The sequence below is a fragment of the Paraburkholderia solisilvae genome, from assembly GCF_902859875.1.
Taxonomy (GTDB): Bacteria; Pseudomonadota; Gammaproteobacteria; order Burkholderiales; family Burkholderiaceae; genus Paraburkholderia; species Paraburkholderia solisilvae.
Genome location: NZ_CADIKF010000004.1, coordinates 57,672 through 173,014 on the forward strand (window position 1 = coordinate 57,672; position 115,343 = coordinate 173,014).

Genomic DNA, 115,343 nt, shown 5'->3' on the forward strand with positions numbered 1-115,343 from the left:
ACGCCTGGGCGACGATTCTCGACTCGAACGTGACGACGCTGATCGCCGGCCTCGCACTGCTCGCGTTCGGTTCGGGCCCGGTGCGCGGCTTTGCGGTGGTCCACTGTATCGGCATTCTGACGTCGATGTTCTCCGCGGTGTTCTTCTCGCGCGGCCTCGTGAACCTGTGGTACGGCGGCAAGAAAAAGCTGAAGTCGCTCGCGGTCGGCCAGGTGTGGCGCCCGGCGACGGCCGCTGGCGCCGCCGCGTACCTCGACGACGAATCGGCAGGCGGCACGGCAGGCAGCACGGCCCGCGCGGTTGCGCCGGCCGCCGCCAAACCGAAGACGCCCGCCGGCGCGCAAGCCAGCACCGGCAAGCCGACAGTACGCCGCCGCAATGCGCCAGGCACACCGACATCCGGCGGCACGTCCAAAAAACCGGGTTCATCCCGCTGAAGCCCGGAGAACGAGACCATGGAATTCTTCCGCATCCGCAAAGACATCCCGTTCATGCAGCGCGCGTTGATCTTCAACGCGATCTCGCTGCTGACGTTTATCGCCGCCGTGTTCTTCCTCGTGCACCGCGGCCTGCACCTGTCGATCGAATTCACCGGCGGCACGGTGATCGAAGTGCAGTATCCGCAGGCCGCGCAGCTCGAACCGGTGCGCGACACGCTGACGAAGGTCGGCTATGCCGACGCGCAGGTGCAGAACTTCGGCACGTCGCGCGACGTGCTGATCCGCCTGCCGTTGAAGCAGGGCCTGACCTCCGCGCAGCAGAGCGACCAGGTGATGAGCGCGCTGAAGGCCGACAACGCGCAGGTGCAGTTGCAGCGCGTCGAGTTCGTCGGGCCGCAGGTCGGCAAGGAACTCGCCACCGACGGCCTGCTCGCGCTCGCATGCGTGGTGGCCGGCATCGTCATCTATCTGTCGTTCCGCTTCGAATGGAAGTACGCCATTGCGGGCGTAATCGCGAACCTGCACGACGTCGTGATCATTCTCGGTTTCTTCGCGTTCTTCCGATGGGAGTTTTCGCTGTCGGTGCTCGCGGCGGTGCTCGCGGTGCTTGGCTACTCGGTCAACGAATCCGTGGTTATTTTCGACCGGATTCGCGAAACCTTCCGCCGCGAACGCAAGATGAGCGTGATCGAAGTGATCAACCACGCGATCACCAGCACGATGTCGCGAACCATCATCACGCACGGCTGTACGCAGATGATGGTGCTGTCGATGTTCCTGTTCGGCGGGCCGACGCTGCATTACTTCGCGCTGGCGCTGACGGTCGGTATCCTGTTCGGTATCTACTCGTCGGTGTTCGTGGCGGCGGCGCTCGCCATGTGGCTGGGCGTGAAGCGTGACGACCTGCTGAAGGAAAAGAAGGAGCGCCACGACCCGAACGATCCGAACGCGGGCGCGCAAGTCTGATCGCGACAAGCCAGTTGCCAGCAGGAAAGCAAAGGCCAGTTCAAATCGAACTGGCCTTTTTCATGGGCGATTGGGTTGGCGACCGGTTGGCAATCACCCGGCAATTGCCGGCAATCGGCCAGCAACGCGCCGCGGCAATCGGGAAGCGCCACGCCCACCGCGCTGCGACATCACCGCAACGAAAACGGGTCGTAGCGCACCATCAAACGCCGCCCAGCCTACCTACTGCTTGATGCCCTCAGCCTGGATATGCAGCACAGTCGCCATGCTGAACCCCTGCTTCCGCCCAAGCCCGATGCCATAGTCGGCACGGTCGAACTTCGCGGTCGCCTCGACGCCGCAGACCTCGCGCTTGAGCATCGGATGCTGCATGCATTTGAACGACACGACCTGCAGATTCAGCGGCTTCGTCACGCCGTGCAGCGTGAAGTCGCCGATCACCTCGACCGGCTTGTCGCCATCGAAGCGGATTTGCGTGCCCTTGTAGACCGCCGTCGGGTATTTCGCGACGTCGAGCAGTTCGTCCGAGCGCAGATGCTCGTCGAGCTTCCCGTTGCCGGTCTGAATCGACGACGTATCGACCGTCACGTCGACGGTGCCCGACTTCGCCGCGCGATCGAGCGTCACGGTGCCCGACGACTTCGTGAATTTCCCGCGCCATACCGATACGCCGCCCATATGATCGGACTCGAAGCTCGGAAACGTATGTCCCGGATCGAGCTGATAGGTATCGGCGGCAGCCGTTGCGTCAAGCGAAACCAGCGCCGCGAACGCGGCGGCGGCGACCAAACGTGTCTCCATCACGTTATTCTCCTTGTGTGCAGGCACGATGCGCCGTGGCGCACCGATGCCGGTTGTCCTGCCTACTTTCCCGCTCCTACGAGGTGAAACCTGATGACGACATCGTCGGCCACGACCGACGTGTCCTTCCACTCGCCGAGTCCAACATCGTACTGCGAACGTTTGATCGTCAGCGATCCGTCGAAGACATGCGCGGCGCCTTGCGTGGTCACCGTTACCGGCACGACCACCGACTGCGCTTTGCCCTTGATCGTCAGCTTGCCGGTCACATTGAATTTGTCGGCGCCAGCAGGCGCGATCGCGCTCGAGACGAATGTCGCGGTCGGATACGTCTTCGCGTCGAACCAGTCCTTGCCGCGCACTTCATCGTTATAGGTTTCGTCGCCGAGGTCGTAGCTCGTCATATCGACGCTGACCTGCGCGCTGCCCGATGCCGGCTTCGCCGGATCGAACACCAGCTGCGCGGAGAATTTACTGAACTTGCCTTCGACCGGCACATTCATCTGCTTCGACGTCGCGGTAATCGTGCTGTGCGCGGCGTCGATCTGCGCAAGCGCGTCGGCGGCCGGCAGCGCGAGCAACGCGGCAACCGCGCTCAGCCACGTGACCGATACCGCCCGCCTGATCCAATGCAACGAAGCTTTCATGGTTGTCCTTATCTGATGAAAGGGATCATCCTCGACAGCAGCCCGTCGCGATCGAGCCATTGATGTTTCAGCGCTGCCGCGACGTGCAGCACGACCAGCACGAACAGCGTGTAGTTGAGCGCGATATGCACGTTCTTCAGCACGACCTTGAGCACCGGGTCCGGCGCGATCAGCCGAGGCAGCGGCACGAGCCCGAGATAGACGACCGGCACATTGGCCGCGAGGCTGTATAGATAACCCGACACGGGAATCAGCACCATCAGTACGTACAGCACCAGATGCGCGCTCTGCGCGGCGGCGCGCTGCCAGGCGGGCATGCTCGCGGGCAGCGGCGGCGCGGCGTGCGTGGCGCGCCACAGGATGCGCAGCACGACGAGCGCGAACACCGTGACGCCGATCCACTTGTGCCACGAGAAGTAACGCAGCTTGGTCGGCGTAAAGCCGGGGATATCGGTCATCACCCAGCCGAGCGAAAAACCGCAGACGATCAGCAGTGCGATCAGCCAGTGAAGCGCGATGGCGGTTCGCGTGTAGTGCGAACCGGCCGCGCGCGCGGCAAACGACGACAGATGGGCCATGACAGGCCTCCCGTGCAGGGAGTCGCGAGTTCGAAGTTAAACGATGCCGCCGCCCCCGATATTCCCGACGATGCATGTCGCATCGCTTGCGGCCTTTGCTTGGTATGGCGTGAAGGATGCCATGCTACTCCACCCCGGCAAGCTTCACGCAACCCTGCGTTGCATGCTGCGCAACGCGGTCCGGAATTTGCTATCTGCGCACGGGGCCGAATGCGGCTATCAACAAAAGGAGAATGCACATTGCCGGTGACACACGCAAACCCGCCAGACCCGCACTATCCCAGCCGCGCCGCGCTGCGCGATGGCGGCAAGGCGCCTTTGATACTATGTCGCCAGACTTTTGCCCCGCCTGCCAGAACGGCCACACGCCAGCGGCGTGGTTGCCGCGCGGCCCAACCCTAACGTTTGCTTCCTGCCTGCATGGAACAAGACCGCCTGATTGCATGCCACGACTGCGATGCGCTGTTTCAGAAGCCACGGCTCGGCCGCCGGCGCCTCGCGCGTTGCCCGCGCTGCAAGGCGGTGCTGTACGGCAGCTCGACAGGCCGGCTCGACCCGATCTGCGCAATGACGTTCGCCGCGCTGATCACCTTCCTGATCGCGCAGGGTTTTCCGATCCTCGAGCTCGAAGCCAACGGCATCACGTCGCAGACCAGTCTTATCGGCGCGATCGTGGCGCTGTGGTCCGAAAACATGCAGATCGTCGCGGTGATGGTGTTCTGCTCGACCACGCTCTTTCCTCTGACCGAACTCGTCGCGCTGCTGTACGTGCTGCTGTCGGTACGCGCGGGTTTCGTGCCGCCCGCGTTCCATCAGGTAATGCGCGCGATCCAGTTCGTGCGGCCGTGGGGCATGATCGAAGTGTTCATGCTCGGCGTGCTGGTCACGATCGTCAAAATGACGAGCCTCGCGCGCGTGATACCGGAAGCGGCGCTCTTTGCTTTCGGCGCGCTGACGCTGATGTTCGCGGTGGTCGTCACCTTCGAGCCGCGCACGCTGTGGGACATCGCCGACACGCTGACGCGGCACAGGACGCGTCAAACGCAGCGCCGCAAGCCGCGCGTCGCGCCGCGGCCCGCCACGCGCCGTGCGCCGCGTGAGGGATGAGCAGCCGATGAAATACCTGACGGCCAAACGCGCCGGGCTGATCGCATGCCATGCATGCGGACGCGTGCAGCGCCGCACCGGCGCGCTGCCGGACGGCTCGCCGCAACGCTGCGAGCGCTGCGGCGCCGCGCTGCACCGGCGCAACCCGGACAGCCTGATACGCACATGGGCGCTGCTGATCGCCGCGGCGGTGCTCTACATTCCGGCAAACCTGCTGCCGGTGCTGCACACCACGTCGCTGGTCGGCACCGAGGACGACACGATCATGAGCGGCGTCGTCTACTTCTGGACATCGGGGGACTGGCCGCTCGCGATCATCGTGTTCGTCGCGAGCATTCTCGTGCCGATGATGAAGCTCACGGTGCTCTCCATTCTGACGATCACCACGCAGCGCCGCTCGCGCTGGCGGCCGCACGAACGCACGACGCTGTACCGCGTGGTCGAGCGGATCGGCCGCTGGTCGATGCTCGATATCTTCGTCATCACGATGACCATCGCGCTCGTGCGCTTCAAGTCGCTGGCCGAGATCACCGCGGGCCCGGGTGCGATCGCGTTCGGCTCGGTCGTGATCCTGACGATGCTCGCATCGATGCAGTTCGATCCGCGGCTGATCTGGGACAACCTCGAGACCGGCCCGGCCAGGCGCCGCGGCGAACCCGCACACCGCACAGACAGCACCCCCACCTCTGCTCAGGACCCGCACCATGAATAGTCCACAAGACCCGACGCCCGACGCGCCGCGCCACGATCCGCCCGGACCGGACATTCCCGAGCCCGAAATCGACGCGCGCCGCCGCTGGCTGCCGTCGCTCGTGTGGGTGATTCCGCTGATCGCGGCGCTGATCGGCGTCGCGCTCGTGATCCAGTCGATCTACGAACGCGGCCCGACCATCACCATCAGCTTCAGCACCGCGGAAGGCCTCGAGCCGGGCAAGACGAAGGTGAAGTACAAGGACGTCGATATCGGCTACGTGAAAACCATCAAGCTATCGAACAATCATTCGCGCGTGCTGGTGTATGTGCAACTGACCAAGGAAGCCGAGGACTTCGCGGTGAAGGACAGCCGTTTCTGGGTCGTGCGGCCGCGCATCGGCGCAAGCGGCGTGACGGGCTTGAGCACGCTCCTGTCGGGCTCGTATATCGGCGTCGACGGCGGACGCTCGACCGAGACGCAGACCGAGTTCGTCGGCCTCGAAACGCCGCCGGCGGTCACAGTGGACCAGAAAGGGCGGCAGTTCACGCTGCGCGGCGAATCGCTCGGCTCGATCGATATCGGTTCGCCGGTGTTTTACCGGCGTGTGCAGGTCGGCCAGGTCACCGGCTTTTCGCTCGACAAGGACGGCACCGGCGTGACGGTGCAGGTGTTCGTCAGCGCGCCGTTCGACCAGTACGTCGGCACCAATTCGCGCTGGTGGCATGCGAGCGGCGTCGATTTGCGGCTCGATTCGAGCGGCTTCAAGCTCAATACGCAGTCGCTCGCGACGGTGATCGTCGGCGGCCTCGCGTTCCAGTCGCCGCCGGGCCAGGCGGTCGGCGTGCAGGCGCCGAACAATATGACGTTCCGCCTCGGCGACGACCAGAGCGACGCGATGCGCGAGCCGGACGGCGTGCCGGTGCAGGTCGTGATGAACTTCAACCAGTCGCTGCGCGGGTTGTCGGTCGGCGCGCAGGTGGACTTCCGCGGCATCGTGCTCGGCCAGGTGACGAGCATCGGCGTCCAGTACGATCCGAAGGCGCGCAACTTCACGATGCCGGTGACGATGAACCTGTATCCGGATCGCCTCGGCAAGCGCACGCGCGACTCGCTGCCGGCGCCCGGCACCGAATCGAGCCATCTGCTGCTGCAGGCGCTCGTCCAGCACGGGCTGCGCGGCCAGTTGCGGACCGGCAACCTGATTACCGGCCAGCTGTATATCGCGCTCGACATGTTCCCGAACGCGCCGAAGGCGACCGTCGATGCGTCGCACGAGCCGCTCGAGCTGCCGACGATGCCGAACACGCTCGACGAACTGCAGTTGCAGATCGCGGACATCGCGAAGAAGCTCGACAAGGTGCCGTTCGATCAGATCGGCAACAACCTGAATACGGCGCTGACCCACGCCGACAAGCTGTTCACGAAGCTCGACACCGAAGTGCTGCCGCAGGCGCGCGACACGCTCGCCGCCGCGAAGCAGACGTTCGGCTCGGCCGAAGCGACGCTGCAGCAGGATTCGCCGATGCAGTCCGACGTCCATCAGGCATTGCAGGAGCTGACCCGCACGCTGCAGTCGCTGAACGCGCTGTCGGATTATCTGGAGCGCCACCCCGAATCGCTGGTCCGCGGAAAACAAGGAGATAAACCATGATGTTTGCGTGGCTCACCCGTTCGTTGCGTGCGCCGCGCGGCGCGGCCGCGACATCCGGCAAGACGGCGGCCGCTGCGGCCGGCGCGCTGTGCGCGTGCGCGCTCGCGCTCAGCGCGTGTTCGTCGCCGTCGAGCCGGTTCTACACGTTGAGCACCGGCGAGACGTCGGCGGCAAACGTCGCGCCCGCCTCCAACCCGGCGTTCCTGATCGAAGTCTCGCCGGTCGATGTGCCGCCGCAAGTCGCGAAAAACCAGTTCGTCGTGCAGACCGGCGACACCCAGGTGCGGGTGCTCGAACAGGAGCGCTGGGCGTCGCTGCCGGGCGATGAAGTGCGCCGCGCGGTGTCGAACTCGCTCACGCGGCAGCTGGGCACGATCGACGTGTTCGGCACGCCTTACCCGGACCGCGTGCCGGTATACCGCATCAAGCTCACCGTTCAGCGCTTCGAGTCGTGGCCCGGCTCGCACGCGCTGATCGACGCGGTATGGAGCGTACGCGCGGTGCGCACGCAAGCGCTGCTGACCTGCCGCAGCGTCGCGAGCGTGCCGGTCGCCGACGGCTACGATGCGCTCGCCGCCGGCCATCAGCGCGCGGTCCAGCAGATTTCGACCGAGATTGCCGCGGCGGTGCGCACGCTCGCGGCGAACCCGGCGCGCGGCGCCACGCTGGCCTGTCCGACGGCTTCCGCGCAGGCGCTGCCTGCGGGGCCGGCTGCCTCGACGGCGGGCGCCGGGAGTTGATGTGGGTGAGGCGGCGGCAGGGGATGCGGATGTTGCGGCGGCGGATGAGGATACGGATGTGGCTGATGCCGTTGCCGTTGCCGTTGCCGTTGCCGTTGCCGTTGCCGTTGCCGTTGCCGCTGCCGACACTAATGCCGATGCCAAGCCATTGCGGCTCCTAACGCGGTCGCATCTCCTCATTCCACTGCGACCGCTAACACCGACGCGCTGACGCGCAATCGCCGCGCGGCAACGGCAGACTGCAGCGTCTCGCCCAGACCGCCGGCGCGACCCGCGTACAATGGCGGCTTGTTCAAAGCCCGACGCGCCTGTCAACGCGCGTCCCACGCCCGGCGCCCCGCTCAATGTCTTTCGATTTTTTCGTCCCCTGTCCTCGCGGTCTCGAAGCCGCGCTTGCCGCCGAACTCGCCGAGATTGCCGCCAGGCATCTGAACGGCGCGCCGTTCACCACCGGCGAACAGGTGCCGGGCGGCGTGCATTTTCGCGGCGGCTGGACGGCCGGCATGGCGGCGAATCTGCATTCGCGCATCGCGAGTCGCGTGCTGCTGAAAATCGCGCAGCGTCCGTACCGCAACGAGCAGGACGTCTATGCGCTCGCGCTCGAGCAGCGCTGGGAGCAATGGTTTTCGGCCAATGAAACGCTGCGCGTCGACGTCACGGCGATCAAGTCGCCGCTGCGCAGCCTCGAGTTCGCGACGCTGCGCGTGAAAGACGCGGTCTGCGACCGCCTGCGCGAAGTCAGCGGCGCGCGGCCGAGCATCGACACCGGCGCACCCGATGTGCGCGTGTTCGCGTTTCTCACCGCGACCGACTGCACGCTGTACCTCGACACGTCCGGCGAACCGCTCTTCAAGCGCGGCTGGCGCCTCGACAAAGGCGCGGCGCCGCTGCGCGAAAATCTCGCCGCCGGCATTCTGCGGCTCACCGGCTGGACGCCCGGCACCGCGCTCTACGACCCGATGTGCGGCAGCGGCACGTTTCTCGCCGAGGCGGCACAAGTCGCGCTGAACGTCGCGCCGGGCGTCGAGCGGCGCTTCGGCTTCGAGAAACTGAAGCAATACGACGTCAGCGCGTGGCAGGCGCTGAAGGTCGCCGCGCAGGACGCGAAACGCGCGGCACGCTCGTCGCGCGCGGCAGATCTGCTGATCTTCGGCAGCGATATTTCGGGCGATATGCTGGACAAGGCGCGCGCGAACTTCGAACGCGCCGGGTTTTCCGGGCTGCCGCTCAAGCAGGTCGACGCACGCGGCATGACGCCGCCGGCCGACACGCCCGGCATTCTGGTCGCCAATCCGCCGTACGGCGAACGGATCGAAGTGCGCGGCCGCGGGCCGCGCGGTGAAGTTCGCGCGACCGGCCGCGCCGCACATGACGAGCGCGACGAAGGCTTTCGCCGCTCGCACGCCGAGACGCCGGACAGCGAGTTCTTTCAGGCGCTCGGCGACGCGTTGAAGCAGCGCTTCACCGGCTGGCATGCGTTCATCCTCACGTCCGATCGCAAGCTGCCGGGGCAGTTGCGTCTGCGTGAGTCCGCGAAGACGCCGCTCTACAACGGCGCGCTCGAATGCCGGTTGTTTCGCTTCGATCTCGTGGCCGGCAGCGTCAAGCAGAAGCCCGCTTCCTGACGGGACATACTCGACGGGACTAAACGCGCCGGACGCGACACGGCGCGGGGATGCGACGGAACGTAACGCAGCGAAGCGCACGCGGCCGCGTTTCATGCCGGGCGGCGCGCGAGTCGCAAGCGACGTTACGCGACGTGCGCACGCGCGCCGGACGATCCATCACGCGCCGCATGCGGCGAAACGTGCGCCCCGCGCGGCAACGCGCATCGCTTACTCGACCGACTTCACCATATCCTCGATCACCTTCTTCGCATCGCCGAACACCATCATCGTCTTGTCCATGTAGAAGAGATCGTTGTCGAGCCCCGCGTAGCCGGCCGCCATCGAGCGCTTGTTGACGATTACCGTGCGCGCCTTGTACGCCTCGATGATCGGCATGCCGGCGATCGGCGATTTCGGATCGTTCTTTGCAGCGGGATTCACGACGTCGTTCGCACCGAGCACCAGCACGACGTCGGTCTGGCCGAACTCGTTATTGATGTCGTCCATCTCGAAGACGAGGTCGTACGGCACTTCCGCTTCGGCGAGCAGCACGTTCATATGCCCGGGCATGCGGCCCGCCACCGGGTGAATCGCATAGCGCACGTCGATGCCCTTTTCGACGAGCTTGTCGGTCAACTCCTTCAACGCATGCTGCGCGCGTGCAACCGCAAGGCCGTAGCCCGGCACGATCACCACTGACTCCGCATTGCCGAGCATGAACGATGCGTCCTCGGCCGAGCCCGACTTCACCGGCCGCTGTTCCTGCGCACCGCCCGTGGCCGCCGCGCCGGGCTCCGCGCCGAAGCCGCCCAGCAGCACGTTGAAGAACGAGCGGTTCATCGCGCGGCACATGATGTACGACAGAATCGCACCGGACGAGCCCACCAGCGAGCCGGCAATGATCAGCATCGCGTTGTTCAGCGAAAAGCCGATGCCCGCGGCGGCCCACCCCGAATACGAGTTCAGCATCGACACGACGACCGGCATGTCCGCGCCGCCGATCGGGATGATGATCAGCACGCCGAGCACAAATGCGATCAGCGTCATGATGATGAACGGCAGCCACGACTGGGTCAGGAAAAAGAGGATGCCGAAGCCGACCATGCCGAGCGCGAGCAGCAGGTTGATCGTGTGCTGGCCCGCGTAGACCACCGGCGCGCCCTGGAAGAGCCGGAATCTGTATTTTCCCGACAGCTTGCCGAATGCGATCACCGAACCGGAGAACGTAATCGCGCCGACGAAGGTGCCGATAAAGAGCTCGATCCGGTTGCCGTACGGCAGGAAGTTCGGATAGGGCGCATCCTCGGCGGCAAGGCCGAACGCCGCCGGCTCCGACACCACCGCATACGCGATGCATACCGCCGCGAGACCGATCAGCGAGTGCATCGCGGCGACCAGCTCCGGCATCTTCGTCATCTCGACGCGCGCCGCGATAAACGCACCGATCGCGCCGCCCACCACCAGCGCCGCGAACACCAGGCCGAGCCCGAGCGCGAGATTCGAGCCGAGCAGCGCGGCCTCGCGGACGATCAGCGCGATGGTCGTGAGGATCGCGATCGCCATCCCGACCATGCCGAACACGTTGCCCGCGCGTGCGCTCTTCGGATTCGACAGGCCCTTCAACGCCTGAATGAAGCACACCGACGCGACCAGATACAGCAGCGTGACGACGTTCATACTCACGAAGTTCATGCCCCCGACGTTGGTGCCCATTTACACGCCCTCCTTGCGAGGAGCGGCGAGCTTCTTCGGCTCTTTCTTTCTGAACATCTCGAGCATGCGCCGGGTGACCAGAAAGCCGCCGAACACGTTGACCGCCGCCAGCGCGACCGCGACCGTGCCGAAGAACTTGCCCGCGCCGACCGTCAGCCCCGCGGCGAGCATCGCGCCGACAATCACAATGGCCGAGATCGCGTTGGTCACCGCCATCAGCGGCGTGTGCAGCGCGGGCGTGACATTCCACACCACGTGATAGCCGACGTAGATCGCCAGCACGAAAATGATCAGGTTGATCACCGTGTGGTTGATGACTTCCATCGCCGTGTCTCCTTATAGGGTGCGTACCGGATAAGCGTGATCACGCCGCGCGCACGAGCGCGCCGTCGCGTACGAGCAGCGTCGCCGCGACGATGTCATCCGCGAGATCGATATTGAGTGCGCCTTCCTTCGTGACGATCAGCTTCAGGAAGTCGAGCAGGTTGCGCGCGTAGAGCGACGATGCGTCGGCCGGCACCATCGCCGCGAGATTCGTGTAGCCGACGAGCGTCACGCCGTGCTTCGTGACCACCTTGTCCGCTTCGGTGAGCGGGCAATTGCCGCCGCGCCGGCCGTCGACCTCGGCGCCGCGGCCGGCCGCGAGGTCAATCAGCACCGAGCCGGGTTTCATGGCCAGCACGGTCTCCGTCGAAATCAGCGTCGGCGCGGCGCGCCCCGGAATCAGCGCGGTCGTGATCACCACGTCGGCCTGTCTGGCGCGCTCGTGCACGAGCGCCGCCTGGCGCGCGAGCCACGACGGCGGCATCGGCCGCGCATAGCCGCCGACGCCTTCGGCCGCTGCGCGTTCGTCGTCGGTTTCGTAAGGCACGTCGAGAAATTTCGCGCCGAGCGACTCGATCTGCTCCTTCACCGCCGGACGCACGTCGGACGCTTCGATCACCGCGCCGAGGCGCTTCGCGGTCGCAATGGCCTGCAGGCCCGCGACGCCGGCGCCCAATATCAGCACGCGGGCGGCCTTCACGGTGCCGGCGGCGGTCATCAGCATCGGCATGAAGCGCGGGTACAGGTCCGCCGCGAGCAGCACCGCCTTGTAGCCCGCGATATTCGCCTGCGACGACAGCACGTCGAGGCTTTGCGCGCGTGTGGTGCGCGGCGCCGCTTCGAGCGCGAACGCGGTCAGACCGGCCGCGGCGAGCCGCGCGGCGTTGTCCGCATTGAAAGGATCGAGCATGCCTACCACGGTCGCGCCGCGCTTGATGAGCGGCAGTTCGGCCTCGGTGGGCGACTGGACTTTGAGGATGAGATCGGCGGCGAACGCGCCCGCGGCATCGGTGATTTCCGCGCCGACGGCGGTGAATGCGTCGTCCGGGAAGCTCGCGGGCGTTCCGGCGCCGCTTTGTACCGTCACCCGATGACCCTGCGACACATACTTCTTGACCGTCTCGGGCGTCGCGGCAACACGGGTTTCGTAGGCACGCGTCTCGGCTGGCACTCCGATGTGCATCGTGATCTCCTCCTCGACCTTCTTGTTTGACGGACTTGCCGACGAGGGCTCGCCGGCTTGCTCAATGCAACGGCTACCGTGTCACTTTAACCGAAACCCCGGCGTGCAAACCAGATTTGTCGGGTGAGGCGGGACGCAATCGCAACGGACTTATCGCTGTGCCGCTGTGCCGCTGATGCCGCTGTGCCGCTGTGCCGCTGTGCCGCTGTTCCCGCTGATGCCGCTGTTGCTTCCGTTACGGCAGATGTCGCTGTGCCGCAGATTCCGCATCGCAACCGGCCCCGGTGGCGACCGACCTCCAGCGGAACCATCCCGACGGCCCATGCCAGCGCTGACGCCGACGCAACACGGGTCCCGCACGACAGATACCGGTGAGCTACGCACTTACCGCCCCCGCCGGGCGGCCAAGGCCCATAAACGGTAAAATGTCGCCCCATGAAACCGGAAACCTGGGCTCCGCATGTGACGGTCGCCGCGGTCATCGAACGCGACGGGCGCTTTCTCGTCGTCGAGGAACAGACGTCCGCCGGGCTGCGGCTCAACCAGCCCGCCGGACATCTCGAAGCGGGCGAAACGCTCGCCGAGGCGGTGGTGCGCGAGACGCTCGAAGAAACCGCGCATCCGTTTGCGCCCGACGCGCTGGTCGGCGTCTATATGACGCATTTCGCGCAGCCGGATAGCAATGGCACGACGTACCTGCGCTTCACGTTCTGCGGTGCGGTTGGCGCACCCGAACAGCGCGCGCTCGACCCGGATATCGTCCGCACGTTGTGGATGAGCGCCGCCGAATTGCGCGCGTGTCCTGAACGGCATCGCACGCCGCTCGTGATGCGCTGCATCGACGATTACCTCGCGGGCCGACGTTTCCCGCTCGACTTCGTGCACACGCATTCGGTCGGGCCTCCCCGATAAAGAACGCAGCAGGCACAACCAGATGAGCAAGCAGAAAGTCGTAGTAGGCATGTCGGGCGGCGTCGATTCGTCGGTCACCGCATGGCTGCTGAAGGAACAGGGCTACGATGTGGTCGGTCTGTTCATGAAGAACTGGGAAGACGACGACGACAGCGAATACTGTTCGACCCGCGAAGACTGGATCGACGTCGTGTCGGTGGCCGATCTGATCGGCATCGACGTCGAAGCGGTCAACTTCGCCGCCGAATACAAGGACCGCGTGTTCGCCGAATTCCTGCGCGAATACTCGGCCGGCCGCACGCCGAATCCGGATGTGCTGTGCAACGCCGAAATCAAGTTCAAGGCGTTCCTCGATCACGCGATGTCGCTCGGCGCGGAAACTATCGCGACCGGTCACTACGCGCGCGTACGCGAGGTCGACGGCCGCCTCGAATTGCTGAAGGCCAAAGACCACACGAAAGATCAGTCGTACTTCCTGCATCGGCTGAATCAGGCGCAACTGTCGAAAACGATGTTCCCGCTCGGCGAAATACCGAAAACCAAAGTGCGCGAAATCGCTGAAAAAATCGGTCTGCCGAATGCGAAGAAGAAGGATTCGACCGGCATCTGCTTTATCGGCGAGCGGCCGTTCCGCGACTTCCTGAATCGCTATCTGCCGACGAAGCCCGGTCCGATGAAGACCGCCGACGGCAAGCTCGTCGGCGAACATATCGGCCTCGCGTTCTACACGTTCGGCCAGCGCAAGGGCATCGGGCTTGGCGGCAGCAAGGACGGCAGCGGCGAGCCGTGGTTCGTCGCCGGCAAGGACATTCCCACCAACACGCTGTACGTCGCGCAGGGCCACGATCACCCGTGGCTGCTCAGCACCACGCTGAGCGCCGGCAACACCAGCTGGGTCGCGGGCGAGCCGCCCGCCGACGGCTTCGCGTGCGGCGCGAAGACGCGCTACCGGCAGGCCGATGCGGCCTGCACTTTCGCGTGCGCCGGTACGCCGCAAGGCCACTTCTCGCTGCATTTCGACGACGCGCAATGGGCTGTCACACCCGGGCAATCCGCGGTGCTCTACGATGGCGACATTTGTCTGGGCGGCGGAATCATCGAGCATGCGGTCACGGCGCAACCCGTGACGCAAGCGCCTCGCGATACCGCGCTCACCGCGCGCTAACGCGGCTTTCCACGCCCTGACCAACCCCGCGGCGGATGCCGTTCGCCTCTGACGCGAACGATCCCGCCGCGACGCATTGACTGCAACGGAGTCCCCATGTTTTCTCGACGTTATCTGGCGATGTGGTGCGCTGTGCTCGTCATGCTCGCCTGCGCGGCGCTTGCGGCCACGGCGCGCATCTCATGGTTCTGGCTGAGCGTGCCCGTGCTGCTCGTCGTACTCGGCGCGTGGGACCTCACGCAAAAGCGGCACGCGATTCTGCGCAACTATCCGCTGTGGGGCCACTTCCGTTTCATGTTCGAATTCATCCGGCCGGAGATTCGCCAGTACTTCGTCGAGGGCGACACCGAGGAAAAGCCGTTCTCGCGCGCACAGCGCAGCATCGTGTATCAGCGCGCGAAAAACGAAACCGATAGCCGCCCGTACGGCACCGAGGTCGACGTGAAAGCGGTCGGCCACGAATGGATCAGCCATTCGCTCGCGCCGACGCAGCTCGACCATCACGATTTCCGGATCGTGGTCGGTGAAGACCGCGAGCACCCGTACTCGATGTCGATCTTCAACGTATCGGCGATGAGCTTCGGCTCGCTGTCGGCGAACGCGATTCGCGCGCTCAATCTCGGCGCGAAAAAAGGCGGGTTCGCACACGACACCGGCGAAGGCTCGATGTCGAAACATCACCGCGAGCACGGTGGCGACATCATCTGGGAAATCGCCTCCGGCTACTTCGGCTGCCGCAACGACGACGGCAGTTTCAGCGCCGACAAGTTCGCGAAGCAGGCGCGCGAGCCGCAGGTGAAGATGATCGAGATCAAGCTGTCGCAAGGCGCGAAGCCCGGCCACGGCGGCGTGCTGCCGGCCGCGAAGATCACGCCGGAAATTGCCGAGACGCGCGGCGTGCCGATGGGCCGCGATTGCATATCGCCTGCGTCGCACAGCGAGTTTTCGACACCGCGCGGCCTGCTCGAATTCGTCGAGCGGCTGCGCAATCTGTCGGGCGGCAAACCGACCGGCTTCAAGCTGTGCATCGGACATCCGTGGGAATTTTTCGGCATCGCGAAAGCAATGCTCGAGACCGGCATCCTGCCGGACTTTATCGTCGTCGACGGCGCGGAAGGCGGCACCGGCGCGGCGCCGCTCGAGTTCACCGATCATATCGGCGTGCCGCTGCAGGAAGGCTTGCTGCTCGTGCGCAATACGCTCGTCGGGATCGGACTGCGCGACCGCATTCGCATTGGCGCAAGCGGCAAGATGATCACCGCGTTCGATATCGCGAAGACGCTTGCGATCGGCGCGGACTGGGTGAACGCGGCGCGCGGCTTCATGTTCGCGGTCGGCTGCATCCAGGCGCAGACCTGCCATAGCGGCCGCTGCCCGACCGGCGTCGCGACGCAAGACCCGGTGCGCCAGCGTGCGCTGATCGTCTCCGACAAGTCCGATCGCGTATTCAACTATCACCACAACACGCTGCATGCGCTGCAGGAGATCGTGCAGGCCGCGGGGCTGCGGCATCCGTCGGATCTACGGCCGCATCACATCGTGCGGCGCGTGTCGTCGTATGAAGTGCGGTTGATGTGCGATCTGCTGAAGTACCTCGAACCGAACGATCTGCTCGACGGCAGGTACCGCTATTCGCTGTATGAAAAATGGTGGCCGGTCGCGCGCAGCGACTCGTTCACGCCGGAAGTGAGAAGCGTCGCCGCCTGAAGGGCGAGCGGCATGCATGTCATGCATGCCGCGTTGCTTGGGTTTGATTTGCTTTGGGTTTGATTTGCTTTTGTTTCGTGCCGCCCGGCGATGCGGGCCGCCGCAAACGTGCGGCCGCGTGCTCGTGGCAAGTGTTGCGTTGCGAGGCAAGCCGACGGTTATTCGATCAGCGCCGTGTCGATAAACGACTGCCGCTGCGACAGCTTCTGGTAATGCTTGTCGAGATTCGGATGCAGCTCGCGCCAGTTCAGGTCGGGCATTCTTAAGTCGAGGTAACTGAGCGCGCAGCCGACCGCGATATCGGCCAGCGTGTAGTGATTGCCGGCGCACCACGTATTGCTGCCGAGCCCCTGCGACATCGCGACAAGGCCTTCGTCGACCTTGCGACGCTGCCGCGCGAGCCACTTGTCACAGCGCTTTTCGGGATCGCGTTGCGTGCCTTCGAGACGCACCAGTACAGCGGCGTCCATCATGCCGTCCGCCAGCGCCTCCCAGCAGCGCACCTCGATGCGCTCGCGCCCCGGCTGCGGGATCAGCTTGCCGACCGGCGACAGCGTGTCGACGTATTCGCAGATCACGCGCGAATCGAATACGGCTTCGCCATCCTCCATCACGAGACACGGCACCTTGCCGATCGGGTTGAACGTATGGATGGTCGTCTCGCTGGACCAGACGTTTTCGAGCACCAGCCTGTAGTCGATCTTTTTTTCCGCGAGCACGATCCGCGCCTTGCGGACGAATGGGCTCGTCAGCGAACCGATGAGTTTCATCACTTCTGCCTTTTCTTGAACTGGGCGAAAGTATAAGTGGAATAGCGGGGTTTCAAGCGCTGCCGCATCATCCGGCCAGCCGCACCGGTATGACGTGTGGACGGATTGCAACAATGCGGATGGCATGTGCGCGCGTTCGCGTCCTGATTTGGATCACTGTTTTGGCATCCGGGTCGGCGCTTCAGGCGTTGGTGTGTTCGCTTGCGGCGGCGCATACGGCACGCGTCCGCCCGGAATGCATCGTCGCCATGGGCGCCACGGGCGCCATGGTCGAGCGCGCGAGCGCAGGAGAAGCGTTTCACATTGGGCGCTACAATCGCACGATGAACCTGCCGACCGAATCTTCCCTCGATCCGACCGCGGCCGCCGCGGTCTACCGCCAGCGGCGTGAGCGCGTGCTGGCGGCACTGCGCGCCGCGGGCGGCGGCGTCGCCATCGTGCCGACCGCGCCCGAAGTGCTGCGCAACCGTGACGCCGACTACCCGTACCGGCACGACAGCTACTTTTACTACCTGACGGGCTTTGCCGAACCGGAAGCGCTGCTCGTGCTCGACGCGAGCGCGCCCCCCGATGCGCCCGCCTCGATCCTGTTCTGCCGCGCGAAGAACACCGAGCGGGAGACATGGGAAGGCTTCCGCTACGGACCGGAAGGCGCACGCGATGCGTTCGGCTTCGACGCCGCCTTTCCGTTCGATGAGCTCGATACGCACCTGCCGGGCATCATCGCGGACAAGCCGGCGTTGCACTATGCGCTGGGCGTGTCGCCGGAGCTCGACGCGCAGGTGCGCCACTGGCTCGACGCGGTGCGCGCGCGGGCACGCAGCGGCGTGGTCGCGCCGAGCGCAGTGCACGACCTGCTGCCGGTGCTCGATGACATGCGCCTTTTCAAGGACAACCACGAACTTGCCGTGATGCGCCGCGCCGCGCAGATTTCCGCGCTCGCGCATCGGCGCGCGATGGCGGCATGCCGGCCCGGCATGCGCGAATACGAACTCGAAGCGGAGCTGCTGTACACGTTTCGCAAGTACGGCGCGCAAGCGCCGGCGTACGGCTCGATCGTCGCGGCCGGCGCGAATGCGTGCGTGCTGCACTACCCGGCCGGCAACGCGATCGCGCGCGACGGCGACCTGATCCTGATCGATGCCGCATGCGAACTGGACGGCTACGCGTCGGACATCACGCGCACCTTTCCGGCGAACGGGCGGTTCAGCGCCGCGCAGCGCGAGTTGTACGACATCGTGCTCGCCGCGCAGCAGGCGGCCATCGATGCGACGCGCGCGGGCGTCAATTTCGAAGCGCCGCACGACGCCGCGGTGCGCGTGCTCGCGCAAGGCCTGCTCGACACCGGCATCATCGGCCGCGAACGCTTTACGAGCGTCGACGATGTAATCGGGCAGCGCGCGTATGCGCGCTTCTACATGCATCGCACCGGCCATTGGCTCGGGATGGATGTGCATGATTGCGGCGATTATCGGGAAAGAGCCGGGGAAAGAGGCGGGGAACGAGGCACGTCTGCGGATGCGCAAGGCATGCCGCCGTGGCGCACGCTCGCGCCGTCGATGACGCTGACGATCGAGCCCGGCCTCTACATCCGCGCCGCCGATGACGTGCCGGAAAAGTACTGGAATATCGGTATCCGTATCGAAGACGATGCGGTCGTCACCGCGGCCGGCTGCGAACTGATCACCCGCGACGTGCCGGTCGACGCCGATGAAATCGAGGCTCTGATGCGCGACGCACGTGCGCGCGACACGGCGGCCGCCGCGCCCGCGGCATCAGGTTCCGCATGAGCGGGGCGAACGTGGATCAGGCGCAGCCCATGAACGGAGCCGATGCACACGCCGGTGCGCCGGACCAGCAATCGACGGATACCTCGCCGCTTGCGTCGCAAGGCGGTACGCGGCCCGACGCAAGCAAGCAGCCCGGTCAGCCGCCTGGCGATGCATTCGATTTCGACGTGACCATCGTCGGCGCGGGCCCGGTCGGCCTCGCACTGGCCGGCTGGCTCGCACGGCGCAGCGCAACGCGCGCGCTGTCGGTTGCGTTGATCGATGCGCGCGAGCCGGAGAGCGCGGCATCGGATCCGCGCGCGATCGCGGTGTCGCAAGGCAGCCGGATGATTCTCGAGCCGCTGCGCTGGCCCGCCGACGCGACCGCGATTCATCGCATTCACGTGTCGCAGCGGGGTCACTTCGGCCGCACACTGATCGATCACGCCGAGCACGGCCTGCCCGCGCTCGGCTACGTGCTGCGCTACGGCTCGATCGTGCAGGCGCTCGCACAGCGGGTGCAGGCGACGCCCGTGCACTGGTTCAAATCGACGACCGCACAGGCGCCCGTGCAGGAAAACGACGGCGTCACGCTGCGTGTCGAGCATGTCAGCGGGACGCGCACGCTGCGCACCCGGCTGCTCGTGAGCGCCGAAGGCGGGCTGTTTCACGAGCAGCAGGCGCGCGGCGGCGGCACGCGCGACTACGGACAGACGGCGCTCGTCGGTACCGTGAGCGTCTCGGCGCCACGCCCGCATGTCGCGTGGGAGCGCTTCACGTCGCAAGGCCCGATCGCGCTGCTGCCGACCGGCGGCGCGCGCGGGGCGGACTTTGCGCTCGTCTGGTGCTGTACGCCCGAAGAAGCGGCACGCCGCGCGCAACTGCCCGACGACGCGTTTTTGCACGAACTCGGCGTCGCATTCGGCGACCGGATGGGCCGCTTTACGAAGATCAGCGCGCGCGCGGCATTTCCGCTCGGCCTGAACTCCGTCGACGCGCTCGTCAACGGCCGTGTGGTTGCGATCGGCAACGCGGCGCAAACCCTGCACCCGGTCGCGGGCCAAGGTTTGAATCTGGGTCTGCGCGACGCACATGCGCTTGCCGACGCGCTGGCGCAACACGGCGCGTCGCCGCTTGCGCTCGCCGCGTTCGCACGCAGCCGCGCGCTCGACCGGCGGCTCACGATCGGCGCGACCGACACGCTCGCGCGTCTGTTCACGATCGACTTCCCCGCGCTCGGCTCGCTACGCGGCCTCGCGTTGACCGCCCTCGAATTCGTGCCGCCGGTGAAAACCGCGCTGGCGCGGCAAATGATCTTCGGGCAACGACGTTAGGCGCTGCGCCGGTACGACCGCGACCGGCCGCCAGGTTTTTCACTGCACCGGGTTTTTCACTGCATTTCGCTGCATGTTTTGGCGCCGCCTTCGCGGCGGTCAGCGTGACAATCGCGCCGCGATGGTGCACATGAGCTGATGCGCGCTCTATGAGCGGGCGCACTTTCATAGAAGATTTAACGGCTTATCCTGCATTCAACTCTGACGGGTACTGAGCCGTTAACGTTAAAATAGAAACTTTCCCCTCGCGATCTGCGGTATTCCACTTGTGCGTCAGCATTGGCTGATGCGGTGGCTCGCCGCATCCTGCTCTATCGGTCATGCCCGTTATCGGCACCCACAACTTGCGCAACAACCTGTTCGTCGCCCCGATGGCCGGCGTCACGGACCGGCCGTTCCGGCAGCTCTGCAAACGCCTCGGCGCGGGCTACGCGGTATCGGAAATGGTCGCGTCCAACGCGCAATTGTGGAAGAGCGAAAAGACCATGCGTCGCGCGAACCACGCGGGCGAAGTCGAACCCATCGCCGTGCAGATCGCCGGCGCGGACCCGCAGATGATGGCCGAGGCTGCGCGCTATAACGTCGCGAACGGCGCGCAGATCATCGACATCAACATGGGCTGCCCAGCGAAGAAAGTGTGCAATGTGGCAGCCGGTTCGGCGCTGTTGCAGAACGAGCCGCTGGTGCAGCGCATCGTCGAGGCAGTGGTAGGCGCGGTGGGCATCGGACCGGACGCGGTGCCCGTTACGCTCAAGATTCGCACCGGCTGGAATCGCGAGAACAGGAATGCGCTCAGCGTCGCGCGTCTTGCCGAATCCGCCGGCATCTCGATGCTGACCGTGCATGGCCGCACTCGCGCGGACTTGTACCACGGCGAAGCCGAATACGAAACCATCGCCGCGGTAAAAGCCGCAGTGAATATTCCGGTTGTCGCGAACGGCGACATCACGTCGCCACACAAGGCGCGCGACGTACTCGCCGCGACCGGCGCCGACGCAATCATGATTGGCCGCGCCGCGCAGGGGCGCCCGTGGCTCTTTCGCGAGATCGAACATTTCCTGCTGACCGGCAGCCTGCTGCCGCCGCCGCGCATCGAAGAAATCCAGCAGGTCATGAACGGGCATCTCGAGGATCACTACGCTTTTTACGGTGAATTCACCGGCGTGCGTACTGCGCGCAAGCATATCGGCTGGTACACTCGCGGCCTTTCCGGCGCCAACGCGTTCCGTCATCGGATGAATACGCTGGACACGACGCGCGAGCAGCTGCTTGCCGTCAATGAATTCTTCGACGCGCAAAAGGCGATTTCAGATCGCCTCGTGTACGTTGAAGACGAGGTCAATAACAACGGCGAACGGGACCAATCCGACCTATTAGCAGCATGAGCAAGCACAATATCGAACAATGTGTCCGCGACAGCCTGGATATGTACTTCCAGGATCTCGACGGCTCCAACCCGCACGACGTCTATGACATGGTCATTTCGTGCGTCGAAAAACCGATGCTCGAGGTGGTGCTCGAGCAGGCCGGCGGCAATCAGTCGCTGGCCGCCGAATATCTCGGCATCAACCGCAATACGCTGCGCAAGAAGCTGCAACAGCACGGTCTGCTGTAGCGCACGCGCCCTGCCACGCCTTCATCGGGCTTTTCCGTTTTCATCATGATCAAGCAAGCGCTCATCTCCGTTTCCGACAAGTCCGGCATCGTCGATTTCGCGAAATCGCTGTCGGAACTCGGCGTCAAGATCCTGTCGACCGGCGGCACCGCGAAACTGCTCGCGGACGCGGGCCTCGCAGTCACCGAGGTGGCCGATTACACGGGCTTCCCGGAAATGCTCGACGGGCGCGTGAAGACGCTGCATCCGAAGGTGCACGGCGGCATTCTCGCGCGCCGCGACCTGCCCGAACACATGGCCGCGCTCGAACAGCACGGCATTCCGACCATCGACCTGCTGGTCGTGAACCTGTATCCGTTCGTGCAGACCGTGTCGAAGGAAGACTGCTCGCTCGAAGACGCGATCGAGAACATCGACATCGGCGGCCCGACGATGCTGCGCTCCGCGGCGAAGAACCACCGCGATGTGACGGTGATCGTCGATCCGGCCGACTACGCAACGGTGCTCGACGAAATGCGCGCGAACCGCAATACCGTCGGCTGCCCAACGAACTTCCGTCTCGCGACGAAGGTGTTCGCGCACACCGCGCAATACGACGGCGCCATCACGAACTACCTGACGAGCCTCACCGAAGCGCTGCAGCACCGCTCGCGCAACGTGTATCCGGCCACGCTCAACCTCGCGTACGAGAAGGTTCAGGACCTGCGTTACGGCGAAAACCCGCACCAGAGCGCGGCGTTCTATCGCGACCTGTCGGTGCCGGCCGGTGCGCTCGCGAATTACCGGCAGTTGCAAGGCAAGGAACTCTCGTACAACAACATCGCCGATTCGGACGCTGCCTGGGAATGCGTCAAGACATTCGACGTGCCGGCCTGCGTGATTATCAAGCACGCCAATCCGTGTGGCGTCGCGATGGGCGCCGATACGAACGAGGCATACGCGAAGGCGTTCCAGACGGATCCGACGTCGGCATTCGGCGGCATCATCGCGTTCAATCGCGAAGTGAATGAAGCGACCGCGCAAGCCGTCGCGAAACAGTTCGTCGAAGTGCTGATCGCACCGGCATTCAGCGCCGAGGCCCGGCAGGTTTTCGCGGCCAAGCAGAACGTGCGGCTGCTCGAAATTGCGCTCGGCGACGGGCATAACACGTTCGACCTGAAACGCGTCGGCGGCGGTCTGCTCGTGCAATCGCTCGATTCGAAGAACGTGCAGGCGCGCGACCTGCGCGTCGTGACGAAGCGTTATCCGACGCCCAAGGAAATGGACGACCTGCTGTTCGCGTGGCGCGTCGCGAAGTTCGTGAAGTCCAACGCGATCGTGTTCTGCGGCAACGGCATGACGCTCGGCGTCGGCGCGGGCCAGATGAGCCGCGTGGATTCGGCGCGCATTGCGAGCATCAAGGCGCAGAACGCGGGGCTGTCGCTGAACGGCTCGGCCGTTGCGTCCGATGCGTTCTTCCCGTTCCGTGACGGGCTCGACGTGGTGGTCGCGGCGGGCGCGACCTGCGTGATCCAGCCCGGCGGGTCGGTACGCGACGATGAAGTGATCGCCGCCGCGGACGAGCACAACATTGCGATGGTCGTGACGGGCGTACGGCACTTCCGTCACTAACGCCTCGAATTTTCCACCACGAACAGGCCGCGTGCTTTCGGCAGTGTCTTGCCGGAAGCACGCGGAAAACGGCCCGGCAGGCGCACACTGCCGGGCCGTTTTTCATCCGATTCGTTGTAGTATCGCAGGCACTACGTCTGCCCTTCCGCTATGAGAATTCTCGGCATCGACCCCGGCCTGCGCGTGACCGGCTTCGGCGTGATCGACCAGTCCGGCCACCAGTTGACCTACGTCGCAAGCGGCGTCATCAGGACGGCGGACGGCGACCTGCCGTCGCGCCTTGGCGCGATCTTCGAAGGTATTTCGACGCTGATCCGCGAACACGCGCCCGACCAGTCTGCTATCGAGAAGGTGTTCGTCAACGTCAATCCACAATCGACGCTGCTGCTCGGCCAGGCACGGGGCGCCGCGATTTGCGGGCTGGTAGCGGGCGGCGTGCCGGTAGCGGAATACACCGCGCTGCAGTTGAAGCAGGCGGTGGTCGGTTACGGGCGCGCGACCAAGGAGCAGATGCAACAGATGGTCGTGCGCCTGCTGACGCTCTCCGGCGTGCCCGGCACCGACGCTGCCGACGCGCTCGGCATGGCGATTTGCCACGCACACGGCGGCAGCACGCTGAGTACCCTCGGCGGCATCGCGCCCGCACTGGCGAAGAAAGGTCTGCGCGTGCGGCGCGGCCGGCTGGTCGGCTAGCCGCATTGCGCGACGCCGCGACGCGCGAGCCCGCGCCGACCTGACCTGCGATGCGGCGCGATGCGATGCGATGCGATGCGATGCGACGCGACGCGACGCGACGATACGCCAACGCGCCCCCGCTCCAGGCTTTCAACCCGCGCGCCGCCCGCCTGCGCGCTGCGCTACACTCGCGCTTTCCCTCACGATTGGATCGATCATGATCGGTCGCATTGCCGGCGTCCTGCTGGAAAAGAATCCGCCGCACCTGCTCGTCGACTGCAACGGCGTGGGGTACGAAGTCGACGTGCCGATGAGCACCTTCTACAACCTGCCGTCGACGGGCGAAAAAGTGGTGCTGCTGACCCAGCTGATCGTGCGCGAGGACGCACATCTGCTGTACGGCTTCGGCACCGCGCAGGAACGCTCGACGTTTCGCGAATTGTTAAAGATCAGCGGCATCGGCGCGCGCATGGCGCTCGCCGTGCTGTCCGGCATGAGCGTGCAGGAGCTTTCGCAAACCGTCACGCTGCAAGATGCCGCGCGCCTCACGCGCGTGCCGGGCATTGGTAAAAAAACTGCGGAGCGGCTGCTCCTCGAACTCAAGGGCAAGCTCGGTGCGGATCTGGGCACGGCAGCGGGCGCAGTGTCCGCGTCCGGTCATGCGTCCGACATCCTGAATGCGCTGCTCGCATTGGGATACTCCGAAAAAGAAGCATTGGCCGCCATCAAGAACGTGCCGGCGGGTACCGGCGTGTCCGAAGGCATCAAGCTCGCGTTGAAGGCATTGTCGAAGACCTGACGCGATGAGCGCGGGCAGCGACAGGTGACGACGGAACGAAGCATCGCACGTCGGCGTTGCGCGCGCACCCTGGCCATTCGGCCAGCTTTGTGAACGAGCGGCGCGCGGTACAATGCCCGTCATGATCGAAACCGACAAACTCGCCGCCGAACGCATCATCGCCGCCACGCCCGTGTCGCCGAACGAAGAAGCATTCGAGCGCGCGCTGCGCCCGCGCCAGCTCGACGAATACGTCGGCCAGGAAAAGGTGCGCGGTCAGCTCGAGATCTTCATCGAGGCTGCGAAACGCCGTTCGGAGTCGCTCGACCACGTGTTGCTGTTCGGGCCGCCCGGGCTCGGCAAGACCACGCTTGCGCACATCATCGCGCGAGAAATGGGCGTCAATCTGCGGCAAACGTCGGGGCCGGTGCTGGAACGCGCGGGCGACCTCGCCGCGCTGCTGACGAATCTCGAAGCGAACGACGTGCTGTTCATTGATGAGATTCACCGTTTGTCGCCAGTCGTCGAGGAAATTCTGTATCCGGCGCTCGAAGACTATCAAATCGACATCATGATCGGCGAAGGGCCGGCGGCGCGCAGCGTCAAACTCGACCTGCAGCCGTTCACGCTGGTCGGCGCAACCACTCGCGCCGGCATGCTGACCAATCCGTTGCGCGATCGCTTCGGCATCGTCGCGCGGCTCGAGTTTTATAACGCCAGCGAACTCGCGCGTATCGTCACGCGCTCCGCGTCGCTACTGAACGCGCAGATCGACCCGGAAGGTGCGCTCGAAATCGCAAAACGTTCGCGCGGCACACCACGGATCGCGAACCGGTTGCTGCGTCGCGTACGAGACTTCGCGGAGGTCAAGGCGGACGGCAATATCACTGTGAAGGTGGCGGACGCCGCGCTCGCCATGCTCGACGTCGATCCGGTCGGTTTCGACCTGATGGACCGCAAGCTGCTCGAAGCGATCCTGCACAAATTCGATGGCGGTCCGGTCGGCGTCGACAACCTCGCCGCGGCGATCGGCGAAGAGCGCGACACGATCGAAGACGTGCTCGAGCCTTATCTGATCCAGCAGGGCTACTTGCAACGCACGCCGCGCGGCCGTGTCGCGACGCTGCTCACGTACCGGCATTTTGGTCTCGCCGCGCCGGACTCTTCGAGCCACGTCCGTGGCCTGTGGGATTCGGATCCGCCGGCGTAACGCGCGAAGTGCGCATCGCGAAAGCGCGAGCGCTTACCCGGTGTCACGCGAACGCTGTTGACCGCGATGTCCGCCGGAACCGCACCTCAGATCGAAACGCAAATCCACCGCCGGCCGATGGGCACGCGCGATACCGTTCAACGTCGTTTATCCTGTTGCGTCCTGGAGAATCCGTCGTCGTCGCTACGCCCGTCGAGGTGAGCTACATCTGCCCACGACACGACAGTCGCCCTGCCGCCGTCAAAATCGACAACGTTGATGCTCGTGTTGAGCAACGGGTAATCGCGCGGCGCATCGAGCGCGATGCCGTTCGCGAATCGGTACACGCAGTCGAGCACGCCACCGTGCGCGACGCACGCAATGCGTCCGTTCGGGTGCGCGGCCACGATCGGCTCCAGCGCATGCAGCACGCGGTGATAGAAGACGCGCTCCGACTCGCCGTCGGGTGGGGCAAAGCCCGGATCACGGGTTTGCCATTGCGCGTATTCGTCGGGAAAGCGTTGCGCGATTTCTTCGCTGTCGTGTCCCTGAAACGCGCCAAACGAACGTTCGCGCAAGCCTTCGTTCAGGATCAGCGACATGCCGAGCACCTCTGCGCTCGGCCGCGCTGTTTGCTGGGCGCGCTGCAAGTCACTCGAATAAATTGCGTCGAGGCGAGCGCCTTCCTTCGCCTCGCGCCCTAAACGCGCGGCGAGCCGCTGCGCCTGCGCGACACCGGACGCCGCGAGAGGAATATCGATATGCCCCTGTATGCGTTTGATGCGATTCCAGTCCGTTTCGCCGTGTCGGATAAAGAGAATTCGAGTGGACATGAGATAAGCGTTCGTGGCCGCGAGGGGCCGGGCGCATGGTTGGACCGTTCGTTAATAACACAAGCCGCGTCGTCGTGCTGACGCGACAGCGCAGGGCCGATTGCGCCTGCAGCAGCGCGACTGGCAACGCCTCGTCCCAACCGCCCGCTGTTTACGCGCGCACTTGCAGCCAGAACGTGACCGGCCCGTCGTTCACCAGCGAAACCTGCATTTCCGCACCGAACTCGCCGGTCTCGACGATCGGATGCTTCGCGCGCGCCTCGGCGACGAAGTAGTCGAACAGGCGCTTGCCTTCGTCCGGCGGCGCCGCAGGCGTGAAACTCGGCCGCAGACCGCTATTCGTGTCCGCCGCCAGCGTGAATTGCGAGACCAGCAGCAGACCGCCCGCCTGACCCGCACCGTCGATGTTCTGCACGCTGAGGTTCATCTTGCCCGCCGCATCGCTGAACACACGGTAGCCGAGCACTTTCGCGAGAAGCCGGTCAGCACATGCGTTGGTATCGCCACGTTCCGCGCATACCAACGCAAGCAGCCCTGCGCCGATCGCGCCGATCACGCGATCGCCGACGCGCACTTGCGCATTGCTCACCCGCTGGATCAACGCGATCATGCGGCGCACTCCATTGGCCGGCGCGCGCCGCTCCGGTTGCAATCGACCAGGTGGCGATCGCGCGTCATGCGGAAAGTGTCACGCGCGCAAAGCGGCGCTTGCCGACCTGCACCACGAACTCGCCCGCTCCCACCTTCAGCGCCTTATCCGACACCGTCGCGCCGTCGATCTTCACGCCGCCCTGCTCGATATTGCGCAGCGCTTCGCTGGTCGACGGCACGAGCCCCGCCTGCTTCAGCAACTGACCGATGGCAAGCGGTGCGCCCGTGATGGTCACGGACGGAATGTCGTCCGGCACGCCGCCCTTCGCGCGATGGTTGAAATCTTCGAGTGCCCGCTCGGCATCGGCCTGCGAATGGAAGCGCGCGACGATTTCCTGCGCAAGCATGACCTTGAAGTCGCGCGGATTGCGGCCCGCCTGAGTTTCGCGGTTGAACCCGGCGATCTCATCCATCGGCCGGAACGACAGCAGTTCGAAATAACGCCACATCAGGTCGTCCGAAATGCTCATCAGCTTGCCGAACATGTCGGTCGGCTTTTCGCTGATGCCGACGTAGTTGTGCTTGGACTTCGACATCTTCTCGACGCCATCGAGCCCTTCGAGCAGCGGCATGGTCAGAATGCATTGCTGCTCCTGGCCATACTGCTTCTGCAGTTCGCGCCCGACCAGCAAATTGAACTTCTGGTCCGTGCCGCCGAGTTCGAGGTCCGCGTTCAGCGCGACCGAGTCGTAGCCCTGCATCAACGGATACAGGAATTCGTGGATCGAAATCGGCACGCCGCCCTGAAAGCGCTTCGTGAAGTCTTCGCGCTCGAGAATGCGCGCCACCGTGTAGCGCGATGCGAGCTTGATCATGCCGTCCGCCCCGAGCGGCATCGACCATTCGCTGTTGTAGCGGATCTCGGTCTTGGCGCGGTCGAGCACGAGCGACGCCTGGTCGAAGTAAGTCCTGGCGTTGGTTTCGATCTGCTCGCGCGTGAGCGGCGGGCGCGTGGCGTTGCGGCCGGACGGATCGCCGATCAGCGATGTGAAATCGCCGATCAGAAAGATGACGTTGTGCCCCAGATCCTGCAACTGACGCATCTTGTTCAGCACAACGGTATGGCCGATATGAATGTCGGGCGCGGTCGGATCGAGACCGAGCTTGATGCGAAGCGGCGTGCCGGTCGCCGCGCTTTTCGCGAGCTTTTGCACGAACTCCTCTTCGATCAGCAGTTCGTCGACACCGCGCTTCGTGACGGCGAGCGCATGACGGACTTCGTCGGTGACGGGAAAGGCGGGCTTGGAAGTGGACTCGGTGCTCATGCTGGAACGGAAGAATCGCAAAAGTCAGATTGTCCCATAGTTGACGTGCAACGCGGCCGCAATGGGACCGCAATCTCGCACGTTGGCCGAAAGGCCAGGGTTTCGGCGCAGCAGGAATGAGGCATCATGCATGCGTGGTGCGCAATGGAAACCGATGGGGCCGCGCAACCTGTCGCGGCGCGCGGTGTTTGCGCGACAATCGGCACACGCGGCACACTCGGCACACTCGGCACAAGCAGCCTGAGCGGTTCGTAGTCAACAATCGAAAGGAGCACCAACGTGGCAAAAGAGGCGGCAAGCGCGGACGGCGTGTACTTCGGCTTGATGTCGGGCACCAGCATGGACGGCGTGGACGGCATCGCCGTCGAATTCGAAGCGGGCAAGGCGCCCGTCGTGCGGTCGGAAGCGTTCGTCGGGTTTTCCGAGGCACTGCGCGACGCGCTCTTCAGCCTGCAGCAGCCGGGGGACAACGAAATCGAACGTGAATCGCTGGCCGCCAACGCGCTCGCCGCACGCTACACCGTTTGCTGCCACGAACTGCTCAGAAGCGGCAATCTGTCCGCCGAAGGCGTGCGCGCGATCGGCGTCCACGGGCAGACGGTCCGGCACCGCCCGGAGAAGGGCTATACGCGGCAGATCAACAACCCGGCACTGCTCGCGGAAATGACCCACATCGACATCGTCGCCGATTTCCGCGCACGCGACGTGGCGGCGGGAGGCCAGGGTGCACCGCTCGTGCCGGCGTTCCACGCAACCCTGTTCGGCGCAAAGGGCGAGACCCGCGTGGTGTGCAATCTGGGCGGCATCAGCAACATTACGATACTGTCCGCGAACGGCGCGGTGCGCGGTTTCGATTGCGGGCCGGCCAATGCGCTGCTCGACGAATGGGCGCAGCGCCATCTCGGCAAACCGTTCGATGAAAACGGCCATTTCGCCGCCAGCGGTCAGGTCCACCGTCCGTTGCTGCACGCATTGCTCGATGAGCCGTACTTCGAGCTTCAGCCGCCCAAAAGCACCGGCCGCGATCTCTTCAACCCCGCATGGCTCGACGCGAAGCTGCAACCATTCAGCGCGCTGCCGCCCGCCGATGTGCAGGCGACGCTCACCGCGCTCACCGCACTCACCGTCGCGCGCGAGATCGAGCGCCACGCGCCGGATTGCAAGGCGCTCTATGTATGCGGCGGCGGCGCACGCAACGCGCAACAGCTTGAAGCGCTGCAACAGGCGCTGGAGGCAAGCGGCGTAAGCGGCGTGCCGGTGCTGACGACCGAAGCGCTCGGCGTACCGCCGCACCAGGTCGAACCGCTAGCGTTCGCATGGCTCGCGATGCGCTATATCGGTCGCGCGCCGGGGAATTTGCCCGCGGTGACGGGAGCAGCCGGCGAGCGGGTGCTGGGCGCGCTTTATCCGCGCTAAACGAAATGAAGCCCCAAGACAGACTGGCCGCGCTGGCACTCTACCAGGCGCGGCCCGCAGTACGAACCCACATCGCAAATAAAAAACGGGGCCGAGGCCCCGTTTCGCGTACGACTGCGGTCAAGTCCCGCAGTTAAATCCGGCAGATATGTCCTGGCGTTAAACCGTCAAACCGAGAACGACGAACCGCAACCACAGGTCGTCGACGCGTTCGGATTCTTGATCACGAACTGCGCGCCGTTGATGTCGTCCTTGTAGTCGATTTCTGCACCGACCAGGTACTGATAACTCATCGAGTCGATCAGCAACTGGACGCCGCTCTTGTTCATCACGGTATCGTCCTCGTTGACTGCCTCGTCGAACGTGAAACCATACTGAAAGCCCGAGCAGCCGCCGCCTTGCACGAACACACGCAGCTTCAGCTCCGGGTTGCCTTCTTCGTCGATCAGTTGCTTGACCTTATCGGCCGCTGCGTCGGTAAATACGAACGGAGCCGGCATTTCAGCCACGGGGGTGTCGGTCACTGCGTTCATGCGAACTCTCCAAAAAAGCTACTAAACGCTATTGTAGGGCCGATCCTGATATCGTGCCGAAGTCCATGAAAACAATAGGTTCTTACGAATAGCGGGGCGACAGCGCGAAGTGGCGAACGCCGCCGTGAGATCAAACGCTGAGCCCACCGACGGGCCCGCGCATGACGGTCGTATGCGCGTCGTCCATCGATTGACCAGAGGTCATCCAGCAAACAGAGGCCGCCAAAGAAAAAAGCCGCCGACGCATACTCGCGACAGCGGCTTTCGCGGCAGGCTCGCCACACGCACAACGCGTGGCGAACCGGCATGAAGCGATTAACGCTTCGAGAACTGCTTCCTGCGGCGTGCCTTGTGGAAGCCGACCTTCTTACGCTCGACTTCACGCGCATCGCGCGTGACGAAACCGGCGCTCGACAGCGCGGGCTTCAGCGTCGCGTCATAGTCCATCAGCGCGCGCGTGATGCCGTGGCGAACCGCACCGGCTTGACCCGTTTCGCCGCCGCCCGTCACGTTCACCTTGATATCGAACGTGGCCGCGTGGTTCGTGAGTTCCAGCGGTTGACGCACGATCATCAGCGACGTTTCGCGCGAGAAGTAGTCGGAGATGGGCTTGCCGTTGACGATGATGTCGCCCTTGCCCGCCTTGATGAAGACACGAGCGACAGCGCTCTTGCGGCGGCCCGTACCGTAGTTCCAGTTACCGATCATGTGGGCTCCCGTTAGATCTCAAGCGCCTTCGGCTGTTGCGCCGAATGCGGGTGCGTTGCTTCGGCGTAGACCTTCAGCTTCTTGATCATCGCGTAGCCGAGCGGGCCCTTCGGCAGCATGCCCTTGACCGCCTTCTCGAGCGCGCGGCCCGGGAAGCGTTCCTGCATCTTGCCGAACGTCGTTTCATAGATACCGCCCGGGTAGCCCGAGTGGCGGTAGTACTTCTTGTCCGTGGTCTTGTTGCCCGTGACCTTAAGCTTGCCGGCATTGATGACGATGATGAAATCGCCAGTGTCGACGTGCGGAGTGAATTCAGGCTTGTGCTTGCCGCGAAGACGGCGTGCCACTTCGCTGGCAACACGGCCGAGAACCTTATCCGTCGCGTCAATCACGTACCATTCGCGCGCCACCTCATGGGCTTTTGCGGAAAAAGTCTTCATGATCGATCCAAAAAAATTGCGATGCCCTGCTTTGTTCCTGCATGGATCTGAACTGCGTCCATTGATCACGTTTGCCGGGAAGTTCTAGATGCTTCCGTAACGCTATGCAGGCGCTCCCTGTTCTTCTTCCGCGGGCATGAATGCGGAAAAGCTCTGAATTATAAAGGAAATTGCGCGTAGGAGTCAAAGCATTGGACGCATCGCGACGGGCAGATGCGGTCCGCCGGAAACGCAGGACGAAAAAAAGCCCGAACCATCGGTTCGGGCTTAATCCACCTTAGGAGGAGGGTGGAGGAGACATGCGGAGGTTGCTCAGCAACTGCAACCAATGAACTGATTATATGAGCGTCGCTTGTGCGACGCAAGAATATTTGCATTGCGAAATGTGAATTCACGATATGAAATGACGGACGTACTTTATCCGTCCCGCACAATCCTTTTAAAATCAATAGATAAGATTCAATCGCCGTGTTGCAGGCCCACGCGAAGGTGGGGCAAAAACCCTACAAACCCCAGGGGAATCCCGCAAACCGCGCTTTGTGCCGCACCGCAACAATCACCCTCCAGTCAAGTCCGATGCGAACCGGAGTAGCCTCGGGCGAACCCCGATCCGACGGGCTACAATGCGTTCTCGAATTCGCGCCGAATCAGTTGGAGAGCAGGCATGGAATGCAAAGTGAGCTGGATGGGAACGGACGGCATGGCCTTCGCCGCGGAAACCGGCAGTGGCCATCTGGTCGCGATGGACGGCGCGCCGGAAGGCGGCGGCCGCAATCTCGCGCCGCGTCCGATGGAAATGGTGCTGCTGGGCACGGGCGGCTGCACTGCGTATGACGTCGTGATGATCCTGAAGAAAAGCCGTCAGGACATCGCCGGCTGCTCGGTGACGTTGAAGGCGGAGCGCGCGAGCGAAGATCCGAAGGTGTTCACGAAAATCCACTTCCACTTCACCGTGACCGGCAGGAACCTGAACCCGGCGACGGTCGAACGCGCGATCAATCTGTCGCACGACAAATACTGCTCCGCGTCGATCATGCTCGCGAAAACCGCCGAACTGACTCACTCGTTCGACATCGTCGCGACCTGACAGGACAAACGCGTCGCGGCGGGCAAAGCGCGGCATCGCGTACCGCAAGACCACGCACGGTAGCCACGCATCGCAAGCACGCTCGACAAAAGACACGCTCGACAAAAACAGAACGCCGGCGTCCTCATGGACGCCGGCGTTTGTCATTCAGCGGCAAAGCCTGCCGATAAGCCGGATTCTGTGCACGCGGCACGTCCGAAGACGCACCACGCGTGGCAGCCATTCCTCTAGGCGCGCCATTGCTGACGCGCTCAAGCTTCCTACCCGCAGACGGAACGGGGGCCCCGTCCTGCATCGCGAAGATGCGCGCCTGCCTACTTGGAATTGCTCCGGGTGGAGGTTGCCGTGCCGGCTACGTTACCGCAGCCGCGGTGCGCTCTTACCGCACCCTTTCACCCTTACCTGATCCTGGCTTGCGCCAGGCCATCGGCGGTTTGCTCTCTGTTGCCCTGTTCCGCGTGTCGCCACGGATGGCCGTTAGCCATCACCCTGCCCTGTGGAGTCCGGACTTTCCTCGCCTTCGCCAGCCGTAGCCGGCAAAGCCGCGGCTGCCTGGCCTGCTTTGCTGCCGGCGATTCTAGCATTGCGGCTGGGATGAAGGGGCGCGACGGCCCGCGCGAAACACCGACCGGTCGTCATAAAACGACGGCGCCTCGTTCGTGGGCCACCAGCCCGGAATGCCCAATACCGGCAGCGGCGCGAACACGCGGCCGGTGAGTTCGCCTGCGCTCATCAGCGCGCGGCTGACCGAGTCGTCGAGCCAGGCGTCGCGCGCCGCGACGTCCCATGAAAAATAGACGTCGGGCACCTCGACGATCCACGCGTGCGCCGTGCAGGCCTTGTACGGCATGACCAGCTTTTCGAGCAGCGCATGGCCGAAGCAGCGGACCTCACATTGCGCGCCCCACGCGCCGCGTCCCGCGACGAACAGCGCCTGCCAGTCGAACGCGCGCAAGGCAGCCGCACGGGCAGGATGGCTGCAAGCGAACAGCACCGCGTTTTCATCGAACACGGTCAACGCATCGCGCGTGCTGCCGCGGGTCGGACCGACGCCGAGCGCATCGATGGCCGCCGTGCCGCGCGCGCTGAGCGCCGCCTTGATACGCGGATACTGGAACCACGACAGCGCGTTGAAGAAATCGTGCAGGTTGTGTCGCGTGGGCACGCGGCCCGTCGCGGCGATATGAGCTTCGTAGCGCTCGCCAGCGGGCAGCTCGTGCTGGGCGATAAACGCGAGGCGCGCCCCGCGGCCGGTCGTGAAGTCGCACACCTGTGCGTCCGCGTTCATTTCGGCGAGCAGCGCAGCCGGACTCTCGAGCGCCGCGCGTTGCCAACGCGCGCCGCGTGCGGCGAGCGGCGAAAACCACGGCGTCGACCAATCGATATCGGCAAAGCCCGTCGCCCGTACCGCGCCACCGCGAGCGAGCGGGCCGCGTGCGGCGACATCGCGTCGATCATTCACGTGAGAATCGCGTGCTGCGGCGCCGGGCATGCGCCGGTCTTCGCGACCGCTAGCCGGCGTAGCCAACACACCCGCCCCGTTCGCTGTCGTGATCGCGCAACCGGAGACAAGCCCGCGAATGCCGACGACGCCGCCCGCTCACACGAGCCGCCAGCCGATCGTTTCGCCGGCGCGCAGCGGCACGACCGGCGTGTCGCCGGCCGTCACTTCGGCGGGCAGCGTCCACTGTTCACGGCGCAGCGTCACTCGCTCGTTGCTGCGCGGCAGCCCGTAGAAATCAGCGCCAAAAAAGCTCGCGAAACCTTCGAGGCGATCCAGCGCACCGGCATTGTCGAACGCTTCGGCGTACAGCTCGAGCGCATGCAGCGCGGTGTAGCAGCCGGCGCAGCCGCATGCATGTTCCTTGAGTCCTTTCGGATGCGGCGCGCTATCGGTGCCGAGGAAAAAGCGCGGATTGCCCGAAGTAGCCGCTTCGACAAGCGCAACGCGATGCTTCTCGCGCTTGAGTACCGGCAGACAATAGTAGTGCGGCCGAATGCCGCCCTGGAAAATCGCATTGCGGTTATACAGCAGATGGTGCGGCGTGATCGTCGCGGCGAGCAGCTGAGGCGCCGCATCCGCATCGCGCACATAGTCGGCCGCGTCCTTTGTCGTGATGTGCTCGAACACCACCTTCAGCGCCGGGAAATCGCGGCGCAGCGGCGTCATCACGCGATCGATGAATTCTTTCTCGCGATCGAACAGGTCGATCGACGGATCGGTCACCTCGCCATGCACCAGCAACGGCATACCGGTTTCCTGCATCGCCTCGAGCGTCTTCGCGCACTTCGCGAGATTCGACACGCCCGCATCCGAATTGGTGGTCGCCCCCGCCGGATACAGTTTGACGCCATGCACGAAGCCGCTTGCGCGCGCGCGGCGAATCTCATCGGGTGCGGTGTTGTCGGTGAGATACAGCGTCATCAGGGGTTCGAACTTTGCGCCGGCGGGAAGCGCCGCGAGGATGCGCTCACGGTACGCGCGCGCCTGGTCGGTGGTGGTCACCGGCGGCTTGAGGTTCGGCATGATGATCGCGCGGCCGAACTGGCGCGCAGTGTGCGGCAGCACAGCCGCGAGCATCGCACCGTCGCGCACGTGCAGATGCCAGTCATCGGGACGCGCAAGGGAAATGGAATCGACGGACGCGGCGGCCGACGAAGTGGAAGGCAAGGAAGCGGACGATGAGGAGATCATGGCAAAGGAAATGACAAACCCGGGCGAGTCCCGGCCAACCCACGCAGCCCCGGACGACGGCCTGCGATCCACAACACAACACGACACGACGCGTTCAACCCTTCGCGAACCCGTCGCACACTGTTGCAAACCATCATGCAGAGATCCGAAAAACGGCCCGAAAAGCGGCCTGAAAACCCGTCAATTTTAATGATTGCGGTTTTGGGCGAGGTGATATGCTTGTAAAAATATCATTGTAACGGGTAGCTCGACCCTAAACCGTCTGGTTCGCGTCGGCCTGCCTTTACAGGTTTCAGCGGCCCTACCCTAGCGCATCATGTGCCAACTTCTTGGAATGAATTGCGCCGCGCCGACGGATGTCGTGTTCTCGTTCACCGGTTTCGCGGCACGCGGCGGCGCCACCGATCACCACGCCGACGGCTGGGGTATCGCGTTCTTCGAAGACAAGGCTTGCCGCCTCTTCATCGACCATCAATCGTCAGCCACCTCGCCGATCGCCGAGATGGTCAAGCGCTATCCGATCAAGTCGAAAAATACGATCGCGCACATCCGCAAGGCGACCCAGGGGCATATCGTGCTGGAGAACTGCCACCCGTTCCTGCGCGAATTGTGGGGCCGGCACTGGATCTTCGCGCACAACGGCGACTTGCAGAATTATCGGCCGGTGCTGTCGGACGTCTATCAACCGGTCGGCACCACCGACAGCGAACTCGCCTACTGCGCGCTGCTGCAAGGCCTGCGCAAGACCTTCCCAGGCCAGCAGCAGCCTCCGCTCGATGAACTGTTCGCCGCCCTCGCAACCCTCACCGGCGAAATCACGCAGTTCGGCGTGTTCAACTTCCTGATGTCGAATGGGCAGGCGCTGTTCGCGCATTGCTCGACGCACCTGTACTACCTCGTGCGCAGCTGGCCGTTCTCGACCGCACACCTCGTCGATGCGGACGTCTCGATCGATTTCGCGAAGTACACGACGCCAGAAGATCGCGTCGCGGTGATCGCAACCCAGCCGCTCACCGACAACGAAGTCTGGACGCGCTTCGAACCCGGCGACCTGCTGATGTTCCAGCACGGTCAGGTGATCGCGCGGACGAACGTGCCGGTCCCGCCCGCGGTGCTCGAAAAAGCCGCACAGCCGCCTTGCGACGGCGCCGCGACTTCAAGCGCATCGATCCTGCCCGACAGATCGGCACTCGACCTCGAGTCCGACGACGCGGCCGCGTTCGAATCGTAAAGCCGCCAACGATCTCACCTTGAAAAGCAAAACGGGCAGCTCATCGCTGCCCGTTTTGCCCGACCCAACCGCTTTGCTACGCGGTCTGTCAGTGCAGGATCTTCGCGAGGAAATCTTTCGCGCGATCCGACTTCGGATTCGCAAAGAAGTCTTCCTTGCGGTCGTCTTCGACAATCAAGCCCTTGTCCATGAAGATCACGCGGTGCGCGACCTTCTTCGCAAAGCCCATTTCGTGCGTGACGCACATCATCGTCATGCCTTCCTGCGCGAGCTCGACCATCACGTCGAGCACCTCGTTGATCATCTCCGGGTCGAGCGCGGAAGTCGGCTCGTCGAACAGCATCGCGATCGGATCCATCGACAACGCACGCGCAATCGCAACCCGCTGCTGCTGACCGCCCGACAGTTGCCCCGGGTATTTGTCCGCATGCGCGCGCAAGCCCACGCGGTCGAGCAGCTTCAGGCCTTTCGCCCCGGCTTCGTCCCGCGAGCGGCCGAGCACCTTGACCTGCGCGAGCGTCAGGTTCTCGGTAATCGACAGATGCGGAAACAGTTCGAAGTGCTGAAACACCATGCCGACCTTCGCGCGCAGCTTCGACAGATTGGTTTTCCTGTCGACCAGCGACTGCCCGTTGATCACGATGTCGCCTTTCTGGAACGGCTCGAGACCGTTCACCGTCTTGATCAGCGTCGATTTGCCCGAACCCGACGGGCCGCACACGACGACCACCTCACCCTTTTTGACTTCCGTCGTGCAGTCGGTCAGCACCTGAAACTGACCGTACCACTTCGATACATTCTTGATAGAGATCATCTTGCGACCTTTTTCTGAAGACTTTTGACGATACTCGACGCCACCACGCAGATCACGAAATAGCAGGCGCCCGAGAACAGCACCATCTCGACAATCGTGCCGTCACGGTCGCCGATATTCGCCGCGGTGCGGAAGAAGTCCGCAAGGCCGATCACGTAGACGAGCGACGTATCCTGGAAGAGCACGATCGCCTGCGTCAGCAACAGCGGGATCATCGCGCGGAACGCCTGCGGCAGCACGATCAGCTTCATCGCCTGCCCGTACGTCATGCCGAGCGCGAATGCCGCGTTGACCTGCCCGCGCGACACCGCCTGAATGCCGGCGCGGATGATCTCCGAGTAATACGCGGCTTCGAACAGCGAGAATGCGATCATCGCCGACGCGAGCCGGATATCGATATCCGGCGACAGGCCGAGCAGGTTCTGCAACACCTGCGGCACGATCAGGAAGAACCACAGCAGCACCATCACGAGCGGAATCGAGCGGAACAGCGTGACGTACAAACGCGCGAACCATTCGAACGGCTTCACACCGGAGAGCCGCAACAGCGCGAGCAGCGTGCCGATCACAATGCCGCAGACGATCGCAATGACGGTGATCTTGAACGTGATGATCGCGCCGGTCCATAAAGTAGGCAGCGCGCCCGCAATACCACTCCAGTCGAAGTGATGCATCACTTGCCTCCGATGTAGCCCGGCAGGCGGGTCTTGTGCTCGAGGATACGCATCAGTTGCATCACGACGAGATTGATCACCATGTACGCGACCGTCACCGCGATGAACGACTCATACGCCTGCGCGGTGTAGTCGACCAGCTGGCGCGCCTGAGCCGACAGCTCGAGCAGACCGATCGTCGACGCGACCGCGGAGTTCTTGAAGATATTCAGAAACTCGGACGTGAGCGGCGGCACGATGATGCGGTAGGCGACCGGCAGCAGCACATAGCGATACGTCTGCCATTGCGTGAAGCCAAGCGCGAGACCGGCCGCGCGCTGGCCGCGCGGCAGCGCGTTGATGCCCGAGCGCACCTGCTCGCACACCCGCGCCGCGGTAAAGAGACCGAGACAGAGAATGGACGACGAGAAGAACTGCGCGGTCGGCGGCAACTGCTTGTACCAGCCGCCGATCGACACCGGCAGCAGTTCCGGTATGACCAGATACCAGATGAAAAACTGGACGATCAGCGGGATGTTACGAAAGATCGCGACGTAGACGGTGCCGATCGCGGCGAGCGTCCTGTTCGGCACGGTGCGCAGCACGCCGAACAGCGAGCCGACGATCAACGCGATCACCCACGCGGACAGCGAGACGACGATCGTCACCCAGAAGCCGGACATCAGCCAGCCCAGATAGGTGGTCGGCTCGCCGGTGGAAACCGGACTTAGCAGAATGCCCCAGTTCCAGTGGTAAGACATGACAAAGACTCCACAAAAAGAAACGGAAGAAGCGCCCGGCCCCTTCCGTTCCGTTCAACACGTTGCGATGGTAACGGTTGATCGACGTTAGTCGATTGCCTTGTCGTTCGGGCTCTTGTAGAGCGCGCGGATATCGTCGCTTTCCGGGAAGTTCAGGTTCAGGCCCTTCGGCGGAATCGGCGATTCGAACCACTTCTTGTAGATCGGATCGGCTTCGCCCGACGTTTCGACCTTGGCGATCGCATCGTCGACGACCTTCTTGAACTCCGGATCGTTCTTGCGCAGCATGCAGCCGTACGCTTCACGCGATTGCGGCGTGCCGACGATCACGAAATCGTTCGGGTTGTTCGACTTCGCGCGCTCGCCGGCGAGCAGCGCATCGTCCATCATGAACGCGGCGGCGCGGCCTGTCGACAGCGTCAGGAACGATTCGCCGTGATCCTTCGCGCTGATGATGTTCATGCCCATGTTCTTGTCCTGGTTCATCTTGCGCAACAGGCGCTCGGACGTCGTACCCGCCGTCGTCACGACCGTCTTGCCTTTCAGATCCGGGAAGTCCTTGATGCCTGAGTCTTTCTTCGTCATCAGGCGCGTGCCGATCACGAAAATCGTGTTCGAGAAGGCGACCTGCTGCTGGCGCTCGGCGTTATTGGTGGTCGAGCCGCACTCGAGGTCGATCGTGCCGTTCTGCACGAGCGGAATGCGGTTTTGCGACGTGACCGGCGTCAGCTTCACCTTCAGGTTCGGCATGTTCAGCTTCTGCTTGACCGCGTCCACCACCTTCAGTGCGAATTCCTGCGAATAACCGACGACGTTTTGCTTGTCGTCATAGTACGAAAACGGAATTGACGATTCGCGGTGACCCAGCGAAATGACCCCGGTGTCCTTGATTTTTTTCAATGTGCCGGCGTCCTGCGCGTATGCGCCGGCCGTCAACACACCCGAAAACAGTCCGACCGTCGCGAGAAGCAGCGCTGCTTTTTTAACCTTCATTTGTGATCTCCTTGGCAAATACCGGCGCAAGTGTATCAAAGTAACTATTTTGAAAGAATGGTCGTTAACCATGTTTGGACGCAGCTGTTGCGTAAATCCAGCACTGCGCCCGCTATGGCGTCCCGGCTGATGAGCCAACAACACGCATACGCAAAAGCGGACGGCATCTTACAACGCCGCCCGCCTGTAATGTGCGCGATCATACAGAATCGCGCGCAAACCGTTTGTGAAAAAATTAAATCAGCGCTAGAGGCGCTGTTTCAGGGGTAAAGGCCCCGCATCTCGCGCGCCATCAGGATCCGCTTGCACGCGACGATAAACGCCGCCGTGCGCACCGAGACGTTCTGCTCGGTCGACACCTGCCACACCGCCGCGAATGCCTCGCGCATCACGCGATCGAGCCGCTCGTTGATTTCGCCCTCGGTCCAGAAGAAGCTCGAGAAATCCTGCACCCATTCGAAATACGACACGGTCACGCCGCCCGCATTCGCGACCACATCCGGGATCACGAGCACGCCCTTGTCGTGCAGGATGTCGTCGGCCTCGGTCGTGGTCGGGCCGTTCGCGCCTTCAACGATGATCTTCGCGCGGATGTTCGGCGCGTTTTTCCCGGTGATCTGGTTTTCGAGCGCGGCCGGAATCAGGAGGTCCGCGTCGACCGACCAGAAGTCGTCACTGGCGATACTGTCCGCCTCCGGGAAGCCGCCGATGCCGCCCGTCTTCGCGACGTGCTCGAGCAATGCGCCGGCATCGATGCCGCTTGACCGGTAAAGCGTGCCGGTATGGTCCTGCACCGCCACGATCTTTGCGCCGGCCTCCTGGAAGAGCCGCGCCGCGATGCCGCCGACATTGCCGAAACCTTGCACCGCGATGCGCGCGCCTTCAATCGAAAAGCCGATGCGCCGCGCCGCTTCGCAGCCGACCACGAACACGCCGCGGCCGGTCGCCTCGCGGCGGCCGAGCGAGCCGCCGAGCGCAATCGGCTTGCCGGTGACGACGCCGGTCGCCGTCTGGCCCTGGTTCATCGAGTACGTGTCCATCATCCACGCCATGATCTGCTCGTTCGTGTTGACGTCCGGCGCGGGGATATCCGTATTCGGCCCGATGATGATGCCGATCTCACTCGTGTAACGGCGCGTCACGCGCTCGAGTTCGCCGCGCGACAGCTTGCGCGGGTCGACGCGGATGCCGCCTTTCGCGCCGCCGTACGGCACGTTGACAGCCGCGTTCTTCACCGACATCCATGCGGACAGCGCCATCACTTCCGACAGCGTCACGTCCTGGTGATAACGCACGCCGCCCTTGCCGGGACCGCGCGACACGTTGTGCTGCACCCGGTAGCCCTCGAAGTGGGCGACCGTGCCGTTGTCGAGTTCGATCGGCACATCGACGATCAGAATGCGCTTCGGACGCTTGAGCGTCTCGATCCAGCGCGACTGCGAACCGAGATAAGGCGCAACGCGATCGACCTGGCGCAGATAGTTGCCCCACGGGCCGAGGTCGTCTTTATGCAGATAGGATGGCAGCGCTTCCGGCGATGTTTCGAACTTCGATTGGGATGACATGAAGACTCCAGCGGTCAATGAATGACGCCATTGTCGAAAATCGTCTGGATGAACGCCAATGCCGTTTGGTCATCCCGTTATGTTTTTTTTGCATAATCGCCGGAATGCGCAAAGCGCTGTTGCGAGCGACATACTTGCGTTCGCCTCGCTTGCGTCCGTTACCGGCGCGCGTCGTGCGTTGCGAGCCGGTTCAACCCGCGTCTTGCGCGAGCTCGGCGGACACCCCATCCCATAGCGCGCGCACGAGCGTGTGACGCGGATCGTCACCCTGCACGGCCAGCTTGTCGCGATAGAGGCGAATCTCCATCGTCAGCGTGAACTGGCCTTGCGCGCCGCCGCCGCGCGACGCGCGGTCGAGGCGGATCAGGCGGCCGTCGGCGAGCGCGTCTTCGACCGCGCTATGCGGCAGGAACGCAATGCCGTGGCCGGCCAGCGCCATCGCTTTCAGGCCTTCCGCCATATCGGTTTCGTACACGCGATCGAGATACAGCCGCTGCGGCGCATTCGAGATGATGACCTCGGTCATGCGGCCCAGATACGCATTGGGCGTGTACGACAGGTACGGCGCGGGCGCGTCGGGCGTGCCGGGCAGCGTATGGCGCGCGCGGCCGGCGCGGCTTGGCGCCGAAAACGGGCTGATCGGTTCGACGCCAAGCGTCAGCATGTCGTAGCGCGCGGGGTCGAGCGCGACCGGCTGACTCGGATGGTGATACCCCATGACCAGATCGCAGCCGCCTTCGACGAGCGAGAGCACCGCATCATGCACGTTCAGCGCGCGCAGGCGCGTATGGATCGGTCCGAGCTGCGCTTCGATGCGCTGCAGCCAGCGCGGGAAGTAAGTTAGCGACAGCGTATGCGGCACCGCGAATTCGATCGTCGCGGCGGGCGTCGCGGTGTGACCGCGCAGCAGCGTGCGCGCCTCGTGGAACTGCGAGAGCATCGCGAGCGCCTGCTCGTAGAACACCTGGCCGGCGTTGGTGAGACGCGTCGGATACACCGAGCGGTCGATCAGCTCCGTGCCGAGCCACGACTCGAGCGCCTGGATGCGACGCGAAAATGCCGGCTGCGTGACGTGCCGCAGCTCAGCCGAGCGGCTGAAGCTGCGCGTTTCCGCGAGCGACACAAAGTCTTCGAGCCATTTCAGTTCCATGCGAAAGCCTGCGCGCGGCGGAGCAAGAGAAGTCAGCATTCTAGCGGCGGCCGCCGGGCTCGCGCGGCGACAAGACGCGGCGAAGATCGACTCAATCGCGCATCCAGCCCGACGATCAGGCCGTGGCCCGCGGCGAGCCCGGCGAGACAAACCGCCCACGGTGGTAAAATTCGCGGTTCTCCCCGTTCCCGTCCTGACGCTACGCGTCCCGCCTGATCATGTCCGACACCCGTCCCGATACCCTGTTCGCGCTGACCGCGCTGTCCCCGCTCGACGGCCGCTACGCGCCAAAAACCGAAGCCTTGCGCGACTGGCTCTCGGAAGCCGCGTTCATGCGTCACCGCGTGACGGTTGAAATCCACTGGCTGATCGCGCTGTCGCACGCCGGGCTGGCTGAAGTGCCGCGCTTCTCGCCGCAATCGGAGCAGTTCCTGCTGCAACTGGTCGAGCGTTTCACCGCGCACGACGCGGCGCGCATCAAGGAAATCGAGCGCGTGACGAATCACGACGTGAAAGCGGTCGAATACTGGCTGAAAGAGGCGGTGAAAGGCCAGCCCGAGCTCGAGCGTGCGAGCGAGTTCATTCACTTCGCGTGCACGTCGGAAGACATCAACAATACGTCGCACGGTTTGATGCTGGCCGGTGCGCGCGAACATGTGATGCTGCCGGCGCTGCGCTCGGTGCATCAACGGCTCGTCGCGCTCGCGCATGCGCAGGCTGAACAGCCGATGCTATCGCGCACGCACGGCCAGCCGGCCAGCCCGACGACGCTCGGCAAGGAAATCGCGAACGTGGCTGCGCGGCTCGCGCGCGCCATCGAGCGTATCGCGCAGGTCGAACTACTCGGCAAGATGAACGGCGCGGTGGGTAACTTCAATGCGCACCTGTCCGCGTATCCGGAATTCGACTGGGAGGCGTTCTCGCGCAAGGTGGTCGAAGAACGCCTGAAGCTGTCGTTCAATCCATACACCATTCAGATCGAGCCGCACGACTATATGGCGGAGCTGTTCGATGCGGTCGCGCGCGCGAACACCATTCTGCTCGATCTCGATCGCGACGTGTGGGGCTATATCTCGATCGGCTACTTCAAGCAGAAGACGAAGGCCGGCGAGATCGGTTCGTCGACGATGCCGCACAAGGTCAATCCGATCGACTTCGAAAATTCGGAAGGCAATCTCGGGTTGGCAAACGCGACGCTGCGCCACCTCGCGGACAAGCTGCCGGTGTCGCGCTGGCAGCGCGACCTGACCGATTCGACGGTGCTGCGCAATATCGGTGTCGCGTTCGGTTACTCGCTGCTCGCGTATGACGCATTGATCCGCGGCCTGGACAAGCTCGAAGTGAATCCGCAACGGCTGAACGACGACCTCGACAATTGCTGGGAAGTGCTGGCCGAGCCGGTGCAGACGGTGATGCGCCGCTACGGAATCGAAAACCCGTACGAGCAGTTGAAGGAATTGACGCGCGGCAAGGGCATTACCCGCGAGGGACTGCACGCATTTATCGGCACCCTGAACATTCCGGCTGACGCGAAAGAACGGCTGCTGGCGATGACGCCGGGCTCGTATGTCGGCAAGGCGGTGGAGTTGGCGAAGCGCATCGCGTAGATGATCCGGTACAACCGGTACGACGTGCGCTAGCCGAAAATATTTGCGTTGCGCGTTTGAAGAAACAGCCGTTCAGTTCGTCGCTGAACGGCTGTTTTTCTTTTTGCGATACCTCGCCGCCACTTCACGATGTCAACCTGACGATATTGATAGCCAAGTTTGGTAGACAATAAATACTTCGTGATCCTATAATTTTCGCACTGTCAAAACACTGACAGACGGGTGTGAGAGCCCGGTGACCAGGACCGCATAACCTGCGCAAGCAGGTTGGTGCGGTTTTCCTCTGCGCGCCTCATGGGCGGGCCGGGGCAAGGGGCCGCAAGGCCACCGGTTCTCTTGGTCCCGGTCTCTCAACCTCGCCTACGTGCCCGCTCACCCCTATCCCCCAAGCGGTGTCGGGCGCCTCGAGAATCAACGGGAAATCGCACGATGAATAAACCTGGTTTACCTAAAGTTTCCGCGCAAGTCGTCAATCTCGGGCGTTCAGCGGCGGAAGCCAGTTATCGGTACGCGGATCGCTTCGGCGATTTACGCGCGCTCGCCAAGCTGCTGCAAAACACGGTAGAACGGGCAAGAGCCGAGAATGACGATCATTGCGCGGTGGCCGCGATCATCGTCCGGCTAAGCGACGAATACGCGACGTTCGCGCGTGCCGAAGCCGACATGTTCGCGACCGTAGCCAGCCTCGAACTGGAAGACGACGCGGACGATGTCTGCGCAGGCGGTGGTCGTCCGCCGTCCAAACACTAGCATCGGAACCTCGGACGCGAAGGCGAATGAAAAATAGCGCCATCAATCATATGAGGCGCTTTTTTGTTGAATGTCTGAATGCCTTTGCCCGTTTAACGTGTCTTCAACTGCTCGAGCACGTTATCGACTATCTGTTCCGGCGTCAGATCGATGCTCACCGTGATCGCTTCATCGTCTCCCGGTTCTTCCAGCGTATCCAGCTGACTCTGCAACAGCGACGGATCGAAGAAGTGCCCGGTCCGCGTTTGCAGCCGCTCTTCGAGCACTTCACGCGTGCCCTTCAGATAAACGAAGCAGACATCTTTGTCACCATCGCGCAAGATGTCGCGATACACGCGCTTTAGCGACGAGCACGTGAACACCGCGTCCTCATTCGCGCGCTGCTTCTCTTCAATCGCCGCGCGAATCGTCTTCAGCCATGGCCAGCGGTCTTCGTCGGTCAGTGGAATGCCCTTGTGCATCTTCTCCTTGTTGGCCGCGCTGTGAAACGCGTCGCCGTCGGTGAAGCCGCACCGCAGGCGCTCGGCGAGCAGCTCGCCGATGCGGGTTTTGCCGGCGCCCGAAACGCCCATCGCAATCAGAATCATCGAACCCTCCTTACACGACCGTCGCCAGCGCAAAGGTCAGCCCCAAGCCCAGCAACGAAATGATGGTCTCGCACAGCGACCAGGTCTTGAATGTTTGACCCACCGTCATGCCGAAATATTCCTTGATCAGCCAGAAGCCGCCGTCGTTCACGTGCGAGAAGATCAGCGAACCGGAACCGGTCGCGAGCACGAGCAGCTCGGGTTTGACCGCCGCCGCGCCCCCGGAGGCGATCGGCGCGACGATCCCGCATGCGGTCGTCATCGCCACCGTGGCCGAGCCGGTCGCGAGGCGAATCAGCGCGGCCACGCACCAGCCGAGCAACAGCGGCGACAGATGCGCGGAGGTCGCCGTCTCGACGATCTGCTTCGAAATGCCGCTATCCAGCAGCACGCGGCCGAAACCGCCGCCCGCGCCGACGATCAGCGTAATGCCCGCGATCGGCGCGAGGCAATCGCCGCAAAATTTCTGGATCTGCTCGCGATTGAAACCGCGCTGCGCGCCGAACGTCCAGAAGCTGACAAGCACCGCGATCAACAGTGCGACGTCGGTGTTGCCGATAAAGTGCAGCAGATCGTTCGGCAGCGTCTTCGGTGTGGAGACGAGATCGGCCCAGCTACCGATCAGCATCAGAATGACCGGCAGCAGAATGGTGAAAAGCGTCACGCCGAAACCGGGCAATTCGCGCTTTTCCTTGCGCTCGCCCGAATCGACGAATTGCGCGGCCAGCGGATTGTTCTCGGGCAGCTTGATATGACGATGAATCAGCAGCGCGAACAACGGTCCCGCGACCACCGCCGTCGGCACACCGACGATCAGCCCGTACACGATGGTCCTGCCGATATCCGCGTGATACGCCTGCACCGCAAGCAGCGCGGCCGGGTGCGGCGGAATCAGGCCGTGCACGACGGACAGTCCCGCGACCATCGGCAGGCCGATCAGCAAGAGCGATTTGCCGGTGCGCTTCGCCACATTGAAGGCGATCGGAATGAGCAGCACGAAACCCACTTCGAAAAACACCGGCAAGCCGACGATGATCGCGACGAACATCATCGCCCAGTGAATGTGCTTCTCACCGAACCAGCGGATCAACGTGGTCGCGATACGTTCGGCGCCGCCCGATTCCGCCATCATCTTGCCGAGCATCGTGCCGAGGCCCACCACGATCGCGATATGACCGAGCGTGTTGCCGTTGCCTGTTTCGAACGACTTCACGATCGACCCGATCGGCATGCCGACCGCGAGCCCGAGCAGCAGCGAGACGATGATCAGAACAAGGAACGGATAGACCTTGAAGCGTGTGATCATCAGGATCAGCACGGCGATCGCGATCACGGCGTAGATCAGCAGCATGCTGCCGTGGACAGCTTCCATGAAGCGCCTCCTTTGCGTTATTCGTTTGATTGCACAGCACGGCTGCACGTCGCGTACCCGCGACGCGAATTTTACTGCTTGCGGGTTAAGGCCGCAGACAGGACCAGCAAGACAAGCCGCGGCGCGCGTCCGCACGCGTGCCGGCAGCAATCAACAAAAATGCCTCGCCGTCGCAGCCGTGCGGCTGAATCGGCGAGGCATCGTGTGATGCGGAACCTGTTGCCTGTTTGTTGCTGAGTGAATCAGCAGTCCAAACGCATGGTGATCAATGCGCGGCGAGCGCGGTCGCGGCGCGCGCGAGACGCGTCACTTCATCCCAGTTCTGCGCAGCCAGCGCGGCCTTCGGCGTGAGCCACGAACCGCCCACGCATACGACGTTCGGCAGCGCGAGAAAATTCGGCGCCGACTCCGCGGTAATGCCGCCGGTCGGGCAAAACTTGAGCGCCGGGAACGGCCCGTGAAATGCCTGCAGCATCGGCACGCCGCCCGCTTGCTGCGCGGGGAAGAACTTCACGATCTCATAGCCGAGCTCGAGCGCGACGATGATGTCCGTCGGCGTCATCACGCCGGGCAGCAGCGGCAAACCGGCGTCTTGCGCCGCCTTGTGCATGTCTCGGGTCAAGCCCGGCGACACGCCGAACTGCGCGCCCGCTTTCTTCGCCAGCGCGCAATGCTCGGGCTTCGTGATCGTGCCGACACCGACGACGATATCTTCGGCCAGCTGGCTCGCGCGTTCGATCGCCTTCAGGCCCGCTTCGGTGCGCAGCGTGATTTCGAGCACCTTCACACCGCCTGCGTGCAAGGCACGCGACACGTGCTCGCCCTGCTCGACCGAATCGAAGGCGAGCACCGGAATCACCGGGCCGAGCCGCACGATATCGCTTACTTTCTTTGCCGTCATGGTCACACTCCTTACTTATGCATTGCGTGGCTGGGTTGCGCGTGCGCAGCCGTTGCTGCGGCCTGCTTCGAAGAGTGGGCTGCAGCATGCGCGCCCGATTGAACCTGCCCGTTCACACACTCGTGGTCATTGGCCTCGCCGACGAGCGGCCCGAACACCGAGGCGCCCAATTCCGCAGGCGCCGCCGCCGCGCGAAACACGCCGAACAGTTCGCGACCGAAACCCACTTCGTTGCCCGCCTGGTGATGGCACTCGGCAAGCGGACGTACCGCCCACTCCGCCGCGTCGATCTCGATGTCGAGCACGCCCGCTTCGGCGTCGATCACGATCGTATCGCCATTGCGCACCTTGCCGAGCGGACCTTGCAGCAGCGCTTCGGGTGACACGTGAATCACCGCGGGCACCTTGCCCGATGCGCCCGACATACGGCCGTCAGTGACCAGCGCAACGTGGAAACCCTGATCCTGCAGCACGCCGAGCAGCGGCGTCAAACGATGCAGCTCGGGCATGCCGTTTGCGCGGGCGCCCTGGAAGCGCACCACCGCGACGAAATCGCGCTTCAGGTCGCCGTTGTCGAACGCTTCCTGCACGGCCTCCTGCGAATCGAACACGATCGCCGGCGCTTTCACCGCGCGATGTTCATGCGCGACCGCGGAAATCTTGATCACGCCGCGTCCGAGCTTGCCTTGCATCAGGCGCAGGCCGCCATCGGGCTGGAACGGCTCCTTGATATTGCGCAGCACTTTCGTATCGTGGCTTTCAGCGGCGCCTGGCACCCAGGTCAGCTTGCCGTCGATCAGCTTCGGCTCTTCGGTGTAGTGCTTGAGCCCCCGGCCCGCGACCGTATTCACATCGTCGTGCAGCAGGCCGCCTTCGAGCAGATTGCGAACCAGGAAGGCGACGCCGCCGGCCGCATGGAAGTGATTCACGTCCGCCTTGCCGTTCGGATACACCTTCGCGAGCAGCGGCACCGCTTGCGACAGCGCATCGAAATCGTCCCAGTCGATGATCACGCCGGCCGCCCGCGCAATCGCAACGAGATGCAGCGTGTGATTCGTCGAGCCGCCGGTCGCAAGCAACGCGACGATGCCGTTCACCACGGCCTTTTCGTCGACCACGTGACCGATCGGCATGTAGTGGCCGCGCTCGGCCGTCAGATCGAGCACGCGGCGCGCGGCCTGCGCGGTGAGCGCATCGCGCAGCGGCGTATGCGGATGCACGAATGCCGAGCCCGGCAGATGCATGCCCATCACTTCCATCAGCATCTGGTTGCTGTTTGCGGTGCCGTAGAACGTGCACGTGCCATGGCCGTGATAGGCCGCGGCTTCCGCTTCGAGCAGCGCGCCGCGGTCGCACCCGCCGGTCGCGAACTGCTGGCGGATCTTCGCCTTGTCGTCATTCGACAGGCCGCTCGTCATCGGGCCCGCGGGGACGAAGATAGTCGGCAGATGGCCGAATTGCAGCGCGCCGATCATCAGGCCCGGCACGATCTTGTCGCATACGCCGAGGCAAAGTGCCGCGTCGAACATGTTGTGCGTCAGCGCGACGGCCGTACTCATCGCAATCACTTCGCGCGAGAACAGCGACAGCTCCATCCCCGCATTGCCTTGCGTGATGCCGTCGCACATCGCGGGCACGCCGCCCGCGAACTGCGCGACGCCACCGTTTTCGCGCGCGGCGGCTTTGATGATGTCGGGGAATGTCTTGTACGGCGCGTGCGCGGACAGCATCTCGTTGTACGACGACACGATGCCGATATTCGGCTGGCCGATCGTCTTGATCGCGAGTTTGTCGTTGCCTTCCAGTCCGGCAAAACCATGCGCGAGGTTCGCGCATGACAGCGCGCCGCGCGCCGGGAATTTGCCCTGCGCATGCTCGATGCGAGCCAGATAGGCGTCGCGCGTCGGCTTGCTGCGCTCGATCACGCGGCGCGTGACCTTCATCAATTGCGAATGCGGGGAAACCATCGATGCTCCTTCGTCGCCGGCTGACGGTTGCGCGCTGGGGCGCTGCGCCGGATATCGGTGTCGCGGGGACGGCCTCGAGGCCGTGCACACGATATTAGTAGAAAAACTACATCCTATCAATGTGGCAAGCGCTGAATTTGAGATTCAGTGAATCGCCTCATGAGCCATATTATTAAAGGGTTTGAGCAAAATGCGGCCGATCCAGGGAAATCCCCTATACGCGGACATGTAGTTTTTGTACCTATTCTACTGATCGGCTATAGTCCTCTCGTTTCTTCAGCATAGTGCGAGTTCTCCGATGATGTTGTCCCAAGTGCAAGCGATGCGCGACCAGCTTCGCCCGTCCGAACGCAAGCTCGCCGACTACGTGATCGAAGCGCCGCGCGAGGTGCTCGATCTGTCGATGACCGAGGTCGCGGCGCGCGCCGGCGTGAGCCAGCCGACCATCGCGCGCTTTTGCCATGCGCTCGGCTTTTCGGGGTTCCGCGAGTTCAAGATTCGCCTTGCGCAAGGTATTGCAGCAGACGTGCCCGCGGTCTACCGCGACGTGCGGCCCGACGAACCGGCGCCGGGCGTCGCCGCCAAGGTGCTGGATCGAACCATCGGCGCGCTGATCCAGGTGCGCAACAACCTGTCGACGGACAGCGTCGCGGCGGCGATCGCGCTGCTAGCGCATGCGCGCCGGATCGAGTTTTACGGCGCGGGCGGTTCAGGTGTGGCGGCGCTCGATATGCAACACAAATTCTTTCGGCTCGGCATGCCGAGCGTCGCGTATTCGGATCCGCATACCTTTCTGATGTCGGCCGCGCTGCTCGGCGCAGGCGATGTGGTCGTCGCGATTTCGAATACCGGGCGCACGCGCGACATCGTCGATGCGGCGAAGTCGGCGCTTGCCGCCGGCGCAAAGGTGATCGCGGTGACGCACGGTAATTCGCCGCTCGCGCGAATCGCGTCGATTGGCCTCTTCGCGAATGTCGATGAAGACACGGATATTTTTTCGCCGATGACGTCGCGCACATCGCATCTCGCGATCGGCGACATTCTGGCGGTAGGCGTTGCACTGCAACGTGGACCGGAGCTCGCGGAGAAGCTGGCCGGCGCGAAGGGGCTGATTACGCGCAGGCGGATCGGGCCCGAGGAGTAGAGCGAAAGCTCGCGTGCGCCTTGCGCCCGCAACGATGCCACCAAACGTATATCGACAGCACAATAAAAAACGGGCTCCCGAAGGAGCCCGTTTCAACTTGCAGCAAAGAATAACTACAGAGGCTTCGCCATCCGCAGTCGAGCGGCCATTACCGCGCCGCCCTTGCGCTTACCGGATTACCACTGGTACGACGCGCCCGCACCGACGGTCGTGCCGTTGCCAGGAGCCATACCCGCGCCAATCTTCACCTTCAGGTTCTGAGTGATGCGAGCCGAAGCGCCGAGCGCCATCGCCTGATAACCCTTGTAGTTGCCGGTGCCGACACCGACCGCGATCGTCTTGCCTTGATCGACGTCCGGAATCATCGTCAGCGCGGTTGCCGCGGCGATACCGCCGTATGCATTCTTCGCGACGCTGTTCACCTGCGACTGCATCGAGTTGATGCGCTGGTCCGTGTAGTCCTTCGACGACATACCTTGCGGCAGATCGCCCACACGCGCATCGGTGTAGCTGTTCGCGTCGGCGACCGCGTCGTTCAACTGACCGACGTTCACCGCATCGCTCGTTGCCGTGCCCGCTGCGACGTTGGTGATCTTCTTTCCACCCGCATCGTTGTTCCAGCTACCGCCACCGCTGATGTTGGTGATCTGACCTTCGACGACCGTCACGCGTTTGTCGATGTTCGTCACCTGACCTTGCAGCGCCGACAACTGACCGAAGTTCACCGCGTCGTACTGACCCTTGCCGTTCGCGACATTGGTCAGCACCACCGGGGCGCCCGCGCCGCCGGCAACACCGCCCAGCGTGATGCGGTCATGTGCCGACGTGTCGTACATCACAGCATCGCCGATATGGTCGAAGTTGTAGTTGATGTCGTCGATGCGTTTGTTCGTGGCGAACAACTGCGAACCGTTGACCGCATCGGTGCTCGTCGCCGACAACGCACCCGCCGCGACGTTATGCAGCGCCACCGGAGCCGTTGCATCCTTGCCGCCGAACGTCACCGAGTCCTTCGTCGCGCTGTCGTACACCACGGCGAGCGACTTGCCCGTCGTGCCGTCGATCACACCGCCGTCGATCAGCGTGTTCCTGATGTTGGTGATGTCACCGGTGTTCTGCGTGACACGACCGTCAAGGTTGCTGATTGCGTCGCCGACCGTGTGAACGCTCGTCGAGCCTTCGTTCAGCGAGTACGTCGGAGCCGAGACCGTACCGTCTGCGTTCACCGTCGAACCGCCGCCCAGCGCGCTCGCCGTGCTGCTGGCCACGTTGTACAGCTGCGAACCGTTGATCGCTTCCTTGCTCGCCGCGTTCACCGCACCGGCCTTCACGTTGGCGATCGTCGTACCGTCCGCACCGCCGAGCGAAATCTTGCTCTTCGATGCATCGTCATACGAGACGAATGCGTTGGTGACATTGCCCGACGTGTCGATGTTCAGACCCGCCGACTTCAGCTGCGCGACGTTCACGGCATCCTTGTCGCCCACACCAGCGTTCACGTTCGACAGGATCGTGCCGTTGGCGCCGTTGAACGTTACGCGGTCATGCGCCGACGTGTCGTACTTGATGCCATCGACCGAACCGGTTGCCGCCTTCGCATCGACTGCAGCGAGTGCGGAACCGACGTCGCCATACGTGCTGCCTGCGACGTTGTAGCTCGGCTTCACGATCCTGCCGTTCGCATCCACCGTCGAACCGCCGCCCAGCGCTGCCGCCGTGCTGCTTGCCGTGTTGTACAGCTGCGAACCGTTGATCGCGTCCGTGCTGGCTGCGCCCACTGCGCCCGCCTTCACGTTCGTGATCGTCGTGCCTGCCGCACCACCGGCCAGCGTCACCTTGTCATGCGCTGACGTGTCGTACTTCACCGCATCCGCGAGCGCACCGTTGATGTTGGTGACCTGCGTGTTCAGCGTGGTGATGTCGCCGGTGTTCTTCGCGACATTCTGGTTCGTCGCATAGAGCTGCGAGCCGTTGACCGCGTCCATGCTGGTGGCGCTCAGTGCGCCCGCCTTCACGTTCGCGATGGTCGTGCCGGCCGTGCCGCCCGCCAGCGTAATCGAGCCCTTCGTCGCGTCATCGTATGCGACGAACGAGTTCGTCACATTGCCCGACGTATCGACATTCAGACCCGCCGCCTTCAGCTGTGCGAGGTTCACCGCATCCATGTCGGCCGTACCGGCCTTCACGTTCGACAGCGTCGTGCCGCTTGAACCGCTGAACGTCACCTTGTCGTGCGCCGACGTGTCGTACTTCACGCCGTCGACCGAACCGGTCGCAGCCTTCGCGTCGACCGCGGCGAGCGCCGAACCGACGTCGCTATAGGTGCTGCCTGCGACGTCGTAGCTCGGCTTGTTCACCGAACCATCCGCGTTCACGCCGGCGCCGCCGCCGAGCGCAGTCGTCACGCCCTTCAGCTGCGAGACGTTCACTGCGTCGGTGTCTTGCGTACCCGCCGCCACGTTGATGATCTGACGACGCAGGAGGCTCGTGCCCATGCCCGGCACCGCCGATGCACCGACCGACACCGTGTTCGCACGATTGTCGTCCGAGCTGTTCGCGCCCAGCACCACGCTGCCTTCGGTACCCGTGATAATGTTGCTGCCGATCGCGACGGTGTTCTTGCCACCGACCGACACGTTGCTGCCGATCGCCACCGAGTTGTCCGAACCGGTGTTCACTTCCGTGCCGTTGCTGCCGATGGCCACCGAGTTGATCGAAGCTGCCGACACCGTCGAACCGATACCGACCGCGGAATCCGCGCCGATCGCGATGTTCTGGCCGACCGCCACGCCATTGCTGCCCAACACGCTGACGTTCTGGCCCGCTGCCACTGCGTTGTCCGCATTGGCATGCGCGTTCAGACCCATCGCGATGCCGTTCTTGCCGAGCGCGTCGGTCGCGGTCGACAGCGTGGTCGGACCGGACACGATCAGCTGGTCCGGCGTCTTGCTCGAGGTTGCACCGAGCATCATCGTCGACGCGCCGAGCATGCCGTTGCTCTTCACACCGGTATTCGTGATTGCCGCACCGATCGCCGTGTTCATCTGGCCCACAGTCACCGCGTCGCTGATGCTCGTACCGTCAGCCAGGTTCACGATACGGCGCTTGCTGGTCGTCGAACCGACCGCGAACGTGTTCGCTTGCGAAGTCGACGAACCGTAGCCGATCGCGACCGAGTTCTGCGCCATCGCACGGGCATTCGCGCCGATGGCGAGGGCGCCGTCGCCCATCGCCTGCGCAAAGCCGCCGATTGCGACCGCGTCGGCGCCTGCTGCCGTCGCGTCCAGTGCGTTCGTGTCGCCGAACTTGATGTACTTCAGCTTCGGCGCGATTTCGTTCATCGACGACGACATGTCGGTGATACGCGTGTCGAGCGCGGTAACCGCACCGTCGACGCCGTCGACCGTCTTGCCGCCCACCGAGTACTCAGGCATCGAGATGCTGCCGTCCGGGTTGACCGTCGAACCGCCGCCGAGCGCCTTCGTTTCGCTGGAAGCGAGCGTGTACAACTGCGAGCCGTTGATCGCGTCCGTGCTGGTGGCGCTGACCGCACCGGCCTTCACATTGGTGATCGTCGTGCCTGCGCTGCCGCCGGCCAGCGTGACCTTGCCCTTCGTCGCGTCGTCGTATGCGACAAACGAGTTCGTCACATTGCCCGACGTGTCGACATTCAGGCCAGCCGCCTTCAGCTGTGCCATGTTGACTGCATCGGTATCCGCCTGGCCTGCCGACACACCGTTCAACTGACGCGCGCCCGCGGTGCCGGTGAAGTCCACCTTCGTGCCGTCGGTTGCCTTCGCCACGGTGATCGTCTTCGTCGCCGCGTCCTGCTGGACCAGACCGATCTTGCCGTTGTTGATGTTGTTCGTCAGGTTCGTGATCGACGTCGTGTTGCCCGTCGTCGCCGTGTCGATCGCGGCCAGTGCCGAACCGACGTCGCTCTTCGTCTGGCCCTGGACCGTGTACGTCGGCGCCTTGATCGTGCCGTCGGTGTTCACCGCTGCGCCGCCGCCCAGTGCGCTCGCGACGCTGTTCGCTTCGCCGTACAGTTGCGAACCGTTGATTGCGTCCGTGCTGGCTGCGCCGATTGCACCGGCCTTCACGTTCGTGATGGTCGTGCCGTTCGTGCCGCCGGCCAGCGTCACCTTGCCCTTCGTCGCATCGTCATACGCGACGAACGAGTTCGTCACGTTGCCCGATGTGTCGACGTTCAGACCGGCTGCCTTCAACTGCGCGAGGTTCACCGCGTCCATGTCGGCCGTGCCGGCCGTCACGTTCGACAGCTTCGTGCCGTTCGTGCCGTTGAACGTCACCTTGTCGTGGGCCGAGGTATCGTACTTCACGCCGTCGACCGAGCCCGATGCAGCCTTCGCATCAACCGCGGCCAGCGCCGAACCGACATCCGTATAGGTGCCGCCTGCCACGTCGTAGCTCGGCTTCGCGATCCGGCCGTTCGCATCCACCGACGAACCGCCTCCCAGCGCTGCTGCCGTGCTGCTTGCCGTGTTGTACAGTTGCGAGCCGTTGATCGCGTCCGTGCTGGTCGAGCTGACACCACCCGCCTTCACGTTCGTGATCGTCGTGCCGGCTGCACCACCGGCCAGCGTGACCTTGCCCTTCGTTGCATCGTCATATGCGACGAACGAGTTCGTCACCGTGCCCGATGTGTCGACGTTCAGGCCGGCTGCCTTCAATTGCGCGAGGTTCACTGCGTCCATGTCAGCCGCACCGGCCTTCACGTTCGAAATGGTCGTGCCGTTCGCGCCGCCTGCCAGCGTGACCTTGTCATGCGCCGACGTGTCGTACTTCACCGCATCCGCAAGCTCACCGTTGATGTTCGTGACCTGCGTGTTCAGCGTGGTGATGTCGCCCGTGTTCTTCGCGACGTCCTGGTTCGTGGCGTACAGTTGCGCGCCGTTCACCGCGTCCGTGCTGGTCGCGTTCAGTGCACCGGCCTTCACGTTAGTGATGGTCGTACCCGCGCTGCCGCCAGCCAGCGTAACCTTGCCCTTCGTCGCGTCGTCATAAGCGACGAACGAGTTCGTCACATTGCCCGATGTATCGACGTTCAGGCCTGCTGCCTTCAGCTGTGCGAGGTTCACCGCGTCCATGTCGGCTGTGCCGGCCGTCACGTTCGACAGCTTCGTGCCGTTCGTGCCGTTGAACGTCACCTTGTCGTGTGCCGACGTGTCGTACTTCACGCCGTCGACCGAGCCCGATGCAGCCTTCGCGTCGACCGCGGCCAGCGCCGAACCGACGTCCGTGTAGGTGCCGCCTGCCACGTCGTAGCTCGGCTTCACGATCCGGCCGTTCGCATCCACCGACGAACCGCCGCCCAACGCTGCCGCCGTGCTGCCCGCCGTGTTGTACAGCTGCGAACCGTTGATCGCGTCCGTGCTGGCTGCGCCCACTGCGCCCGCCTTCACGTTCGTGATCGTCGTGCCGGTCGCACCACCGGCCAGCGTCACCTTGTCATGCGCCGACGTGTCGTATTTCACTGCATCCGCAAGCTCACCATTGATGTTCGTGACCTGCGTGTTCAGCGTGGTGATGTCGCCCGTGTTCTTCGCGACGTCCTGGTTCGTGGCGTACAGTTGCGCGCCGTTTACCGCGTCCGTGCTGGTCGCGTTCAGTGCACCGGCCTTCACGTTAGTGATGGTCGTGCCTGCGCTGCCGCCGGCCAGCGTGACCTTGCCCTTCGTCGCGTCATCGTATGCGACGAACGAGTTCGTCACATTGCCCGACGTGTCGACGTTCAGACCCGCGGCCTTCAGCTGTGCAAGGTTCACCGCGTCCAGATCCGCCGTACCGGCTTTCACGTTCGAAATGGTCGTGCCGTTCGTGCCGCCGGCCAGCGTCACCTTGCCCTTCGTCGCATCGTCATACGCGACGAACGAGTTCGTCACGTTGCCCGATGTGTCGACGTTCAGACCGGCCGCCTTCAGTTGTGCGAGGTTCACCGCGTCCATATCGGCCGTGCCGGCCGTCACGTTCGACAGCTTCGTGCCGTTCGTGCCGTTGAACGTCACCTTGTCGTGTGCCGACGTGTCGTACTTGACCGCATCCGCGAGTTGACCGTTGATGTTCGTGATCTGCGTGTTCAGCGAGCTCACATTCTGATTCGTGGCGTACAGTTGCGCGCCGTTCACCGCGTCCGTGCTGGTGGCGCTCAGCGCACCGGCCTTCACGTTCGTGATAGTCGTACCCGCGCTGCCGCCAGCCAGCGTCACCTTGCCCTTGGTCGCATCGTCGTATGCGACGAACGAGTTCGTCACCGTGCCCGACGTGTCGACATTCAGCCCCGCTGCCTTCAATTGCGCGAGGTTCACGGCGTCCGTGTCGGCCGCGCCGGCCTTCACGTTCGACAACGTCGTGCCGCTTGCACCGTTGAACGTCACCTTGTCATGGGCCGACGTGTCGTACTTCACTGCATCGACCGAGCCCGCACCGGCCTTGGTGTCGACCGCAGCCAGCGCCGCGCCGACATCCGTATAGGTGCCGCCTGCCACGTTGTAATTGGGCTTCTTGATGGTGCCGTCCGCGTTCACGCCCGCACCGCCGCCGAGCGTAGCCGTCACGCCCTTGAGCTGCGACACGTTCACTGCGTCGGTGTCTTGCGTACCCGCTGCCACGTTGATGATCTGGCGACGCACCATCGACGTGCCCATGCCCGGCACTGCCGACGAGCCGACCGACACCGTGTTCGCACGGTTGTCGTCCGAGCTGTTTGCGCCCAGCACCACGCTGTTCGCGGTACCGACGACGATGTTCGAGCCGAGGCCGACCGAATTCTGGCCGCCGACCGACACGCCGCTACCGATCGCGACAGCATTCGCCGCATTGGTGTTGACTTCCGTGCCGTTGCTACCGATCGCAACCGAGTTCTCCGATGCGACCGAGGTAGCCACACCAATCGCGACCGCCGAATCCGCGCCGACCGCGATGTTCTGGCCGACCGCCACGCCGTTCGCGCCGAGCACGCTGACGTTCTGGCCGGCTGCCACCGCGTTGTCCGCGTTGGCGTGCGAGTTCAGACCGATGGCGATGCCGTTCTTGCCGATGGCGTCGGTCGGGGTCGACAACGTGGTCGGGCCCGAGACGATCAACTGGTCCGGCGTCTTGCTGGACTGGCTTGCGCCGAGCATCATCGTCGACGCGCCGAGCAGGCCATTGTTCTTCACGCCGGAATTGACGAGGGCTGCGCCGATCGCCGTGTTCATCTGGCCGAGCGTGACGGCGTCGCTGACGCCGGTTGCGTCCGCAACGTTGACGATGCGGCGTTTTGCCGTGCTGGAGCCTACCGCGAAGGTGTTGGCTTGCGTCGTCGATGAACCGTAGCCGATGGCGACGGAGTTCGTCCCCATCGCGCGGGATTGCGCGCCGATCGCGAGCGTGTTGTCGCCGATTGCCTGAGCAAAGCCGCCGATTGCGACGGCGTCCTGGCCGGAAGCGGTTGCGTCGAGCGCGTTGGTTTGACCGAACTTGACGTACTTCAACTTGTCGGAAATTGCGTTGGCCGCCGACGACATGTCGGTGATGCGCGTGTCGAGCGCGCTGACCGCGCCGTCGACGCCGTCAACGGTGTTGCCGCCAACCTTGTACTCGGGCTTCGAAATGGCGCCGTCCGCGTTGACTGCGGAACCACCGCCCAGTGCTTGCGCTGTGCTGCTTGCGACGTTGTACAACTGCGAGCCGTTGATTGCGTCCGTGCTGGACGAGCTGACGGCGCCTGCCTTCAGGTTGGTGATTGACGTGCCGGCCGTGCCGCCTGCAAGCGTGATCGTGCCCTTCGTTGCATCGTCGTAAGCGACGAACGAGTTCGACACGTTGCCCGAGGTGTCGACATTCAGCCCTGCTGCCTTCAGTTGTGCGAGGTTCACCGCATCCATGTCGGCCGCACCGGCCTTCACGTTTGACAGCGTAGTGCCGCCCGCACCACTAAGCGTTACGCCAGTATGGGTTGACGAATCGTACTTGACGCCATCTGCCGAACCGGTCCCCGCCTTCGCGTCCACTGCAGCCAGTGCCGAGCCGACATCGCTATACGTGCTGCCTGCGACGTTGTAGGTCGGTGTCTTGACCGTGCCGTCCGTATTCACTGTCGAACCGCCGCCCAGCGCCGTTGCGACGCTGCCCGCTACCCCGTACAACTGCGAGCCGTTGATCGCGTCTTTACTAGACGTCGTGACATCCCCATTCGCAAGGTGGCTGATCTTCTGCTGTTGCATGTCGACGCCGCCCCAGAACGTCGCCGTCTTCCAGACGTCCATATAGCCGCCAACCGCAATGGAATCCTCGGTGCCGGATGTTTTGCCCGAGGAATACATCACAATATTTGTGCCCGGATTGCCAACGCCGCTCGCGCCGGTCCCCGCACTGGGATGACACTTCGCCTCGTTAATGACACCCCATGTGCCATTGTTGTCGTCGGCATCATCCTCGCAAGTGGTCCCTCCCACCGCCTGTTTTGTGATTGCTACTACCGCCTCTGCCTGAGCAGCGTAAAGGCCACTACCAATCACCAAAAGCGTGGCCGCAATCCGAATCGAGCTGCGCGCAGACGACTTCTTACCCCGTCCCTTCGCATTCTCCTGCACCGCCATCCACGTCCCAGTGGATTCATTCCAGACTGACCGATAAGTCTTATTCATCACGTAATCCTAAAAATACCGAAATGATTCAAACGCCAGAACCCGAGCGATAAGCGCACGAAAAACAGGCGCAAAAACATCCCGCGGCGCTTCAACGGCGCCGTTTGATCAATGAAAAAATGGACACTTCAGACCGGCCTCGGGACACGAGAAATCGTGAACCGCTATCGCGTGTCGATCGGCCGAAGCCGGAGGTGGGGCAGGAGAAATTCGGTATGCAGAGAATCCGCCCAGCCCATCCACCGCGAGGTGAACTTTATGGGGCACGGTCTTAGGCGAGAATCGGATTACTCCGAATAGGGCGTGACGGGCTTTAAAACAACATGCGAACGGATATGAAAGACTCAGAAAGCAAAACGAAGGAATGTGTGAAAGTTCGAATTTTTGGACAAAATTCGTCATCGCTCAGAACGCCGCGATTGACCGGTCAAAGCGCGAGCAATCGCGTCAACCGCGAGTCAATATTTCGAGAGAATTAGCGTGCGCAAACGCGCTGATGGCGGGCGGCGCAGCGAACGCACCACCCGATGGATGAGAGAGAACGGAGGGGACTGAAACGAGCGGCGGACCTGCTTTGAGGACAGCCGCGAAAGCAAAAAACTATTGGGGAATGGCAAACACCTTGGTGATCAATTCAATATCAAAACGGCTTGATCACCACCAACGCCACCGCTGCCAGCATCCCCAGCACCGGCAGTTCGTTGAACATCCGATACCACTTATGCGAGCGCCGGTTTTCACCACGCTCGAACGTCCTCAGCAGTAAGCCGCAGTACACGTGATACAACACAAGCAGAACCACCACGCCGACCTTCGCGTGAATCCATCCCTGCCCGCGTCCGATGCCCACTGCGAGCCACAGCCACAACCCGCAAGCCAGCGCCGGCACCGCAATAAACGACATAAACCTGAACAGCTTGCGCGCCATGATCAGCAACCGTGCGACCGCGGCCGGTTCCGTTTCCATCGCCAGATTCACAAAGATCCGCGGCAAATAAAAAAGCCCGGCAAACCAGGCTGCGATCAATACGATGTGAAACGTTTTGATCCAGAGCATCGATGAAGTCCCTGTTCTTCGTTCGAATATGAGCGCGAGTCGAAAGTTACTGACGTCCCTCGCCGTGCCCCAGCACGACATACTTAAGCGACGTCAGCCCTTCGAGTCCCACCGGCCCGCGCGCATGCAGCTTGTCGTTCGAAATGCCGATCTCGGCACCCAGGCCGAACTCGAAGCCGTCCGCAAAACGCGTCGACGCATTGACCATCACGCTCGCCGAGTCCACTTCGCGAAGGAACCGCATCGCGCGGTCGTGATCTTCGGTGACGATCGCATCGGTATGCGCCGAGCCGTACGTATTGATGTGCTCAATCGCTTCATCGATGCCGTCGACCATTTTCACCGCCAGCACCGGCGCGAGATATTCGGTACGCCAATCTTCCTCAGTCGCATCGACGAGCGGCCCGACGCCCGCGCCTTCGAGCACCGCGCGCGCCGCCGCATCGACGCGCAATTCCACCTCTTTCTCGCGATAGAGCTTGCCGAGCTTCGGCAGCACCTGCGCTGCGATGCCGCGCGCCACCAGCAGCGTCTCCATCGTATTGCACGTGCCGTAGCGATGCGTCTTTGCGTTATCGCAAACGTTCATCGCCTTCGCAAGATCCGCGCGGTCATCCACATACACATGGCAAATGCCGTCGAGATGCTTGATCATCGGCACGCGCGCTTCTTCCATCAGCCGCGCGATCAGGCTCTTGCCGCCGCGCGGCACGATCACGTCGACGTATTCGGTCATCGTGATCAGCTTGCCGACCGCTGCGCGATCCGGCGTTTCGACCACTTGCACCGCATCCTGCGGCAAGCCCGCCGCATCAAGCCCCTCGCCGATCAGCTTCGCGAGCGCCGTATTGCACTCGAGCGCTTCCGAGCCGCCGCGCAAAATCGTCGCATTGCCCGACTTCAAACACAGCGCGGCCGCGTCGATCGTCACATTCGGCCGCGACTCATAAATGATGCCGATCACACCGAGCGGCACGCGCATCTGCCCGACCTGAATCCCGCTCGGCCGGTACTTCAGATTGCTGATCTCACCGATCGGATCCGGCAGCGCGGCGACCTGCCGCAAGCCTTCGACCATCGTCTTCAACGCCTTGTCCGATAGTGTCAACCGATCGACGAACGCGGCATCCAGACCTTTCTCGCGAGCCCGTGCGACGTCGCGCGCATTCGCTTCCTTCAACTGCGCGGCGTCGCGCTCGATCGCGCGCGCAACCGCGTCGAGCGCGGCATTCTTCGCCGCCGTCGACGCCCGCGCCATCGCGCGCGAAGCGCGGCGCGCGCGGCGGCCGAGGTCGGTCATGTACTGGTCGATATCCATCGTGATTTCCGTCGCGCCGCGCCTCATCACGAGACGCGAGCACTGTCAGTTAGCGAACATCAATTCGATTGTAAGTCGAGGCGGAAATGCATGCGCCGCGACAAGGTGAACCGGGTCGTCATGTGCACGTTGCGCGCCGCAACGACGCGCGGCACGGCCATCGCCGTAACGCGACACCCGCGCGGAACAAGTCCGTCAGACACGCCCGTCAGGACGGCCGCCGCGCAGGCGCCGCGGGCGACGGTCGCCCGGCGCTTCTGGCCGGCACGGTCGCCGGCGTCTTCGCCGGCATGCCCGCCCCCGCGCGCGCGCCTTGGCCAGCGGCGGTTGGTGGCGGCGCGGCAACCGTCATCGCCAGCTCGAAGAGTCCCGCCCACGGGTCGGGCGGCGGATCGTTGAGCCGGTTGCCCGGCGTGCTGCCGGACAGGCCTTTTACCTGCCGGTCGAGCTTCGCCGCGAGCGTCAGCGCCTTTTCGAGCGCCGCTTCCGTCACGCGCGACAGCGCCGGACCGATCAGCCGCTCCCGCGGCCCCCACACGCGATTTTCACGCGTCAGCATCGCAAGCGGCTTACCCGCCGCGACACCGCGCTTGATGCGCAACAGCGTGCGCACCTCTTCAACCACTGCCCACAGCACCAGCACCGCGGCCTCGCCTTCGCCGCGCAGACCATCGAGCATGCGCGACAAGCGACCGACGTCGCCCGCCAGCATCGCTTCGTTCAGCTTGAATACGTCATAGCGCGCGACGTTCAGCACCGCGTCCTGAATCTGCTCGAACGTCAACGAGCCCGCCGGATAAAGCAGCCCGAGCTTCTGGATTTCCTGATGCGCAGCGAGCAGATTGCCTTCGACCCGCTCCGCCATGAATTGCAGCGCGCGCCGGCCGTCTTCGCCCGGCGCGACGCGTTGCTGCTGCAGCGCAAGCCGTTGCCCGATCCAGTTCGGCAATTGCGCGCGCTCGACCGGATCGATCTTCAGCGCGACGCCTGCATCGGCCAGCGCGGTGAACCAGCCGGCCTTCTGCGTCGCCGCGTCGAGCCGCGGCAGCGTCACCAGAGTCAACGTATCGGGATTGGCCGCATCGGCCAGCGTCTTCAACGCTTCCGCGCCTTCCTTGCCGGGCTTGCCGGTCGGAATGCGCAGCTCGACCAGTTGCCGGTCGCCGAACAGCGACATCGACTGGCTCGCGCCCAGCAATGAGCTCCAGTCGAAGCCGCGTTCGACGGTAAACACATTGCGGTCCGTAAAACCCGACGCACGCGCGGCGGCGCGAATCCGGTCGCACGCTTCCTGTGCGAGCAGATGCTCGTCACCGTACACGACGTACAGGCCGGCGAGTCCTTTCGCCAGATGCGTTTCAAGCGCGTCAAGTCGCAGTTGCATGGCTATCGTGACAAACGATGATCAAAGCGGCGGCGGCGGCAACGGCGCACGCGGCGCCACGGCCGGCACACCCTCGCCCGGCGCCGGATGCAGCGACTTCACGATCGCGAGACGCCGCCAAAGCTGATCAGCCGCATCGTTACGCATGTCCGCGTAGAGCAGATCGGCTTCGGCCGACTTCGACTGCGAGAACTGGTCGCTATACGTCATGGCCCGATTCAACGCGATCGCGCTGTTCGGAATCAATACGGTCCCGTCCTTGCCGACCAGCGTGTACGTAATGGAATACGTCAACGCATACTCTTCGACGACACCGAGCGAATTCAGCGTCAGCACGCTCGCACCGGTCGATTCGGAGACTCTCAGCACCGCGTCCGCATTCGCAATCGAATTGACGACGACCGTGTCGCTGCCGCCCTGGATAATGCGGGTCAGGCGAGCGGAGAACGCCGGTGCTCCGCCGGTAATGGCAAGACGCTTGAACGCGTAATCCGACTGACCGCGCAGCTGGAAGCCGCAGGCGGACAACATCATCACGCTACACGCGAGTGTCAGAAACGATCTGCGCGTCACTTTGACTCCTGGTTCGCAGTTAATTCTGCGGCAACGGCTGAGCGGCGGCGAAGCCTGCACGCCCGCGCGCTGCCATCACGCGACGATATTCACGAGGCGCCCCGGCACGATGATCACCTTCTTCGCCGGCCGCCCTTCGCTGAACTTCGCGAACATTTCGTGCGCGACCGCCGTCTGTTCGATCGCTTCGCGCGATGCGTCCTTCGCCACGGTCAGCGCGCCGCGCACCTTGCCGTTCACCTGCAGCACCAGTTCGATCTCGGCCTGCTCGAGCGCCTTTTCGTCGACCTTCGGCCACGGCGCATCCAGCAGCGTGCCGAACTCATCCGCGTAACCCAGCTCTTGCCACAACTGGAACGTGATGTGCGGCACCACCGGATACAGCGCACGCAGCAAGACGCCATACGTCTCGCGCAGTACGCCCGGCTGGATATCGCGCGCGCCTTCGATCGCGTTGAGCATCTTCATCGCGGCCGAGACGACCGTGTTGTACTGCAGACGCTGGTAATCGAAGTCCGCCTGCTTCAGCACACTGTGGATCTCGCGGCGCAGCGCCTTTTCGGACTCGTTCAATCGCGCGGCATCGAACGGCGCGCGTTCGCGCAACGCGGCATCGTTCGCCTGCGCGAATGCCCATACGCGGCGCAGGAAACGGCTCGCGCCCTCGACGCCCGCGCCCGACCACTCGAGCTGCTGCTCGGGCGGCGCCGCGAACATCGTGAACAGACGCGCGGTGTCGGCGCCGTACTGATCGATCAGCACTTGCGGGTCGACGCCGTTGTTCTTCGACTTCGACATTTTCTCGACGCCGCCCAGCTCGACCGGCTGGCCGTCGGCATTCAGCGTCGCGCCGAGCGGGCGGCCCTTGTCGTCATGCGTGACGGTGACGTCGGCCGGGTTGTACCAGGTCTTCTTGCCGGCCTTGTCTTCGCGATGGAACGTTTCGTTGAGCACCATGCCTTGCGTGAGCAGGTTCTTCGCCGGCTCGCCGAAATTCACGATGCCCAGATCGCGTGACACCTTCGCCCAGAAACGCGAATACAGCAGGTGAAGAATCGCGTGCTCGATGCCGCCGATGTATTGATCCATCGGCATCCAGTAGTCGGTGCGCGCGTCGACCATCGTGGTCGCGTCCGGCGCCGCGTAGCGATAGAAGTACCAGGCGGAATCGACGAACGTGTCCATCGTGTCGGTTTCGCGCTTCGCCGCGCCGCCGCACTTCGGGCACACGCAGTTGACGAACGCTTCGGACTTTGCGAGCGGATTGCCCGTGCCGTCCGGCACGAGATCTTCCGGCAGCACGACCGGCAGATCCTGCTCGGGCACCGGCACATCGCCGCACGTCGGGCAGTGGATGATCGGGATCGGCGTGCCCCAGTAGCGCTGGCGCGAGATACCCCAGTCGCGCAGACGATACGTGACCTGCCTGTCGCCGACGCCGAGCGCTTTCAGGTCCGCGGCGATCGCATCGACGGCTTGCTGATACGTCAGCCCGTCGTATTTGCCGCTGTTGACGAGCACGCCATTCTCCTTGTCGGCGTACCACTCCTGCCAGGCGTCCGTCGAGAACGACTGACCCTCGACCGCCACCACCTGCTTCACCGGAATGCCGTATTTCTTCACGAACGCGAAGTCGCGTTCATCGTGTGCCGGCACGCCCATCACCGCGCCTTCGCCGTAGCTCATCAGCACGTAGTTGCCGATCCACACCTCGACCTGCTGCTGCGTGAGCGGGTGCGTGACGTGGAAACCGGTCGCCATGCCCTTCTTTTCCATCGTCGCCATATCGGCTTCGGCGACGCCGCCGTGCTTGCATTCGTCGATGAACGCCTGCAGGTCCGGTCTGCCCTGCGCGAGGCGCGTCGCGAGCGGATGCTCGGCGGCGATCGCGCAGAACGTGACGCCCATGATCGTATCGGCGCGCGTCGTGAACACCCGCATCAGCTTCTTCTCGCCGTCGATCTCATACGGGAAGCCGAAGTTCACGCCATAGCTCTTGCCGATCCAGTTCTGCTGCATCACCTTCACGCGCTCGGGCCAGCCGAGGCCTTCGAGGTCGTTCAGCAGTTCGTCCGCGTACTGCGTGATGCGCATGTAGTACATCGGGATTTCGCGCTTCTCGACCACCGCGCCCGAGCGCCAGCCGCGGCCGTCGATCACCTGCTCGTTCGCGAGCACGGTCTGGTCGACCGGGTCCCAGTTGACGGTGCCGGTCTTCTTGTATGCGATGCCCTTCTCGAGCATCTTGAGGAACAGCCACTGGTTCCACTTGTAGTAGTCGGGCTTGCAGGTGGTGACTTCGCGCGACCAGTCGATCGCGAGGCCCATCGACTGCATCTGCCCCTTCATGTACGCGATATTGTCGTAGGTCCACTTCGCCGGCGGCACGTTGTTCGCCATCGCGGCGTTTTCGGCCGGCATGCCGAACGCGTCCCAGCCCATCGGCATCAGCGTGTTGTAGCCGTTCATCCGCAGATAGCGGTACATCACGTCGTTGATCGTGTAGTTGCGCACGTGCCCCATGTGCAGCTTGCCCGACGGGTACGGCAGCATCGACACGCAATAGAACTTGGGTTTGCCCGCGGTTTCCGTCGTTTTGTACGCGTCGCTAGCCTGCCATTGGGCTCGCGCGGCCTGTTCGACGTCGGAGGGAACGTATTTTTCGTGCATGGTTCGGTGGTGTCGCTCGGTCGGTGCGGATGCACCGGACGGGTGCTCGGCTGGGTGTGAAATGTTGCTGGATCCCGTTACGCGGGAAAGGGCAGATTATACCGTTCGGCGGAGCTGGGACTGAGTGCCACTGTCCGGACGCAGACCTTGACCACTATTCAAGCGCGACGGCCCCCGCGAGACAAAACAAATTAAGACTGCTCCTATCCTCATCCCGATAACCGACTCCTAGAATTTTTTTTGTTGCGCTGGCTGTTCCAAAGAACAGATCCACGGAAAAACTTGCGATTGCAAGTTTCCATTTCTACAGCACGAAGCGCACTGCCCGGATCGTTTTCTAGATTTCTTGGGAGCAGGTTATGAACCGCGCTTACCGTATCGTCTGGAATGCTGTCACTGCCACATGGACCGTCGCCTCGGAATTGACCAAAGGTCGCAGGGCTTCGAGAGGGCGCGCCGCAAAGTCGCTCACTGCGACCAGCACTGTAGCTTCGCTCGTCATTGCCGCGGGCGGCGTTGTAACGATCGCTTCGGAGGCGGCAACGCCAAATTCGTATGCGGTCGGCGTGCTCGATCAGGGCGGAGGCAAGCAGACTTGCTTCTCGAGTGAGACTCCCGGCGCACTCAATACCTCGACTCAAGACTGCGACTCGGGCGCGGGAAACACGCAGGCCGGCATCGTTGCATACGACCCGGATGGTAAATGGGGTTCGTATGTCACGCTGTCTGACTCCTCCAGCGTGCGAATCGGAGTTGGCAATACGGATAAGCTGGTCATCAGGGCCGACGGTGTTGACGCATACGATCAATTGCGGATGAATGGCAAGAACGTTACCGGGCTCGGTTCCGGCCAGGTGTCCGCCACCAGCACGGACGCGGTGAATGGCTCGCAGCTGTACGGCGTGAGCGAATCCGTTGCTCAGGCAATGGGCGGCGGTTCGACGGTCAATGCCGACGGTACGATCTCAGCACCGAGCTACATTGTCGACGGCACGACGGTTCATAACGTGGGCGACGCGATCACAAACATCGATGAGCGCACGACGATCAACAGCACCGCGATCAGCAACATCAACGAAACGTTGAACAACATCACGGAAAGCGGTGCCGGCGTCAAGTTCTTCCATGCGAACTCGGCTCTGGCAGATTCGCAAGCGATCGGAGTCGACTCGGTCGCAATTGGCGGCAACGCCCGTGCGCAGGCAGACAATTCGGTCGCGCTCGGCTCGAACTCGGTAGCAGATCGTGTGAACTCGGTTTCTGTCGGTGCGGCGGGCGCCGAGCGTCAAATCACGAATGTGGCTGCGGGGACGATCGATACCGACGCAGTGAACCTCGGCCAGCTCAAAGCCGCGGGTCTGATCAACCCCGACGGCACGGCAAACGCCGCAGTGACCTACGATCACAACACCGATAGTTCGATCAACTACAGCAGCGTCACGATGGGCAACAACGTGGATGGGGGCACCGCAATCCACAACATCGCAGCCGGCACGGACGGCATGGACGCCGTCAACGTCGATCAGATGAACGCTGCAATCGCCAGCGTGGTCGCCATCGCCGGCGATTCGTCGAACCCGCTGTTCACCGCGAATGGAAGCCGCGCTGCGGAAGCTGCGGTCGCAAGCGGCATTCACTCGACCGCGATGGGTGCGAACGCGAAGGCGTCGGCGGACAACTCGGTGGCTCTCGGTGCGAACTCCGTCGCCGACCGTGCAAACACGGTATCGGTCGGCGCAGCCGGTAGCGAGCGCCAGATCGTCAACGTCGCGGCAGGCACGCAAGCCACCGACGCAGTGAATGTCGACCAGTTGAACGCCACCATGAACAGCGCTATCGGCAGCTTGCCGGCCGGCATGACCGCGAAGGACTATACCGATTCGCGCTTCAACTCGATGCAGAACACGGTGAACCAGGTCGCGAAGAATTCGTATGCGGGTATCGCCGCAGCGATGGCGATGCCGAACCTGACGCCGTCCCAACCAGGCAAAACGGTCATCGCAGCGGGTAGCGGCGCGTACAAGAGCGGCGCGGCGGCGGCGCTCGGTGTGACGCACCGTTCGCGTAACGGCAAGTGGCTGACCAATGGTGCGGTGTCCGTGACGTCGACAGGCGATGCGGGTGCCCGCGTGCAGGTGGGTTACGAGTTTTAAGCACGCAGGACCGGGACAGGCGCGTGTGGCAAGCTGCGGCGCACGCCTGCACCTGAAGGGTTCACGTATGAGCGCGGTTGGGCGGTAACAGTCAACCGCGTTTTTTGTGTGCGCGCCGCGCGTCTTGTACGTTCTCGCGAAACAACGGCTGAAGGAACCCCACTGCTAAGGCTGAGCAGCCGCGGCTCCGCCGGACACCCTTCCGTCAGCGACAGCTGGAGGCTCGGTCACAAACCCGATCCGCTCCAACCCCGCCTGCTGCGCGGCGCCCATCACCTGCGCGATCACTTCGTAGCGCGTGGTCCGCTCGGCACGCAGATGAATCTCCGGCTGCTGTTTCTGCTTGCCCGCCTCGACGAACCGCGCGCGCATCTGGTCAAGCGTGACCGGTTTGTCGTCCCAGTAGATCTTGCCCGCCGCATCGATCGACAGCGTCACCGTCTGCGGCGTCTCGCGCGCTTCCGACGCCGCGACGCGCGGCAGATCCAGCCGTATTGCGTGCGTGAAAAGCGGTGCGGTGATGATGAAAATCACCAGCAGCACGAGCATCACGTCGATCAGCGGCGTCATGTTGATGTCCGCCATCGGCGCGGCCGTCTTGTGCTTGTCGAGTCCGCCGAATGCCATGTCGTTCGTTCTCCGCCAGGCTGCGCGTTTGTGCGCGTTACCGGTGCGCGGCCGCGTCGCGCGCCGCGGCATGCTCCGGCGTCACGTCGCGCGGCCGCTCGGCCGGCGCGCACACGTACGCATGCAAGTCATGCGCGAAGCCGTCGAGTTCCTCCGAAAGCTGCCGCACGAGACGCCCGAGCACGTTGTACGCAAGCACCGCCGGGATCGCGACCACGAGGCCGAACGCGGTCATGATCAGCGCTTCGCCGACCGGGCCGGCCACGTTTTCGATCATCGCCTGCCCGCTCTCCGCGATACTGCCGAGCGCGTGATAAATGCCCCACACGGTGCCGAGCAGACCGACAAACGGCGCCGTGCTGCCCACCGATGCGAGCAACACCTGCCCAAACTCGAGCCGCCGCTGCGACTGGCTAAGCGCCTCGCGCAACGCACGCACCACACGTTCGCTGCGCTCGACACGCGCCAGCATGGCGCCGGGCGTTTCGACTTCCGACGCACGCAGCGCCGCTTGTGCAAGCGGCGTGAAAACGCGCTCGCTGTCCGCACGCTTCATCGCCGCAATGCCATCGGATAACGTCGACGCCTGCCAGAACACGGCGAGCGCCCGCGGCCCTTGCCGTTTCGCGCGCGCGAGCATCCAGCCTTTCACGATCAGAAAGCACCAACTGGCAATCGACATCGCGGCGAGCACATACGCCACGCCGTGCGTAATCGCGTCGCTGGTTTGCAGGTAGTGGAGGATGCCAGGGCTTGCCATCTGACCTCACTGTTCGAGAACGCGGATGCGAACCGCTCGCGTCATGTGCTGGATGCCGTGCACGCGGACGGCGGCGCGGCCGCATGGAAAGAAACACTGACGCCTGAACGGCCCGATGAACGAGCCTGAAATCCGGCCCAGACGCGACACGACGTGCGGCCGGCGTGGAAAGAAGAAGCGGCGGCGCACGCACCTGCGAACGCCACAGCCCACTTAACGCTGACCTGCTTAGCGCAGACCGAGCACGTCCTGCATATCGTACAGGCCGTTTGCACGGCTTGCGAGAAACCGCGCCGCGCGCAGCGCGCCCTGTGCATACGACAGCCGGCTCGCCGACTTGTGCGTAATTTCGATGCGCTCGCCGGTGCCGGCAAAGAGAACGGTATGGTCCCCGACGATATCGCCGCCGCGAATCGCCGAAAAACCGATTGTCGACGGATCGCGTTCGCCGGTTACGCCGTGACGCCCGAGCACCGCGCACTCTTCGAGCTTGCGGCCGAGCGCACCCGCGATCACTTCGCCCATCGTCAGCGCGGTGCCCGACGGCGCATCGACCTTATGACGATGATGCGCCTCGATGATTTCGATGTCGTAACCCTGCGCGAAATGACGCGCCGCGAATTCGAGCAGCTTCAACGTGACGTTCACGCCGACGCTCATATTCGACGAAAACACAATGCCGATCGTGTCCGCCGCCGCGCGCAACTGCGCCTTCTGCGCTTCGTCGAAACCCGTCGTGCCGATCACCAGCTTCACGTTGTGGCGCAATGCCGCTTCGATGTGCGCGACGGTCCCCTCGGGGCGCGTAAAGTCGATCAGGCAATCGGCTTGCGCGAGCACGCGGTCGAGATCGTCGGACAGCGCGACGCCCGTGTGCTTGCCGAGGAAGGCGCCCGCGTCCTGCCCGAGTTGCGGCGTGCCCGCCCGGTCCAGCGCGCCCGAAAGCGTCATGTCAGGCTCGTTCAGGACCGTTTCGATGAGCATGTGGCCCATCCGGCCCGATGCGCCGGCAATGGCAATTTTCATGGCGGACTCGATCAGGACGACGGCTGCGATTGCGGCTGCGCTGGCGCCTGCGGATTGCTGCTCTGCGGACCCGTCGGCCCGACCGGATTGTCCTGCGGCACGCCCTGGATCGACGGCGGCGCCGGACGCTGGAAGTGGAACTGCGGCTGGCCCGGCGCCGTCGCGTTCTGCGGCACGCCACCATTGGACTGCGGCGTGCCCGAGCGCACCGAAGGCGTCGTTCCCGCCGCCGGCGCCTGTACCGCATTCGTCAACCGGTTCGCGGCCTGCGCCGCCTGCGCGTTCGGATCTTCAAGCGGCAAATTGCCCGCCTGCGCCGCTTCGGCGGTCGGTGACAGCGCGGTGTCCGGCGTCGTGGGCAGCGGCGGCGCCGCCGCTACGGCCGCGGAAGCGCCGGATGCGGCCGCTGCCGGCGCACTCGCACCGCTCGCGGCTATCGCTGTCGCATGGACCTTCTTGCCCGCCTTGTCGCCGTCGATATCGGCAAGCAATTCGAGGTTCGACGGCAAATCTTCACCGCCCGACCAGCTCGCAACGCGATCGTTCGCGAAAATCACGATGAAATCGCGCTGCTGGACGATCGATGTCGAGCCGCGTTTGAAATAGAACAGGTAATCCCAGCGATCAGCATGGAACATGTCTGCGAGCAGCGGCGTGCCGAGCAGCTGGCGCACCTGCGCGCGCGACATGCCGACCTGCATTTGCGCCGCGGCTTCGCGCGACACGAAATTGCCTTGCACGACAGTAATGCGATACGGCGTGATGCTCTGCGCGATTTTCTGCGTCACGTTATCGTATGTGGAACAGCCGGCAACCAGCGCGACGGCCGCGGCGGCGAGCAAGGTACTCCGCATGCGGCTCCCCCAATAGAACAATACAGATTTTGGAATCATTTCCCTCACCGTGCGGGCTCCCTCAGCGGGTAAATTAAAGGCCGCTGAGCCGCGCAAGTTGTTTCCCGTCGAAGATGACCTGAACGACAAATCGAATTACTATTAGAACCCTGCATTGTACTCTAGGGATCCCTTGCCATGACCAATCCAACCGATCTGAAGAATATCGGGCTCAAGGCGACCCTACCGCGCCTCAAGATTCTCGAGATCTTCCAGCACAGCCCCGTGCGTCACCTGACCGCCGAAGACGTGTATCGCAATTTGCTGCACGAAGAGCTGGACATTGGCCTCGCCACGGTTTACCGCGTGCTCACACAATTTGAGCAGGCCGGCTTGCTGACGCGCAGCAATTTCGAATCGGGGAAAGCGGTTTTTGAGCTGAACGAAGGGACGCACCACGACCATCTCGTGTGCATCGATTGCGGCATCGTCGAGGAATTCTTCGACCCCGAAATCGAAAATCGCCAGCAGGCAATCGCGAAACAGCGCGGCTTCCGCCTGCAGGAACATGCGCTCGCGCTGTACGGCGCATGCACGAAGGAAAACTGCCCGCATCGCAAGCATTGACGCGCTGTCTGGTTGCGGCAGCATACCAATCAGACGTTGCGGCAACCTATCCGTAGACGGTCAAAACGAAAAGACCCGTTCCGATGAAAATCGAACGGGTCTTTTTTTTCGGGCAAGCGACGCGGCGACCCAGCGGCGGTTCACGTCTGAGCGAGACCGGGCTCCAGCAGGAGTCGCCACGGCTCAGGCAGCGATTGCTCGTCGCAATTCGGGCCTTCGCCGCCACGGTCGACGACGATAAAGTCGCTCACGCGTTCGAGTGCGAGCAGCGGATGATGCCAGACACCTTTCGCATAGTTGACGCCTTGCCAACCTTGCGTGACAAACGCACGCAAACGCGATGAATCCAGTTCGCCGGCCGGCGCAACCACGATCGCATAGCGCAGGTCGGCAAGCGGCAGAAAAGCCTGGCTGCCCAGCGGATGCCGCTCCATCATCGAAATTTCGATTGGCAGCGCGCGCGGCTGACCGCGAAATACGTTGATCAGCGGCCGGCCGCCCGCTGCGCCGACATCGACGCGCGCGAGGTCATGAAAGCGCTCGGTCGTGCCGCCATTGATCGGATAATGCCGCGCGCCATCCAGTTCGATCACATCGCCGAACGGCGCGAAGGCTTCGCGCGTCAGCCGCTCGATTCGTAAGGTATTCATCGCCGCTCTCCGTCCGTTCAGCGGGTTTTTCCCGCAGTCGCAGGCCAGACATACCGCCGCTATTGGCCCGGGTCGAGATTGAATCGTACATGCGTCGCCGGGCCGGGTGCAGGATCTACGATCCGAAAGACATCGCGAGCAGCAGCGGAAGCCACGGGCAACGCGATCAACGCTCATATCGTGAACGTCGCAGCCGCACGACGGCACACTTTTTTCTGACACTGGCGATAAAAAAGGCTGCCTCGCGAGGCAGCCTTTCTGCACAGCAGCACAGCCAAACGACGGGTCCAAACGCCTTTCGATTAAAACGCCTGACTTCGTCGCCCGGCCTGAACCCGCTTACTTCGCGTTCGCGAACGCCACCGCCGTATCGAGCATCCGGTTCGAGAAGCCCCACTCGTTGTCGTACCAGCTCGACACCTTCACGAGACGGCCCGACACTTTCGTGAGGGTCGCATCGAACGTCGACGAAGCCGGGTTATGGTTGAAGTCGATCGACACGAGCGGCGCCGTGTTGTAGCCGAGAATGCCCTTCAACGCGCCTTCCGACGCTTCCTTCATGATCGCGTTCACTTCATCGACCGTCGTATCGCGCTTCGCGATAAACGACAGATCGACGATCGACACGTTGATGGTCGGAACGCGAATCGCATAACCGTCCAGCTTGCCGCTCAGTTCCGGCAGCACGAGACCGATCGCCGAGGCGGCGCCCGTCTTCGTCGGAATCTGGCTGTGCGTGGCCGAGCGCGCGCGGCGCAGGTCTTCGTGATACACGTCGGTCAGCACCTGATCGTTCGTGTACGCGTGAATCGTCGTCATCAGGCCGTTTTCGAGGCCGATCTTGTCGCTCAGCGGTTTGACGAGCGGCGCGAGACAGTTCGTCGTGCACGATGCGTTCGAAATGACCGTATGCGTGGCCTTCAGCGCCTGGTGATTCACGCCGTAGACGATTGTCGCGTCGACGTCCTTGCCGCCCGGCGCCGAAATGATCACCTTCTTCGCGCCGCCCTTCAGGTGCGCGCTCGCCTTCTCTTTCGTGGTGAAGAAGCCCGTGCATTCCATCACGACGTCGACGCCGAGTTCGCCCCACGGCAGTTCGGCCGGGTTGCGGTTCGCCAGCACGCGGATCTTGTCGCCGTTCACGACGAGGTTCTCGCCGTCCACTTTCACTTCACCCGGGAAGCGGCCGTGCGCGGTGTCGTACTGGGTCAGATGCGCATTGGTGTTGGCATCGCCGAGGTCGTTGATCGCCACGATCTGCAGGTCGTGTTTCTTGCCGTTCTCGTAAAACGCACGCAGCGTGTTCCGGCCAATCCGGCCATAGCCGTTGATTGCGACGCGAATCGTCATTGCTCTCTCCTGATGACTAAAAAAAACCTGCACGTTGCGGCTGCGAACCGCGCTGCCAGTCCTGCTGCACCGCGCCCGCGGCTCTCTCGCCGAGCGCGCGGCCGCGGCGCCGGCGCACGTCAGCCGAGCGCGGCCCTGGCCGTCTCCACCACCTTCTCGACGGTAAAGCCGAAATGCTTGAAGAGCGCACCTGCGGGCGCCGATTCGCCGAACGTGTCGATACCGACCACGCCGCCTTCGAGGCCCACATACTTGCGCCAGAATTCCGTCACGCCCGCTTCGATCGCGACGCGCCGCACGCCGGCCGGCAACACGCGTTCGCGATACGCGGCGTCCTGGCGATCGAACGCGTTGGTCGACGGCATCGACACGACGCGCGCCGCGATGCCCTCGCGCGCGAGCGGCTCGACCGCCTTCATCGCCAGCTCCACTTCCGAGCCGGTCGCGATCAGGATCACCTTGCGCGCGGGGACATCGTCGCTCCAGTCGCGCAGCACATAGCCGCCCTTCGCGATATTCGCGATCTGCGCGTCGGTGCGCTCCGAGAACTGCAGATTCTGCCGGCTGAAGATCAGGCACGACGGACCTTTGTGCTCGATCGCCTGGGTCCACGCCACCGCGGTTTCCACGGTATCAGCCGGACGCCACACCGTCATATGCGGAATCAGACGCAAGCTCGCGACATGTTCGATGGACTGGTGCGTCGGGCCGTCTTCGCCCAGACCGATCGAATCGTGGGTGAACACGAAAATGCTCGGCGCCTTCATCAGCGCGGCGACGCGCAGCGCGTTGCGGCTGTAGTCGGAGAACGTCAGGAAGGTGCCGCCGAACGCCTTGTAGCCGCCGTGCACGGTCATGCCGTTCAGCGCGGCGCTCATGCCGAACTCGCGCACGCCGTAGTTGATGTGATTGCCCCACTGGATGCCGCTCGCGCCTTCCTTGCGCGCGCGCACCGGCTTGCTCGCCTTCCAGTTCGTGAGATTCGAGCCCGTCAGGTCGGCCGAACCGCCGAGCAGTTCCGGCAGCACCGCGGCGAGGCCTTCGATGGCCTGCTGCGACGCCTTGCGCGTCGCGACGGTTTCCTTGCGATCGTTCGCGCCGGCGATGATGGCCTGCGCCTTGTGCGCCCAGTCCGCGGGCAGCTTGCCGGCCATCCGGCGTTCGAACTCGGCCGCCTCATGCGGGTACTTCGCGCGGTAGTCGGCGAAACGCCTGTTCCACTCGCCTTCGACGCTCGCGCCCGACTCCTTCGCGTCCCACGCCGCATAGACATCCTGCGGAATCACGAACGGCTCCGAGGTCCAGCCGATGTTCTTGCGCGTCGCCGCGATTTCGTCGGCGCCGAGCGGCGCGCCGTGCGCATCGTGCGAACCCGCCTTGTGCGGCGCGCCTTCGCCGATCACCGTCTTGCAGCAGATCAATGTGGGCTTGTCCGACTGCTTCGCTTTCCTGATCGCCGCATCGACCGCGTCGACATCGTCGCCCTTCACGTTCGGGATCACGTTCCAGCCGTACGCTTCGAAGCGCTTCGGCGTGTCGTCGTGGAACCAGTTCACCACTTCGCCGTCGATCGAAATGCCGTTGTCGTCGTAGAAGCAGATGAGCTTGTTCAGCTTCAGCGTGCCCGCGAATGAACAGGCTTCGTGCGAGATGCCTTCCATCAGACAGCCGTCGCCGAGGAACACGTACGTGTGGTGATCGACGATCTTCGCGTCGGGCTTGTTGAACTCCTCGGCGAGCAGCGCCTCCGCCAGCGCCATGCCGACCGAATTCGCGAGACCCTGGCCGAGCGGGCCGGTGGTCGTCTCGACGCCGGCCGTCATGCCGTATTCCGGGTGGCCCGGCGTCTTCGAATGCAGTTGACGGAAGTTCTTCAGTTCTTCCATCGGCAGGTCGTAGCCGGTCAGATGCAGCAGCGAGTACAGCAGCATCGAGCCGTGCCCGTTCGACAGCACGAAGCGATCGCGGTCGGCCCAATGCGGATTCTTCGGGTTATGACGCAGATGGCGCGACCACAGCGCAACTGCAATTTCCGCCATGCCCATCGGCATACCGGGGTGGCCTGAGTTCGCCTGCTGAACAGCGTCCATAGCCAGCGCGCGAATTGCGTTGGCCATCAGGGAGGTCGGGGCGGGAGAGGAGGTCGTCATGTCTGATCCGGAGAACGAGTCCAAAAAGCGAAGTGCGGGCGGTAGCCCGCAAGCCTGGCGGCCAGTCAACCTCGGCGTGCCTCGGCAGACCTCGCGAGGCCGATCCGGGCCAACCCGGGCCAACCCGGGCCAACCCGGGCGATCAATCAGGGCGCCGGTGACGCCGCCCGTGATGCCGCCTGTGCTGCGGGGCCAGCAATCGGATGAGGCTGCAGGACGAGGCTACAAAGCGGAATATTCTAACAGAGGATCGGCTTTGTCCCCCTTGCCGGGACGGCTTGGCGCGGCTGTGCGGCCCTTATAATCTGCGCATTGCAACTTGCCGCGCACCCCTTGCGCACCGCCGTTCCGTGAGCGCTTCGCTATTGTTCCAACCCGCGCCCGACGCCGTCTACGGTTTTCCGAACGCGCGTCGACTCGAGCGCGTCGATTCGCCGCATCAGCACATCGAGGTCTGGGACACACCGCAGCTCGGCCGCCTGTTTACGCTCGACGGCCGGCCGATGACGTCGAGCGGCGACGAGTTCATCTATCACGAATGCATGACGCACCCGGCCGCGCTCGCCCATCCGGCGCCGCGCGCGGCGCTGGTGCTCGGCGGCGGCGACGGCGGCGCGGCGAAACAGTTGCTGGCGCATCGGAGCATCGAGCGGATCGTGGTCGCCGAGCTCGACGATGAAGTCGTGCGCCTCACGCGCAAGCATTTACCCGAGGTGCATGGCGGCGCATTCGACGATCCGCGCGTCGAGCTCGTGATCGGCGATGCAGCCGAATACGTCGCGCAGTGCGCCGCCCGCGCGGACGGCCTGTCGTTCGACCTGGTCGTCTTCGATCTGACGCCGCCGGATTCGCCTGCCGCAGGCCTCTATACGACCGCCTTCCTCGCCGGCCTGAAACGCATCCTCGCGCCGCAAGCGGCCCTCTCGCTGCATCTGGGTTCACCGTACTTTCATGCGGCACGCGTCGCCGCGCTCTTGACGGACCTGCAGCAGGTGTTCGCGATCGTTCGTCCGCTTGCGGCCTACGTGCCGCTATATGGTTCGCTCTGGCTGATGGCGATGGCGAGCGACACGCTCGACCCCCTGTCGCTCACTGAACACGAGCTCGCCGCACGGCTCGCGCAACGCGGCCTCTATGGACTGCGTTTCTACGACGCGACGCTGCATGCGGCGCTGTTCGCCGCGCCGCATGCGGTGCGCGATAAACTAGGCCGATTCTTAAAGCCGTCGCCATGACAGTCATGCACAATGCCCCGCTCGATTGGCCGGCGCCCTCCGGATGCGGTCCGGCAGCGAAGCGTCCGGCAGCCTATGCAGACGGGACGACACCAGGATTCAGGAGAGCTCGATGACATCCCCACGCCCAGCCGGAGTGCCGTGGTTGACGCCCTATCTGACGGTCCGCGATGCGCGTATGGCGATCGCGTTCTATGAAGCCGCACTCGGTTTTCGCGTGCGCGACAGCGTGCATGACGACGGCGCGCTGATGCACGTCGAGATGACCTATCAGGACCAGTTGATCGTGATGTTCGCGCCGGAAGGCGCATTCGGCTCGCAGGCGAAGACGCCGAAGAGCGCACACGCGATCGCGCCGCAATCCTTTTATCTGTATGTCGACGACGTCGATGCCGTGTTTGCCCGCGCCATCGCCGCCGGTGCGAAATCGCTGAGCGAGCCGCAGGATCAGTTCTGGGGCGACCGCTTCGCCCAGATCGAAGATCCGGACGGTTATCGCTGGGCGCTCGCGCGCCATCTGCCGTGAATCAATGAGAACTTCGCTTATGCCCCGCTTCTTCGTCGGGACTTCACTCACGCCCGGAGATATCGTGGCGCTCCCGGACGACGTCAATCGACATGTGCAGGTGTTGCGCCTGCAGCCCGGCGACACGATCACGCTATTCAACGGTATGGGCGGTGAATACGGCGCGGAAGTCGTCGATATGGAACGGCGCGGCTCGACGGTGCGCATCGGCGATTTGCGCGACGTCGAAGCCGAGCCGCCGTATCACCTGACGCTTGCGCAAGGCATCGCGGGCAGCGACAAGATGGACTGGCTGATCGAAAAAGCGGTCGAGCTTGGCGCGTCCGCGTTCGCGCCGCTGACGACGACGCGCAGCGTCGTGCGCCTGTCCGGCGAGCGCGCGCAGCGGCGTCAGGTGCACTGGCAGCGCATCGTGCAGGCGTCGTGCGAACAGTGCGGACGCAATCGCCTGCCGGACGTGCTGCCGACGCGCGAACTCGCGACGTGGCTCGGCTCGATGCCGAAGGAACCGGAAGACGGTGAACTGAGGCTGCTGCTTTCGCCGCGCGCGAGTGTGCCGTTTTCCGCGCTGACGCATGAACCACCGAAGCGTCGCGCGCTCGTGCTGATCGGTCCGGAAGGCGGCTTTTCGGCGGCCGAGGAAGCCGCCGCGACGAGTCACGGGTTCACTGCGGTTGGGCTCGGTCCGCGCGTGCTGCGCACGGAAACCGCCGGCATTGCGGTGCTGTCCGCGCTGGCTGCGCGTTGGGGCGGCTGGTAGACCCTGCGCACCCGACGCATCGGCCGCGGTATGTGCATCGCGCCGCCGGGAAAACACAAAAGGGCTCGCCAGTCAGCGAGCCCTTTCTCATTTGGAAACGCGGCGCGGCGGCCGGACATCACCGGTTCATTGAAAAACCGGACGGCACGCCACTGCCGGATCGCTTCACGCGAACGAGTAAAACACCCGGAACGCAACTTTGCGCTCCGCCCAGAATTCCGCCGCCTCGCGGAACACGTCGAGCAGCGTTTCGCGCGCTTCCTTGTCGAATTTCTGCGCCACCGGCAGCGCTTCGAGCACGATCACAAAGCCGGGTTGCGCACCCGCTTTCGCAACGAGATCGGTCAGACAGTCGTACAGCGCGTCGTAGTTTTTGCCGAAGTGTTTCGGGAACAGGAAAGACGTCGCGATGGTTTCCATCACTTCCTGTTTGCTTTGCGCATTTCCGCAGCAGGCAAACAGAAAATGCTGACCGAGCTTCTGCGCTTCGTCGGCCAGATCCTGAACACGAAAAGCGCGAATCGACTGTACGATATTCGGTCGTACGGTCGCAAAAAGACTCATGGATTCCTCGTTCGATAAAGGCGCCGTACCGGCTTCGTGCCCGACCGTCGTACCGCCCTGACCGTCTCCGGCCTCGCGCATCTGCATGACGCGCTGGAAAAGATTGCCGTTACCGGCCGCAAAAAGATCTCTCGCGACTTTGCGGTCGTGCGCGTAGATGTTGTCGCTCATGCCGTATGTCCCGATGTCATTCAATGATGCGATTAAAACTGGTGTAGTGATCGTCGCTGTAATAACAGTTGTCCGTTCGCCTTAATGGACCGCCGCAGACGATGCGGCGCGCTCCGCGGTTATGGGCACGCGGCGTGGGAACAGTGTATTCGTGGTAATAGCCGCGTTGATGCGGCGGCAGCAATCGCTCGCGGTTGCCGAATACGACGCCATCCTTTTCATACGGGTAAGGCCCGCCTGCTGCAATCAAGTTCAAAGTATTGACTGCTTCCCGCGGCAGCTGCGCCACCGCTACGGTGCCAGTGCTGCCCAGTGCCGTGACGTCGCGGCCAAACGCGACAGGACAAAAACCGGCCGCAGGCACAAAACCGCTGCCCAGACCGCCGACCGACAGGACGGCGACCAGCACGCCGTTGCGAAGCCACCCGCGTGCCATGAATCAGGGTTCCCGCTGTTAGATCACGAGTTTGACGACCATGAAAGTCGTAAGGGTATCGCTAATGGACCCCGGAAGCAACGTTCGTTCGGGAAATGAAAGGTTTTAGCCATGACGACCCCAAAACCGGCAAATCGTGCGCGACCCACGGCCTTGACAACTCTTTACAGATAAATTTATCTCAAACAAGATAAAATTCAACCAGGGCGCGATGCGGGGCAATACCTCATGCCTCCTTGCCTCGGGTGTTCTGCAAAACGGAGCGCCAGCATCCGGCCTTTTTTGGGTGATTCATTCCCCTGCTCACCCTGGGCGTGCCCGTTGCGGGCACGCCTTTTTTTGACGGGAAGGCCACAACCGGTTGGCGAAAAAAGAAAACGCCGCGGTTCGCTTGCGCTTGACCGCGGCGGTTCGATGCGAGGCGACGCGCGCCTCACGTTGCTGACGTTCGCGCTACCGTTCGCCCGTTCGCGTAGCTTTAACGCGCGGCGGACACATCCGCCACGAGCAGCGCCGTCATGTTGACGATGCGGCGCACCGTCGCCGATGCGGTCAGCACGTGCACCGGCTTTGCCGCGCCCAGCAGCATCGGGCCGATCGCGATGTTGTTGCCCGCGGCCGTCTTCAGCAGGTTGTACGAGATGTTCGCCGCATCGATATTCGGCAGCACCAGCAGGTTCGCATCGCCTTCGAGCGTCGATTCCGGCAGGATCTCGCGGCGCAGGTTCGCGTCGAGCGCGACGTCGCCGTGCATTTCGCCATCCACCTGCAGGTCCGGCGCGTGTTCTTTCAGCATTGCCAGCACCTCGCGCATCTTCTGCGCGGACGGCGCGTTGCTCGTGCCGAAGTTCGAATGCGACACCAGCGCAACCTTCGGCTCGATGCCGAAACGGCGCACTTCCTCAGCCGCCATCACCGTGATTTCGCACAGCTGTTCAGGCGTCGGATCGACGTTCACGTGTGTATCGACGATGAAGATCTGCCGGTTCGGCAGCACCAGCGCGTTCATCGCCGCATAGACGCTCGCGTTTTCCTTCTTGCCGATCACCTGGTCGATAAAGTGCAGATGGCGGTGCGTCGTGCTGATCGTGCCGCAGATCATGCCGTCGGCTTCGCCCTTCTTCACGAGCATCGAGCCGATCAGCGTCGTGCGGCGGCGCATTTCGAGCTTCGCCATCTGCTCGCTGATGCCCTTGCGCGCCATCATCTTCGCGTACGTTTGCCAGAAGTCGCGATAGCGTTCGTCGTGGTCGGTATTGACGATCGTGTAGTCCTGGCCCGCCACCAGACGCAGACCATAGCGCGCAATGCGCTGCTCGATCACCGCCGGCCGGCCGATCAGAATCGGCCGCGCGAGCTTTTCGTCGACGACGATCTGCACCGCGCGCAGCACGCGCTCTTCCTCGCCCTCGGCGAACACGATGCGCTTCTTCTCGGCCTCGACGCTGCGCGCGAGCTGGAAGATCGGCTTCATCGTCGTGCCGCTGTGATACACGAACTGCTGCAGATGCTGCTCGTACGCGTCCATGTCTTCGATCGGACGGGTCGCGACGCCCGCATCCATCGCGGCCTTCGCGACGGCCGGCGCGACCTTGACGATCAGGCGCGGATCGAACGGCTTCGGAATCAGGTACTCGGGCCCGAACGACAAATCTTGAATGCCATACGCGGTCGCGACGATATCGCTCTGTTCCTGGCGAGCAAGCTCGGCAATCGCATTCACCGCGGCGATTTCCATCTCACGCGTGATAGTGGTTGCGCCCACATCCAATGCGCCGCGGAAGATAAACGGGAAGCACAGAACGTTGTTGACCTGGTTCGGATAGTCGGTGCGGCCGGTGGCGATCACCGCGTCCGGACGCACTTCGCGCGCGGCTTCCGGCAGGATTTCCGGCGTCGGGTTCGCGAGCGCGAGAATGAGCGGCTTGTCGGCCATCTGCCTGACCATCTCCGGCTTCAGCACGCCGGCAGCCGACAGGCCGAGGAACACGTCCGCGCCGCCGATCACTTCCGACAACGTGCGTCCCTTCGTTTCGCGTGCGAAACGCTCCTTGTCCGGGTCCATCAGCTCGGTGCGGCCCTTGTAGACCACACCGGCGAGATCCGTCACGGTGATGTTTTCGAGCGGCAGCCCGAGGTCGACCAGCAGGTCCAGACACGCGAGCGCCGCGGCGCCCGCGCCCGACGTGACCAGTTGCACTTCGTGGATGTTCTTGCCGACCACTTTCAGGCCGTTGAGAATTGCCGCCGCGACGACAATCGCGGTGCCGTGCTGGTCGTCGTGGAAGACCGGAATCTTCATCCGCTTGCGCGCTTCACGCTCGACGATAAAGCAGTCCGGCGCCTTGATGTCTTCGAGGTTGATGCCGCCGAAGGTCGGCTCGAGCGCGGCGATCACGTCGACCAGCTTGTGCGGGTCCGTTTCATTGAGCTCGATGTCGAACACGTCGATGCCGGCGAACTTCTTGAAGAGCGCGGCCTTGCCTTCCATCACCGGCTTCGACGCGAGCGGTCCGATGTTGCCGAGACCGAGCACCGCGGTGCCGTTCGTGACCACGCCGACCAGGTTGCTGCGCGCGGTGAAACGCGCGGCGTCGAGCGGATTCTCAACGATCGCTTCGCATGCGAATGCAACGCCGGGCGAATACGCCAGCGCGAGATCGCGCTGGTTGATCATCTGCTTGGTGGGCGAAACCGCGATCTTTCCCGGGGTCGGGAATTCGTGATAATCGAGCGCGGCTTCACGGAGTTTGCTGTTAGCGGAATTCGACATAGCGAGCCTGAATGGCGGATTAGAATAGAAGTTCGACGGCATTGTAGCGCCAATCCCACAGTTCGAGCCTTTCATTCCGAGTACATCCGCCGCGACCGAAACGGTGTTAAAACGCGCATTTGCGCCGACCGCATTGCAACATTCCGCACTGTATTTGCCATCCTGAATGCCATGCGCGGCTGCCGTCGCCAACCGTACCCCGGACCCTATGCCCATGCTTTCCGAGTTCTCGCTGATCGACCGCTTCTTCGCGCGCCGGGCGGCCCGCATGCGTGCGGCAGGCAGCGCGCATGGCGACGGTGTCAAAGATGTCGAGGACGCGAGCCGCGGCGCCACGCTCGGCATCGGTGACGATTGCGCGCTGATCGCGCCGCCCGCCGGCGAAATGCTGGCGATATCGACCGATATGCTCGTCGAAGGCCGGCACTTCTTCGCCGATGTCGACCCGCATGCGCTCGGTCACAAGGCGCTCGCGGTCAATCTGTCGGACCTCGCCGCGATGGGTGCGAAGCCGCAGGCATTCACGCTCGCGTTTGCGCTGCCGCGCGCGGACGAAGCGTGGCTCGCCGCGTTCAGCGACGGGCTCTTCGAGCTCGCCGAACGCTTCGGCTGCGAACTGATCGGCGGCGACACCACGGCCGGTCCGCTGAATCTCTGCATCACCGTATTCGGCTCCGTGCCGCCGCATGTTGCACTGCGGCGCGACGCGGCTCGAGCGGGCGACGATATCTGGATATCGGGCACGCTCGGCGATGCCCGTGCGGCGCTCGGCATCGCGCGCGGCGAGTGGCACGCCGACGCCGGTGACGCCGCGCACCTGCGCCGCGCGCTCGAACGCCCTGAACCACGCGTCGCGCTCGGTCTTGCACTGCGCGGCGTCGCGCACGCGGCGCTCGATATCTCCGACGGACTCGCCGGCGACCTGATGCATATCCTCGAACGCTCGCACATGAACGCGACGGTCAATGTCGACGCGTTGCCGCGCTCGGCCGCGCTCAGCCGGCTACCGCCCGAGATCCAGCGCCGCTGCACGGTTGCGGGCGGCGACGATTACGAGTTGTGCTTCACGGCGCCTGTCCACGCACGCGCGTCGATTGAAAAAGTCAGTCACAACGCAGGCCTGCTCGCGACTCGCGTCGGTACAATAAGCGCTCCGGATCTGGCCGCTGCCGTACCCGCCATCACGTGGCACGATGCAGCCGGCACGCCGCTTACATTGACGTTGCAAGGCTTCGATCATTTCCATGCAGACTGAACCTTCGGTGGGACCGGCCGGCGAGCAGTCGGCCGGCGCTCCCGCTGCGGGCGATCCGGCGAGCCAGCCGGCGCACCGTGATCTGAACGGCGTCGACAACCGCGGGCCGCGCGAACCGCGGCCGCGGCGCGCGACCGCCCGCTTCATGTTGTCGCACCCCTTTCATCTGATCTCGCTCGGCTTCGGCAGCGGACTGTCGCCGCTTCTGCCGGGCACGATCGGCACGCTGTTCGCGTGGGCGTCGTTCGCGGTCTTCGCGGACCGGCTGACGGTGATCGAATGGGGCGTGCTGGTCATCGCGGGTTTCTTCGGCGGAATCGTGGTCTGCGGCTTCACCGCGAAGCGGCTCGGCAACGACGATCCATCGCCGGTGGTGTGGGACGAAATCGTCGCGTTCTGGCTCGTGCTGCTGATGGTCACACCGGTGTCGCTGACGGGCCAGCTTTGGGCGTTCGCGTTGTTCCGCTTCTTCGACATGGTGAAACCTCCGCCGATTGGTTACTTCGACCGCAGACTGAAAGGCGGTTTCGGCATCATGTTCGATGATCTCGTCGCCGCGTTTTTCACATTGCTCGTGATCGCACTCTGGCGGATGTCGGTCTGAACCACAGCGCATCGCAAAGCCGCGGCGCACGAGACTTCGGCGGCCTCATGAGCGGGCGCCACTAACGGGCGCCATTAGCCGGTGCCATTTGCCGGTGCCATTTGCGGCCCCAGCGGCTCCATTAGCGGGATCAAAGCGGGACACACCATGCCTACCGATACCGTCGTCCACCAACTGTCGATCCGCGCCGGCAACCGCCTGCGCGACGAGCGCCTGATGCTCGCGACCGCCGAATCGTGCACGGGCGGCATGGTCGCGACCGCGATCACCGACATCTCCGGCAGCAGCGGCTGGTTCGAACGCGGCTTCGTCACCTATTCGAATCAGGCGAAGAGCGAAATGATCGGCGTGCCGGCCGATCTGATCGAAAAGCATGGCGCGGTCAGCGAGCCGGTTGCGCGCGCGATGGCCGAAGGCGCGCTGCGCAACAGCCGCGCGCAGGTGTCGCTGGCGATCACCGGCATCGCGGGGCCAGGCGGCGGCACCGAAACGAAGCCGGTCGGGATGGTGTCGTTCGGCTGGAGCAACCGGCTGCATACGGTGGTGGAGACGCTCGTATTCAAGGGCGATCGCGAGCGAATTCGCGTGCAGGCGGCCGAGCATGCGTTGCGCGGATTGCTCAAGCTGCTGGATGAAAGGGAGCGCTGAGGCGTTCTGTTGTTGAAAGTTTCCTTCATCAACGCGTGCGCTTCGGCGCCTTTCAGCCCTTTCAGCCATGCCTACGAATCGACATTCCCGCGACGAACTGATCCGCCGCTTCGACCTGCAGCCGCATCCGGAAGGCGGTTACTACCGCGAGACCTATCGCGCGGCGCAAACCGTGCACCGTCAGGACAACGCGCATGCGCCGCTGTCGGCGTGCACCGCGATCTACTACATGCTGTGCGACGGTGCGCATTCCGCATGGCACCGGTTGAAGTCGGACGAGGTCTGGCACTTCTACGCGGGCGAGCCGCTCGACGTGCATGTGATCGACCGGCACGGCAAGCTGACCACGCATCGCCTCGGCAACGCGCTCACGCATCCGGACACGGTGTTTCAGGCGGTCGTGCTGGCCGGCGACTGGTTTGCCGCCGAATGCGAGGACCCGGCGAGCTTCGCGGTGGTCGGTTGCACGGTCGCGCCGGGGTTCGAGTTCAGCGAGTTCGAGGTCGGCGGGACCGGCCCGTTGCAGGCGCAGTACCCCGCGCATCGGGAGCTGATTGCGCGGCTTGGGGCGCGCGGCGCATGACGGCACAGCGGCGGCGGGTAGGCCGCCGCGCGCTGCTGAAACTCAGGCTGCCTCAAGCGCGATATGATCGCGCCGCCCCAAGGCGGTCGCGATATTGACGAGCGCATCGAGCGAAAACCGCGACACCCGTCCGCGCAGCAGATCATTCATGCGCGGTTGCGTGACGCCGCAATGGCTCGCCGCTTCGGCTGGCGTCCACTCGCTCGTTTGCACGGACTTCAGCAATCTGCTGCACGAGTTCGGCCCGCGCGCCGCGTCCGCAGCCTTAACCGGCACGCGCGCGCAGATTCGCCGCCTGCTCGGGCGTGTCGCCCAGCGCGTCCCAGACGCCTTCGTCATGCTCGGTCCCGTACATCGCGTCTACCCTACCGATACGCGTTGATCGCATCCCGCGTCTTTCGCGCGGCGCTCGCCGCCGCGTCCGCGTAATCATCGCCGTTGCCCGCATAGATAATGGCGCGCGACGAGTTGATCAGCATCCCTGTGCCCGCCGCGCTACGTCCCGCGTGCACCGTCGCTTCGACGTCGCCGCCCTGTGCGCCGATGCCCGGAATCAGCAGCGGCATATCGCCGACGAGCCCGCGCACCACTTCGATTTCCTTCGGAAACGTCGCACCGACGACGAGCCCCAGCTGCCCGGTGGTGTTCCACTTTTCCGCGGCGAGCCGCGCGACCGTTTGATAGAGCGGCCGGCCACCGGCATCGAGAAACTGCAGATCGGAGCCGCCCGGGTTCGATGTCCGGCACAGCACGATCACGCCTTTGTCCTTGTGCGCGAGATACGGTTCGAGCGAATCGAAGCCCATGTAAGGGTTCACCGTCACCGCATCCGCACGGTACCGGTCGAACGCCTCGCGTGCGTACTGCTCGGCGGTGCTGCCGATATCGCCGCGCTTCGCGTCGAGGATCACCGGCAATTCCGGATGTTTCAGATGAATATGCGCAATCAGCTGCTCGAGCTGATCTTCCGCGCGATGCGCGGCGAAATACGCGATCTGCGGCTTGAATGCGCACGCATACGGTGCCGTCGCATCGACAATCTTGCGGCAGAAATCGAAGATCGCGTCCGAGCGGTTCGCGAACGCGCCGGGAAACTTCGCCGGCTCGGGATCGAGCCCGACGCACAGCAGCGAGTTCGTGTTTTGCCAGGCGAGATTGAGCGACTGAATAAAGGAGGACATGGTGAGACCCGCGCGGGCAAGGTGTGCAGATGAGGCGCGTATTTTACCCGCGTCTTTTGCGAAGACTGCAGCGGAAGCCGGTTGCGTTCCGGCCCCCGACCCAGGCGGCGGCCGGGGCGCCCAAAGCACATGGTCCAGCGCCACCCGCTGTCCGTCAGTCGAGCGCGGCGACCGCCTTCAGCGCTTCGGCCTCGAGCGCTGCATCCTTGACGGCCGCGTTGCCGCCTTCGTCGCAAACGCGCTCAGCGCTTTCATGGCCGCGGTTACCGGCACGCAGCAACACCTCATTGCCGCCGGTTGCCGCGCCCACCCGCCACCGCCCGCAAGCCGGTGTGCTCGACGGCAAACCGGAAGGTCCGCGACAGCCGCTCGCCGCGCGCGAGCATCGTCATGCCGTGCTCGGCCGCGCCGCCCGGCAGATTCATCGCGTTGATCGGATGATCGACGGGCTCGAAGCAGAAGAAGTCTTCGCCCGGCGGCGTGTACAGCACGTAGTAATCGGTGCTCGACGACACCGTCAGCGACAGCCGCCGCTTCGGCCAGACGACGGTCGCGCGTCCGCTCCAGTCGGTGAATGCGTGATTGACCAGCGATCGCGGCAACGGATACGCGACGCCGAACTGCCACGCGGGCGGCACCGGCACATGCCGCACCGGCAGCCAGTCGTCGCCGGACAGCCACAGTCCCGCGGCCGCCGCCGACAGTTGCGTATCGCCATCGCGCACCAGAAACGGATGCACGCCGAGTCCGAACGGCAGCGTGTCGCGGCCGGTGTTCTCGACATCGAGCGTGATCACGAGCGCCGGGCCGTCGAGCACGTAACGCTGCGTCGCGCGATATGCATACGGCTTGCCGTCGCTGCGATCGAGCGTCAGGCACACGCTTTCCGGATCCGCTTGCGCGACCTGCCACGCCGCGAGCCAGCCGTCGCCGTGAATCGGCAACGGTTCGCCGGCGCGATTGCACGGCACATCGACGGTGCGCCCGCCGACTGTGAACTTCCCGCCGCCGATCCGGTTCGAGTACGGCAGCAGCGAATAGCACGCGAGCTGGTTCGCATCGGTATCGGCGCCCACCTGCCGGCAGCGTCGGAACACCGGCACCAGATTGCCCTCGCTGCGCCAGTCGAAGCGCGTGATGCCGCCGCCGAGACGCGGCGCGACGTCCAGACGCAAATGCGGATTGGCGAGCGTCACGCAATCGACCTCGCCGGCATGGGTGGCGCCGATCGCGACCGCCGACGTGCTCGGGCCGGCCAGCACCGGATGCGTGGCCGCTTCGAGCCGTGCGCGGCGCGTCTGCGTGGGTGAAGAAGACGGGACAGCAGAATTCGCGACAGTCATATCAAAGCTCCCTCGAGAGGCATTGAACGTCGCCGTCGACAGACGGACGGCGGCTTATGCGGGCAGCGCGATAGAAACCGGCCGCCTCTTTGGTCTGTGCTGCATGCTGCGAACTGCCCTGCTTCAAACGGATCAGGCAAATCAAGCGGATTGATGCGGGTAAAAAAGCGAGCGAATCACTCGCACGTTAAAAGCACGATGGCGCGCGACGCTCGCCACCGAAAAACTGCAAACCGGATGGGCCACCGCGCATGAACAACCCTCCATCACGCGGCGGCGCCGCTTATTACCGGCGCGGTGCGCCTTCGAACAGCGGCTCCGGCAATCCGCGCCGCGCGGGGGTCGCGATGAACACGCCGCCCGCGAGCGGATCGGTGCGCAGCGCGTCGGCATCGAGACCGACCCGCGCGCTCGTCACATACAGCGTCGACAACCGTGCGCCGCCGAGTGCGACGCAGCTCGGCTGCGCGGTCGGCACCGTCACGCGCTCCGTTTCGACGCCGTTCGCATCGTAACGCACGACGCGGCCGCCACCCCAATGCGCATTCCACAAGCCGCCGTCGGTATCGACGGTCGAACCGTCGGGCTCGCCGGTCGCATCGGCGAGACGCACAAACAGGCGCTCGTTGCCGACGCGGCCATCCGCGCCGTAATCGCACACGCGAATCTCGCGGGTCGGCGAATCGCAGAAGTACATCGTCGCGCCGTCCGGACTGAACGCAATGCTGTTCGAAATCGCCGGCGCCGGCAACGGCAACCGTTCGAGCGTCAGATCGCGATCGAGCCGGTAAAAGCCGCCGATCGGCCGCACGGGCGTGCCTTCGTCCTTGGTGCCGAACACGAAGCGCCCCTGGCGGTCGCACCGGCCGTCGTTGACGCGCGTATTCAGCCCCGGCTCGACGTCGACGATCGGCATCACGTCGCCGGTCGCCAGATCGAAAAACGCGAGGCGCGACGCGAGCCCGAGCAGCAGATAGTGCGGATCGGCGCACAACGCGAAGGTCGCGAGCCGCTCGGGCATCGTCCACCACGTGCTGCGCTTTTCACGCGGATCGTAGCGCCATAGGCGTGCGCCTTCAATATCGGTCCAGTAGAACCGGCCGCTTCGCGCGCACCAGGTCGCGCCCTCGCCGAGCGCGCATTTGGCGTCGATCGCCAGCACGGCGCGCGCTTTTGCGTTCCGCTGTCCGCTTTGTTGTCCGCTTGCTTGTCCGTTTGCCTGCACGACTGCCGCCCCGCTCATGCCCACCCTCCATCGACGATCATGTCCTGCGCGGTGATCGTCCGGCTGTCGTCGGCGGCGAGAAACAGCGCCATCCGCGCGATATCGTCCGGCATCAGTTCCGCGTCGATACACTGTCCTTCCTTGACCGCGCGGCGCCCCGCGTCGTCAAGCCACAGGCGTTTCTGCTTTTCCGTCATCACCCAGCCGGGCACCAGCGCATTCACGCGAATCTTGAACGGCCCAAGGTCGCGCGCGAGGCCGCGCGTGAGTCCTTGCACCGCCGATTTCGCCATCAGATAAACGGGCAGGTTGCCGTTTTTCAGCATCCAGCTGATCGAACCCAGATTGATGATCGAGCCGCCGCCGGCCGCTTTCATATCGTCGGCCACGGCCTGCGCGGCGAAAAACTGGTGGCGCACATTCACCGCGATGCCGGCGTCGAACGACTCCGGCGTCACATCCGCGATCTTGTGGCGTTTGTCGTTCGCCGCATTGTTGACGAGCACCTCGATAGGACCGATGACCGCGCGCACATCGGCGATCGCGTTGCGCAGCGCGTCGATATCGGTCAGATCGCAGCGCGCAAAGAGCGGCTTGTGACGCGAGTCGCCGAGCTCGTCGGCCAGCGCCTCGCCCGCGGTTTCGTCGATATCGAAGAACGCGACGCGCGCGCCCTGCGCGGCGAAATGCTCGACGAACGACGCGCCGATGCCGGTCGCGCCGCCCGTGATCAGCACCGTGCGATCCGTGAGACTCGGATAGTGCGCGTAGGCGTCGGTGGCATGCCGTGCGCTTGCATTGGCCGGAGACGACATGGTTCGCTTCCTTCGATCTGGGTCCGTCGGGGTCCTTCGGGGTCCGTCTGAATCCGCTTGCGCGCGGCGCGTCAGTCGCGCGAGCCGCGGTTCTTCAACTGGTCGAGCAGCACCGCGGCGAGCAGGATCGCGCCCCGCACGAGGTACTGATAGAACGCGTCGATGTTCAACAGGTTCATCACGTTCTCGACCGTGCCCATGATCAGCACGCCGATCACGACGCCGGAAATCGTCGCGCGACCGCCGAGCAGCGACACGCCGCCGAGCACGCACGCGGAGATCACGTTCAGCTCGAAGCCTTCCGCGGCATTCGGCTGGCCCGACGTGATACGCGATGCAAGAATCACCCCGGCCAGCGCGGTGACCGCGCCCTGGATCAGGAAAATAAAGACGCGCGTACGCTCGACGTTGATACCGGCAAGGCGCGACGCTTCCGGATTGCCGCCGATCGCCAGCGTATTGCGGCCATACACGGTCTGGTTGAGCATCACGCCGAATACGATAAAGCAGAGCAGCGTAACCCAGATCGGCAGCGACACGCCGAAGAAGGTGAGACCGCCGAGCGCGATAAACGTATCCGACGACACGCCGACCGCCTGCCCGTGCGACGCGATAAAGCCGAGGCCGCGCACGATTTCCATCGTCGCGAGCGTCGTGATCAGCGCGTTGATGCGCAGATACGCGATCACCGCGCCGTTCACGAAGCCGATCACGCCGCCGGCCGCCACCGCCGCGATGATCGCGATAAACGTATTGTTCGTCGCGTTCAGCACCATCGCGCACAGCACGCCGGCAAATGCGACCGTCGAGCCCACCGACAGATCGAAATCGCGCGACGCGAGACAGAACATCATCGTGCACGCGACCATGCCGATCTGCGAGATCGACAGCGCGAGGCCGAGCATATTCTCGATCGAGAAGAAGTGATCGACCGTCAGCGACATCGTGACGAACATCACCACGAAGATCACGATCAGGCTGTACTCGGTGATCTGCTGCCACCATTTCTGGCGGTCGTTCGCCTGCGGAATCAGCGCTTCGGCGGCGCTCTTCGCCGCCTGTTGCGCGAGGTTTTCTCCAGCTTGTTGCATTTCGTTGCTCCTCCCGTTCGGCACGGGTTATCGGACTCACTCACCATCCGCTCGGATCCGGATGACTGCGTTGCGCTTCATCGGCCCCGATCGACATTCATCGAACTTCATTCACCATCAGCGACGCTGCGTTGTTCCCTTCACGCCGCCTGCGCGGTTTCGGCGACGCTCGAACTCCGCGGCAACGCGAGGCTCAACACCGACTGCTCGGTCGCCGCGCCGCGCGCCAGTTCGCCGGAAATGCGGCCCTGCCGCATCACGACGATGCGGTCGGACACGCCGAGCACTTCCGGCAGTTCCGACGAAATCATCACGATCGCGCAGCCGCGCTCCGCGAGCTGATAGATCACGTTGTAAATCTCGTGCTTCGCGCCGACGTCGATGCCGCGCGTCGGTTCGTCGAGAATCACGACCTTCAGGTCCGGTTCCGCGAGCCAGCGCGACAGAATCGCTTTCTGCTGGTTGCCGCCCGACAGGAAGCGGATCTTCTGCCGGCGGCTCGGCGTCTTGATCTTCAGGAGCTTGATAAAGCGGTCCGCGGTTTGCGCTTCCTTCTTGCGATCGAGAAAAATGCCCGCGCGCAGATAGTGGCGCCGGCAACTGATATTGATGTTCTCGGCCACCGATGCGATCGCGACGATGCCCTCTTCCTTGCGGTCTTCCGGGCACAGCACGATGCCCTGGCGGATCGCATCGCCCGCTCTTTTGACCTTGATCGGCTTGCCGTCGAGCGTCAGTTGGCCGCCCTTCTTCGGATCGTCGCCGTACACCAGGTGCATCAGTTCGCTGCGCCCCGCGCCGACCAGACCGAAGAACCCGACGATCTCGCCGCGCCGCACCTCGAAGCTGGCCGGCTCCGCGAGCGGCCCGCCTTCGATGCCTTTCGCGGCGAAACGCACTTCGCCGAGCGCGCGCGGCGTGTAGTTATAAATATCCGAAATTTCCCGGCCCACCATTTCGCTGACGATCGTGTCGCGGCTCACGCCGTCGAGCGACGTGTGCGATGCGACCTTGCGGCCGTCGCGGAAAATCGTGCAGGCGTCGCACAGCTGATAAATCTCGTCCATCCGGTGCGAGATATAAATCAGCGCGCGATTGTCCGCGCGCAGATCGCGCACCAGCTTGAACAGCACTTCGGTTTCGCGATGCGACAGCGAGCTGGTCGGCTCGTCGAGCGCGATCACGCGCGCGTTGCGCATCAGCGCCTTGCAGATTTCGACCATCTGCCGCTGGGCGATCGACAGCTTGCGCAGCTTCGCGTCCGGATCGAGATCGACGCCCATCGCCGCCAGCTGCTCGCGCACATAGCGCTTCGCCTGGCGCTTGTGCACCCAGCCGAGCGCGTTCGGCAGGCGGCCGAGCATCAGGTTTTCCGCGACCGTCAGATCGGGCACGTACTGCAACTCCTGGTGAATCACCGCGATGCCGGCCGCAATCGACGCACCCGCGCTCGCGAAGTGCACTTCGTTTTCGTCGATCAACACGCGCCCCGAGTCCGGCTGATATTCGCCGCCGAGGATCTTCAGCAGGGTCGATTTCCCCGCTCCGTTCTCGCCCATCAGGCCGTGCACCTGGCCCGCGTGCACGTCGAACGAAATGCCGTCGAGCGCGCGCACGCCGGGAAACACCTTACCGATATTGTCAAAACGCAGCGTCGCTGACACTTCGCCTCCTGTTGCCACTGAGTTTGCTTCGTGCGAACCGCTCATGTGAACCGCTCACGTGACCTTTCGCGCAAAACGCGCGGACGCCGTTGCCGTCCACGCGCTTTGCCGTCGCTACATCGCTACGTTGCTACGCGTCGCATCCGCGTAACGGGAAACAACCGCAGCCCGTTACTTCGACGCGAGACCCATCTCCTTGCGCACTTCGCCGACGTTGTCGCGCGTGGCCAGCATGCCGGTCGTGAGCGTCAGCATCGGCGGTTCCTTGCCTTGCGTGATCCATGCGTACATCAGTTCCGAGGTTTCCTCGCCGTGGCGCTTCGGGCTGATGATCACAGTGCCGTAGAAGCCCGTCGGCTGCGGCTTCTTGAACTCGTTCAGCGCCGAATCCGAACCGCCGATACCGATGCCGATCATGTTGTCGGCTTTGAAGCCGCGGCCTTCGGCAGCGCGCACTGCGCCGAGCACCGCTTCGTCGTTCAGGCCGTAGGCCACCCAATGCTTGAACTGCGGGTTCTTCGTGAGCGCGATGTTCGCCGCGTTGAACGCGTTTTCCGTGTCGGTTTTCGCTTGCGGCGCGGCGATCACGTTCGCCTTCGGGAAGCCCGCGGCGACGAGTGCGTCGGTGGCGCCGGTGGTGCGGTCATGCGCGGTCGGCAGCTGCTCGTAGGTCACGTCGATCGCGCCGACGTCCTTCATGTCCCAGCCGCGCTTCTTGATTTCGGCCGCAATGCCGTCGCCGGCCTGCTTGCCGATGTTGTACGCGGAGATGCCCATATGCGGCACCGACTCGATCGGCTTGCCCGCACCGTCGACGAGGCGGTCGTCCACCGTCATCATCTTCAGGCCGTCAGCCTTCGCCTTCGCGACGATACCCGGCCCGAGCTTCACGTCCGGCGTGCAGATCACGAAGCCTTGCGCTTTTTGCGCGGCGAGGTTGTCGATTGCGCTCATCACCTTCTCGCCCGACGGCGCGCCGATCTTCACGAGCGTGAAGCCCTTTTCCTTCGCGGCGATTTCGGCGAATTTCCATTCGTCCTGGAACCACGGCTCTTCCGGCTGCTTCACGAGAAAGCCGATCTTCACCGAATCGGCAGCCTGCGCGGCCGGCGCATTGAACAGCACCGCCGTCGCTGCCGCTGCGAGCGTGAGGAATATTCTGCGTTTCATATTGCTTGTCTCCTGACTAGGTAACGAGAAGGTTATCGGCCGCGTCTTCTTGTACCGGGACTGACACACGCGGCCAGCGCGTCAACCGGTTCACTTCAATCGTGATAAAGCACCGAGCGTCCGCCGTCGACCGTGATACAGCTCGCGTTGATAAACGGCGCTTCATCGGATGCGAGAAACACCGCGGTCATCGCCACTTCGTCGGGGCGGCCGATGCGCTTCATCGGCTGCAGGTCGAGCGTCGCCTGCCGCGCGGCGGCCGGGTCCGGCTGGTTGTCCCACCATTCACGCGTCAGATCCGTTTCGATATAGCCAGGCGCAATCGCATTGACACGCACGTTGCGCGGCGCGTACTCGATGCCGAGCGCGCGCGTGAGGCCGATCACACCGTGCTTCGCGACCGGATACGGAAAGCAGCCCGCGATGATCTTGAACGAGTGTGTCGACGCGATATTCACGATGCTGCCGCGCCCGCGCTCGACCATGCCCGGCAATGCCGCGCGGCAGCCGTTCCAGACGCCGTCGAGGTCGACGGCAAAGCAGCGGCGCCAGTCGTCGTCGGTCATCGTCAGCGGGTCGCAGAACACGTTGATGCCGGCGTTGTTCACCAGCACGTCGAGCGGTCCGAAGCTGCGCTGCGCTTCGTCAACCGCTTGTTGTACGGACGCCGATTGCGTGACGTCGGTGCACACCGCGAGCACGCGTGCGCCCGCATGCGCGGTTTCGATCTCGCGCGCCGTATGCTGCGCCGTTTCACTATCGAGTTCGGCCAGCACGACCGCCGCGCCTTCGCGTGCGAACGCATGCGCGATCGCGGCGCCGATGCCGCGCCCGGCGCCGGTGATCAGTGCGACCTTACCGGCGAGGCGATTCATTTCTTCGCACTCGCGCGCGCGATGCGCAGTCCGTTGATAAAGGACTTTGCATGCGACGCGGTAATCGCGGCGCTCTGGCCCGGCTTGTACAGCGCGGAGCCGAGGCCGAAGCCGTTCGCGCCCGCGGTCAGAAACGGACCCATGTTGTCCGGCGTGACGCCGCCGACCGGCAGCAGCGGCACCTGCGCCGCGATCACCGCGCGCCACGCCTTCACCACGTGACAGCCGAGCTGTTCGGCGGGAAACATCTTCAGCACGTCCGCGCCGTTCTTCAGCGCGATAAACGCTTCGGTCGGCGTCGCGACGCCGGGCGCGCACGCCATTGCGTGCGACTTCGCCGCGACGATCACTTCCGGATCGGCGTGCGGCATCACGATCAGCTCGCCGCCCGCCTGCTTCACCTGATGCACGAACGCGGCCTGCAGCACCGTCCCCGCGCCGACGATCGCGTCGGGCGGCAGCGCGTGGCGGATTGCCGCGATGCTGTCGAACGGCTGCGGCGAATTGAGCGGCACTTCGACGATCCGGAAGCCCGCTTCGTACAGCGCGCGGCCGTGGTCGGCTGCGTCGGCGGGCGTCACGCCGCGCAGGATCGCGATCAGCGGACACGCTTCGAAAGCGGCCATCAGGCCGGCGTGCGGCTGGTAAGGTCCGGGCAGATTCAGTTCAGCTTGCATATCGGTTCCTTTCTGGTTCCTGTGCGCATGTCCGTGGCGGCCCGCATTCTGCTTGCGCGGGCTAGCCGATGCGCGCGGCCGGCACGGCGCCGGCCGCGGGTGTCACGAGTCCCGCCTGTACCGCGATGCGCCACAGGCCGCGCTCGGTCGCGTACTTGACGAGTTCCGCCGACTGACAGCCGTATTGCGTCAGCGCCAGCCGATATCGTTCGCACAGCGCCTCGTTGCCGATCAGCCGCAGCGTGCGGCCGGCGAGCGCCACCTGCTGACGCTCGAGCACGGCTTCGAGTCCGTTCAGTTCGTGGCCGATCAGCAGCCCCGACAGATAGTCGGGCTGCTCTTCGCGCGCGAGTTGCGCGGTCAGCCCGAGCGTGCGGGTGCTGAAGATCGTCGCGAGCATGCCCGCGTGACCGTGGTTGCGCGCGACGCTGATGCCGCGCAGGAAGGCTGCGGTATCCGGGCGATCCGGCGTCGTCATCGTGCGGCCGAGAATCGTGTGCTCGGAAAGCGCGGCGAACACCTCGCCAGTCATAAACGTATAGAAGCGCTCGATGCGCATGCCGCGGACGATCACCCACTTCGCGTGCGTGCCCGGCAGGCCGATCAGCGCGCCTGGCTGAGTGTCGGCAGGCGCGTCGTTTTTCGGCGCGGTTACCGCGTCACCGGCGAGCGCACCGACAATCTGCGTCTCTTCGCCGCGCATCACGTTCGGCAATTCGCCGCGCTCGAGCACGCCCGGCACGATATGCAGCACGACGCCGCGCGCGGTCTGCACGCGCACGATGCCGCGGACGATCGCATCGGGGCTCGCGGGCGTTTCAACGTAAGGCGCTTCCTTCCAGCCCTGCGCGCTGCCGACCATGCCGGCCGCCATCACCGGCAGATGCGGCGCGCGTTCGAGCCAGCTGCCGCACACCGCGTCGAACGCGATATCGAAGCCGCCTTCGCTCGCGGCGCGCGGCAAATTCATGATGCCGGCCGTCGATGCGCGGGTTTCCAGCAGTTGCCCCGCGGCGTCGAACAGATACGCGCGCAGTGCGGTCGTGCCCCAGTCGAGCGCGATCAGTGCCGCGTCGTGCTGCGCCGATCCGGCGGCGCCGGTCTGGGCGGCGGCGTCCGAGGCAGCGGGTGTAGCGGACGCAGCGGACGCCGACATCGAGTCCGGTGAACCCAGATCGGTCATCGCTTGATCCTGCGGGTTGCCGGTTGTGGCGCACGCCAGCCGAGTTCCTCCGAGATCGCGCGCGCTTCGCGCTGCACGACCGGAATCAGTTCGTCCATCCGCTCGAGCGACATATACGGAATCGTGCTCGCGACCGACAGCGCCGCGACAATCGCGCCGGACGCGTCGCGCACCGGCGCCGCGACACAGCGGATCGACGCTTCGTTTTCCTCGAGATCGAACGTGAAGCCGCCGCCCGAGTAGTTGGTCATCCGCTGCATGAAGGTCTGCAGATCGGGCCGGTTGTCCGGCTTGAAGCTCACGCCGGCGAGCGCGCGACGCGACGCGTCGAACAGCTTTTGCCACGTTTCGGGCGTCAGGTCGAGCATCATCGCCTTGCCGATACCGGTCGACGCGAGCGGCATCCGGTGACCGACCCGCGAGCGCATTTCGAGGCCGCGCGTGCCGGGAATCTTGTCGATATAAAGCACGTCGTCGCCGTCGCGCACGCCGAGGTGAATCGTGTCGTGCGTTTCTTCGGCAAGCGCCGCGAGGTGCGGGCGGGCGACCGTCGTCAACGGCATCTGCTCGAGCGCGATCGTGCCGAGTTCGATCAGCTTCGGGCCGAGCAGATAGCCGCCCTGCACCTGACGCAGGTAACGCGCCTGCACGAGGCTGCTGACGAGCCGGTGCGTGGTGCTGCGCGTCGTGCCGAGCGCCGCGCCGAACGTGCGCAGATCGCGCACGCCGGCGGCTGCGGCTTCGAGAATCGCGAGGCCGCGCAGCAGCGTCTGCGTGCCGGCCTGCTGCGGCGTGATGTCGAGCAGCGTGCTCGGCAGCGCGATCGTGTCGCGGTCGGCGGGCGGCAGCCCGGTACCGTTCGACGGACGCGCAACAGGTTTTCTCACCGCGTCGGCTTCGGACCCGGCGTGATTGGTCATCGCTTTATTCATGGCGATCAGGCAAACGGGTTGAGGGTTATTGCGCGCTGCCGGCACGGCGGCAGGCGGCAGCGGCGATTGCGGTGAAGGTGGCGCGGTGCGGCGGCGCGCTGACGCGTGCCGGTTGCCGATAGAGGATCGAGGCCATAGCGGGTTGTCTCCGATTCGTTTTGCGCTGCGTCGCGCCTATGCTGCGGTGGCGCGGACGCGATCTGTTTGCCGGTCGTCCGACTTGTTGGAACGGATTGTAGGGCGATTTTCGAGATACTCCAATATGTGAATGTACCAATCACATATTGGGATGTTTGTGGCGTTGCGGGTGTGCTGCGCTGCGTTGTGGGGGCTGCGCTGCGTTGCGGGTGTGCGGCGCGGCGGGTGTGCTGCGTCGAGGTGCTTTCTTTGTGCCTTGCCAACATGCCCGGCATAGGCGGGCCCTTGTGCCGGCAACGGGATCGGCGTTGGCCGCGGAGTTGGAGTTGGAGTTGGAGTTGGAGTTGGAGTTGGAGTTGGAGTTGGAGTTGGAGTTGGAGTTGGAGTTGGAGTTGGCGTTGGCGTTGGCGTTGGCGTTGGCGTTGGCGTTGGCGTTGGCGTTGGCGTTGGCGTTGGCGTTGGCGTTGGCGTTGGCGTTGGCGTTGGCGTTGGCAGCGGCAGCGGCAGCGGCAGCGGCAGCGGCAGCGATTGAACCAGATCGGACGCGTCCGGCGTGGTTACGCCGGCACGCGCGGCGCGATGTTTTCGCTCCTCGCCGTCAAAAAAAACGGCAACCGCATCACCCATGCAGTTGCCGCTTGATGCACGCCGGTCCGCACCGGCCTGCCCGCTCAGTCCGGCAGTTCCGCCGCCCCCATGCGCCGCGCGATCACGCGGGCGCGCTGGGTCAGATAGGCGGAATTGCGATGCTCATCGAAGTATTTCGGCCGCGGCAGCATTACCGCAAGCCGCGCCGACTGACCGGCGGAAAGCTTCGCGGCCGATGTCTTGTAGTAGTAGCGCGCCGCCGCTTCCGCGCCATAGACGCCATTGCCCCACTCAACCGAATTCAGATAGATCTCGAAGATCCGCTCCTTGTCCATCAGCGTTTCGAGCATCCACGTGATGATCAGCTCCTGGCCCTTGCGGACGTAGCTCTTTTCACGCGACAGAAACAGATTGCGCGCGAGTTGCTGCGTAATCGTCGAGCCGCCCGCGACGATCTTGCCGCGCGCCTTGTTTTTCTCCCACGCCTGCAGGATCGCGTCGGTCTCGTAGCCGTTGTTGTTGACGAAATTCGCGTCCTCCGACGCGATAATCGCGCGCTTCAGATTGCGCGAAATCTGGTCGTACGGCACCCACGTGTGCTGGATCGACAGATCGGGGCGGTCTTGCGCGAGGCGCCACGCGTCGGAGCGCATGAATGCGGTCGATTGCGGATTGACGGTGTTCCACAGCGCGATCTGCGCGAAGTAGAACGCCTGCGTCACGAGCCACGAGAACGCGAACACGGCAACCACGTATGCGAGCCAATGGCCGACGCGGGTCGCTTTCGCGCTCTTCGAGCGCTTCGTTCCAGTCATGTTCGCCGCCATGCTCAAGGCTGCTTTCCTGTAGACGGTATGGGAGCAAGCGCGAGCCGCTCGCGCCAGTCAAGATGAACCAAGGTCAGATCACACGGCAACGATGGGTCAACCTCGCGCCAACTTGCCGACCGCGTGCCCACTCAAGCGGCAGCCCGGCGCCAACTTGCTGACTGTGTGCCGACTGAAGCGCCAACTCGGCGCCAACTTGCCAACCGTGTGTCAACTCAGGCGCCAACCCGCCGCCAACTTGCTAACCGTGTGCCAACTGAAGCGCCAACCCGGCGCCAACCCGGCGCCGACCATCTGCCAGCCATCTGCCAGCTAAGCGCCGTCCGCCGCCGCAAGCTGCCTGCGCAGCTCCGCCAGCACCGGCGCGCCGTCGGGCCGCACGCCACGCCACACGTGGAACGACTCGGCCGCCTGCTCGACCAGCATGCCCAAGCCGTCCGCCGCGCGTGCGCCGAGCGTCCGCGCGTGTTGCATAAAGATGGTCGGCTGCGCGCCGTACATCATGTCGTAGGCCAGCGTGTGCGCACCGAACGCGCGATCGTCGCATGCGGGCAGCGCGCCGTCGAGACTCCCCGCGGTTGCATTGACGATCACATCGTACGCATCCGTCTCCACCGCCTGCGCGCCGCCGCCCGTCAAAGCGCAACCCGCGTCGCGCGCAGCTTGCGCGAACTGTGCAACGAGCGCATCGGCTTTCGCCGCCGTGCGGTTGACGATCGTCAGCCGACGCGGCGCGCGCTCGAGCATCGGCAGTATGACGCCGCGCGCGGCGCCACCCGCGCCGAGCAGCAGCACGCGCGCGCCGTTGAGCGGCACGCCCAGGTTCACTTCGATATCGCGCACGAGGCCGAAGCCGTCGGTGTTGTCGCCGTAGATGCCCGCCGCGTCGAATCGCAGTGTATTCACCGCGCCCGCCGCGGCGGCACGCGGCGACAGCGCATCGGCAAGCGCGTGCGCGTCGAGCTTGAACGGCACCGTCACGTTCAGCCCGCGACCGCCCGCTTCGATAAATGCGCGCACATGCGGCACGAACGCATCGACCGGCGCGAGCAGCCGGTCGTATTCAACCGGCTCGCCGGTCTGCTCGGCAAAGCGCGCGTGAATAAACGGCGACTTGCTGTGCGCGATCGGATTGCCGATCACCGCATAGCGCTCGCGTGCGCGCTGCGGCGTGTTCATCGGCCGGGCTCCGTTGCGGGATGCGGGTCGGACGTGGCGGAATCCGCGGAATCATCGTTGGCGCCGTCACCGTCACCCTGCTGCGCCGCGTCTTCGGACGGCGCGCCGTCGAGCTCCGCTTCGGCCTGTGCCTCGGCTTCGCTTTCGGCGGACGCGTCGGACGCGTCGACGATATCCTCGTCGCCTTCATTGTCGTCGGCTTCTTCGGCCTCCGCGCCGCTCGTCACCGCCGGCGCATCGAGCACGCGCACGAGGCGCACCGACGCTTCAACCGTCAGTTCGTCGAGCGACATCACGTCGAGCAGCACGCGCGTGCCGCGCGCATGCACGCCGAGTCCCGGCACATGCAGCAGCAGCGGCACGTCGTCGAGCCGCACGAGATCGCCCTTCACGACCGATGCGACTACCTGCTTGCGGTCTTCCTGCCGGATCCAGCGCAGGCACCAGAAGTACTCCATACGGCGCTGGTGATCGGCGTAAGCGGAGTACGTATCGTCGAAGCCCTGCACCACCGCGAACAGGTCCGCATCCTTCGGCTTGAACGGCGCGGCGAGCTTCGCGGTCACGCCGTGCTGCACACACGCAAGCAGTTGCCACTGATTGACGAGGTCGACATAGCGGCGCAGCGGCGACGTACTCCACGCGTACTGCGCGACACCGAGCCCTTCGTGCGGCGCCGCGGTGGTTTGCATACGCGTGCGCTTCGGACCGGTCGGCGCGCCGAACGCGCGCTGCGACCGGTAGATGCCCGGCACGCCGTGATCGTGCAGGAACGCGCCCCACGTCGAGTTCGCGAGAATCGCCAGCTCCGCGACGATCATATCGAGCGGCGAACCGCGCCGGCGCGGCGTGATCGTCACGTGCTCGCCTTCGACATAGAAATTGAAGTCGGTATTGCGCTGCACTTCGCGCCGCAAGCCATAGCTCGCGCGCATCACCTGGCGCTTTTCGAACAGCGCCTGCGCGAACGGCCACAGCACCGCGATGTCGTCCTTGTGCGGATAGTCGCCGGTGCCCGCGGCGAGCGCCTCTTCGGTGACCATTTCATCGAGCGTGTTGTGCCGCAAGTTGGCCTTCACGAACACGAGCTCGGCACGCGTTTCGCTCGCGACGATCTCCTGCGTCTCACGGTTCACGATGCTGTACAGCGACAGCGCGGGCCGCATGCCGCCCTCGGCGAGCGTGAACACGTCGACCACCTCGTTGGGCAGCATCGTGATCTTGTCGCCGGGCATATAGACGGTCGACAGCCGCGCACGCGCAATCGCGTCGGTCGCATCGCCGCGCGCGATGCCGAGCGCCGGCGCCGCAATGTGCACGCCAATCCGCACGCGGCCATCGGCGAGATGCTCGACGGAAAACGCATCGTCGATTTCAGTGGTCGTCACGTCGTCGATCGAGAACGCTTCGACCTCGGCTTGCGGCAAATCGTCCGGCAGCGCGCCGGGCGTGACCGGCGGGAAGCCCGTGCCATGCGGGAAATACTCGGACAGAAAGCGCGCCTCGTGCAGCGCGCGCGCCGACGGAATGCCGCCGCAGTCGAGCATCAACCGCGCAGGCGACACGCCGCGCGCCGCCGCCGCCGCTTCGAGCGCCTTGTACTCGATCGAGTTCTTGTCCGGCTTCGTGAGCAAACCGAGCGCCTTGCCGGCGAACGCGTCCGGCAACCGGCCGGCCGTCAGTTCTTCTTCATAACCCGACTGCACGAGCGCCTGCTGACGTTTGCGTTCGAGCGACGCGAGCGCCAGCTGCAGCTGCTCCTGCGGCGCGCGTTGATACTGACCGCGCCCCTTGCGCCGGAAGTAGACCGGCGCGCCGTGCATGCGCAGCACGAGCGCCGCGCGCTCGATCGGCCCGAACGCCTCGCCGAAGTATTCGGCGCCGAGCGTCGCGAACGGGAATTCATCTTCCGGCGCGCATTCCCACAGAAAGTCGAGATCGATCTCCTGCGCGGCCGCGTCGGCCTGTTCCATCAACTCGCCCGCGGCCGGCCGCTCGAACTCGATCAACACATCTTTCGCGCGCACCTTCGCCCGCCGTCCGCCCGGCAACTCGACCTGGAACGCGTCGCCCTGCTTCGACAACACGCTGCCTGCCTTGAAACTGCCCGATTCCTCAAAGAAAACGTTCACTCAATACTCTCGTCGTGGCTTGCGTCGACCGCCGCGTGCCGCATGCGTGCCTGATGCATGCGGGTTGCGTGCGCCGTGTCCCGCGGTTTTCCGCAGTTTCCTGCGGTTCCCGTTAGGCACGGCGCCGCACGCGGCGGTTTCATATTCGTGGAGACAATCCGTTGCCTAGTCCGTCGCGGCGCCCTCGCGGGGCACGGTTGGCGGGTTCGGCGCAAAGGGGACGGCGGCGCTGTCGCAAAAAGCGAGCACGTCGTCGACATAATCCGCGAACTCGCTGATCGAATGGTCGCTGCCTTCGATCCGTTTCGTTCGCGCGGCCGGATAGTGCGCGAGCATCTCGCGGTAGTCGAGCACCTCGTCGCCGGTCGCCGCAAACAGATAATAGCGTTCGGGCTTCGTGATCGATGTGACCGTTAGTGCTCGCATCTCGTCGAGATGATGCGCCTCGACGACGATGCTGCCGCCGCCGTGCACGCGCGGCTGCTCGCCCAGATAGGCGGACAGGTCGCGCTGCGGCACGACCGCCGGGTTCAGCAGCACCGCCGGCCAGCCATGCTTTTCGGCCAGATGCGTCGCAAAGAAACCGCCGAGCGAACTGCCGATCAGCGCGATGCGCGCAGGCCGCGCCGCCGCGACCAGCGATTCCGCCAGCGCGATGGTGTCGAGCGGCGAGACCGGCAGTTGCGGGCAGCACCATTCGTCGCCGCGGCCGGGTTCTGCGAGCCGCTGCGCGAGCAGGCGCGCCTTGAACGATTGCGGCGACGAGCGGAATCCGTGCAGATAGAGAATCACGCGACGCCCCGCGCGAGCGCCTCAGGCCGCGCCGACAGCGCGTCGAGCAGCTTCTGGTGCACGCCGCCGAAACCGCCATTGCTCATCACGAGCACGTGGTCGCCCGGCTGCGCGACCTCGACGACCGCCTTCACCAGAGTCTCGATATCGCTGAACGCACGCGCCTTGTCGCCCAGCGGCGCGAGCGCCTCGGCCAGATTCCAGCCGAGCGCGTCGCGGCCGGCGGGCGCGCCGTAGCCGAACACGAGATCGGCGTCGGCGAGACTGGCCGGCAGCTGCGCCTTCATCACGCCGAGCTTCATCGTGTTCGAGCGCGGCTCGAGCACCGCGAGAATGCGCGTGCGTTTTCCATCTTCAGCGCGGCCGACGCGCGTGCGCAGTCCGGCGATCGTCGTATCGATCGCGGTCGGGTGATGCGCGAAGTCGTCGTAGACCGTGACGCCGTCGACGCTGCCGCGCACTTCCATCCGGCGTTTCACGTTGCGGAATGCCGCGAGCGACTGCGCCGCCTGCGCGGGCGGCACGCCGACATGGCGCGCGGCGGCGATCGCCGCGAGCGCGTTCATCCGGTTGTGCTCGCCCTGCACCTGCCAGTCGACCACACCGACGCGCGCGCCCTGCTGATACACCGCAAAGCGCTCGTCGACCGGCACGCCGTCTTCAGCCACGAGCGCCTGCCAGCCGCCTTCGACGCCGAAGCGCTCGACCTCGCTCCAGCAGCCGCGCGTAAGCACGCGTTCGAGCGCCGCCTCGCGGCCGTTCGCGACAATCCGGCCGATGCGCGGCACCGTGCGCACCAGATGATGAAATTGCGTTTCGATCGCGGCGAGATCGGGGAAGATGTCGGCGTGATCGAACTCGAGGTTATTGAGGATCGCGGTGCGCGGCCGATAGTGGACGAACTTCGAGCGCTTGTCGAAGAACGCGGTGTCGTACTCGTCGGCTTCGATCACGAAGAAGCTCGAATCGGTGAGCCGCGCCGATACGCCGAAGTTCAGCGGCACGCCGCCGACCAGGAAGCCCGGGTTCATGCCGGCGTCTTCGAGCAGCCACGTCAGCATCGAGCTGGTGGTGGTCTTGCCGTGCGTGCCGGCGACGGCCAGCACCCACTTGCCGGCGAGCACGTGCTCGCCGAGCCACTGCGGACCGGACACGTACGGCAAGCCGCGGTCGAGAATCGCTTCCATCAGCGGATTGCCGCGCGACACGACATTGCCGATCACGAACAGATCGGGCTTCAGATCGACCTGTTCCGCGCCGTAACCCTCGATAAGCCCGATGCCTTGTGCCTCGAGCTGCGTGCTCATCGGCGGATAGACGCCGGCGTCGCAGCCGCTCACCTGGTGGCCCGCGCTGCGCGCGAGCACCGCCAGACCGCCCATGAACGTGCCGCAGATACCGAGAATGTGGATGTGCATAGAACTGTCGCGCCGGCCGGAATGTAATGCTGCGAAAGAAGGAGGACGAACGGTGTTAAAAGCGGCGCTAAAAGCGGTGCTGGAGGCGGCGCCCAAAGCGCCGCCAGAAGCGCTGCCAGAAGGGCCGGGGCAATCCCCGTGCGCGACGCCGCGCGGCGGCTCGCGAGGCTGCGTCAGACAGGCCGCCACGCCCGCTTCAACCCGCTTCCCGAGGTCCTTTCAAAGGCCGCTATTGTACCCGACGACCCACGCCGGCCGGGCCGCCAGGCCCGAAAACGCGCACCGCGACGGCATGGGCGTCCGCGCTGGGCGGCCTGGGATTCTCTAGTATGATTACCTGATGGTCCGCAAACTCCATCTCGACCCGACGCGCGTGCGCGAAGAAATCGCGATCGCCGCCGCGCGAATGATCGCGCAAGACGGTCTCGACTACGCGACGGCCAAGCGCAAAGCGGCGCGGCAAGTCGTCGGGGAGACGCGTGTTTCCGGCGACTGGCTGCCGGATAACGACCATATCGAAGAAGAAATCCGCGAATACCAGTCGCTGTTCCAGGGCGACACGCAGCCCGCGGTGCTGCGCCGTCTGCGCGAAATCGCGCTCGACTGGATGCAGCGGCTCACGCCGTTCAATCCGTATCTGACCGGCGCCGTGCTCGGCGGCACAGCCGGCGAGCACTCCGACATTCATCTGCAGGCGTTTTGCGACAACCCGAAAGAAGTCGCCATTTACCTGCTGAATCAGAACGTGCAGTACGACGTTTCAGAAACCCGTCATTTTGCGGGGCGCGGCTACGTCGAGACGCTGAGCTTCCTGTGGCGTCCGGCCGCGCAAGGGCGCGATGCGCAGCCGTTCGGCATTCACGTCGCGCTCTATGGCACCGACGATCTGCGCGGCGCGGTGCGCGCCGATGCGCGCGGCCGGCTTGCGCGCGCGAGCGCCGAAGCAGTGCAGGCGTTGCTCGACGAAAGCGACGCCGCTTCTTCTACTAATTGAACAGACCATAGATGAACACGAAGCGGATTCTGGCAGGGGTCGCGGTCGCAGCGGTGGCGGGCATCGGCGGCGCAGCGGCAAGTCACTGGATGCTCGGTAACGGCTTGACCGAAGTCGCACACGCGGCGTCGACGCCGAGCACGAGCCCGGTCGATCAGTTATGGGCGGCGGCGGTCACGAACGTCGACGGCAAGCCACAGTCGCTAAGCCTGCTGAAGGGCCATCCGGTGGTCATCAATTTCTGGGCATCGTGGTGCGGCCCGTGCGTCGAGGAAATGCCGGCGCTCAGTCAGTTGCAACGCGAGTACGCGAAAAAAGGGATCGAGTTCGTCGGGCTCGGCGTCGACTCGGACAAGAACGTCAAAGCGTTCCTGCAGAAGGTCCACGTCGACTACCCGGTGTACGTGATCGGCTTCGGCGGCGCCGACCTCGCGCGCGCATTCGGCAACAATGCGGGCGCGCTGCCGTTTACCGTCGTGATTGACGCAAAAGGCGTCGTTCGGTCGACAAAATTAGGCCAGATTCAGCCAAATGAGCTGAAAGCCACGCTCGACGCGCTCTGACCTCGACAATTTATCGACGTTTAGTTGTGGTCGGAACCGTGCGATTTATGCACTAATCGACTGAAATTGCAGGAAGATGCGTCTACCTGCCGCCCTGACCCACGCGCCGGACTTCGTCCGGACGTTCGAGAAACTAGACAAGTTTCTCTAAACAGCGCTAAAGTGCCGCGAATTCCACGGAAATAGAAGCGACCATGGCGCGACTGCTGGTTCTGCACGGCCCCAACCTCAACCTTCTCGGCACCCGGGAACCGGAGGTTTATGGCCGCGTGACCCTGCCGCAGATCGATCAGGCGCTGGCGGACCGCGCGGCGGACGCCGGCGTCGAACTGGCGAGCTTTCAGAGCAACCAGGAAGGCGCGCTTATCGATCGCATCCATTCCGCGCGAAACGAGAATACCGATTTCATCCTGATCAACCCCGCTGCGTATACCCATACCAGCGTCGCGATCCGGGACGCGCTGGCGGGCGTCGGCATCCCGTTCGTCGAGATTCATCTGTCGAACGTGCATCGCCGCGAATCGTTCCGGCACCACTCGTATTTCTCCGATCTCGCCGAGGGCGTCATCTGCGGTCTCGGCTGGAAGGGATATCTGTACGCGCTCGAGTTCGCGCTCGACCGGCTGTCCGCGCAAGGGGCCGCCGGATCGTCGCGCGGCTGAATCCAGAACACGAATTGAGCGCCGGCTGCGAACGCGCCGGCGCACCACGCATTGAAAAGGGGTATGCCCATGGATCTACGTAAACTGAAGACTCTGATCGACCTCGTCTCCGAATCCGGCATTTCGGAGCTGGAAGTCACGGAGGGCGAGGGCAAGGTGCGCATCGTCAAGAATGCGCCGCCGGTTTACGTGCAGCAGCCCGCTGCCCAATACGCGCCGCAGTACGCCGCGGCCCCGCCGGCGCATCCGGGCGGCGCCGTCGAAGGCGCGGCCGCCGCGCCGGCGACGCCGGCCGCCGTTGCGCCGCAAGGCCATGTCGTGACCTCGCCGATGGTCGGCACGTTCTACCGCGCGCCGTCGCCGGGCGCCGATCCGTTCGTGCAGATCGGCGATACGGTGAAGGAAGGCCAGACCATCTGCATCATCGAAGCGATGAAGCTGCTCAACGAGATCGAATCCGATCAGTCCGGTGTGGTCAAGGAAATCCTCGTCGAAAACGGGCAGGCCGTCGAATACGGCCAGCCGCTCTTCGTGATCGGCTGACGCGGCGCATTTGCGTACCCAGCCCGCGCGCCCTCCGCCCCGGCGCGCGACCGATCCTCAGAGGCGCCGCCCCGGCCATTGATTCCCGCCGCGGCGCCCATTGATGAGTCGAATATCCGCTATGTTTGAAAAAATTCTCATTGCCAATCGCGGCGAAATCGCGCTCCGGATTCAGCGCGCGTGCCGCGAACTCGGTGTCAAAACGGTCGTCGTCTATTCGGAAGCCGACAAGGAAGCCAAGTATGTGAAGCTCGCCGACGAGGCGGTCTGCATCGGGCCGGCGCCGTCGAATCTGAGCTATCTGAATATGCCCGCGCTGATCAGCGCGGCGGAAGTGACCGATGCCGAAGCGATTCACCCCGGCTACGGCTTCCTGTCGGAAAACGCGGACTTTGCCGAGCGCGTCGAGCAGTCGGGCTTCGTCTTTATCGGGCCGCGCCCGGAGACGATCCGCATGATGGGCGACAAGGTCTCGGCCAAGCAGACCATGATCAAGACCGGCGTGCCGTGCGTACCCGGTTCGGAAGGCGCGTTGCCCGACGATCCGAAAGAGATCGTCAAGATGGCGCGCGCGGTCGGCTATCCGGTGATCATCAAGGCGGCGGGCGGCGGCGGCGGACGCGGGATGCGCGTCGTGCACACCGAAGCGGCGCTCGTCAACGCGGTCAATATGACGCGTGAAGAAGCGGGCCGCGCGTTCGGCAATCCGCAGGTCTATATGGAGAAGTTCCTCGAGAACCCGCGCCACATCGAGATTCAGGTGCTCGCGGATTCGTTCAGGAACGCGATCTGGCTCGGCGAGCGCGACTGCTCGATGCAGCGCCGTCACCAGAAAGTGATCGAGGAAGCGCCGGCGCCCGGCATTGCGCGCCGCCTGATCGACCGCATCGGCGACCGCTGCGCGGATGCGTGCAAGAAGATGGGCTATCTCGGCGCGGGCACGTTCGAGTTCCTGTACGAGAACGGCGAGTTCTACTTCATCGAAATGAACACGCGCGTGCAGGTCGAGCACCCGGTCACCGAGTTGATCACCGGCATCGACATCGTGCAGGAGCAGATCCGCATCGCGGCCGGCGAGAAGCTCGCGTTCCGCCAGCGCGATATTCAATTCCGCGGCCATGCGATCGAATGCCGGATCAACGCGGAAGACCCGTTCAAGTTCATCCCGTCGCCGGGCCGGCTGACGTCGTGGCATATGCCGGGCGGCCCCGGCATCCGCGTCGACTCGCACGCGTACAACGGTTATTTCGTGCCGCCGAACTACGATTCGATGATCGGCAAGCTGATCGCTTATGGCGCGACGCGTGAACAGGCGATCAAGCGGATGCGCATTGCGCTGTCCGAGATGGTTGTCGAAGGCATTCAAACCAACATTCCGCTGCACCGCGAACTGATGCTCGATGCGAAGTTCGTCGAAGGCGGCACCAGCATTCACTACCTCGAAAACCGGCTCGCCGCGAAGCAGCAGGTCGCACCGGAAGAAGCGTAAGCGATGAGCTATCGGGAGCTGGTCGTCGAGCTGGCGCGCGAGCACGCGGAAAGTTTGTCGGATGCGCTGCTCGAACTGGGCGCGCTGTCGGTGTCCGTCGAAGACGCGGATGCCGACACGCCCGACGAGCAGCCGCTCTTCGGCGAACCGGGACTCACGCCGGAACGCACCGCATGGCAGCGCTCGCGTGTGGTCGCGCTGCTTGCGCCGGAGCATGAGCCGGGCGTGCTGCTCGCCGCCGCGGCGAACGAACTGGGCCTCGCGCCGACGCCGCCGTTTGCAGTGCGCGACGTCGAGGAGCAGGACTGGGTCCGTCTGACGCAGTCGCAATTCGACCCGATCCAGATCGGCAAGCGCATCTGGGTGGTGCCGTCGTGGCATGCCGCGCCGGACCCCGCCGCGCTCGTGCTCGAACTCGATCCGGGTCTTGCCTTCGGTACCGGCAGCCATCCGACCACGCGTCTGTGCATGGAGTGGCTCGAAGCCGCGGTCGTGCCGGGACAGTCGCTGCTCGACTACGGCTGCGGTTCCGGCATTCTCGCGATTCTCGCGAAGAAGTGCGGGGCGAACCCGGTGGTCGGCATCGACATCGATCCGCAGGCGGTCGAGTCCGCGCGCTATAACAGCGAGCGCAATCACGCGGATGTCACGTTTGGATTGCCGGCGGATTGCCCGGCCGGCGAGTTCGATATCGTCGTCGCGAATATTCTGTCGAACCCGCTGAAGCTGATGGCATCGATGCTTGCATCGAAGGTAAAACCGGGCGGACGCCTCGCGCTGTCGGGCATTCTCGCGCGACAGGCACTCGAAGTCGCGCACGCGTATCAGCCGTGGATCGACATCTCGGTCTGGCGCGAACAGGACGGCTGGGTGTGCCTTGCCGGGACTCGCCGCGAAACCCATTAGAATAGGGCACATTTTCCACTCCACGGCCCCGCACGGCTCCCGGCTTCGATATGGTTCTTGCGACGCGCTGTCCCTTCTGCGAAACGGTCTTCCGCCTTCAACCCACGCAACTCGCGCTGCGCCGTGGGCTGGTGCGCTGCGGACACTGCCGCGAGGTATTCGATGCGTCGAGCAGTCTGTTCGAGCTCAGCGACGGCGGCGATTTCAACACCGCGAAGCCCATCACCTCCGACGATGTCGCGCGGCTGATTGCGCAGGAGCCGCGCGAAACGGGTGAAGGCCCGGGTCGGGCGGCGGCGGGTCTGGCCGCGGCAGGCCTCGCGGCGGCGGACTCTTCCCCGGCATCGGCTGTGCCTTCCGCGGCTGCGGCCGCACCGGCGCCCGACGCCGCATCCGCGACGGAGTCCGCAAGCGGCGCAGCTGTGCCGTCAGCCGCATCGGCTGACGGCACATCGGCTTCACCCGCGTCACCCGAAGCGCCCCTGTCCGGCGTGCCCGGTCCCGGCTCGCCGGATTTCCGCGCGGAAACGTGGAACCCGTGGGCGCCGGCGCCGGATGCCAGCGTCGATCGCCGCATCCGCCACAACGCCGCGACGATCCCCTACAACCCCGTAACGATTCCGCGCGACGCACAGCCGAAGCTGAAACTCGAGTTCACCGAAGGACAGAATCTGCATCTCGAGAACGCGACCGCGCGGCCCGTCGAGCCGGCCTTCCGCACACCGCCCGAGCCGCTCGCGCCGCCGGCCGAACCCGCCGGAGCGCGCGACGCGCCGATACCGCCGCCGCATGTCTGGCGCCACGCTCAGGCCAGACCCGAACCCTCGCTCGAGCCTGACGATCGCACGCAAGTCCCACCGGGCGTGTCGGACGGAGAACCGCATTTCGGTCCGCGGCCTGAGCTGGGCGCGGCCGCCGCGGCGCCCGCGGCGAGCGCACCGTTCGCCGCCGCTCCGCACGACGACGACAACGCGTTTGCGGTCGTCCGCGAAAAACGCGCGGCCGAGCCGCGCCGCGTCGGCTGGCGCATCCTCGGCATCCTGATCGCAGTCGTGCTGTTCGTCGTGCTGCTCGCGCAACTCGCGTGGTGGCTGCGCGAAACGGTGATGGTCTACGCGCCGTCCACGCGCATGCTGTATGCGCAAGCGTGCGAACAGTTCGGCTGCACGTTCGCGCCGCCGCGCAACATCGACGGGCTGCAGGTCGAGCCGTCGGATCTGCGCCAGGTCGACGGTCCACACAAGCTCGAACTGCGCATGCCGCTGCACAACCGTTTCAACGTGCCGCTCGCGTACCCGGCCGTCGAACTGACGCTGCTCGACGAGCACAACAACATCGCGATACGCCGCGTGCTCTGGCCGCAAGACTATGTAAAGCCCGGCACGCCGATTGCCGCCGGCCTGCCGCCGCGCACGACCGAGACGATGTTCGTGCGACTCGATACCGGCGGCGCGACCGCGACCAATTTCCGCGTGCAGATTTTCTATCCCTGATGGTTGCGGCAGCGCGCGCGGCACATTGCGCCGCGCGCGTCGCCGACGCCGTCACGCGCCCGACTGTCGTCGGGCGCATTTTCCGCTAATCACCGACCTCTCTTCGGAGCACAACATGAGTCAAGTCACGCTGGGTGGCAACCCGATCGACGTAACCGGCACGTTTCCTTCCGTGGGTCAGCAGGCGCCCGCGTTCACGCTGGTCGGCAAGGATCTGAAGTCGGTGACGCTCGCTGATTTCGCCGGCAAGCGCAAAGTGCTCAACATCGTGCCGAGCCTCGACACGGCGACCTGCGCAACGTCGACGCGCAAGTTCAACGAAGCCGCCGGCAAGCTTTCGAACACCGCGGTAATCGTCGTATCGGGCGATCTGCCGTTCGCCGCGTCGCGCTTTTGCACGACCGAAGGCATTGCGAACGTCGTCACCGCGTCGACCTTCCGCGGTCATGAGTTCGCGCGCGCGTACGGCGTCGACATCGCGAGCGGCCCGCTCACCGGGCTCACCGCGCGCGCGGTCGTCGTGATCGATGAACACGACAAGGTCGTGCACGCCGAGCTGGTCAGCGAAATCAAGACCGAGCCGAACTACGATGCCGCACTCGCCGCGTTGAAGTAATTTGCCTCAGTAAGCAGGACGCGCCCCGCGCATTCCGCGCGTTTGCGCATGCGCCGCGTTTCGCGCCGGAAGGCCGCGACAGCGCGGCGCTGTCGTATCGGGCGCCCCGCTCTTTCACCTTTGCCCTTTTGACTTTTACAGGACACTCGCCTTGGCTACGCTGATTTGCGGCTCGCTCGCCTACGACAACATCATGACCTTCGAAGGCCGGTTCCGGGAGCACATCCTGCCGGATCAGGTCCATATCCTGAACGTCAGCTTCCTCGTGCCGACGATGCGCCGCGAATTCGGCGGCTGCGCAGGCAACATCGCGTACGCGCTGCATCTGCTCGGCGGCGACGCGCGCATCATGGCGACGCTCGGCGCAGTCGACGCGCAGCTGTACATCGACCGCCTCGATGCGCTCGGTCTGGCGAAGACGCATGTGCGCGTGCTGCCGGACACCTACTCCGCGCAGGCGATGATCACGACCGACCTCGAGAACAACCAGATCACCGCGTTCCATCCGGGCGCGATGATGCAGTCGCATCTGAACCGCGCGGACGAAGCGAAAGACGCGACGCTTGGCATTGTCGCGCCGGACGGCTTCGACGGGATGATCCAGCATTCCGAACAATTCGCGGCGGCGGGCGTGCCGTTCATCTTCGATCCAGGCCAGGGGCTGCCGCTCTTCGACGGCGCATCGCTGCGGCGCATGATTGAACTTGCAACTTACGTTGCTGTCAACGATTACGAAGCCAAGCTGGTGAGCAACAAGACCGGCTGGTCGATCGAAGAAATCGCCAGCCGCGTCGATGCGCTGATCGTCACGCGCGGCGAGCACGGCTCGCAGATTCATCACGCGGGCGGTATCGAAGACATTCCGGCAGTCAAGGCACAACGCGTGCTCGACCCGACCGGTTGCGGCGATGCGTTCCGCGGCGGTCTGCTGTACGGCATCGAAAAGCAGCTCGGCTGGGCGACCACGGGGCGCCTCGCGAGCCTGATGGGTGCGCTGAAGATCGAGCACCAGGGGCCGCAGAACTATGCGCCGTCGCGCGCGCAAATCAACGAGCGGTTCAAGCAGGCGTTCGGTCACGCGCTTGATGCCTGACTCGCCCCGGCCAGTTGATTCGACGAGTCGTCCGGTTCGGTGTTCCGCAGTGTCGAAGTGTGCAGTCAGCAAGTCTGAGCTCGTCGTTAAGCTCACAGGGAGTGGTGAAAATGAAACCAACGAATGATTCGACGAATCGGCCGGCCGTCGCCGCGGCGATTGCTTCGGCGATCGCCGGCACGCTCGCGATGTCGGGGTGCGCGTACAACAGCAGCTCCGCCGACGTGTACACCGCCTCGCAGGCGCAGCGCGAAGAAACCGTACGCCTCGCAACCGTCGATAGCGTGCGCGCGGTCAAGATCAGCTCGAACAACGGTCAGCCGACCGGCCTCGGCCTGCTCGGCGGCGGCGCGATCGGCGGGCTGGCCGGCAGTCAGATCGGCGGCGGCACCGGCTCGATCGTCACCGGCATCATCGGCGGCCTCGCGGGCGCGGTGGCGGGCAACGCGGTCGAGAACGCCGCGGCCATGCGCGACGGCGTCGAAATCACCGTGCGCCTCGACAACGGCGACATGCGCGCGATCACGCAAACCAACACCGGCGAAGTTTTCCTCGCGGGCGACCGCGTACGGCTGCTGTCGAGCGGCGGCACGACCCGCGTGACCCACTGACACGCACTGACACTCGCTGGCACGCACTGACCGCCGACAGGCTGCAATAGACGCGGCAGGCAAACGCGGCAGGCAGGCGCGCGGCGAGGTCGATGAACATCGTCACCGGCAAGCGCAAGACCCGAATCCGTTTTCCTGGCCAGCGGCGGCGTATGTCGTCGTCGCGAGGCCGACCTCACACGCATGCCCTCCCCTGTGCATGCGTTTTTTTTGCGCGAAAAAAATCCCGCCGCCGGAACCCGGCGACGGGATGGAGGACGATTGAGTAGCGCTACTCAACCGAGCCGGCGTGCGCATCTGACGCGCGCAGCACCGGCTCTTACTGCATGAGGCTCTGCTTACGGACGCGGGCCGGTCGGAAACGGCCATGCAGCAGCCGGATTCAACGCGGTCTTGACCGTCGAAGCAGGCGCTGCCGACGCAGCGGGCGCAGCCGGAGCAGGGGCAGCCTTCTTGGCGACAGCCTTCTTCGCAGGGGCAGCCTTCTTCGCAGGGGCGGCAGCCTTCTTCGCGGCAGCCTTCTTGGCGGGCGCCTTTTTCGCAGCAGCCTTTTTCGCTACCTTTTTCGCACCAGCCTTCTTGGCGACTTTCTTCGCAGCGGCTTTCTTCGCCGGCGCCTTTTTCGCAGCAACCTTCTTCGCTGCGGTCTTCTTCGCCGGT

Annotated in this window: 103 protein-coding genes, 1 other RNA gene and 1 pseudogene (2 of these 105 cut by a window edge); 43 read left to right on the forward strand and 62 right to left on the reverse strand. The window is 64.3% G+C overall.

The annotated features are described in order from the left end of the window. Both secD and secF read left to right on the forward strand, forming a co-directional pair. Positions 1–437 carry the 3' portion of a protein translocase subunit SecD gene (gene secD, locus HV675_RS04060; protein WP_175109480.1) on the forward strand. It extends 1,627 nt beyond the left edge of the window, so the window shows 437 of its 2,064 coding nt (coding positions 1,628–2,064); its start codon lies off the left edge, out of view; the stop codon is at positions 435–437. Positions 438–455: 18 nt separating this feature from the next. Next, positions 456–1,406, forward strand: a complete 951-nt coding sequence (gene secF / locus HV675_RS04065; protein ID WP_175109481.1) for a protein translocase subunit SecF — start codon at positions 456–458, stop codon at positions 1,404–1,406. A gap of 222 nt (positions 1,407–1,628) precedes the next feature. On the opposite strand, the gene HV675_RS04070 is transcribed toward secF, so the two are convergent. The 3 genes from HV675_RS04070 to HV675_RS04080 form a co-directional block, all read right to left on the reverse strand. Next, positions 1,629–2,207, reverse strand: a complete 579-nt coding sequence (locus HV675_RS04070; RefSeq protein WP_175109482.1) for a YceI family protein — start codon at positions 2,205–2,207, stop codon at positions 1,629–1,631. 62 nt (positions 2,208–2,269) lie between these two features. Then, the gene (locus HV675_RS04075; protein ID WP_246270091.1) at positions 2,270–2,854 is read right to left on the reverse strand and encodes a YceI family protein; all 585 of its coding nucleotides are present in this window, start codon (positions 2,852–2,854) and stop codon (positions 2,270–2,272) included. 8 nt (positions 2,855–2,862) lie between these two features. Then, on the reverse strand, positions 2,863–3,432 hold the full coding sequence (locus tag HV675_RS04080; protein ID WP_175109484.1) for a cytochrome b: 570 nt from the start codon (positions 3,430–3,432) through the stop codon (positions 2,863–2,865). A gap of 420 nt (positions 3,433–3,852) precedes the next feature. On the opposite strand from HV675_RS04080, the gene HV675_RS04085 reads away from it, so the two are divergent. The 5 genes from HV675_RS04085 to HV675_RS04105 all read left to right on the forward strand — a co-directional run bounded on the left by HV675_RS04085 (position 3,853) and on the right by HV675_RS04105 (position 9,249). Beyond that, complete coding sequence (locus tag HV675_RS04085; protein WP_175109485.1) at positions 3,853–4,539, forward strand: paraquat-inducible protein A; 687 nt, start codon at positions 3,853–3,855, stop codon at positions 4,537–4,539. 7 nt (positions 4,540–4,546) lie between these two features. Continuing rightward, positions 4,547–5,251 (forward strand): paraquat-inducible protein A, encoded by a 705-nt coding sequence (locus HV675_RS04090; protein WP_175109486.1) that lies wholly within the window; start codon positions 4,547–4,549, stop codon positions 5,249–5,251. Beyond that, on the forward strand, positions 5,244–6,884 hold the full coding sequence (locus tag HV675_RS04095) for a PqiB family protein (protein ID WP_175109487.1): 1,641 nt from the start codon (positions 5,244–5,246) through the stop codon (positions 6,882–6,884). The genes HV675_RS04090 and HV675_RS04095 overlap by 8 nt, the downstream gene beginning before the upstream one ends. After that, positions 6,881–7,624, forward strand: a complete 744-nt coding sequence (locus HV675_RS04100; protein ID WP_175109488.1) for a PqiC family protein — start codon at positions 6,881–6,883, stop codon at positions 7,622–7,624. Before HV675_RS04095 ends, HV675_RS04100 begins: the two co-directional genes overlap by 4 nt. A 344-nt stretch (positions 7,625–7,968) precedes the next feature. After that, positions 7,969–9,249 carry a THUMP domain-containing class I SAM-dependent RNA methyltransferase gene (locus HV675_RS04105; protein ID WP_175109489.1) on the forward strand — a complete coding sequence of 427 codons (1,281 nt, stop codon included), beginning with the start codon at positions 7,969–7,971 and terminating at the stop codon, positions 9,247–9,249. 210 nt (positions 9,250–9,459) lie between these two features. Here HV675_RS04105 and HV675_RS04110 read toward each other — a convergent pair whose 3' ends face one another. The 3 genes from HV675_RS04110 to HV675_RS04120 are packed head-to-tail and all read right to left on the reverse strand — an operon-like array spanning position 9,460 to position 12,451. After that, the gene (locus tag HV675_RS04110) at positions 9,460–10,914 is read right to left on the reverse strand and encodes an NAD(P)(+) transhydrogenase (Re/Si-specific) subunit beta (RefSeq protein WP_175109643.1); all 1,455 of its coding nucleotides are present in this window, start codon (positions 10,912–10,914) and stop codon (positions 9,460–9,462) included. A 30-nt stretch (positions 10,915–10,944) separates the two neighbouring features. Next, positions 10,945–11,268 (reverse strand): proton-translocating transhydrogenase family protein, encoded by a 324-nt coding sequence (locus HV675_RS04115; RefSeq protein WP_175109490.1) that lies wholly within the window; start codon positions 11,266–11,268, stop codon positions 10,945–10,947. Positions 11,269–11,308: 40 nt separating this feature from the next. Further along, the gene (locus HV675_RS04120) at positions 11,309–12,451 is read right to left on the reverse strand and encodes a Re/Si-specific NAD(P)(+) transhydrogenase subunit alpha (protein ID WP_175109491.1); all 1,143 of its coding nucleotides are present in this window, start codon (positions 12,449–12,451) and stop codon (positions 11,309–11,311) included. 435 nt (positions 12,452–12,886) lie between these two features. Here HV675_RS04120 and HV675_RS04125 point away from each other — a divergent pair, with 435 nt between their 5' ends. The 3 genes from HV675_RS04125 to HV675_RS04135 all read left to right on the forward strand — a co-directional run bounded on the left by HV675_RS04125 (position 12,887) and on the right by HV675_RS04135 (position 16,235). Next, entirely contained in the window at positions 12,887–13,363 is a 477-nt protein-coding gene (locus tag HV675_RS04125) for an NUDIX hydrolase (protein WP_175109492.1), read from the forward strand. A 22-nt stretch (positions 13,364–13,385) separates the two neighbouring features. After that, positions 13,386–14,528, forward strand: a complete 1,143-nt coding sequence (gene mnmA, locus HV675_RS04130; protein ID WP_175109493.1) for a tRNA 2-thiouridine(34) synthase MnmA — start codon at positions 13,386–13,388, stop codon at positions 14,526–14,528. Between the two features lie 96 nt (positions 14,529–14,624). Then, positions 14,625–16,235, forward strand: a complete 1,611-nt coding sequence (locus tag HV675_RS04135) for an FMN-binding glutamate synthase family protein (protein ID WP_175109494.1) — start codon at positions 14,625–14,627, stop codon at positions 16,233–16,235. 158 nt (positions 16,236–16,393) lie between these two features. On the opposite strand, the gene HV675_RS04140 is transcribed toward HV675_RS04135, so the two are convergent. Beyond that, on the reverse strand, positions 16,394–17,005 hold the full coding sequence (locus tag HV675_RS04140; protein WP_175109495.1) for a glutathione S-transferase N-terminal domain-containing protein: 612 nt from the start codon (positions 17,003–17,005) through the stop codon (positions 16,394–16,396). Between the two features lie 323 nt (positions 17,006–17,328). On the opposite strand from HV675_RS04140, the gene HV675_RS04145 reads away from it, so the two are divergent. From HV675_RS04145 to ruvB, 8 genes are all read left to right on the forward strand, one after another. Then, positions 17,329–18,795, forward strand: a complete 1,467-nt coding sequence (locus HV675_RS04145) for an aminopeptidase P N-terminal domain-containing protein (RefSeq protein WP_175109644.1) — start codon at positions 17,329–17,331, stop codon at positions 18,793–18,795. A 29-nt stretch (positions 18,796–18,824) separates the two neighbouring features. Further along, a complete protein-coding gene (locus tag HV675_RS04150) occupies positions 18,825–20,108 on the forward strand; it encodes a UbiH/UbiF/VisC/COQ6 family ubiquinone biosynthesis hydroxylase (RefSeq protein WP_175109496.1) in 1,284 nt (427 codons plus the stop codon). A 320-nt stretch (positions 20,109–20,428) separates the two neighbouring features. Beyond that, positions 20,429–21,493, forward strand: coding sequence for a tRNA dihydrouridine synthase DusB (gene dusB / locus HV675_RS04155; protein ID WP_175109497.1), 1,065 nt, complete (start codon positions 20,429–20,431; stop codon positions 21,491–21,493). Next, positions 21,490–21,723 (forward strand): Fis family transcriptional regulator, encoded by a 234-nt coding sequence (locus HV675_RS04160; RefSeq protein ID WP_175109498.1) that lies wholly within the window; start codon positions 21,490–21,492, stop codon positions 21,721–21,723. Before dusB ends, HV675_RS04160 begins: the two co-directional genes overlap by 4 nt. 45 nt (positions 21,724–21,768) lie before the next feature. Further along, positions 21,769–23,334 carry a bifunctional phosphoribosylaminoimidazolecarboxamide formyltransferase/IMP cyclohydrolase gene (gene purH, locus HV675_RS04165; protein ID WP_175109499.1) on the forward strand — a complete coding sequence of 522 codons (1,566 nt, stop codon included), beginning with the start codon at positions 21,769–21,771 and terminating at the stop codon, positions 23,332–23,334. A gap of 150 nt (positions 23,335–23,484) precedes the next feature. Next, positions 23,485–24,027 carry a crossover junction endodeoxyribonuclease RuvC gene (gene ruvC, locus HV675_RS04170; RefSeq protein ID WP_175109500.1) on the forward strand — a complete coding sequence of 181 codons (543 nt, stop codon included), beginning with the start codon at positions 23,485–23,487 and terminating at the stop codon, positions 24,025–24,027. A gap of 199 nt (positions 24,028–24,226) precedes the next feature. Continuing rightward, on the forward strand, positions 24,227–24,808 hold the full coding sequence (gene ruvA / locus HV675_RS04175) for a Holliday junction branch migration protein RuvA (protein ID WP_175109501.1): 582 nt from the start codon (positions 24,227–24,229) through the stop codon (positions 24,806–24,808). Between the two features lie 121 nt (positions 24,809–24,929). After that, positions 24,930–25,997: a Holliday junction branch migration DNA helicase RuvB gene (gene ruvB, locus HV675_RS04180; protein ID WP_175109645.1), complete on the forward strand. Its 1,068-nt coding sequence runs from the start codon at positions 24,930–24,932 to the stop codon at positions 25,995–25,997. 137 nt (positions 25,998–26,134) lie between these two features. On the opposite strand, the gene HV675_RS04185 is transcribed toward ruvB, so the two are convergent. From HV675_RS04185 to tyrS, 3 genes are all read right to left on the reverse strand, one after another. Next, a complete protein-coding gene (locus HV675_RS04185) occupies positions 26,135–26,809 on the reverse strand; it encodes a histidine phosphatase family protein (protein WP_175109502.1) in 675 nt (224 codons plus the stop codon). Between the two features lie 151 nt (positions 26,810–26,960). Then, positions 26,961–27,419 (reverse strand): D-aminoacyl-tRNA deacylase, encoded by a 459-nt coding sequence (gene dtd, locus HV675_RS04190; RefSeq protein ID WP_175109503.1) that lies wholly within the window; start codon positions 27,417–27,419, stop codon positions 26,961–26,963. Positions 27,420–27,483: 64 nt separating this feature from the next. Then, a complete protein-coding gene (gene tyrS, locus HV675_RS04195; protein ID WP_175109504.1) occupies positions 27,484–28,725 on the reverse strand; it encodes a tyrosine--tRNA ligase in 1,242 nt (413 codons plus the stop codon). A gap of 279 nt (positions 28,726–29,004) precedes the next feature. Here tyrS and HV675_RS04200 point away from each other — a divergent pair, with 279 nt between their 5' ends. Then, positions 29,005–30,141 (forward strand): anhydro-N-acetylmuramic acid kinase, encoded by a 1,137-nt coding sequence (locus tag HV675_RS04200; protein ID WP_175109505.1) that lies wholly within the window; start codon positions 29,005–29,007, stop codon positions 30,139–30,141. A gap of 167 nt (positions 30,142–30,308) precedes the next feature. Here the strand turns inward: HV675_RS04200 and erpA are convergent, their stop codons facing one another. From erpA to rplM, 3 genes are all read right to left on the reverse strand, one after another. Next, positions 30,309–30,674: an iron-sulfur cluster insertion protein ErpA gene (gene erpA, locus HV675_RS04205; protein WP_175109506.1), complete on the reverse strand. Its 366-nt coding sequence runs from the start codon at positions 30,672–30,674 to the stop codon at positions 30,309–30,311. Positions 30,675–30,989: 315 nt separating this feature from the next. Then, positions 30,990–31,382: a 30S ribosomal protein S9 gene (gene rpsI / locus HV675_RS04210; RefSeq protein ID WP_153076204.1), complete on the reverse strand. Its 393-nt coding sequence runs from the start codon at positions 31,380–31,382 to the stop codon at positions 30,990–30,992. Positions 31,383–31,393: 11 nt separating this feature from the next. Next, the gene (rplM, locus tag HV675_RS04215) at positions 31,394–31,822 is read right to left on the reverse strand and encodes a 50S ribosomal protein L13 (protein WP_102129749.1); all 429 of its coding nucleotides are present in this window, start codon (positions 31,820–31,822) and stop codon (positions 31,394–31,396) included. 664 nt (positions 31,823–32,486) lie between these two features. On the opposite strand from rplM, the gene HV675_RS04220 reads away from it, so the two are divergent. Further along, a complete protein-coding gene (locus HV675_RS04220; RefSeq protein ID WP_175109507.1) occupies positions 32,487–32,909 on the forward strand; it encodes an OsmC family protein in 423 nt (140 codons plus the stop codon). Between the two features lie 151 nt (positions 32,910–33,060). Here the strand turns inward: HV675_RS04220 and rnpB are convergent. The 3 genes from rnpB to pyrC all read right to left on the reverse strand — a co-directional run bounded on the left by rnpB (position 33,061) and on the right by pyrC (position 35,580). Next, positions 33,061–33,473: RNase P RNA component class A (gene rnpB / locus HV675_RS04225), an RNA gene on the reverse strand. Positions 33,474–33,486: 13 nt separating this feature from the next. Beyond that, on the reverse strand, positions 33,487–34,401 hold the full coding sequence (locus HV675_RS04230) for a DUF3025 domain-containing protein (RefSeq protein ID WP_175109508.1): 915 nt from the start codon (positions 34,399–34,401) through the stop codon (positions 33,487–33,489). A 108-nt stretch (positions 34,402–34,509) separates the two neighbouring features. Continuing rightward, on the reverse strand, positions 34,510–35,580 hold the full coding sequence (gene pyrC, locus HV675_RS04235) for a dihydroorotase (RefSeq protein WP_377700558.1): 1,071 nt from the start codon (positions 35,578–35,580) through the stop codon (positions 34,510–34,512). A gap of 340 nt (positions 35,581–35,920) precedes the next feature. Between pyrC and HV675_RS04240 the strand changes: the two genes are divergently transcribed. Then, a complete protein-coding gene (locus HV675_RS04240; RefSeq protein ID WP_175109510.1) occupies positions 35,921–36,835 on the forward strand; it encodes a class II glutamine amidotransferase in 915 nt (304 codons plus the stop codon). An 88-nt stretch (positions 36,836–36,923) separates the two neighbouring features. Here HV675_RS04240 and HV675_RS04245 read toward each other — a convergent pair whose 3' ends face one another. The 6 genes from HV675_RS04245 to HV675_RS04270 form a co-directional block, all read right to left on the reverse strand. Then, entirely contained in the window at positions 36,924–37,649 is a 726-nt protein-coding gene (locus tag HV675_RS04245; RefSeq protein WP_175109511.1) for an amino acid ABC transporter ATP-binding protein, read from the reverse strand. Beyond that, positions 37,646–38,323, reverse strand: a complete 678-nt coding sequence (gltK, locus tag HV675_RS04250; protein WP_175109512.1) for a glutamate/aspartate ABC transporter permease GltK — start codon at positions 38,321–38,323, stop codon at positions 37,646–37,648. The genes HV675_RS04245 and gltK overlap by 4 nt, the downstream gene beginning before the upstream one ends. Next, positions 38,323–39,063, reverse strand: a complete 741-nt coding sequence (locus HV675_RS04255) for an amino acid ABC transporter permease (RefSeq protein ID WP_175109513.1) — start codon at positions 39,061–39,063, stop codon at positions 38,323–38,325. The genes gltK and HV675_RS04255 overlap by 1 nt, the downstream gene beginning before the upstream one ends. Before the next feature lie 87 nt (positions 39,064–39,150). Continuing rightward, positions 39,151–40,056, reverse strand: coding sequence for a glutamate/aspartate ABC transporter substrate-binding protein (locus HV675_RS04260; RefSeq protein ID WP_175109514.1), 906 nt, complete (start codon positions 40,054–40,056; stop codon positions 39,151–39,153). A 260-nt stretch (positions 40,057–40,316) separates the two neighbouring features. Further along, positions 40,317–41,621, reverse strand: coding sequence for a Glu/Leu/Phe/Val family dehydrogenase (locus HV675_RS04265; RefSeq protein ID WP_175109515.1), 1,305 nt, complete (start codon positions 41,619–41,621; stop codon positions 40,317–40,319). A gap of 190 nt (positions 41,622–41,811) precedes the next feature. Continuing rightward, on the reverse strand, positions 41,812–42,771 hold the full coding sequence (locus HV675_RS04270; RefSeq protein ID WP_175109516.1) for a LysR family transcriptional regulator: 960 nt from the start codon (positions 42,769–42,771) through the stop codon (positions 41,812–41,814). A 218-nt stretch (positions 42,772–42,989) separates the two neighbouring features. Between HV675_RS04270 and purB the strand changes: the two genes are divergently transcribed. Then, on the forward strand, positions 42,990–44,378 hold the full coding sequence (purB, locus tag HV675_RS04275) for an adenylosuccinate lyase (protein WP_175109517.1): 1,389 nt from the start codon (positions 42,990–42,992) through the stop codon (positions 44,376–44,378). Positions 44,379–44,807: 429 nt separating this feature from the next. Beyond that, entirely contained in the window at positions 44,808–45,128 is a 321-nt protein-coding gene (locus HV675_RS04280; protein ID WP_175109518.1) for a hypothetical protein, read from the forward strand. 92 nt (positions 45,129–45,220) lie between these two features. Here HV675_RS04280 and HV675_RS04285 read toward each other — a convergent pair whose 3' ends face one another. The 4 genes from HV675_RS04285 to edd form a co-directional block, all read right to left on the reverse strand. Continuing rightward, positions 45,221–45,715 carry a gluconokinase gene (locus HV675_RS04285; protein ID WP_175109519.1) on the reverse strand — a complete coding sequence of 165 codons (495 nt, stop codon included), beginning with the start codon at positions 45,713–45,715 and terminating at the stop codon, positions 45,221–45,223. A 10-nt stretch (positions 45,716–45,725) separates the two neighbouring features. After that, positions 45,726–47,087: a GntP family permease gene (locus tag HV675_RS04290; protein WP_175109520.1), complete on the reverse strand. Its 1,362-nt coding sequence runs from the start codon at positions 47,085–47,087 to the stop codon at positions 45,726–45,728. Positions 47,088–47,352: 265 nt separating this feature from the next. Beyond that, positions 47,353–47,988: a bifunctional 4-hydroxy-2-oxoglutarate aldolase/2-dehydro-3-deoxy-phosphogluconate aldolase gene (gene eda / locus HV675_RS04295; RefSeq protein WP_175109521.1), complete on the reverse strand. Its 636-nt coding sequence runs from the start codon at positions 47,986–47,988 to the stop codon at positions 47,353–47,355. An 11-nt stretch (positions 47,989–47,999) separates the two neighbouring features. Then, positions 48,000–49,955 carry a phosphogluconate dehydratase gene (gene edd, locus HV675_RS04300; protein WP_175109522.1) on the reverse strand — a complete coding sequence of 652 codons (1,956 nt, stop codon included), beginning with the start codon at positions 49,953–49,955 and terminating at the stop codon, positions 48,000–48,002. Between the two features lie 298 nt (positions 49,956–50,253). On the opposite strand from edd, the gene HV675_RS04305 reads away from it, so the two are divergent. Further along, on the forward strand, positions 50,254–51,099 hold the full coding sequence (locus HV675_RS04305) for a MurR/RpiR family transcriptional regulator (protein WP_175109523.1): 846 nt from the start codon (positions 50,254–50,256) through the stop codon (positions 51,097–51,099). 176 nt (positions 51,100–51,275) lie between these two features. On the opposite strand, the gene HV675_RS04310 is transcribed toward HV675_RS04305, so the two are convergent. The 7 genes and pseudogenes from HV675_RS04310 to leuS form a co-directional block, all read right to left on the reverse strand. Further along, positions 51,276–59,426, reverse strand: coding sequence for a YadA-like family protein (locus tag HV675_RS04310; protein WP_246270093.1), 8,151 nt, complete (start codon positions 59,424–59,426; stop codon positions 51,276–51,278). Positions 59,427–59,624: 198 nt separating this feature from the next. Next, positions 59,625–59,750, reverse strand: a pseudogene (locus tag HV675_RS32920) (ESPR domain-containing protein); the annotation flags it as partial. A gap of 640 nt (positions 59,751–60,390) precedes the next feature. Continuing rightward, positions 60,391–60,807 carry a CopD family protein gene (locus HV675_RS04315; RefSeq protein ID WP_175109525.1) on the reverse strand — a complete coding sequence of 139 codons (417 nt, stop codon included), beginning with the start codon at positions 60,805–60,807 and terminating at the stop codon, positions 60,391–60,393. A 46-nt stretch (positions 60,808–60,853) separates the two neighbouring features. Further along, positions 60,854–62,125: a glutamate-5-semialdehyde dehydrogenase gene (locus tag HV675_RS04320; protein WP_175109526.1), complete on the reverse strand. Its 1,272-nt coding sequence runs from the start codon at positions 62,123–62,125 to the stop codon at positions 60,854–60,856. Positions 62,126–62,333: 208 nt separating this feature from the next. Next, on the reverse strand, positions 62,334–63,509 hold the full coding sequence (gene holA, locus HV675_RS04325) for a DNA polymerase III subunit delta (RefSeq protein WP_175109527.1): 1,176 nt from the start codon (positions 63,507–63,509) through the stop codon (positions 62,334–62,336). A 21-nt stretch (positions 63,510–63,530) separates the two neighbouring features. Further along, entirely contained in the window at positions 63,531–64,082 is a 552-nt protein-coding gene (locus HV675_RS04330; protein ID WP_175109528.1) for an LPS-assembly lipoprotein LptE, read from the reverse strand. 75 nt (positions 64,083–64,157) lie between these two features. Continuing rightward, positions 64,158–66,752 (reverse strand): leucine--tRNA ligase, encoded by a 2,595-nt coding sequence (gene leuS / locus HV675_RS04335; RefSeq protein WP_175109529.1) that lies wholly within the window; start codon positions 66,750–66,752, stop codon positions 64,158–64,160. Between the two features lie 359 nt (positions 66,753–67,111). Here leuS and HV675_RS04340 point away from each other — a divergent pair, with 359 nt between their 5' ends. After that, on the forward strand, positions 67,112–68,905 hold the full coding sequence (locus tag HV675_RS04340) for an ESPR-type extended signal peptide-containing protein (protein ID WP_175109530.1): 1,794 nt from the start codon (positions 67,112–67,114) through the stop codon (positions 68,903–68,905). Positions 68,906–69,070: 165 nt separating this feature from the next. On the opposite strand, the gene HV675_RS04345 is transcribed toward HV675_RS04340, so the two are convergent. The 4 genes from HV675_RS04345 to HV675_RS04360 all read right to left on the reverse strand — a co-directional run bounded on the left by HV675_RS04345 (position 69,071) and on the right by HV675_RS04360 (position 72,172). Further along, positions 69,071–69,532 carry an ExbD/TolR family protein gene (locus HV675_RS04345; protein WP_175109531.1) on the reverse strand — a complete coding sequence of 154 codons (462 nt, stop codon included), beginning with the start codon at positions 69,530–69,532 and terminating at the stop codon, positions 69,071–69,073. Positions 69,533–69,569: 37 nt separating this feature from the next. After that, entirely contained in the window at positions 69,570–70,292 is a 723-nt protein-coding gene (locus HV675_RS04350) for a MotA/TolQ/ExbB proton channel family protein (protein WP_175109532.1), read from the reverse strand. A gap of 228 nt (positions 70,293–70,520) precedes the next feature. Further along, positions 70,521–71,318, reverse strand: coding sequence for a 4-hydroxy-tetrahydrodipicolinate reductase (gene dapB, locus HV675_RS04355; RefSeq protein ID WP_175109533.1), 798 nt, complete (start codon positions 71,316–71,318; stop codon positions 70,521–70,523). 11 nt (positions 71,319–71,329) lie between these two features. Then, positions 71,330–72,172: an outer membrane protein assembly factor BamE gene (locus HV675_RS04360; protein WP_175109534.1), complete on the reverse strand. Its 843-nt coding sequence runs from the start codon at positions 72,170–72,172 to the stop codon at positions 71,330–71,332. Positions 72,173–72,349: 177 nt separating this feature from the next. Between HV675_RS04360 and fur the strand changes: the two genes are divergently transcribed. Further along, positions 72,350–72,778, forward strand: a complete 429-nt coding sequence (fur, locus tag HV675_RS04365; RefSeq protein ID WP_175109535.1) for a ferric iron uptake transcriptional regulator — start codon at positions 72,350–72,352, stop codon at positions 72,776–72,778. A gap of 140 nt (positions 72,779–72,918) precedes the next feature. On the opposite strand, the gene HV675_RS04370 is transcribed toward fur, so the two are convergent. From HV675_RS04370 to tkt, 3 genes are all read right to left on the reverse strand, one after another. After that, on the reverse strand, positions 72,919–73,428 hold the full coding sequence (locus HV675_RS04370; RefSeq protein WP_175109536.1) for an ureidoglycolate lyase: 510 nt from the start codon (positions 73,426–73,428) through the stop codon (positions 72,919–72,921). A gap of 339 nt (positions 73,429–73,767) precedes the next feature. Then, complete coding sequence (gap, locus tag HV675_RS04375) at positions 73,768–74,778, reverse strand: type I glyceraldehyde-3-phosphate dehydrogenase (protein ID WP_175109537.1); 1,011 nt, start codon at positions 74,776–74,778, stop codon at positions 73,768–73,770. A gap of 119 nt (positions 74,779–74,897) precedes the next feature. Further along, a complete protein-coding gene (tkt, locus tag HV675_RS04380) occupies positions 74,898–76,928 on the reverse strand; it encodes a transketolase (protein WP_175109538.1) in 2,031 nt (676 codons plus the stop codon). 350 nt (positions 76,929–77,278) lie between these two features. On the opposite strand from tkt, the gene speE reads away from it, so the two are divergent. From speE to HV675_RS04395, 3 genes are all read left to right on the forward strand, one after another. Then, entirely contained in the window at positions 77,279–78,163 is an 885-nt protein-coding gene (gene speE, locus HV675_RS04385) for a polyamine aminopropyltransferase (RefSeq protein ID WP_246270095.1), read from the forward strand. A gap of 112 nt (positions 78,164–78,275) precedes the next feature. Then, positions 78,276–78,689: a VOC family protein gene (locus HV675_RS04390; RefSeq protein ID WP_175109540.1), complete on the forward strand. Its 414-nt coding sequence runs from the start codon at positions 78,276–78,278 to the stop codon at positions 78,687–78,689. Between the two features lie 19 nt (positions 78,690–78,708). Next, entirely contained in the window at positions 78,709–79,449 is a 741-nt protein-coding gene (locus HV675_RS04395; protein WP_175109541.1) for a 16S rRNA (uracil(1498)-N(3))-methyltransferase, read from the forward strand. Positions 79,450–79,614: 165 nt separating this feature from the next. Here HV675_RS04395 and HV675_RS04400 read toward each other — a convergent pair whose 3' ends face one another. From HV675_RS04400 to HV675_RS04410, 3 genes are all read right to left on the reverse strand, one after another. Next, positions 79,615–80,184 carry a barstar family protein gene (locus tag HV675_RS04400; protein ID WP_175109542.1) on the reverse strand — a complete coding sequence of 190 codons (570 nt, stop codon included), beginning with the start codon at positions 80,182–80,184 and terminating at the stop codon, positions 79,615–79,617. A 16-nt stretch (positions 80,185–80,200) separates the two neighbouring features. Continuing rightward, on the reverse strand, positions 80,201–80,620 hold the full coding sequence (locus tag HV675_RS04405) for a ribonuclease (protein WP_175109543.1): 420 nt from the start codon (positions 80,618–80,620) through the stop codon (positions 80,201–80,203). Positions 80,621–81,098: 478 nt separating this feature from the next. Then, positions 81,099–83,435, reverse strand: coding sequence for an NADP-dependent malic enzyme (locus tag HV675_RS04410; protein WP_175109544.1), 2,337 nt, complete (start codon positions 83,433–83,435; stop codon positions 81,099–81,101). 172 nt (positions 83,436–83,607) lie between these two features. On the opposite strand from HV675_RS04410, the gene thiL reads away from it, so the two are divergent. From thiL to HV675_RS04430, 4 genes are all read left to right on the forward strand, one after another. Further along, positions 83,608–84,648 carry a thiamine-phosphate kinase gene (gene thiL / locus HV675_RS04415; protein ID WP_175109646.1) on the forward strand — a complete coding sequence of 347 codons (1,041 nt, stop codon included), beginning with the start codon at positions 83,608–83,610 and terminating at the stop codon, positions 84,646–84,648. After that, the gene (locus HV675_RS04420) at positions 84,638–85,252 is read left to right on the forward strand and encodes a phosphatidylglycerophosphatase A family protein (protein ID WP_175109545.1); all 615 of its coding nucleotides are present in this window, start codon (positions 84,638–84,640) and stop codon (positions 85,250–85,252) included. Before thiL ends, HV675_RS04420 begins: the two co-directional genes overlap by 11 nt. Positions 85,253–85,399: 147 nt before the next feature. Then, positions 85,400–85,900, forward strand: coding sequence for a CinA family protein (locus tag HV675_RS04425; protein ID WP_175109546.1), 501 nt, complete (start codon positions 85,400–85,402; stop codon positions 85,898–85,900). A gap of 67 nt (positions 85,901–85,967) precedes the next feature. Then, positions 85,968–86,483 carry a cupin domain-containing protein gene (locus tag HV675_RS04430; RefSeq protein WP_175109547.1) on the forward strand — a complete coding sequence of 172 codons (516 nt, stop codon included), beginning with the start codon at positions 85,968–85,970 and terminating at the stop codon, positions 86,481–86,483. 42 nt (positions 86,484–86,525) lie between these two features. On the opposite strand, the gene HV675_RS04435 is transcribed toward HV675_RS04430, so the two are convergent. The 18 genes from HV675_RS04435 to mpl form a co-directional block, all read right to left on the reverse strand. Further along, positions 86,526–86,759 carry a helix-turn-helix domain-containing protein gene (locus tag HV675_RS04435; protein WP_343056761.1) on the reverse strand — a complete coding sequence of 78 codons (234 nt, stop codon included), beginning with the start codon at positions 86,757–86,759 and terminating at the stop codon, positions 86,526–86,528. 89 nt (positions 86,760–86,848) lie between these two features. Beyond that, positions 86,849–87,664 carry an orotidine-5'-phosphate decarboxylase gene (gene pyrF / locus HV675_RS04440; protein WP_175109548.1) on the reverse strand — a complete coding sequence of 272 codons (816 nt, stop codon included), beginning with the start codon at positions 87,662–87,664 and terminating at the stop codon, positions 86,849–86,851. Positions 87,665–87,818: 154 nt separating this feature from the next. Next, positions 87,819–87,974 carry a hypothetical protein gene (locus tag HV675_RS04445; protein ID WP_175109549.1) on the reverse strand — a complete coding sequence of 52 codons (156 nt, stop codon included), beginning with the start codon at positions 87,972–87,974 and terminating at the stop codon, positions 87,819–87,821. Beyond that, positions 87,949–89,007, reverse strand: a complete 1,059-nt coding sequence (locus HV675_RS04450; RefSeq protein ID WP_175109550.1) for an aldose 1-epimerase — start codon at positions 89,005–89,007, stop codon at positions 87,949–87,951. The genes HV675_RS04445 and HV675_RS04450 overlap by 26 nt, the downstream gene beginning before the upstream one ends. A gap of 286 nt (positions 89,008–89,293) precedes the next feature. After that, positions 89,294–90,250: an SMP-30/gluconolactonase/LRE family protein gene (locus HV675_RS04455; RefSeq protein WP_175109551.1), complete on the reverse strand. Its 957-nt coding sequence runs from the start codon at positions 90,248–90,250 to the stop codon at positions 89,294–89,296. Then, a complete protein-coding gene (locus tag HV675_RS04460) occupies positions 90,247–91,047 on the reverse strand; it encodes an SDR family NAD(P)-dependent oxidoreductase (RefSeq protein ID WP_175109552.1) in 801 nt (266 codons plus the stop codon). Before HV675_RS04460 ends, HV675_RS04455 begins: the two co-directional genes overlap by 4 nt. A 71-nt stretch (positions 91,048–91,118) precedes the next feature. Next, positions 91,119–92,138 carry an L-arabinose ABC transporter permease AraH gene (araH, locus tag HV675_RS04465; protein ID WP_175109553.1) on the reverse strand — a complete coding sequence of 340 codons (1,020 nt, stop codon included), beginning with the start codon at positions 92,136–92,138 and terminating at the stop codon, positions 91,119–91,121. A gap of 140 nt (positions 92,139–92,278) precedes the next feature. Continuing rightward, positions 92,279–93,802: an L-arabinose ABC transporter ATP-binding protein AraG gene (gene araG / locus HV675_RS04470; RefSeq protein WP_175109554.1), complete on the reverse strand. Its 1,524-nt coding sequence runs from the start codon at positions 93,800–93,802 to the stop codon at positions 92,279–92,281. Positions 93,803–93,973: 171 nt separating this feature from the next. Next, the gene (locus HV675_RS04475) at positions 93,974–94,972 is read right to left on the reverse strand and encodes an arabinose ABC transporter substrate-binding protein (RefSeq protein WP_175109555.1); all 999 of its coding nucleotides are present in this window, start codon (positions 94,970–94,972) and stop codon (positions 93,974–93,976) included. Between the two features lie 95 nt (positions 94,973–95,067). Continuing rightward, a complete protein-coding gene (locus HV675_RS04480; protein ID WP_175109556.1) occupies positions 95,068–95,847 on the reverse strand; it encodes an SDR family oxidoreductase in 780 nt (259 codons plus the stop codon). Beyond that, on the reverse strand, positions 95,844–96,524 hold the full coding sequence (locus HV675_RS04485; RefSeq protein ID WP_175109557.1) for a 2-dehydro-3-deoxy-6-phosphogalactonate aldolase: 681 nt from the start codon (positions 96,522–96,524) through the stop codon (positions 95,844–95,846). Before HV675_RS04485 ends, HV675_RS04480 begins: the two co-directional genes overlap by 4 nt. 61 nt (positions 96,525–96,585) lie before the next feature. After that, complete coding sequence (locus tag HV675_RS04490) at positions 96,586–97,707, reverse strand: 2-dehydro-3-deoxygalactonokinase (protein WP_246270096.1); 1,122 nt, start codon at positions 97,705–97,707, stop codon at positions 96,586–96,588. Further along, a complete protein-coding gene (locus HV675_RS04495; protein ID WP_175109558.1) occupies positions 97,704–98,639 on the reverse strand; it encodes an IclR family transcriptional regulator in 936 nt (311 codons plus the stop codon). Before HV675_RS04495 ends, HV675_RS04490 begins: the two co-directional genes overlap by 4 nt. An 809-nt stretch (positions 98,640–99,448) precedes the next feature. Next, the gene (mtgA, locus tag HV675_RS04500; RefSeq protein ID WP_175109559.1) at positions 99,449–100,180 is read right to left on the reverse strand and encodes a monofunctional biosynthetic peptidoglycan transglycosylase; all 732 of its coding nucleotides are present in this window, start codon (positions 100,178–100,180) and stop codon (positions 99,449–99,451) included. A gap of 324 nt (positions 100,181–100,504) precedes the next feature. Further along, positions 100,505–101,371 (reverse strand): shikimate dehydrogenase, encoded by an 867-nt coding sequence (gene aroE, locus HV675_RS04505; protein ID WP_175109560.1) that lies wholly within the window; start codon positions 101,369–101,371, stop codon positions 100,505–100,507. Next, complete coding sequence (locus HV675_RS04510; RefSeq protein ID WP_175109561.1) at positions 101,368–103,503, reverse strand: ribonuclease catalytic domain-containing protein; 2,136 nt, start codon at positions 103,501–103,503, stop codon at positions 101,368–101,370. Before HV675_RS04510 ends, aroE begins: the two co-directional genes overlap by 4 nt. Before the next feature lie 165 nt (positions 103,504–103,668). Next, on the reverse strand, positions 103,669–104,295 hold the full coding sequence (locus HV675_RS04515; RefSeq protein WP_175109562.1) for a YqiA/YcfP family alpha/beta fold hydrolase: 627 nt from the start codon (positions 104,293–104,295) through the stop codon (positions 103,669–103,671). Then, entirely contained in the window at positions 104,292–105,809 is a 1,518-nt protein-coding gene (gene mpl / locus HV675_RS04520; RefSeq protein WP_377700556.1) for a UDP-N-acetylmuramate:L-alanyl-gamma-D-glutamyl-meso-diaminopimelate ligase, read from the reverse strand. The genes HV675_RS04515 and mpl overlap by 4 nt, the downstream gene beginning before the upstream one ends. Positions 105,810–106,053: 244 nt before the next feature. On the opposite strand from mpl, the gene HV675_RS04525 reads away from it, so the two are divergent. The 10 genes from HV675_RS04525 (at position 106,054) to HV675_RS04570 (ending at position 114,683) form a co-directional block, all read left to right on the forward strand. After that, positions 106,054–106,707 (forward strand): UDP-N-acetylmuramate--alanine ligase, encoded by a 654-nt coding sequence (locus HV675_RS04525; RefSeq protein WP_175109564.1) that lies wholly within the window; start codon positions 106,054–106,056, stop codon positions 106,705–106,707. A gap of 11 nt (positions 106,708–106,718) precedes the next feature. Then, positions 106,719–107,270, forward strand: a complete 552-nt coding sequence (locus tag HV675_RS04530) for a TlpA family protein disulfide reductase (RefSeq protein WP_175109565.1) — start codon at positions 106,719–106,721, stop codon at positions 107,268–107,270. A gap of 194 nt (positions 107,271–107,464) precedes the next feature. Further along, positions 107,465–107,932: a type II 3-dehydroquinate dehydratase gene (aroQ, locus tag HV675_RS04535; protein ID WP_175109566.1), complete on the forward strand. Its 468-nt coding sequence runs from the start codon at positions 107,465–107,467 to the stop codon at positions 107,930–107,932. 69 nt (positions 107,933–108,001) lie between these two features. Next, positions 108,002–108,475 carry an acetyl-CoA carboxylase biotin carboxyl carrier protein gene (gene accB, locus HV675_RS04540; RefSeq protein WP_175109567.1) on the forward strand — a complete coding sequence of 158 codons (474 nt, stop codon included), beginning with the start codon at positions 108,002–108,004 and terminating at the stop codon, positions 108,473–108,475. A 121-nt stretch (positions 108,476–108,596) separates the two neighbouring features. Continuing rightward, complete coding sequence (gene accC / locus HV675_RS04545) at positions 108,597–109,964, forward strand: acetyl-CoA carboxylase biotin carboxylase subunit (RefSeq protein ID WP_175109568.1); 1,368 nt, start codon at positions 108,597–108,599, stop codon at positions 109,962–109,964. A 3-nt stretch (positions 109,965–109,967) separates the two neighbouring features. Further along, entirely contained in the window at positions 109,968–110,870 is a 903-nt protein-coding gene (gene prmA, locus HV675_RS04550; protein ID WP_175109569.1) for a 50S ribosomal protein L11 methyltransferase, read from the forward strand. A 50-nt stretch (positions 110,871–110,920) separates the two neighbouring features. Then, positions 110,921–112,363 (forward strand): zinc-ribbon and DUF3426 domain-containing protein, encoded by a 1,443-nt coding sequence (locus HV675_RS04555; protein WP_175109570.1) that lies wholly within the window; start codon positions 110,921–110,923, stop codon positions 112,361–112,363. Positions 112,364–112,478: 115 nt separating this feature from the next. Beyond that, the gene (gene tpx / locus HV675_RS04560) at positions 112,479–112,979 is read left to right on the forward strand and encodes a thiol peroxidase (RefSeq protein ID WP_175109572.1); all 501 of its coding nucleotides are present in this window, start codon (positions 112,479–112,481) and stop codon (positions 112,977–112,979) included. A 151-nt stretch (positions 112,980–113,130) separates the two neighbouring features. Next, positions 113,131–114,072, forward strand: coding sequence for a carbohydrate kinase family protein (locus tag HV675_RS04565; protein WP_175109573.1), 942 nt, complete (start codon positions 113,131–113,133; stop codon positions 114,070–114,072). 110 nt (positions 114,073–114,182) lie between these two features. After that, positions 114,183–114,683 carry an outer membrane lipoprotein gene (locus HV675_RS04570; RefSeq protein ID WP_175109574.1) on the forward strand — a complete coding sequence of 167 codons (501 nt, stop codon included), beginning with the start codon at positions 114,183–114,185 and terminating at the stop codon, positions 114,681–114,683. 338 nt (positions 114,684–115,021) lie between these two features. Here the strand turns inward: HV675_RS04570 and HV675_RS04575 are convergent, their stop codons facing one another. Further along, a protein-coding gene (locus HV675_RS04575; protein WP_175109575.1) for a histone H1-like DNA-binding protein crosses the window boundary here: on the reverse strand, positions 115,022–115,343 show its 3' portion. Its footprint extends 254 nt past the window's final position; only the last 322 of its 576 coding nucleotides appear in the window; the start codon falls outside the window, past its right edge; its stop codon occupies positions 115,022–115,024.

Bases quoted from the DNA above. Each gene is read 5' to 3' on its own strand.
- secF (WP_175109481.1), top strand. From the start codon at position 456: ATGGAATTCTTCCGCATCCGCAAAGACATCCCGTTCATGCAGCGCGCG.
- HV675_RS04070 (WP_175109482.1), bottom strand. From the start codon at position 2,207: ATGGAGACACGTTTGGTCGCCGCCGCCGCGTTCGCGGCGCTGGTTTCG.
- HV675_RS04075 (WP_246270091.1), bottom strand. From the start codon at position 2,854: ATGAAAGCTTCGTTGCATTGGATCAGGCGGGCGGTATCGGTCACGTGG.
- HV675_RS04080 (WP_175109484.1), bottom strand. From the start codon at position 3,432: ATGGCCCATCTGTCGTCGTTTGCCGCGCGCGCGGCCGGTTCGCACTAC.
- HV675_RS04085 (WP_175109485.1), top strand. From the start codon at position 3,853: ATGGAACAAGACCGCCTGATTGCATGCCACGACTGCGATGCGCTGTTT.
- HV675_RS04090 (WP_175109486.1), top strand. From the start codon at position 4,547: ATGAAATACCTGACGGCCAAACGCGCCGGGCTGATCGCATGCCATGCA.
- HV675_RS04095 (WP_175109487.1), top strand. From the start codon at position 5,244: ATGAATAGTCCACAAGACCCGACGCCCGACGCGCCGCGCCACGATCCG.
- HV675_RS04100 (WP_175109488.1), top strand. From the start codon at position 6,881: ATGATGTTTGCGTGGCTCACCCGTTCGTTGCGTGCGCCGCGCGGCGCG.
- HV675_RS04105 (WP_175109489.1), top strand. From the start codon at position 7,969: ATGTCTTTCGATTTTTTCGTCCCCTGTCCTCGCGGTCTCGAAGCCGCG.
- HV675_RS04115 (WP_175109490.1), bottom strand. From the start codon at position 11,268: ATGGAAGTCATCAACCACACGGTGATCAACCTGATCATTTTCGTGCTG.
- HV675_RS04120 (WP_175109491.1), bottom strand. From the start codon at position 12,451: ATGCACATCGGAGTGCCAGCCGAGACGCGTGCCTACGAAACCCGTGTT.
- HV675_RS04125 (WP_175109492.1), top strand. From the start codon at position 12,887: ATGAAACCGGAAACCTGGGCTCCGCATGTGACGGTCGCCGCGGTCATC.
- mnmA (WP_175109493.1), top strand. From the start codon at position 13,386: ATGAGCAAGCAGAAAGTCGTAGTAGGCATGTCGGGCGGCGTCGATTCG.
- HV675_RS04135 (WP_175109494.1), top strand. From the start codon at position 14,625: ATGTTTTCTCGACGTTATCTGGCGATGTGGTGCGCTGTGCTCGTCATG.
- HV675_RS04140 (WP_175109495.1), bottom strand. From the start codon at position 17,005: ATGAAACTCATCGGTTCGCTGACGAGCCCATTCGTCCGCAAGGCGCGG.
- HV675_RS04145 (WP_175109644.1), top strand. From the start codon at position 17,329: ATGAACCTGCCGACCGAATCTTCCCTCGATCCGACCGCGGCCGCCGCG.
- HV675_RS04150 (WP_175109496.1), top strand. From the start codon at position 18,825: ATGAACGGAGCCGATGCACACGCCGGTGCGCCGGACCAGCAATCGACG.
- dusB (WP_175109497.1), top strand. From the start codon at position 20,429: ATGCCCGTTATCGGCACCCACAACTTGCGCAACAACCTGTTCGTCGCC.
- HV675_RS04160 (WP_175109498.1), top strand. From the start codon at position 21,490: ATGAGCAAGCACAATATCGAACAATGTGTCCGCGACAGCCTGGATATG.
- purH (WP_175109499.1), top strand. From the start codon at position 21,769: ATGATCAAGCAAGCGCTCATCTCCGTTTCCGACAAGTCCGGCATCGTC.
- ruvC (WP_175109500.1), top strand. From the start codon at position 23,485: ATGAGAATTCTCGGCATCGACCCCGGCCTGCGCGTGACCGGCTTCGGC.
- ruvA (WP_175109501.1), top strand. From the start codon at position 24,227: ATGATCGGTCGCATTGCCGGCGTCCTGCTGGAAAAGAATCCGCCGCAC.
- ruvB (WP_175109645.1), top strand. From the start codon at position 24,930: ATGATCGAAACCGACAAACTCGCCGCCGAACGCATCATCGCCGCCACG.
- HV675_RS04185 (WP_175109502.1), bottom strand. From the start codon at position 26,809: ATGTCCACTCGAATTCTCTTTATCCGACACGGCGAAACGGACTGGAAT.
- dtd (WP_175109503.1), bottom strand. From the start codon at position 27,419: ATGATCGCGTTGATCCAGCGGGTGAGCAATGCGCAAGTGCGCGTCGGC.
- tyrS (WP_175109504.1), bottom strand. From the start codon at position 28,725: ATGAGCACCGAGTCCACTTCCAAGCCCGCCTTTCCCGTCACCGACGAA.
- erpA (WP_175109506.1), bottom strand. From the start codon at position 30,674: ATGAACGCAGTGACCGACACCCCCGTGGCTGAAATGCCGGCTCCGTTC.
- rpsI (WP_153076204.1), bottom strand. From the start codon at position 31,382: ATGATCGGTAACTGGAACTACGGTACGGGCCGCCGCAAGAGCGCTGTC.
- rplM (WP_102129749.1), bottom strand. From the start codon at position 31,822: ATGAAGACTTTTTCCGCAAAAGCCCATGAGGTGGCGCGCGAATGGTAC.
- HV675_RS04220 (WP_175109507.1), top strand. From the start codon at position 32,487: ATGGAATGCAAAGTGAGCTGGATGGGAACGGACGGCATGGCCTTCGCC.
- HV675_RS04230 (WP_175109508.1), bottom strand. From the start codon at position 34,401: ATGCCCGGCGCCGCAGCACGCGATTCTCACGTGAATGATCGACGCGAT.
- HV675_RS04240 (WP_175109510.1), top strand. From the start codon at position 35,921: ATGTGCCAACTTCTTGGAATGAATTGCGCCGCGCCGACGGATGTCGTG.
- HV675_RS04245 (WP_175109511.1), bottom strand. From the start codon at position 37,649: ATGATCTCTATCAAGAATGTATCGAAGTGGTACGGTCAGTTTCAGGTG.
- gltK (WP_175109512.1), bottom strand. From the start codon at position 38,323: ATGCATCACTTCGACTGGAGTGGTATTGCGGGCGCGCTGCCTACTTTA.
- HV675_RS04255 (WP_175109513.1), bottom strand. From the start codon at position 39,063: ATGTCTTACCACTGGAACTGGGGCATTCTGCTAAGTCCGGTTTCCACC.
- HV675_RS04260 (WP_175109514.1), bottom strand. From the start codon at position 40,056: ATGAAGGTTAAAAAAGCAGCGCTGCTTCTCGCGACGGTCGGACTGTTT.
- HV675_RS04265 (WP_175109515.1), bottom strand. From the start codon at position 41,621: ATGTCATCCCAATCGAAGTTCGAAACATCGCCGGAAGCGCTGCCATCC.
- HV675_RS04270 (WP_175109516.1), bottom strand. From the start codon at position 42,771: ATGGAACTGAAATGGCTCGAAGACTTTGTGTCGCTCGCGGAAACGCGC.
- purB (WP_175109517.1), top strand. From the start codon at position 42,990: ATGTCCGACACCCGTCCCGATACCCTGTTCGCGCTGACCGCGCTGTCC.
- HV675_RS04280 (WP_175109518.1), top strand. From the start codon at position 44,808: ATGAATAAACCTGGTTTACCTAAAGTTTCCGCGCAAGTCGTCAATCTC.
- HV675_RS04285 (WP_175109519.1), bottom strand. From the start codon at position 45,715: ATGATTCTGATTGCGATGGGCGTTTCGGGCGCCGGCAAAACCCGCATC.
- HV675_RS04290 (WP_175109520.1), bottom strand. From the start codon at position 47,087: ATGGAAGCTGTCCACGGCAGCATGCTGCTGATCTACGCCGTGATCGCG.
- eda (WP_175109521.1), bottom strand. From the start codon at position 47,988: ATGACGGCAAAGAAAGTAAGCGATATCGTGCGGCTCGGCCCGGTGATT.
- edd (WP_175109522.1), bottom strand. From the start codon at position 49,955: ATGGTTTCCCCGCATTCGCAATTGATGAAGGTCACGCGCCGCGTGATC.
- HV675_RS04305 (WP_175109523.1), top strand. From the start codon at position 50,254: ATGATGTTGTCCCAAGTGCAAGCGATGCGCGACCAGCTTCGCCCGTCC.
- HV675_RS04310 (WP_246270093.1), bottom strand. From the start codon at position 59,426: ATGTATTCCTCGGGCAAAACATCCGGCACCGAGGATTCCATTGCGGTT.
- HV675_RS04315 (WP_175109525.1), bottom strand. From the start codon at position 60,807: ATGCTCTGGATCAAAACGTTTCACATCGTATTGATCGCAGCCTGGTTT.
- HV675_RS04320 (WP_175109526.1), bottom strand. From the start codon at position 62,125: ATGGATATCGACCAGTACATGACCGACCTCGGCCGCCGCGCGCGCCGC.
- holA (WP_175109527.1), bottom strand. From the start codon at position 63,509: ATGCAACTGCGACTTGACGCGCTTGAAACGCATCTGGCGAAAGGACTC.
- leuS (WP_175109529.1), bottom strand. From the start codon at position 66,752: ATGCACGAAAAATACGTTCCCTCCGACGTCGAACAGGCCGCGCGAGCC.
- HV675_RS04340 (WP_175109530.1), top strand. From the start codon at position 67,112: ATGAACCGCGCTTACCGTATCGTCTGGAATGCTGTCACTGCCACATGG.
- HV675_RS04345 (WP_175109531.1), bottom strand. From the start codon at position 69,532: ATGGCATTCGGCGGACTCGACAAGCACAAGACGGCCGCGCCGATGGCG.
- HV675_RS04350 (WP_175109532.1), bottom strand. From the start codon at position 70,292: ATGGCAAGCCCTGGCATCCTCCACTACCTGCAAACCAGCGACGCGATT.
- dapB (WP_175109533.1), bottom strand. From the start codon at position 71,318: ATGAAAATTGCCATTGCCGGCGCATCGGGCCGGATGGGCCACATGCTC.
- HV675_RS04360 (WP_175109534.1), bottom strand. From the start codon at position 72,172: ATGCGGAGTACCTTGCTCGCCGCCGCGGCCGTCGCGCTGGTTGCCGGC.
- fur (WP_175109535.1), top strand. From the start codon at position 72,350: ATGACCAATCCAACCGATCTGAAGAATATCGGGCTCAAGGCGACCCTA.
- HV675_RS04370 (WP_175109536.1), bottom strand. From the start codon at position 73,428: ATGAATACCTTACGAATCGAGCGGCTGACGCGCGAAGCCTTCGCGCCG.
- gap (WP_175109537.1), bottom strand. From the start codon at position 74,778: ATGACGATTCGCGTCGCAATCAACGGCTATGGCCGGATTGGCCGGAAC.
- tkt (WP_175109538.1), bottom strand. From the start codon at position 76,928: ATGACGACCTCCTCTCCCGCCCCGACCTCCCTGATGGCCAACGCAATT.
- HV675_RS04390 (WP_175109540.1), top strand. From the start codon at position 78,276: ATGACATCCCCACGCCCAGCCGGAGTGCCGTGGTTGACGCCCTATCTG.
- HV675_RS04395 (WP_175109541.1), top strand. From the start codon at position 78,709: ATGCCCCGCTTCTTCGTCGGGACTTCACTCACGCCCGGAGATATCGTG.
- HV675_RS04400 (WP_175109542.1), bottom strand. From the start codon at position 80,184: ATGAGCGACAACATCTACGCGCACGACCGCAAAGTCGCGAGAGATCTT.
- HV675_RS04405 (WP_175109543.1), bottom strand. From the start codon at position 80,620: ATGGCACGCGGGTGGCTTCGCAACGGCGTGCTGGTCGCCGTCCTGTCG.
- HV675_RS04410 (WP_175109544.1), bottom strand. From the start codon at position 83,435: ATGCCGTCGAACTTCTATTCTAATCCGCCATTCAGGCTCGCTATGTCG.
- thiL (WP_175109646.1), top strand. From the start codon at position 83,608: ATGCTTTCCGAGTTCTCGCTGATCGACCGCTTCTTCGCGCGCCGGGCG.
- HV675_RS04420 (WP_175109545.1), top strand. From the start codon at position 84,638: ATGCAGACTGAACCTTCGGTGGGACCGGCCGGCGAGCAGTCGGCCGGC.
- HV675_RS04425 (WP_175109546.1), top strand. From the start codon at position 85,400: ATGCCTACCGATACCGTCGTCCACCAACTGTCGATCCGCGCCGGCAAC.
- HV675_RS04430 (WP_175109547.1), top strand. From the start codon at position 85,968: ATGCCTACGAATCGACATTCCCGCGACGAACTGATCCGCCGCTTCGAC.
- pyrF (WP_175109548.1), bottom strand. From the start codon at position 87,664: ATGTCCTCCTTTATTCAGTCGCTCAATCTCGCCTGGCAAAACACGAAC.
- HV675_RS04450 (WP_175109550.1), bottom strand. From the start codon at position 89,007: ATGACTGTCGCGAATTCTGCTGTCCCGTCTTCTTCACCCACGCAGACG.
- HV675_RS04455 (WP_175109551.1), bottom strand. From the start codon at position 90,250: ATGAGCGGGGCGGCAGTCGTGCAGGCAAACGGACAAGCAAGCGGACAA.
- HV675_RS04460 (WP_175109552.1), bottom strand. From the start codon at position 91,047: ATGTCGTCTCCGGCCAATGCAAGCGCACGGCATGCCACCGACGCCTAC.
- araH (WP_175109553.1), bottom strand. From the start codon at position 92,138: ATGCAACAAGCTGGAGAAAACCTCGCGCAACAGGCGGCGAAGAGCGCC.
- HV675_RS04475 (WP_175109555.1), bottom strand. From the start codon at position 94,972: ATGAAACGCAGAATATTCCTCACGCTCGCAGCGGCAGCGACGGCGGTG.
- HV675_RS04480 (WP_175109556.1), bottom strand. From the start codon at position 95,847: ATGAATCGCCTCGCCGGTAAGGTCGCACTGATCACCGGCGCCGGGCGC.
- HV675_RS04485 (WP_175109557.1), bottom strand. From the start codon at position 96,524: ATGCAAGCTGAACTGAATCTGCCCGGACCTTACCAGCCGCACGCCGGC.
- HV675_RS04490 (WP_246270096.1), bottom strand. From the start codon at position 97,707: ATGACCGATCTGGGTTCACCGGACTCGATGTCGGCGTCCGCTGCGTCC.
- HV675_RS04495 (WP_175109558.1), bottom strand. From the start codon at position 98,639: ATGAATAAAGCGATGACCAATCACGCCGGGTCCGAAGCCGACGCGGTG.
- mtgA (WP_175109559.1), bottom strand. From the start codon at position 100,180: ATGACTGGAACGAAGCGCTCGAAGAGCGCGAAAGCGACCCGCGTCGGC.
- aroE (WP_175109560.1), bottom strand. From the start codon at position 101,371: ATGAACACGCCGCAGCGCGCACGCGAGCGCTATGCGGTGATCGGCAAT.
- HV675_RS04525 (WP_175109564.1), top strand. From the start codon at position 106,054: ATGGTCCGCAAACTCCATCTCGACCCGACGCGCGTGCGCGAAGAAATC.
- HV675_RS04530 (WP_175109565.1), top strand. From the start codon at position 106,719: ATGAACACGAAGCGGATTCTGGCAGGGGTCGCGGTCGCAGCGGTGGCG.
- aroQ (WP_175109566.1), top strand. From the start codon at position 107,465: ATGGCGCGACTGCTGGTTCTGCACGGCCCCAACCTCAACCTTCTCGGC.
- accB (WP_175109567.1), top strand. From the start codon at position 108,002: ATGGATCTACGTAAACTGAAGACTCTGATCGACCTCGTCTCCGAATCC.
- accC (WP_175109568.1), top strand. From the start codon at position 108,597: ATGTTTGAAAAAATTCTCATTGCCAATCGCGGCGAAATCGCGCTCCGG.
- prmA (WP_175109569.1), top strand. From the start codon at position 109,968: ATGAGCTATCGGGAGCTGGTCGTCGAGCTGGCGCGCGAGCACGCGGAA.
- HV675_RS04555 (WP_175109570.1), top strand. From the start codon at position 110,921: ATGGTTCTTGCGACGCGCTGTCCCTTCTGCGAAACGGTCTTCCGCCTT.
- tpx (WP_175109572.1), top strand. From the start codon at position 112,479: ATGAGTCAAGTCACGCTGGGTGGCAACCCGATCGACGTAACCGGCACG.
- HV675_RS04570 (WP_175109574.1), top strand. From the start codon at position 114,183: ATGAAACCAACGAATGATTCGACGAATCGGCCGGCCGTCGCCGCGGCG.